96 protein-coding genes, 1 tRNA gene and 2 pseudogenes (2 of these 99 only partly in view) are annotated in these 115,343 nt (G+C 66.6%); 29 read left to right on the forward strand and 70 right to left on the reverse strand.

Features of this window, described 5'->3' with window-relative positions; genetic code table 11:
• Both otsA and NMB40_RS13630 read left to right on the forward strand, forming a co-directional pair.
• On the forward strand, positions 1–1,288 hold the 3' portion of the coding sequence (gene otsA, locus NMB40_RS13625) for an alpha,alpha-trehalose-phosphate synthase (UDP-forming) (RefSeq protein ID WP_282247409.1). Its footprint begins 80 nt before the window's first position; 1,288 of the gene's 1,368 nt are visible here — the last part of the coding sequence; its start codon lies off the left edge, out of view; the stop codon is at positions 1,286–1,288.
• A gap of 296 nt (positions 1,289–1,584) precedes the next feature.
• Positions 1,585–2,853, forward strand: coding sequence for an OmpA family protein (locus NMB40_RS13630; protein ID WP_494358750.1), 1,269 nt, complete (start codon positions 1,585–1,587; stop codon positions 2,851–2,853).
• Positions 2,854–2,872: 19 nt separating this feature from the next.
• Here NMB40_RS13630 and NMB40_RS13635 read toward each other — a convergent pair whose 3' ends face one another.
• Genes NMB40_RS13635 through rluD form a run of 3 tightly spaced genes read right to left on the reverse strand, consistent with a single transcriptional unit; the run spans position 2,873 to position 5,081 of the window.
• Positions 2,873–3,280: a thiol-disulfide oxidoreductase DCC family protein gene (locus NMB40_RS13635; protein ID WP_494358751.1), complete on the reverse strand. Its 408-nt coding sequence runs from the start codon at positions 3,278–3,280 to the stop codon at positions 2,873–2,875.
• Complete coding sequence (gene pgeF, locus NMB40_RS13640; RefSeq protein ID WP_494358752.1) at positions 3,277–4,086, reverse strand: peptidoglycan editing factor PgeF; 810 nt, start codon at positions 4,084–4,086, stop codon at positions 3,277–3,279. Before pgeF ends, NMB40_RS13635 begins: the two co-directional genes overlap by 4 nt.
• On the reverse strand, positions 4,086–5,081 hold the full coding sequence (gene rluD, locus NMB40_RS13645; protein ID WP_282247405.1) for a 23S rRNA pseudouridine(1911/1915/1917) synthase RluD: 996 nt from the start codon (positions 5,079–5,081) through the stop codon (positions 4,086–4,088). The genes pgeF and rluD overlap by 1 nt, the downstream gene beginning before the upstream one ends.
• 116 nt (positions 5,082–5,197) lie before the next feature.
• Here rluD and NMB40_RS13650 point away from each other — a divergent pair, with 116 nt between their 5' ends.
• Positions 5,198–6,082, forward strand: a complete 885-nt coding sequence (locus tag NMB40_RS13650; RefSeq protein ID WP_282247404.1) for an outer membrane protein assembly factor BamD — start codon at positions 5,198–5,200, stop codon at positions 6,080–6,082.
• Between the two features lie 368 nt (positions 6,083–6,450).
• Here NMB40_RS13650 and NMB40_RS13655 read toward each other — a convergent pair whose 3' ends face one another.
• The gene (locus NMB40_RS13655) at positions 6,451–7,065 is read right to left on the reverse strand and encodes a hypothetical protein (RefSeq protein ID WP_494358753.1); all 615 of its coding nucleotides are present in this window, start codon (positions 7,063–7,065) and stop codon (positions 6,451–6,453) included.
• Between the two features lie 109 nt (positions 7,066–7,174).
• A complete protein-coding gene (locus NMB40_RS13660; RefSeq protein ID WP_494358754.1) occupies positions 7,175–8,809 on the reverse strand; it encodes an NAD+ synthase in 1,635 nt (544 codons plus the stop codon).
• Positions 8,810–9,085: 276 nt separating this feature from the next.
• Between NMB40_RS13660 and NMB40_RS13665 the strand changes: the two genes are divergently transcribed.
• The gene (locus tag NMB40_RS13665) at positions 9,086–9,478 is read left to right on the forward strand and encodes a type II toxin-antitoxin system RelE/ParE family toxin (RefSeq protein WP_494358755.1); all 393 of its coding nucleotides are present in this window, start codon (positions 9,086–9,088) and stop codon (positions 9,476–9,478) included.
• Entirely contained in the window at positions 9,450–9,752 is a 303-nt protein-coding gene (locus NMB40_RS13670; protein WP_494358756.1) for a helix-turn-helix domain-containing protein, read from the forward strand. The genes NMB40_RS13665 and NMB40_RS13670 overlap by 29 nt, the downstream gene beginning before the upstream one ends.
• A 109-nt stretch (positions 9,753–9,861) precedes the next feature.
• Here the strand turns inward: NMB40_RS13670 and sucD are convergent, their stop codons facing one another.
• Entirely contained in the window at positions 9,862–10,737 is an 876-nt protein-coding gene (sucD, locus tag NMB40_RS13675) for a succinate--CoA ligase subunit alpha (protein WP_017356169.1), read from the reverse strand.
• Between the two features lie 21 nt (positions 10,738–10,758).
• The gene (sucC, locus tag NMB40_RS13680) at positions 10,759–11,928 is read right to left on the reverse strand and encodes an ADP-forming succinate--CoA ligase subunit beta (RefSeq protein WP_068853794.1); all 1,170 of its coding nucleotides are present in this window, start codon (positions 11,926–11,928) and stop codon (positions 10,759–10,761) included.
• A 243-nt stretch (positions 11,929–12,171) separates the two neighbouring features.
• On the opposite strand from sucC, the gene NMB40_RS13685 reads away from it, so the two are divergent.
• The 3 genes from NMB40_RS13685 (at position 12,172) to NMB40_RS13695 (ending at position 16,361) form a co-directional block, all read left to right on the forward strand.
• Positions 12,172–13,785 carry a sensor histidine kinase gene (locus NMB40_RS13685; RefSeq protein ID WP_494358757.1) on the forward strand — a complete coding sequence of 538 codons (1,614 nt, stop codon included), beginning with the start codon at positions 12,172–12,174 and terminating at the stop codon, positions 13,783–13,785.
• Between the two features lie 64 nt (positions 13,786–13,849).
• Positions 13,850–15,235, forward strand: a complete 1,386-nt coding sequence (locus NMB40_RS13690; protein WP_494358758.1) for a sigma-54-dependent transcriptional regulator — start codon at positions 13,850–13,852, stop codon at positions 15,233–15,235.
• A 577-nt stretch (positions 15,236–15,812) separates the two neighbouring features.
• Complete coding sequence (locus NMB40_RS13695) at positions 15,813–16,361, forward strand: SymE family type I addiction module toxin (protein ID WP_494358759.1); 549 nt, start codon at positions 15,813–15,815, stop codon at positions 16,359–16,361.
• A gap of 105 nt (positions 16,362–16,466) precedes the next feature.
• Here the strand turns inward: NMB40_RS13695 and NMB40_RS13700 are convergent, their stop codons facing one another.
• The 9 genes from NMB40_RS13700 to NMB40_RS13740 form a co-directional block, all read right to left on the reverse strand.
• A complete protein-coding gene (locus NMB40_RS13700) occupies positions 16,467–16,760 on the reverse strand; it encodes a hypothetical protein (protein WP_494358760.1) in 294 nt (97 codons plus the stop codon).
• Positions 16,761–16,995: 235 nt separating this feature from the next.
• Positions 16,996–17,430, reverse strand: coding sequence for a hypothetical protein (locus NMB40_RS13705; RefSeq protein ID WP_494358761.1), 435 nt, complete (start codon positions 17,428–17,430; stop codon positions 16,996–16,998).
• Positions 17,431–17,472: 42 nt separating this feature from the next.
• Positions 17,473–17,832 carry a hypothetical protein gene (locus tag NMB40_RS13710; RefSeq protein ID WP_494358762.1) on the reverse strand — a complete coding sequence of 120 codons (360 nt, stop codon included), beginning with the start codon at positions 17,830–17,832 and terminating at the stop codon, positions 17,473–17,475.
• Between the two features lie 459 nt (positions 17,833–18,291).
• Positions 18,292–19,035, reverse strand: a complete 744-nt coding sequence (locus NMB40_RS13715) for a hypothetical protein (RefSeq protein WP_494358763.1) — start codon at positions 19,033–19,035, stop codon at positions 18,292–18,294.
• 420 nt (positions 19,036–19,455) lie between these two features.
• Complete coding sequence (locus NMB40_RS13720) at positions 19,456–19,746, reverse strand: hypothetical protein (RefSeq protein WP_494358764.1); 291 nt, start codon at positions 19,744–19,746, stop codon at positions 19,456–19,458.
• 556 nt (positions 19,747–20,302) lie between these two features.
• Complete coding sequence (locus NMB40_RS13725; RefSeq protein ID WP_494358765.1) at positions 20,303–25,066, reverse strand: RHS repeat-associated core domain-containing protein; 4,764 nt, start codon at positions 25,064–25,066, stop codon at positions 20,303–20,305.
• 279 nt (positions 25,067–25,345) lie between these two features.
• Positions 25,346–27,076 carry a type IV-A pilus assembly ATPase PilB gene (pilB, locus tag NMB40_RS13730; RefSeq protein WP_494358766.1) on the reverse strand — a complete coding sequence of 577 codons (1,731 nt, stop codon included), beginning with the start codon at positions 27,074–27,076 and terminating at the stop codon, positions 25,346–25,348.
• Positions 27,077–27,135: 59 nt separating this feature from the next.
• A complete protein-coding gene (locus NMB40_RS13735; protein ID WP_494358767.1) occupies positions 27,136–27,594 on the reverse strand; it encodes a pilin in 459 nt (152 codons plus the stop codon).
• Between the two features lie 59 nt (positions 27,595–27,653).
• Positions 27,654–28,067, reverse strand: a complete 414-nt coding sequence (locus NMB40_RS13740) for a pilin (RefSeq protein ID WP_494358768.1) — start codon at positions 28,065–28,067, stop codon at positions 27,654–27,656.
• Between the two features lie 356 nt (positions 28,068–28,423).
• On the opposite strand from NMB40_RS13740, the gene NMB40_RS13745 reads away from it, so the two are divergent.
• The 3 genes from NMB40_RS13745 to coaE are packed head-to-tail and all read left to right on the forward strand — an operon-like array spanning position 28,424 to position 31,180.
• Entirely contained in the window at positions 28,424–29,683 is a 1,260-nt protein-coding gene (locus NMB40_RS13745) for a type II secretion system F family protein (protein ID WP_494358769.1), read from the forward strand.
• Positions 29,684–29,690: 7 nt separating this feature from the next.
• Positions 29,691–30,554, forward strand: a complete 864-nt coding sequence (locus tag NMB40_RS13750) for a prepilin peptidase (RefSeq protein WP_494358770.1) — start codon at positions 29,691–29,693, stop codon at positions 30,552–30,554.
• An 8-nt stretch (positions 30,555–30,562) separates the two neighbouring features.
• Complete coding sequence (coaE, locus tag NMB40_RS13755; RefSeq protein ID WP_494358771.1) at positions 30,563–31,180, forward strand: dephospho-CoA kinase; 618 nt, start codon at positions 30,563–30,565, stop codon at positions 31,178–31,180.
• 79 nt (positions 31,181–31,259) lie between these two features.
• Here coaE and NMB40_RS13760 read toward each other — a convergent pair whose 3' ends face one another.
• The 4 genes from NMB40_RS13760 to rimK form a co-directional block, all read right to left on the reverse strand.
• Complete coding sequence (locus tag NMB40_RS13760) at positions 31,260–32,627, reverse strand: sensor histidine kinase (protein ID WP_494358772.1); 1,368 nt, start codon at positions 32,625–32,627, stop codon at positions 31,260–31,262.
• Positions 32,590–33,267 (reverse strand): response regulator transcription factor, encoded by a 678-nt coding sequence (locus NMB40_RS13765; RefSeq protein WP_017356179.1) that lies wholly within the window; start codon positions 33,265–33,267, stop codon positions 32,590–32,592. The genes NMB40_RS13760 and NMB40_RS13765 overlap by 38 nt, the downstream gene beginning before the upstream one ends.
• Before the next feature lie 7 nt (positions 33,268–33,274).
• A complete protein-coding gene (locus NMB40_RS13770; protein ID WP_494358773.1) occupies positions 33,275–33,751 on the reverse strand; it encodes a hypothetical protein in 477 nt (158 codons plus the stop codon).
• A gap of 232 nt (positions 33,752–33,983) precedes the next feature.
• Entirely contained in the window at positions 33,984–34,889 is a 906-nt protein-coding gene (rimK, locus tag NMB40_RS13775) for a 30S ribosomal protein S6--L-glutamate ligase (RefSeq protein WP_494358774.1), read from the reverse strand.
• A 258-nt stretch (positions 34,890–35,147) separates the two neighbouring features.
• Here rimK and NMB40_RS13780 point away from each other — a divergent pair, with 258 nt between their 5' ends.
• Both NMB40_RS13780 and NMB40_RS13785 read left to right on the forward strand, forming a co-directional pair.
• A complete protein-coding gene (locus NMB40_RS13780) occupies positions 35,148–35,534 on the forward strand; it encodes a hypothetical protein (RefSeq protein WP_494358775.1) in 387 nt (128 codons plus the stop codon).
• Positions 35,535–35,537: 3 nt separating this feature from the next.
• Positions 35,538–36,509, forward strand: coding sequence for an RES family NAD+ phosphorylase (locus tag NMB40_RS13785; RefSeq protein WP_494358776.1), 972 nt, complete (start codon positions 35,538–35,540; stop codon positions 36,507–36,509).
• Between the two features lie 6 nt (positions 36,510–36,515).
• On the opposite strand, the gene NMB40_RS13790 is transcribed toward NMB40_RS13785, so the two are convergent.
• From NMB40_RS13790 to NMB40_RS13800, 3 genes are all read right to left on the reverse strand, one after another.
• A complete protein-coding gene (locus tag NMB40_RS13790) occupies positions 36,516–36,869 on the reverse strand; it encodes a nuclear transport factor 2 family protein (RefSeq protein WP_494358777.1) in 354 nt (117 codons plus the stop codon).
• A gap of 422 nt (positions 36,870–37,291) precedes the next feature.
• Positions 37,292–37,365 (reverse strand) — tRNA-Gly (locus NMB40_RS13795).
• A 140-nt stretch (positions 37,366–37,505) separates the two neighbouring features.
• A complete protein-coding gene (locus NMB40_RS13800; RefSeq protein WP_494358778.1) occupies positions 37,506–39,335 on the reverse strand; it encodes an autotransporter outer membrane beta-barrel domain-containing protein in 1,830 nt (609 codons plus the stop codon).
• A 203-nt stretch (positions 39,336–39,538) separates the two neighbouring features.
• On the opposite strand from NMB40_RS13800, the gene thiS reads away from it, so the two are divergent.
• The 4 genes from thiS (at position 39,539) to NMB40_RS13820 (ending at position 43,243) form a co-directional block, all read left to right on the forward strand.
• Complete coding sequence (thiS, locus tag NMB40_RS13805; protein ID WP_448143431.1) at positions 39,539–39,748, forward strand: sulfur carrier protein ThiS; 210 nt, start codon at positions 39,539–39,541, stop codon at positions 39,746–39,748.
• A 91-nt stretch (positions 39,749–39,839) separates the two neighbouring features.
• Positions 39,840–40,634, forward strand: coding sequence for a thiazole synthase (locus NMB40_RS13810; RefSeq protein WP_282247727.1), 795 nt, complete (start codon positions 39,840–39,842; stop codon positions 40,632–40,634).
• Entirely contained in the window at positions 40,634–41,368 is a 735-nt protein-coding gene (trmB, locus tag NMB40_RS13815; RefSeq protein WP_093533695.1) for a tRNA (guanosine(46)-N7)-methyltransferase TrmB, read from the forward strand. The genes NMB40_RS13810 and trmB overlap by 1 nt, the downstream gene beginning before the upstream one ends.
• 27 nt (positions 41,369–41,395) lie before the next feature.
• Positions 41,396–43,243 carry an SLC13 family permease gene (locus tag NMB40_RS13820; RefSeq protein ID WP_282247726.1) on the forward strand — a complete coding sequence of 616 codons (1,848 nt, stop codon included), beginning with the start codon at positions 41,396–41,398 and terminating at the stop codon, positions 43,241–43,243.
• On the opposite strand, the gene NMB40_RS13825 is transcribed toward NMB40_RS13820, so the two are convergent.
• Entirely contained in the window at positions 43,227–43,583 is a 357-nt protein-coding gene (locus NMB40_RS13825) for a Rieske (2Fe-2S) protein (protein WP_494358779.1), read from the reverse strand. The genes NMB40_RS13820 and NMB40_RS13825 overlap by 17 nt on opposite strands.
• Before the next feature lie 177 nt (positions 43,584–43,760).
• Here NMB40_RS13825 and NMB40_RS13830 point away from each other — a divergent pair, with 177 nt between their 5' ends.
• The 4 genes from NMB40_RS13830 to NMB40_RS13845 all read left to right on the forward strand — a co-directional run bounded on the left by NMB40_RS13830 (position 43,761) and on the right by NMB40_RS13845 (position 46,889).
• Positions 43,761–44,036: a hypothetical protein gene (locus tag NMB40_RS13830; protein WP_093533692.1), complete on the forward strand. Its 276-nt coding sequence runs from the start codon at positions 43,761–43,763 to the stop codon at positions 44,034–44,036.
• A gap of 115 nt (positions 44,037–44,151) precedes the next feature.
• Complete coding sequence (locus tag NMB40_RS13835) at positions 44,152–44,859, forward strand: fumarylacetoacetate hydrolase family protein (RefSeq protein ID WP_282247724.1); 708 nt, start codon at positions 44,152–44,154, stop codon at positions 44,857–44,859.
• 58 nt (positions 44,860–44,917) lie between these two features.
• Entirely contained in the window at positions 44,918–45,322 is a 405-nt protein-coding gene (gene mscL, locus NMB40_RS13840) for a large-conductance mechanosensitive channel protein MscL (RefSeq protein ID WP_282247723.1), read from the forward strand.
• A gap of 145 nt (positions 45,323–45,467) precedes the next feature.
• On the forward strand, positions 45,468–46,889 hold the full coding sequence (locus NMB40_RS13845) for a M20/M25/M40 family metallo-hydrolase (RefSeq protein WP_494358780.1): 1,422 nt from the start codon (positions 45,468–45,470) through the stop codon (positions 46,887–46,889).
• Positions 46,890–46,949: 60 nt separating this feature from the next.
• Here the strand turns inward: NMB40_RS13845 and NMB40_RS13850 are convergent, their stop codons facing one another.
• The 10 genes from NMB40_RS13850 to NMB40_RS13895 form a co-directional block, all read right to left on the reverse strand.
• Positions 46,950–48,389, reverse strand: coding sequence for an alanine/glycine:cation symporter family protein (locus tag NMB40_RS13850; RefSeq protein WP_448143434.1), 1,440 nt, complete (start codon positions 48,387–48,389; stop codon positions 46,950–46,952).
• Positions 48,389–49,381 carry a hypothetical protein gene (locus NMB40_RS13855; protein ID WP_494358781.1) on the reverse strand — a complete coding sequence of 331 codons (993 nt, stop codon included), beginning with the start codon at positions 49,379–49,381 and terminating at the stop codon, positions 48,389–48,391. The genes NMB40_RS13850 and NMB40_RS13855 overlap by 1 nt, the downstream gene beginning before the upstream one ends.
• A 556-nt stretch (positions 49,382–49,937) precedes the next feature.
• Entirely contained in the window at positions 49,938–50,771 is an 834-nt protein-coding gene (locus tag NMB40_RS13860; RefSeq protein ID WP_494358782.1) for a TrmH family RNA methyltransferase, read from the reverse strand.
• Positions 50,764–52,281 carry an alanine/glycine:cation symporter family protein gene (locus NMB40_RS13865; RefSeq protein ID WP_494358783.1) on the reverse strand — a complete coding sequence of 506 codons (1,518 nt, stop codon included), beginning with the start codon at positions 52,279–52,281 and terminating at the stop codon, positions 50,764–50,766. Before NMB40_RS13865 ends, NMB40_RS13860 begins: the two co-directional genes overlap by 8 nt.
• Positions 52,282–52,378: 97 nt before the next feature.
• Positions 52,379–52,912: a GNAT family N-acetyltransferase gene (locus NMB40_RS13870; RefSeq protein WP_494358784.1), complete on the reverse strand. Its 534-nt coding sequence runs from the start codon at positions 52,910–52,912 to the stop codon at positions 52,379–52,381.
• Positions 52,905–56,030 (reverse strand): efflux RND transporter permease subunit, encoded by a 3,126-nt coding sequence (locus tag NMB40_RS13875; RefSeq protein WP_494358785.1) that lies wholly within the window; start codon positions 56,028–56,030, stop codon positions 52,905–52,907. Before NMB40_RS13875 ends, NMB40_RS13870 begins: the two co-directional genes overlap by 8 nt.
• Positions 56,027–57,205: an efflux RND transporter periplasmic adaptor subunit gene (locus NMB40_RS13880; protein WP_494358786.1), complete on the reverse strand. Its 1,179-nt coding sequence runs from the start codon at positions 57,203–57,205 to the stop codon at positions 56,027–56,029. Before NMB40_RS13880 ends, NMB40_RS13875 begins: the two co-directional genes overlap by 4 nt.
• 231 nt (positions 57,206–57,436) lie before the next feature.
• Positions 57,437–59,497: a TonB-dependent copper receptor gene (locus NMB40_RS13885; protein ID WP_494358787.1), complete on the reverse strand. Its 2,061-nt coding sequence runs from the start codon at positions 59,495–59,497 to the stop codon at positions 57,437–57,439.
• Between the two features lie 74 nt (positions 59,498–59,571).
• Positions 59,572–60,093 carry a DUF2946 family protein gene (locus NMB40_RS13890; RefSeq protein WP_494358788.1) on the reverse strand — a complete coding sequence of 174 codons (522 nt, stop codon included), beginning with the start codon at positions 60,091–60,093 and terminating at the stop codon, positions 59,572–59,574.
• Positions 60,094–60,284: 191 nt separating this feature from the next.
• Entirely contained in the window at positions 60,285–61,268 is a 984-nt protein-coding gene (locus tag NMB40_RS13895; RefSeq protein ID WP_068853844.1) for a LysR family transcriptional regulator, read from the reverse strand.
• A gap of 169 nt (positions 61,269–61,437) precedes the next feature.
• On the opposite strand from NMB40_RS13895, the gene cysK reads away from it, so the two are divergent.
• On the forward strand, positions 61,438–62,397 hold the full coding sequence (cysK, locus tag NMB40_RS13900) for a cysteine synthase A (protein ID WP_282248257.1): 960 nt from the start codon (positions 61,438–61,440) through the stop codon (positions 62,395–62,397).
• A 230-nt stretch (positions 62,398–62,627) separates the two neighbouring features.
• A complete protein-coding gene (locus NMB40_RS13905) occupies positions 62,628–63,230 on the forward strand; it encodes an O-acetyl-ADP-ribose deacetylase (RefSeq protein WP_494358789.1) in 603 nt (200 codons plus the stop codon).
• 59 nt (positions 63,231–63,289) lie between these two features.
• Here NMB40_RS13905 and NMB40_RS13910 read toward each other — a convergent pair.
• The 8 genes and pseudogenes from NMB40_RS13910 to gap all read right to left on the reverse strand — a co-directional run bounded on the left by NMB40_RS13910 (position 63,290) and on the right by gap (position 74,949).
• A pseudogene (locus tag NMB40_RS13910) lies at positions 63,290–64,599 on the reverse strand (M1 family metallopeptidase).
• A gap of 71 nt (positions 64,600–64,670) precedes the next feature.
• Complete coding sequence (locus NMB40_RS13915) at positions 64,671–65,675, reverse strand: class I fructose-bisphosphate aldolase (RefSeq protein WP_093533681.1); 1,005 nt, start codon at positions 65,673–65,675, stop codon at positions 64,671–64,673.
• Positions 65,676–65,943: 268 nt separating this feature from the next.
• The gene (gene pyk, locus NMB40_RS13920; RefSeq protein WP_068853848.1) at positions 65,944–67,410 is read right to left on the reverse strand and encodes a pyruvate kinase; all 1,467 of its coding nucleotides are present in this window, start codon (positions 67,408–67,410) and stop codon (positions 65,944–65,946) included.
• A gap of 157 nt (positions 67,411–67,567) precedes the next feature.
• Entirely contained in the window at positions 67,568–68,248 is a 681-nt protein-coding gene (locus tag NMB40_RS13925) for an HAD-IA family hydrolase (RefSeq protein ID WP_494361081.1), read from the reverse strand.
• Between the two features lie 5 nt (positions 68,249–68,253).
• A complete protein-coding gene (locus NMB40_RS13930) occupies positions 68,254–69,429 on the reverse strand; it encodes a phosphoglycerate kinase (RefSeq protein ID WP_494358790.1) in 1,176 nt (391 codons plus the stop codon).
• A 92-nt stretch (positions 69,430–69,521) separates the two neighbouring features.
• Positions 69,522–70,880: a DUF3999 domain-containing protein gene (locus tag NMB40_RS13935; RefSeq protein WP_494358791.1), complete on the reverse strand. Its 1,359-nt coding sequence runs from the start codon at positions 70,878–70,880 to the stop codon at positions 69,522–69,524.
• A complete protein-coding gene (locus tag NMB40_RS13940) occupies positions 70,880–73,537 on the reverse strand; it encodes a DUF2339 domain-containing protein (protein WP_494358792.1) in 2,658 nt (885 codons plus the stop codon). The genes NMB40_RS13935 and NMB40_RS13940 overlap by 1 nt, the downstream gene beginning before the upstream one ends.
• A gap of 410 nt (positions 73,538–73,947) precedes the next feature.
• Positions 73,948–74,949 carry a type I glyceraldehyde-3-phosphate dehydrogenase gene (gap, locus tag NMB40_RS13945; RefSeq protein ID WP_494358793.1) on the reverse strand — a complete coding sequence of 334 codons (1,002 nt, stop codon included), beginning with the start codon at positions 74,947–74,949 and terminating at the stop codon, positions 73,948–73,950.
• A 199-nt stretch (positions 74,950–75,148) separates the two neighbouring features.
• Between gap and NMB40_RS13950 the strand changes: the two genes are divergently transcribed.
• The 3 genes from NMB40_RS13950 (at position 75,149) to NMB40_RS13960 (ending at position 77,497) form a co-directional block, all read left to right on the forward strand.
• On the forward strand, positions 75,149–75,775 hold the full coding sequence (locus tag NMB40_RS13950; RefSeq protein WP_282247074.1) for an OmpW/AlkL family protein: 627 nt from the start codon (positions 75,149–75,151) through the stop codon (positions 75,773–75,775).
• A 96-nt stretch (positions 75,776–75,871) separates the two neighbouring features.
• Complete coding sequence (locus NMB40_RS13955) at positions 75,872–76,687, forward strand: S1/P1 nuclease (protein ID WP_494358794.1); 816 nt, start codon at positions 75,872–75,874, stop codon at positions 76,685–76,687.
• A 9-nt stretch (positions 76,688–76,696) separates the two neighbouring features.
• Entirely contained in the window at positions 76,697–77,497 is an 801-nt protein-coding gene (locus tag NMB40_RS13960) for an MBL fold metallo-hydrolase (protein WP_494358795.1), read from the forward strand.
• Between the two features lie 21 nt (positions 77,498–77,518).
• On the opposite strand, the gene NMB40_RS13965 is transcribed toward NMB40_RS13960, so the two are convergent.
• Genes NMB40_RS13965 through NMB40_RS13975 form a run of 3 tightly spaced genes read right to left on the reverse strand, consistent with a single transcriptional unit; the run spans position 77,519 to position 79,675 of the window.
• Positions 77,519–78,040 carry a hypothetical protein gene (locus NMB40_RS13965; RefSeq protein WP_494358796.1) on the reverse strand — a complete coding sequence of 174 codons (522 nt, stop codon included), beginning with the start codon at positions 78,038–78,040 and terminating at the stop codon, positions 77,519–77,521.
• Positions 78,041–78,078: 38 nt separating this feature from the next.
• Positions 78,079–79,317 (reverse strand): M56 family metallopeptidase, encoded by a 1,239-nt coding sequence (locus NMB40_RS13970; RefSeq protein ID WP_494358797.1) that lies wholly within the window; start codon positions 79,315–79,317, stop codon positions 78,079–78,081.
• Positions 79,310–79,675, reverse strand: coding sequence for a BlaI/MecI/CopY family transcriptional regulator (locus NMB40_RS13975; RefSeq protein WP_249833028.1), 366 nt, complete (start codon positions 79,673–79,675; stop codon positions 79,310–79,312). Before NMB40_RS13975 ends, NMB40_RS13970 begins: the two co-directional genes overlap by 8 nt.
• A gap of 126 nt (positions 79,676–79,801) precedes the next feature.
• Between NMB40_RS13975 and NMB40_RS13980 the strand changes: the two genes are divergently transcribed.
• Entirely contained in the window at positions 79,802–81,751 is a 1,950-nt protein-coding gene (locus tag NMB40_RS13980; protein WP_494358798.1) for an acetyl-CoA hydrolase/transferase C-terminal domain-containing protein, read from the forward strand.
• 73 nt (positions 81,752–81,824) lie between these two features.
• Here NMB40_RS13980 and tkt read toward each other — a convergent pair whose 3' ends face one another.
• The 14 genes and pseudogenes from tkt to NMB40_RS14050 all read right to left on the reverse strand — a co-directional run bounded on the left by tkt (position 81,825) and on the right by NMB40_RS14050 (position 97,744).
• Positions 81,825–83,834, reverse strand: coding sequence for a transketolase (gene tkt, locus NMB40_RS13985; RefSeq protein WP_494358799.1), 2,010 nt, complete (start codon positions 83,832–83,834; stop codon positions 81,825–81,827).
• 165 nt (positions 83,835–83,999) lie between these two features.
• Complete coding sequence (locus NMB40_RS13990) at positions 84,000–85,325, reverse strand: dicarboxylate/amino acid:cation symporter (RefSeq protein ID WP_282247081.1); 1,326 nt, start codon at positions 85,323–85,325, stop codon at positions 84,000–84,002.
• 67 nt (positions 85,326–85,392) lie between these two features.
• Positions 85,393–87,041 (reverse strand): annotated as a pseudogene (locus tag NMB40_RS13995) (BatD family protein).
• Positions 87,038–88,753 (reverse strand): VWA domain-containing protein, encoded by a 1,716-nt coding sequence (locus tag NMB40_RS14000; protein ID WP_494358800.1) that lies wholly within the window; start codon positions 88,751–88,753, stop codon positions 87,038–87,040. The pseudogene NMB40_RS13995 and the gene NMB40_RS14000 overlap by 4 nt, the downstream one beginning before the upstream one ends.
• Entirely contained in the window at positions 88,750–89,754 is a 1,005-nt protein-coding gene (locus NMB40_RS14005) for a vWA domain-containing protein (RefSeq protein WP_494358801.1), read from the reverse strand. Before NMB40_RS14005 ends, NMB40_RS14000 begins: the two co-directional genes overlap by 4 nt.
• Positions 89,751–90,212: a DUF4381 family protein gene (locus NMB40_RS14010; protein ID WP_494358802.1), complete on the reverse strand. Its 462-nt coding sequence runs from the start codon at positions 90,210–90,212 to the stop codon at positions 89,751–89,753. The genes NMB40_RS14005 and NMB40_RS14010 overlap by 4 nt, the downstream gene beginning before the upstream one ends.
• Entirely contained in the window at positions 90,209–91,135 is a 927-nt protein-coding gene (locus tag NMB40_RS14015; RefSeq protein WP_494358803.1) for a DUF58 domain-containing protein, read from the reverse strand. Before NMB40_RS14015 ends, NMB40_RS14010 begins: the two co-directional genes overlap by 4 nt.
• 7 nt (positions 91,136–91,142) lie before the next feature.
• Positions 91,143–92,174, reverse strand: coding sequence for an AAA family ATPase (locus tag NMB40_RS14020; protein ID WP_494358804.1), 1,032 nt, complete (start codon positions 92,172–92,174; stop codon positions 91,143–91,145).
• Between the two features lie 92 nt (positions 92,175–92,266).
• A complete protein-coding gene (locus tag NMB40_RS14025; protein WP_494358805.1) occupies positions 92,267–92,536 on the reverse strand; it encodes a YkgJ family cysteine cluster protein in 270 nt (89 codons plus the stop codon).
• Between the two features lie 124 nt (positions 92,537–92,660).
• Positions 92,661–94,640, reverse strand: a complete 1,980-nt coding sequence (locus NMB40_RS14030; protein ID WP_494358806.1) for a type IV pilus secretin PilQ — start codon at positions 94,638–94,640, stop codon at positions 92,661–92,663.
• 20 nt (positions 94,641–94,660) lie between these two features.
• Positions 94,661–95,158: a pilus assembly protein PilP gene (locus NMB40_RS14035; RefSeq protein ID WP_237334367.1), complete on the reverse strand. Its 498-nt coding sequence runs from the start codon at positions 95,156–95,158 to the stop codon at positions 94,661–94,663.
• A gap of 35 nt (positions 95,159–95,193) precedes the next feature.
• A complete protein-coding gene (locus tag NMB40_RS14040) occupies positions 95,194–95,868 on the reverse strand; it encodes a type IV pilus inner membrane component PilO (protein WP_494358807.1) in 675 nt (224 codons plus the stop codon).
• Complete coding sequence (locus NMB40_RS14045; RefSeq protein ID WP_494358808.1) at positions 95,865–96,686, reverse strand: PilN domain-containing protein; 822 nt, start codon at positions 96,684–96,686, stop codon at positions 95,865–95,867. Before NMB40_RS14045 ends, NMB40_RS14040 begins: the two co-directional genes overlap by 4 nt.
• Complete coding sequence (locus NMB40_RS14050) at positions 96,686–97,744, reverse strand: pilus assembly protein PilM (RefSeq protein WP_038686523.1); 1,059 nt, start codon at positions 97,742–97,744, stop codon at positions 96,686–96,688. The genes NMB40_RS14045 and NMB40_RS14050 overlap by 1 nt, the downstream gene beginning before the upstream one ends.
• A gap of 225 nt (positions 97,745–97,969) precedes the next feature.
• On the opposite strand from NMB40_RS14050, the gene NMB40_RS14055 reads away from it, so the two are divergent.
• Together NMB40_RS14055 and NMB40_RS14060 are read left to right on the forward strand one after the other, a co-directional pair.
• On the forward strand, positions 97,970–100,390 hold the full coding sequence (locus tag NMB40_RS14055) for a penicillin-binding protein 1A (RefSeq protein ID WP_494358809.1): 2,421 nt from the start codon (positions 97,970–97,972) through the stop codon (positions 100,388–100,390).
• A gap of 169 nt (positions 100,391–100,559) precedes the next feature.
• Positions 100,560–101,180 carry a hypothetical protein gene (locus NMB40_RS14060; RefSeq protein ID WP_282247776.1) on the forward strand — a complete coding sequence of 207 codons (621 nt, stop codon included), beginning with the start codon at positions 100,560–100,562 and terminating at the stop codon, positions 101,178–101,180.
• A gap of 21 nt (positions 101,181–101,201) precedes the next feature.
• On the opposite strand, the gene NMB40_RS14065 is transcribed toward NMB40_RS14060, so the two are convergent.
• The 11 genes from NMB40_RS14065 to NMB40_RS14115 all read right to left on the reverse strand — a co-directional run.
• Positions 101,202–102,809 (reverse strand): YadA-like family protein, encoded by a 1,608-nt coding sequence (locus NMB40_RS14065; RefSeq protein WP_494358810.1) that lies wholly within the window; start codon positions 102,807–102,809, stop codon positions 101,202–101,204.
• A 12-nt stretch (positions 102,810–102,821) separates the two neighbouring features.
• Positions 102,822–103,520 (reverse strand): pilus assembly protein, encoded by a 699-nt coding sequence (locus NMB40_RS14070; RefSeq protein ID WP_494358811.1) that lies wholly within the window; start codon positions 103,518–103,520, stop codon positions 102,822–102,824.
• 17 nt (positions 103,521–103,537) lie between these two features.
• The gene (locus NMB40_RS14075) at positions 103,538–104,677 is read right to left on the reverse strand and encodes a CblD like pilus biogenesis initiator family protein (RefSeq protein ID WP_494358812.1); all 1,140 of its coding nucleotides are present in this window, start codon (positions 104,675–104,677) and stop codon (positions 103,538–103,540) included.
• The gene (locus tag NMB40_RS14080; protein ID WP_494358813.1) at positions 104,662–107,259 is read right to left on the reverse strand and encodes a TcfC E-set like domain-containing protein; all 2,598 of its coding nucleotides are present in this window, start codon (positions 107,257–107,259) and stop codon (positions 104,662–104,664) included. Before NMB40_RS14080 ends, NMB40_RS14075 begins: the two co-directional genes overlap by 16 nt.
• A gap of 51 nt (positions 107,260–107,310) precedes the next feature.
• Positions 107,311–107,823 carry a CS1 type fimbrial major subunit gene (locus NMB40_RS14085; protein WP_494358814.1) on the reverse strand — a complete coding sequence of 171 codons (513 nt, stop codon included), beginning with the start codon at positions 107,821–107,823 and terminating at the stop codon, positions 107,311–107,313.
• A 775-nt stretch (positions 107,824–108,598) separates the two neighbouring features.
• The gene (locus NMB40_RS14090; RefSeq protein ID WP_494358815.1) at positions 108,599–109,876 is read right to left on the reverse strand and encodes a citrate synthase; all 1,278 of its coding nucleotides are present in this window, start codon (positions 109,874–109,876) and stop codon (positions 108,599–108,601) included.
• A gap of 322 nt (positions 109,877–110,198) precedes the next feature.
• Complete coding sequence (locus tag NMB40_RS14095; RefSeq protein WP_193069377.1) at positions 110,199–110,465, reverse strand: type B 50S ribosomal protein L31; 267 nt, start codon at positions 110,463–110,465, stop codon at positions 110,199–110,201.
• A 108-nt stretch (positions 110,466–110,573) separates the two neighbouring features.
• Entirely contained in the window at positions 110,574–111,512 is a 939-nt protein-coding gene (locus NMB40_RS14100; RefSeq protein ID WP_494358816.1) for a nucleoside hydrolase, read from the reverse strand.
• A gap of 174 nt (positions 111,513–111,686) precedes the next feature.
• Entirely contained in the window at positions 111,687–113,798 is a 2,112-nt protein-coding gene (gene recG, locus NMB40_RS14105) for an ATP-dependent DNA helicase RecG (RefSeq protein WP_494358817.1), read from the reverse strand.
• A 7-nt stretch (positions 113,799–113,805) separates the two neighbouring features.
• The gene (locus NMB40_RS14110) at positions 113,806–114,192 is read right to left on the reverse strand and encodes a RidA family protein (protein ID WP_068853882.1); all 387 of its coding nucleotides are present in this window, start codon (positions 114,190–114,192) and stop codon (positions 113,806–113,808) included.
• Between the two features lie 113 nt (positions 114,193–114,305).
• Positions 114,306–115,343 carry the end of a RelA/SpoT family protein gene (locus NMB40_RS14115; RefSeq protein ID WP_494358818.1) on the reverse strand. 1,122 nt of this gene lie beyond the right edge of the window, so only the last 1,038 of its 2,160 coding nucleotides appear in the window; its start codon lies beyond the right edge, outside the window; it ends in the stop codon at positions 114,306–114,308.

Consider the following 115,343-nt stretch of genomic DNA (forward strand, 5'->3'; position numbering starts at 1 on the left):
GGCCGCGTTGAAGGAACGTGGCGGGCTGTGGTTCGGCTGGAGCGGAAAATCCGTACGCGATGACAGCGGGGAGCTGCACGAGCAGACCGAGGGCGACATCCGCTACGTCACCATGGACCTGAACAAGCGCGACGTCGACGGCTACTACAACGGCTTCGCCAACCGCACCCTGTGGCCACTGCTGCACTTCCGGCTGGACCTGGTGGACTACGACCGCGCCACCCGCGAAACCTACCGCCGGGTCAACGCGCTGTTCGCCGAAAAGCTGGCGCCGCTGCTGCGCGAAGACGACATCGTGTGGATCCACGATTACCACCTGATTCCGCTGGCCTCGCTGCTGCGCGAGCGTGGCATCGGCTGCCGCATCGGTTTCTTCCTGCACGTGCCGATGCCCTCGGCCGACCTGCTGCAGGCCATGCCCGACCACCTGCGGCTGTTCTCCAGCCTGTATGCCTACGACCTGGTGGGCTTCCAGACCCAGCGCGATGCCGACCGCTTCCAGTCCTACGTTCGCCTGTTCGCCGGCGGCAAGGTGCTGCCCGACGGCATGCTGGAAGCGCCCGGCGGGCGTCGCTTCCGCGCCGCGGCGTTCCCGATCGGCATCGATACCGCGCACATCGAACGCCAGGCCAAGGCCGGTGCCAACAAGCCGGCCGTGCGCGACCTGCGCAACAGCCTGCGCGACCGCCAGCTGGCCATCGGCGTGGACCGGCTGGATTACTCCAAGGGCCTGCCCGAACGCTTCCAGGGCTTCGAGCGCTACCTGCAGCGCCACCCCGACCAGCGCGGCAGCCTCACCTACCTGCAGATCGCCCCGGTGTCGCGCGGCGATGTCACCGAGTACCGGCAACTGCGCAGCCAGCTGGAGCAGATCGCCGGCCACATCAACGGCGGCTTTGCCGAACCGGACTGGACCCCGCTGCGCTACGTGAACCAGAACTTCGCCCACGCCACCCTCACCGGGTTCTACCGCGCCGCCGCCGTGGGCCTGGTCACGCCACTGCGCGATGGCATGAACCTGGTGGCCAAGGAGTACGTGGCCTCGCAGGACCCGGAAAACCCCGGCGTGCTGGTGCTGTCGCTGCTGGCCGGCGCGGCCGATGAGATGAAGCAGGCGCTGCTGGTGAACCCGCATGACCTGGATGGCGTGGCCGATGCCATCGCCACCGCCGCCACCATGCCGCTGCGCAAACGCGTGGAACGCTGGCAGGCGATGATGGATCACCTGCGTACCCATGACATCAACCACTGGCGCCAAAGCTATCTGGACGCGCTCGAAAACGGCTGATTGCGACATGTTGCCGGGGCATAAAACTGTCGCTTCCGGCCTGAAATCGCACACCCCCTGCGCATCATCCGCCGTGATGCGCTCGTTTTAGGAGTGTGTCGTTTTCTGCATGGCCGGCGCTGGCAGGCCGGCAACCGCAGCGCGCCATTTCCATAGGCCTCCTAAATCGTCGGAATCCGCAGCCGATTCGCAACCTGCGGCCCGTGCAACTTTCATTTTTCGTTGACAGGCCGTTCCGACATTGACTCCCGCAACGCCCGTGCATGCCGCAGGGGCTGGAACCGGGAATCGGATTGATGTCACTGCTGGATCGCTTCATCGAAGACACCGCCCTGCACATGGGCCTTGGCCACCGCGCGCGCAACCTGGTGGACGTGCTGGTCGATTACATCCGCGGCCTGCCGGGCGGCATCCAGGGCCTGCGCCGTCGTTTCGATGCAGTGGGCCTGGGCAGCCGCTTCCCCGGTGATGAACGCCCCTCGCGGCTGCTGGCCAGCCAGCTGGAATGCGTGATCGGGCGGGAAGAACTGGCCGTGCTGGCACGCCGCGCCGCCTTCCCCACCGGCATGTTCGCGGTGGTGGCCTCCGACCTGCTGCCGGGCCTGCTGGAGGTGCTGGAGCAGGAAGCCCGCAGCGCGCAGGCGCCGCATCCCGTGGCGCAGGCGGCGCCGCGCAGCCCCACCCTGCGCCTCGTACGCGGCACCGCCATGCGCGGGCTGCTGTGGGTGATGGTGGCCGGGGTGCTGCTGTGCCTGACCGGCTGGATCCACCAGAAGACCCGGGTGAGCACCGGTGCCGCACCGGCCTACGCCGAGCAGCAGCACCCGCCGCGGCTGTCGCTGGTGAACAGCGGTGGCGTGATCGACGTACGCGGCCGCCTGCCGGGCGAGGCCGACCGGCGCCGGGTTTGGAGCGCGCTGGTGGCCCAGTACGGCCAGGGCGGGGTCACCGGCGACATCCTGCGCGACCCGCAGGCACAGGCCCCGCGCTGGCTGGACCGGCTGGTCAGCCTGGCCCCGGTGCTGCGCCACCCCGGGCTGTCGCTGTCGTTCACCGGCGATGCGCTGCACGTGGACATGACCCGGCTGCCGGAGGGCGACCGTATCGCGGTGTCCGATACCCTGCGCCGGGCGTTTGGCCACCTGCAGGTGAGCGGCCTGTGGGACGCGGGGCGGATCGCGCTGGCGCGGCTGCCGGCCAACCCCGCACCGCACGAACTGGTGGCCGCGTTGAACCAGGGCAAGGTCGGGTTCGAGCACAAATCGCCGGTGCTGCGCGCCGACGGCCGCGACATGCTGCGCGCCAGTGCGCAGGCCATCCTGGCGGCCGGGCCCGGTGTGCGCCTGGAAGTGGGCGGGCATACCGACAGCCTGGGCGCTGCCGAGACCAACCTGCAGCTGAGCCGGCAACGCGCGGATGTGGTGGTGGCGGAACTGCAGGCGTTGGGGGTGCCGGCCGGTGTGTTGGAGCCACGTGGGTATGGGGAAGAGCATCCGGTGGCCGACAACCGGTTGGAGAGCGGGCGGGATCGCAATCGGCGGATCGAATACAGCGTCCTTCGGTGACCTGCGCGTCCGCGCGCTTTCAATCGAGAAAACGCGCCGCCTGGGCCGGCGTGGGCAGGAAACACTGCTCATGCCGGCCAAACCACCGGTACCGGTTGCGTGCCAGCGCGCGATACGCACGATCGCGCCAAGCGCGCGGCACCACCCGCAGCACGTGCGCCAGCTTCCACGCCCCGCCCAACCCGGCCAGCACCCGCACGATGGCATCGGTATCGCTCCACGCGCGGCCCTGCTCCACCAGCAGGAACGACAACGGGTCGTCCGGGTCCAGCCCGTGCTGCTGCAACAGCGCGCGCCCCTGCGCCCCCTGCATCGCCGCGAACCGGTAGCGCCCCTGGCGATCAAACCGCAACAGGAACCGCACCCAGCGGCTGCAAAGCGCGCACACGCCATCAAACACGATCACGGCCCCGACATCGGGGCTCACGGCGAAATCCACGCCAACGTCGCCATTCGCCCGGTCTTCCGATCCCGCCGATGCGAATAGAACCGCCCCGGCTCGGCAATCGTGCTCAGCTGCCCGCCACTGATCGCGCCCGGGTCCAGCCCGGCCGCCACCAGCCGCCGCCGCGCCAGCGCGTACAGATCCACCTTCCAATGCCCCGGACGGGTGGCCACGAACGCCTCCGCCGCCCCGGCATCCAGGTCCACGAACGCGGCAAACACGTCCGCGCCGATCTCATACTCGGCCGGCCCGGCCGCCGGCCCCAGCCATGCCTGCAGCTCACCCGGCGGCGTACGCATGGCCGCCACCGTGGCTTCCAGCATGCCGTCGGCCAACCCGCGCCAGCCGGCATGGGCAGCGCCGATCTCGCGGCCATCGCGCGCAGCCAGCACCACCGGCAGGCAGTCGGCGGTCAGGATCGCCAGCACCACCCCGGGCACCGAGGTCACCGCCGCATCGGCGGTGGGTTCAGCCTCAATGCCACTGGCCACGGGCGGCGCGTCAAAGCGCAGCACCCCGGTGCCATGCACCTGGCGCAGCCAGTGCGGTGCCGAGGGCAGCCCCAGCCCGGCCTGCAGCAGCGCGCGGTTGCGCGCCACCTGGTCCGGGTCGTCGCCGTCGGCGGCGGTGCGGTTGCCCATGTTGAACTGGTCGAACGGCGCCTTCGAGCCCCCTGCGCCGTGGCGCAGGGTGGTCAGCGCATGCACCCCGGGCGCGGCCGCCCAGTCGGCGGCCAGCACCGGCAGCGGCGCGTCGTGCGACGGAACGGAAGCCAGGGGCGTGGCCATCAGCGGCGACCGCGCTCCAGCTCGGTGAAGCGCTTGGTGTCTTCACGCAGCGCGTCCAGCAGCGCCACCATGTCGGCCGGCAGCGGCGCGCTGTTGCGGATCGGCTCACCGGTGATCGGGTGGGCGAATTCCAGCGTTTCAGCATGCAGCGCCTGGCGCTTGAAGCCGCGCAGCTGCGCGACCAGGTCGTCGGTGGCGCCCTTGGGCAGCTTCAGCGCGCCGCCGTACAGCGAATCGCCCACGATGGCGTGCTTGAGGTGGGCCATGTGCACGCGGATCTGGTGGGTACGCCCGGTTTCCAGGCGGCATTCCAGCGCCGTGTGCGCGCGGAAGCGCTCACGCAGGCGGTAATGGGTCACCGCGTCCTTGCCGTCCTCGCGCACCGCCATGCGGATGCGGTCGCGCGGGTGGCGGTCGATCGGGGCATCGGCGGTACCGCCGGAGACCAGCGCGCCCACCACCACCGCCAGGTACTGGCGGTGCACGTTGCGCGCGGCCAGCTGCTCCACCAGCGCGGTCTGCGCCTGGATCGTGCGGGCCACCACCATCACCCCGCTGGTGTCCTTGTCCAGGCGGTGCACGATGCCCGCACGCGGCAGCACCGACAGGCCCGGGTCGCGGAACAGCAGCGCGTTGACCAGGGTGCCGCTGGGGTTGCCCGCGCCGGGGTGGACCACCAGGCCGACCGGCTTGTTGATCACATAAACGTGTTCATCCTCGTACAGGATGTCCAGCGGGATGTCCTCGGGCTCGGCGTGGGTCTGGGTGTCGAGCACGACATGCAGGCTGGCCACCTCGCCGCCGCGGACCGGGTCGCGCCCGCGCACGGGCTCGCCGTCCAGCAGCACGTCCCCGGACTTGATCCACTCGCTCAGCTTGGAGCGCGAGAATTCGGGGAACAGGTCGGCCAGCACGGCGTCAAAGCGCCGCCCGGCGGCGGTATCAGGCACGACGGCCTGACGGGTGGATTCGGTTTCAGAAGCGTTATCGGACATGGGGAGCACACCGCAGGAAGACAAATTGGGGGTCCCGGCAACCAGTTTCAGTCGCAGGACAGGCCACTAGGCTATCATCGACCCTTCGTATTCCAGCCGCGTCCCGCCCTGACCCCATGATCCGACGCTCTTCCCTGCTGTCCGCGCCCGTCCGCACCGCGGCCCTGATGCTGGTCCTGGCCCTCGTTTCCACCGGCTGCCACCGTGGCGCCAAGGGTGACAACCCGGAAGAAGGCCAGCCTGTCGAAACGATCTACGACAAGAGCCACGGCCTGATGCAGAAGGGCAACTGGAGTGGCGCCGAAGCCACCTTCCGCCGCCTGATCGCCCAGTACCCGTACGGCCCGTACACCGAGCAGGCGATGATCGAAACCGCCTACGCCCAGTACAAGGCCGGCAAGCACGATGACGCGGTGTCGAGCATCGACCGCTTCATTCGTACCTACCCGACCCACCGCAACATCGCCTACATGTACTACCTGCGTGGCCTGGCCAACAGCAACCGCAACACGGTGTTCCTGCGCCGCGTGTGGTCGCTGGATCCGAGCCGCCGCGACCTGTCCACCCCGCGCCAGGCCTACGCCGACTTCAACATCGTGGTCGAGCGTTACCCCAACAGCCGTTACGCTGCCGATGCACGCCAGCGCATGCTGGAACTGCGCGACGTGTTCGCCCAGCACGAGCTGGACAACGCCCTGTACTACCTGCGCCGCGAAGCCTGGGTATCGGCTGCCGGCCGTGCCAACTACCTGCTGGACACCTACCCGCAGAGCAACTTCCAGTACGACGCCGTGGCCGCCCTGGGCGAGGCCTACACCCACCTGGGCAACAAGACCCTGGCCGACGATGCCCGCCGCGTGCTGGAGCTGAACCAGCCCGAGCACCCGTGGCTGCAGGGCAACTGGCCGAAGTACCCGTGGATGATCCGCAAGCTGAACCCGTTCGCCGGCGAGAAGTCCGCCAGCACCGGCCAGCGCAACGCCACGATGAACCGCCGCTGATACCAGCGCGGTGCAGAAACAGAAAAAGGGTCCCTCGCGGGACCCTTTTTCATTTGCACCTCAAGCCGGCAAGACGCCCGCTCCATGTCGCGTCGCAGGCTCCGCCTGACGCATTGTGAAATCGGGAACACGCGAAACCTCAAAACGCCCCACCGTGCAGACCGGCTCCACCCGATGCTGCAGCAGCGGCCCGTTGGTGATGACCACCCGCGCGTGTCGCGGGGCGCGCGACGGCTCAGGCTGTGCCGGGACTCCGTTTGGCCGGTAGCCGGGGGTGCTGGTATCGGCGGGAGGAAGATGCATCAGGGTGTCTCCGTAGGAAAACCCTGACTCTAGTGACCGTCTCCGGATGCGCTTCCGTGTTTCGCTCAGCCCCGGCGACCGTCACGGGTCTCCGCCACATCTGCGGGTGGCAGGTGTACTACCTCGACGACGTCGCTGAAACGCACGCGGCGATCCTGCTTCCGCGGCTCGGGTGCCGGCGCGTCCTCGTAGTCCGCCGGAGGGATCACCACGTCGGGCGCGTCGTCGTAGTCGGGCTGGGGTATCTGCACCGCAGGCGCATCATCCAGATAGTCCACGGGCGGTATGCCCGCCGCAGGCAGCTCATCCCACTGCGTGACGCCGGAGGCTGCGGTACCTGCGAGCCATGCGGTGACATTGGACGCCCTTTCACCGGACTGACCCGTATGCGGCTCGGGCGCAGGCAAGCGCCCCAGCCACTGGCTGAGGACCTGCCTCAGGTCCGGCGAGCGCACGCTCTGCAACTGGCTGGAGATCGCCCTGCGGAACCCCACCGCATCACCGCTGAATCCGGCGGTGGCCAGCCCCTTGCGGAACACGTGCTCGGCACGACCGCCAAATTCACGGTTGGCGATGAGCGTGAGCTTCCTCACCGTCTTGGGCGACAGCGTGGCGTTGTCGCGCTTGCACGCCAGCGCCTGCACGAAGGAATGGGTTCGGGTATTGATGACGGTGGACATGCAGAGGGGCCCGTTGGGAGAGGGCCGTGCACTCTATTTCCAGGCCATTTCCGCTACTTCCACGAAGCCATCGGGCGCGCTTGCCGCGCCCCGTCATGCGCCCGTTCGTTCAGCCTTTGTAGCCGTTGCTTATCGGGTAGCGGCGCTCGCGGCCGAACGCGCGGCGCGAGACCTTCGGGCCGGGTGCGGCCTGGTGGCGCTTCCACTCGCTGGTGCGCACCAGGCGCAGCACGCGGTCCACCACTTCGGCGGCATACCCTGCCCCCACGATCTCCTCGCGCGACTGCTCCTGGTCCACGTAGCGGTACAGGATGCCGTCCAGCACGTCGTAGGCCGGCAGCGAATCCTGGTCGGTCTGGTTGGCGCGCAGCTCGGCCGACGGCGGCCGGGCGATCACCGCCGGCGGAATCACCGGCGCCCCGCCCACCGTGTTGCGCCACTTGGACAGGCCGAATACCTCGGTCTTGTACAGGTCCTTCAGCGGCGCGTAGCCGCCGCACATGTCGCCGTAGATGGTGGCGTAGCCCACCGCGTATTCGCTCTTGTTGCCGGTCGTCAGCAGCAGCCCGCCGAACTTGTTGGACAGCGCCATCAGGATCACCCCGCGCGCGCGCGACTGCAGGTTTTCTTCGGTCACATCGGCCGCCTGCCCTTCGAACATCGGGCCCAGCGCAGTCATCAGGCCTTCGAACACCGGCTCGATCGAGACCGCTTCCAGCTTCACGCCCAGCGCGCGGCACTGCTCGGCGGCCAGGTCGTTGGACATATCAGCGGTGTAGCGCGACGGCAGCCGCACGGCAGTAACGTTGTCCGCGCCCAGCGCGTCCACCGCCATCGCCAGCACCAGCGCCGAATCGATGCCGCCGGACAAACCCAGCCACACCTTCTTGAAGCCGTTCTTGCCGCAGTAATCGCGGATGCCACGGGTTACCGCGCGCCAGGCCAGCGCATCCATGCTCTCGTCGCCATCGTCCATCCACTCGCGCGGCAGGAAGCGGCGGCTTTCGGCGTCGTAGTCCACCACCAGCCACTGGTCGGTGAACGCCGCGGCGGCCGGGTGCACGGTGCCATCGCCATCGGCCACCACCGAGGCGCCATCGAAGGTGAGCGCATCCTGCCCGCCCACCATGTTGAGGTACAGCAGCGCCGCGCCGGTTTCCCGGGTACGCTCGGCCAGCAGCGCATCGCGCTGGGCGTGCTTGCCGCGTTCGTACGGCGAGGCATTGGGCACCACCACCAGTTCGGCGCCCTGGCGCACGGTGTCGGCCAGCGGCTCGGGGAACCACAGGTCTTCGCAGACCAGCACGCCCACCGGCACGCCCTTCAGCTCGAACACGCAGCTGCCGCCATCCGGGTCCACGTCGAAGTAGCGGCGCTCATCGAAGACCGCGTAGTTGGGCAGTTCGCGCTTGCGGTAGGTATGCAGCACCTGGCCATCGCGCAGCACGCTCGCCGCGTTGTAGACCACCGCGCCGGTGGCCTCGGGCCAGCCGACCACGGCGGTGATGCCCTGGGTGCTTTCGGCGATGCGGGCAAGTGCCTGCTGGCAGTCGTACAGGAAGCGCGGGCGCAGCAGCAGGTCTTCGGGCGGGTAGCCGCTGATGGCCAGTTCCGGGAACACCACCAGTTCGGCGCCGAACTCATCGCGCGCCTCGGCGATCATCGCGATGATGCTGTCGGTATTGCGCTCGACCGCCCCCACTGGGAAATCGAACTGAGCCATCGCAATGCGGATCGAGGTCATGAGGTAACGCCTGAGGTTTCGATACCCCATTGTAGCGCCGGGCCCTGCCCGGCAAACCGGGTGCCAGAACGCAGAAACGCAGCCCGAAGACGGCATTGTGTGCAGTCGGAAACGTCCACCTTTCCACGCAACAATTCTGAAAGTAGTCGACTGGGTTCCGGCGTATCAACAGGCTCCTGCTGCGCCCCTGCTCTGCCCCATGAATGTTCGACGACTCAAGCTGGTACCTTCACAAGCAATATGCCCGTTACGGGTATACTTTTGGCATCTTGTCTGATGCAGGTCTTCAAGCGTAAGGACTTCGCGCGCTGGCAGTCGGCGGAAAGGCTTCCTGATGCGGCACTGTGCCAGGCGGTCCACGCAATGGAACTTGGGCTGATTGACGCGGATCTAGGTCGATGCCTCTACAAGATGCGGGTGGCACGACCCCGGGGCGGTAAACGCGATGGATATCGCACCCTGCTTTCGGCCCGACTCGGCAACCGCTTTGTGTTCCTGCACGGGTTTTCGAAGAGCGAAAAGTCGAACATCACGCAGGAAGAGAAGCAGGCGCTTCAGTACGCGGGCAAAGTGTTTCTGGAGCTTGACCCCGTCGCACTTGGAAAGGCGCTGAAAATTGGCGTTTTATTGGAGATACGCTGTGAGCAAGATTGTCGAATCCCTGCGTGATGACCTGGCTGCGCTTGAGCAGGCCGGTGCTGTCAGCAAAGTGACCATGCGCCACTTTGACGCAATGTGCCCACCGCGCGTACGTGATCTCAGCGCAGCCGATATCAAAGGGCTGCGGGAAGGACTGAACTTCAGCCAGCCTGTTTTCGCGCTCCACCTGCATACGACTGCGTCGACCATCCGCAAGTGGGAACAGGGTGAGAGTCACCCCACAGGCCCTGCACTCAAGCTGTTGAATGTGATTGCCGACAAAGGGCTTCAGGCAATCCTTTAGCTCCTTTCCGAACCCCAGAAACAAACAACGCCCCTGACGGGGCGTTGATTGTTTCTGGTTGCGTGCAGCCGGGCCAGGGCCCGGCTTTACGCGTAAGACGCGTAGCGTCTTACTTGACCAGCTTGGCGATGGCGGCGCCCAGGTCGCCCGGCGAGCGGACGGTGACCACACCGGCAGCTTCCATGGCGGCGAACTTGCCTTCGGCAGTGCCCTTGCCGCCCGATGCGATCGCACCGGCGTGGCCCATGCGCTTGCCGGCCGGAGCCGAAGCACCCGCGATGAAACCGACGACCGGCTTCTTCACGTGGTTCTTGATGTACTCAGCGCCTGCTTCCTCGGCGTCGCCGCCGATTTCGCCGACCATGATGATGCCTTCGGTCTGCGGGTCTTCGTTGAACAGCTTGAGGCAGTCAACGAAGTTCAGGCCGTTGATCGGGTCGCCACCGATACCGATGCAGGTCGACTGGCCCAGGCCCACTTCCGTGGTCTGCTTGACCGCTTCATAGGTCAGGGTGCCCGAACGCGACACGATGCCGATCTTGCCCGGCTTGTGGATGTGGCCCGGCATGATGCCGATCTTGCACTCGCCCGGGGTGATCACGCCGGGGCAGTTCGGCCCGATCAGCACGGTGTCCGGATGCGAACGGGTCAGCACGTTCTTCACGCGCAGCATGTCCAGCACCGGAATGCCTTCGGTGATGCACACGATGACCTTGATGCCGGCAGCCGCAGCTTCCAGGATCGCATCAGCCGCGTACGGCGGCGGCACGTAGATGACCGAGGCGTTGGCGCCGGTGCTCTGCACGGCGTCGGCAACGGTGTTGAAGACCGGCAGGTCGATGTGGGTCGTGCCGCCCTTGCCCGGGGTCACGCCGCCAACAACCTGGGTGCCGTACTCGATCATCTGAGTGGCGTGGAAGGTACCCTGCTGGCCGGTGAAGCCCTGCACGATCACCTTGGTGTTCTTGTTAATCAAAACGGACATTGGATTTCCTTCGGTGTCGGATCAGGCGGCGTTCTTGACAGCTTCAACGACCTTCTTGGCACCGTCGTTGATGTTGTCGGCCGGGATGATGGCCATGCCGCTGTCACGCAGCAGCTGCTTGCCTTCTTCCACGTTGGTGCCTTCCAGGCGCACCACGACCGGAACCTTGACGCCCACTTCCTTCACAGCGGCGATGATGCCTTCGGCAATCATGTCGCAGCGGACGATGCCGCCGAAGATGTTGACGAAGATGCCTTCGACCTTGTCCGAAGACAGGATCAGCTTGAACGCTTCGATGACGCGCTGCTTGTTCGCACCGCCGCCCACGTCCAGGAAGTTCGCCGGCTCGCCGCCGTTGAGCTTGATGACGTCCATGGTGGCCATGGCCAGGCCGGCGCCGTTCACCATGCAGCCGATGTTGCCGTCCATGGTGACGTAGTTGATGTCCAGCTCCGAAGCGGTCACTTCGGTTTCGTCTTCCTGGGTCTTGTCGCGCATGGCGACCAGGGCCTTCTGACGGAACGCGGCGTTGTCGTCGCTGTCGAACTTGCCGTCCAGCGCGTACAGGTTGCCGTCGTCCAGGATGGCCAGCGGGTTGATTTCAACCAGCGCCAGGTCCTTTTCGTTGAACAGCTTGTACAGGTTCACCATGATGCTGGCGAACTGGCCGGCCTGCTTGGCGGTCAGGCCGAGCTTGAAGCCGAAATCGCGGCCGTGGTAACCCTGCACGCCTTCAACGAAATCAACGTTGAGCGAGTGGATCAGCTCCGGGGTTTCAGCAGCCACCTGCTCGATCTCCACGCCGCCTTCCGAAGAAGCGATGTAGGTGATGGTCTTGGTGCCACGGTCAACCAGCACCGACAGGTACAGCTCCTTGACGATCTCACCGGCGGTGGTCACCAGCACCAGGTTGACCGGCAGTTCAACGCCTGCGGTCTGGTAGGTGGCCATCTTGGTGCCGAGCATCTTGGCCGCAGCGGCCTTGACGTCATCGGTGGTCTTGCAGAACTTGACGCCGCCAGCCTTGCCGCGACCGCCCGCATGGATCTGCGCCTTCACCATCCAGGGGCCCTGGCCCAGGGAGTTGGCAGCTGCGACGGCTTCATCGGGGGTTGCCGCGACCTTGCCGGCCGGGACGGGAATGCCGTACTCGGCAAGCAGCTGTTTTGACTGGTATTCGTGGAAATTCATGCGTCACCGTGGGAATAGGAACGACCGCACGCACGGACCGCGGCGGGCCCACTATTGTGGACGACCCGGCGGCGCGGCGCAAAGAAACCGGGCCCCCGGCGTGAAGAGGGGGAGATTTCCACCTTCATTCAGGCAGTTGCGCCGAGGCCGGCCCCCCGGGGGTGGGTCGGGAATGGTCAAAATGCGCGGTTCGGGGCCCAAACCTATGCCTATACTGGGCCCAGCCAGAAGGGGAGTTCCGGCGTGTCACCCAGTGCTTCATTGATCGACCGCATCGAGTCCATGCCGAAGCGGGAGCTGTACTTTTTCGCCCTCTACCGGGTCTTGATCGCAGCGGTCATCGCCGCCCTGCTGTTCAGCCCGCTGAGCGCGCTGGTGGGCGAATCCACCCATCCACAGCTGGCCGCCGTGGTCGGCGGCGCCTACCTGGCCATTTCCCTGCTGATCCTGGTCGGCGGCCGCAACGACCGCTGGCTGCAGCCCATCGTGGTGGGCAGCGTGGCGGTGGACATCATCGCCACCGTGCTGCTGGCCCACGCCCTGCCCGGCGCCAGCGCCGGCCTGTCCATGGCCCTGCTGTTCAACATCGCCGCTGCCGCCACCCTGCTGCCGCTGTCGATGGGGATGGGCCTGGCGCTGCTGGCCGCCGCCGCCACCGCCGGCGAGTACGTGTGGAACCTGCTGGAAAACGGCGAGCCCAACCGCACCCTGGCCGAGCTGGCCATGTTCATCACCAGCTTCCTGGCCCTGGCGTTCGTGAGCTACCAGGTGGGCAACCGCGCCCGCCGCAACCAGCAGCTGGCCAACCAGCGCGGTGCCGAGGTGGCCAACCTGTTCGAGATCAACGAACTGATCATCCGCCGCATGCGCACCGGCGTGCTGGTGGTGGATGGTGCCAACCGCATCACCCTGGCCAATGAGGCCGCCTCCACCCTGATCGGCGACAACGACGGCAACAGCGGCAGCGGCCTGCTGGAACTGGGCAGCGCCGCGCCCGACCTGAGCCGCCGCCTGCTGCGCTGGCGCAACGGCTGGACCAACGAAGAAACGCCCCTGCAGCTCTCGCCCGACCAGCCCGAGGTACAGCCGCGCTTTGCCCGCCTGCTGGCCGGCAGCGACCTCACCCTGGTGTTCCTGGACGATTCCACCGTGGTCTCGCGCCGCGCCGAATCGCTCACCCTCTCGGCCATGGGCCGGTTCTCGGCCAGCCTGGCCCATGAGATCCGCAACCCGCTGGCGGCCATCAACTACGCCGCCCAGCTGCTGGAAGAATCCACCGCCATCGGCGATACCGACCGCCGCCTGCTGCAGATCATCCACCAGCAGTGCCAGCGCACCAACGGCATCGTGGAAAGCGTGCTCGGCCTGGCCCGGCGCGAGCGGGCCAACCCGGAAAACCTGGACCTGGCCGCCTTCGTGCGCCGCTTCGTGCTGGAGTACAAGCAGAGCCTCACGCTGGAAACCGACAGCATCGAGCCGATCATCAGCGAAAGCTCGGTGCATGGCCTGGTGGACCCGCGCCACCTGCACCAGATCCTCACTGTGCTGGTGCACAACGCACTCAAGTACGGCCGCACCGGGCAGGACCCGGCCCGCGTACGCCTGCGTGTGGCCCGCCAGGAGCGCAACGCGGTGATCGACGTGATGGACCGGGGGCCGGGCATTCCCGAATCGGTGGCCAGCCAGCTGTTCCGGCCGTTCTACACCACCTCCGAACATGGCACCGGGCTGGGCCTGTATATCGCCCGCGAGCTGTGCAAGGCCAACCAGGCCAACCTGGAGTACGTGTCCGTTCCGGCCGGCGGCGCCTGCTTCCGGCTGGTACTGCCCGGCCCGCACACCATGCTGCCGCAATGACGCGCTACCCTGCAGGCGTCAATAGTTTGTCGTTTTCAACCGCTCTCGGCTATCTTTCCCCCATATGAACGAAAACCGCAGCGCCCTCGTCGTCGACGACGAACGCGACATCCGCGAACTGCTGGTACTGACCCTGGGCCGCATGGGCCTGCGCATCAGCACCGCGGCCAACCTCGCCGAAGCGCGCGAGCTGCTGGCCAGCAACCCCTACGACCTGTGCATCACCGACATGCGCCTGCCTGATGGCAACGGCATCGAGCTGGTCACCGAAATCGCCCAGCACTACCCGCGCACCCCGGTGGCGATGATCACCGCGTTCGGCAGCATGGACCTGGCGGTGGAAGCGTTGAAGGCCGGCGCGTTCGATTTCGTCAGCAAGCCTGTGGACATCTCGGTGCTGCGCGGGCTGGTGAAGCATGCGCTGGAACTCAACAACACCGAACGCCCTGCCCCGCCGCCGCTGACCAGCGACACCACCGCGCGGTTGCTTGGCGACTCCCAGGCGATGGATGGCCTGCGCGCCACCATCACCAAGGTAGCCCGCAGCCAGGCGCCGGTGTACATCCTGGGCGAATCGGGCGTGGGCAAGGAACTGGTGGCCCGCACCATCCACGGCCAGAGCGCACGCGCAGCCGGCCCGTTCGTACCGGTGAACTGCGGCGCGATTCCTTCCGAGCTGATGGAAAGCGAATTCTTCGGGCACAAGAAGGGCAGCTTCAGCGGCGCCCATGCCGACAAGCCGGGCCTGTTCCAGGCCGCGCACGGCGGCACCTTGTTCCTGGACGAAGTGGCCGAACTGCCGCTGCAGATGCAGGTGAAGCTGCTGCGCGCGATCCAGGAAAAGTCGATCCGTCCGGTGGGTTCTGCCACCGAGGTTCCGGTGGATGTGCGCATTCTTTCTGCCACCCACAAGGATCTGGGCGACCTGGTGGAAGATGGACGGTTCCGCCACGACCTGTACTACCGCATCAATGTGATCGAGCTGCGCGTGCCGCCGCTGCGCGAGCGCCGTAGTGATCTGCCGCAGCTGGCGGCTTCGATTCTTGCCCGCTTGGCGCGTACGCATGGGCGGCCTACCCCGTTGCTGGCGCCGTCGGCGCTGGAGGCGATGGGCACGTATCACTTCCCGGGCAACGTGCGCGAGCTGGAGAACATCCTGGAGCGTGCGCTGGCGCTGGCCGAGGGTGACACCATCGGCGCGAGCGATCTTCGGTTGCCGCAGCAGGGTACGCCGCGTCATGGTGGGGCCCCGGTGGCGCCGCATGAAGAAGCGGTGGTGGATCTGCCGGCGGGTAACGGCGCGCTGCCTTCGTATATCGAGCAGATGGAACGCACCGCGATCCAGAAGGCGCTGGAAGAGAACCGCTGGAACAAGACGCGCACTGCCGCGCAGCTGGGCATCACGTTCCGCGCGTTGCGCTACAAGCTGAAAAAGCTGGGAATGGACTAAACCCGGGACCGGGTTGAAACCAACGTTGCGGCAATGAAAATGAAACCGTAGAGCCACGCCCTGCGTGGCTGCGATGCAGATCGACGCCCGGAACCCAACGATCCACTCGCAACGCGTCGCCGCACACCGCGATGGACACGCATGGCGTGTCACTACCGATCACCTCTACGCCGCCACCTCACAGTGTCGCAACAGGCACGAACCCGCGTAGCGACACGCCACGCGTGTCCCACGTAACGCCAGACACCTCTGTCGCCAACACCCCAACAAAACCGCACCGCCGTCGCACTACCGCTCCAACCGGAGCCGCTAGCGACACCATGTTGGCAATGCCTATCGAACCCGGAAGACCAACAGACACAATCGATTGGCGACCGAACTCACCACGGCGCATGGTGGTGACGGAGCTTCAAATCTCCAAACGTGAGCAAAATTATGGAAGTCCCATGTCGGGAGGGTGGCTAATACAAGACCCCTCAACCGGGGAAATACTCCACGCCGCATGCTCACGAGCGGATTTGAACCTCCCGGCTCCCTTGCCCTACCGGCAAGGGAGATTTCCCCTTGGAGGCCCTCCATGCGCTCGCCCCGCAACACCCCCCTCTTCCCCGAACTGCTACTGCCCACGGCAGACCGCCCGCGCCATTACACCGTGCGTGCCCACACCTACGCATGGATGGACACCTTCGGCGGCGGCACCGTGCCATGCCTGTCCATACACGGCCACTGGCTGGAGAACGCCGGCTTCAGAGTCGGCTCAAGCGTCAGCATCGAAGCAACGGCCGGCCAGTTGATCGTGACCTTGATCGAGTTCCCCGAAGAAACACGCAACGGAAGCTCCACGGCCTTCGAGAATCACATCGCAAAGCGCGGCCGCGCCACCCCAGACAGCCAGATCATCCACGAACACCCCGGCTGGATGGTGCGCGAACTCATCCTGGCGCCCATGGGCGCCTCCACCCTGGACTTCGCCCACGCCATCGGCGTGTCGCAGGACTTCGCCGAATGCTTCCTCGCCGGTGACCAGGATGTGGACCTGGATCTAGCCCAGCGCCTGGGGCCATTCGGCCGAACGTCGCAGAAGCTGTGGTTGGATCTGCAGCAAAAGCACCGTTCGATACGATGATCGCGCTCCGGCCGTAGACCCACGCCCTGCGTGGCTGAAACTTTGAACGCCATACCACCCTATCGAGATCTGGCGAGGCATCTGCTGCATCAGCAATGCACGACGCTAATAGACATCGACGAAGAACTGGCGCTCCGTTTCAAGCCTATGCGCTAGTGCATGTGCTGAAGCATGCCCGTCAACGACGTGATCCTCAAGCATCAACGTAGCGGGATAATCGTCGCCCGCCTGCAGCACTGACTCAATCTTCAACGTCAGGCCTTCGCCCATCTCGCCCCCATCCAGCAGCGAAAGCACATCTCCGGGTAGCGATTGAAAGGGGATCTCGACGTATCCGGTGATGCATCCGTACGGCTGAGTGGGTGAATAGAACAATGAAAAATCGAACCTGAATTTCATTATCGCCCCCAACGGTGGTCGCGTAACATCAACCCGGTAGCCATCTGCCTATCTTCGGGCATATCGCACCCCATATTCCAGAGCTCTATCAGCAGCAACGCCCCTCTTTTCGACACCAGTTTCAAGACTCATCGACACACAACTCGCAGCTCACCGACAACCCTCCTTCGTCAGCTTGAGGTAGTGAGAGAAGTGCTTGCACCAGAGTGTGGAGGCAACTGAGCATCCAACGTGCCTATAGAGATGGATCCAACGTTGACGGATCAAAGCCATCCGATTCCAGCCTGAGCCAGACATCGTATGGGGAGCCCGGGCTGAAGAACGACCTGACAGAAAGACAAGCGCCCACATCTTGCGCGACGTCGATCCACTCCTCAATGTAGGTCGCCAATGCCTGAAGATCGCTCAGACGACCTGCAATCCAGTGGCCGTCGATGATCGCTGAATCCCAGGTACCAACTTCAAGGAAATCATACGGCCCCAAGTTGCAGTGACAGGATACCCAGTCATTCTCGGAATCTGCCGCATAGGTTCGAATTGCGGCCACAAACGCACGCAACCCCTCTTCGGAACCTGTGATGATCCACCGCTTTGATTCATCATCACGGTCATAGTGGAACCCGAGCTTCCTCCATTCGGACCGAAACCATTCGTCTGAGAAGATCTTCATAGGGTCACCATGCGCTATCCCTAAGCATAGGCTTGAACGTTGTCATGAGAAGCGGAAAAGCAGATCCGTGCAAAGAATGGACAGAACGGCCACGGAGAACCCACTTGCCAGCCTTCTGGTCGGCGCCACCCATGCCGCCACACCTCCAGCCGCAACTACTGCGCCCGCGAACGCCGCTACCAACAAGGCCATCTCGGCGCCCTGAAACCATTCCGCATAGCAGATTGGGCCGCCTATTTCATAGTCGCGCCGCGATAGATCCGAGGTCCACTCACTACCTAGGTCACCGGCGGGGCAGAAGCGCAGCAATAGGCCGCGAAGCGACATCACGGCCAGCAGAACCACCCCGAAACTGGTGAGAGAAGCTGGTACAACTGCAACCCATCGCAGCACATTATTCATCTAGCCTGCTCCACCTCTCTCGCGGCGAGAAACCGGTTCGCTGCTTCCCTGACCTTCTCCCAAGACAGATGAAAGAGTTCACTCGCGTCATTTCCTGCGAAGGCCGCTTCCGGAAGCGCAGCGGCAGCGGCGACCAATCGCTCGATACTCTGCCGAAGCGCCTCGGTCAACCCACTCCAGCCTACCAGCGACGCTCCGGCTAGAAGGTCTTGCCTGAGCTCCCACGCAGCAGCGAAGTGACCGTTGAACCGCCGTATCGCTCCCACGGGACCAGCCGCGACAATACCAGCGGCATCCTCGAGGTATAAGAGACAGTCCCCCATTGATTCGTCATAACTGCTCTGCTCCTTTTCATCCACAGCACGTACCCCATGCTTCCCGCTAAGAACCAGCCTGGTTGCAACTGATGAGGGCAAGATCAATATCGGAACCCGAAGAGCATACCAGGCGTCGAAAGTACTATCGACGAACCAGCGACGCGCGCCCGGCCATTACCTCAATGAAGCCATCGCTCACGTACATCCTGATCATCTTTTCCTTACGACTGACAATGCAGCTTCGGACATTTCCAAACCCGTGCTCTGCGGCCAGCCCTGATACGTCCAGCTTGGCGAGACAGGACGACACCCGACCGAATGACATCCTCACAGGATAGAGTTCAGATGGGCTGCCTCCAGCGGCCATAAGCAGGTCGATGACGCACGAACTGGTAGCGGCAGAAAAGTGAATTGACTCCAGCTGAGAGAAGAGGAAATCAGCCTTCTCTATCTGCACAAACCCGGCCGAACCCACCGCAATCTTTGAAGCGACAAGCCGATCCGCAAGCTCCCGACCAACATCCAGTTCAACCTTACTTCCCGCCGCCTCAACAAGGCCGCCTGCCAAGTAAAGCCTCAAACTTCCGCCTGACTCGTCAACCCGGCCATCCTGAACGTTCCCGGCTGCTGCGTTGTCAGCAAGTTCGGGGAAGCCGAAGCGCCCGAAGAACGACTCCAGCCCCCTGCATGACAGCAGCGAGGCTGACCGCCTCCTGCCCACCTTGTAGTCGCCTAGGCTGAGATCGATCTCGCAGTACTGATCCACGATCGATACTGAGACTGAGTTGATGACACCGTCGTGGAACTCGACGTCATCGAAGCTGCTCGGAAACGTCACTTCACCCACTACAGCCTCCAGGCCATTAATGTCATACGCGAACTGCATCGGGCACTTCCGGTTCCTCAGAACCACATCGTTGAACCAGACCACATCTACCCGCGGAGGATCCTCCGTAGCAGCTGCCTCAAGTCGCCCTAAACAACTAATGATGGCGCTTGCTAACGAGCCATGAACCGAACGCAAACCAGTAGCGCGATCAACCACGCGACGACTGGATAGACACCAGTCCACACCTTGTCTGCCACATCAACCCCAAATGCTGCGAGCAGCACAAGGAAGGACAACAGGAGGGCAATAAAGGCCATCGCACTCGCCCCAAGAACAATCGTCGAAACCGCTCTAACGTTCATCATTTTCATCCATAGTCGGGATGACGTCGGTGCAGTTGCAAACCCGAGCTTCGTCCCGCGAGGTAGAGCCGGGCTCTGCCCGACTGCTCTCCTCAACCCGCATGCCCCCCCACCTTCAAATCGCATCAAGAACGTATCGAATCAAAGGAATGAATCCGATCGCGAGCAGCAACAGGACAAAGACGCCAAGCGAAGCGACATGAACGAATGACACTAACGAGATCAACTTCGAAGCACCTCGCTCCTTCATCACTGCAATACACCCATGGAAGCCATTCCGTGCCACCGTCAGATCGCGCGTTGGCATGACAGGAAGCAAAGCCAGCTCCTCCTCACCCGCTGTTCGGTCTGGCTCTCGTTTCGCAAGAAAGACCACCCATGATCGGCTGACCATGTGGGCGAACATGCTGTAGAAAAGTCCGGGTACTAGTTCATCCATCGCTTTACGGTACACAACCGCACTCGATCACGCGAGGGGCGCCATCGAATGTCGAATAGCTTTTAGTATAGGCGTAGAGCGAGGCGTCATCACCCTCCGTTGTCCTGCAGCGACATTGGATGTGATGCGCAGAGCATGCGCGGTGAGCTGCGGCGGTAAGCCTGGAATCCATGCTTTCTAGAGTCCATTAATCTCATCTGTCATTCGCCCAGCCTTATCAAACGCGTAGTACCTCTCGCCGCCTATGCGGGTTACGCACCTACCGTGATAGGGAAAGCTAGGCGTCGCTTTGACTGTCCAACCCGCTTTGGTCTCATAAACGGACAGGTCACATTTTGCCCCCTGGACTTGGGTGCAGAAATCTTCAGAACTCGCCCTCGCAACTTTCAAGAGCTGCAGCTCGAAATCCGTTGGGTGCTGTGGAGTCACAGAAACTCCGCAATTGACCTCAGGCTTTGAACAGCCCGCTGCGAAGATCAGCGCCGATATGGACAGCGGTGCAAAGCAGCATATCCTCTTGCGCCTAGTCAACATTTGGATAGGTTCCATTTCGAACAGAGGGAAGAAGTTTGCTTACTATGTACTGAATTCGAGCCCGGACGACCGTGTCACACATACCTCCTTCGCAGCTTTCGCTTTTTAGCTTCTTCATCAGGCAGCGAAGCTCAGCGGCGTACGCCCTGAATTCGCTCGACAGCCTCTCTTGGTCATTGTCGAAGCTGACCAGACCCTTAGGATGCAGTACGGGAATCCATCCCCAGTAGCGGCAAACTCCTGGATTTGACCTTGTCGCGTCGGCAACATGAGTTTGCTCGTGAACAACCAAACAATCACCCAAACAAGCCTGATCATAGGTAGCGAGCCTCCCCCAGTTCACGAATGGCTTCACCACCCCATCGTCGCAGTAAACGGTGCCATCCGGAGTTCGCTCCCCTGGAAGTAGACCCGGATCACGAACCGCAGCGAGCCCTTGCGGATCATATGCAGCAATTGGCATACCACCAACATATCCATAGGTGGCGGGTCCAGCAGCCAGTCCCACTGGATCACTCTGCGCATAGCGGCCGGAGCCGGGCTCGTAGTCTCTGAAGTAGTTGTAATTCAGACCACTATTTACATCGACTCGTTGGCCGGGGAAGCGAAGGTCAAAGACCTGCACGGTTCCGTCTTGGTCCGGGTCTTCATCCAACGCTCCACTACCAAATGCCTCACCCAACAAGCTCCACCGCCACACCGCAACATCTCGCTGCGGATCGATTACTGCGCGCGGCGAACTCAGATGGTCGGACTCGACGTAGAGTACCTTGCCAGCCTGGATCAGGCCAACCGGGCGGGAGCCCACCCATACGACCTGCTGAGCCGGGACGCCGGTCGCGCCATAGCTGCCCAGCCACTCGCCGCCCTCGCCATGCAGGTGCAGCGTCTTTTCAGCACCGACCTGCTGCAGAACACGCTGCCCCGCCGCGTTGTGTCGATAGCTGGCCTGCGCAGAACTGCCTTGCGTCGCATTCTTGAGTCGCCCCACAAGGTCGTAAGCGTAATGCCAGTCACTGCCGATGGTTAGCGTGTTGCCCATTGCATCGTACCCGCGCGCGACACCATCGATTGATGCCAATCGGTGGCTGTCTGCAGGATATACGTATGCCTTCGTTCCCGTTGAGTTACCGAACGACAGACGGTTTCCGGTCGCATCGTAGCTGTACTGCTCGATGGCCACACCCGTTGGTGCATCCCTAAAATCCGTCAGGCGGCCCAGGGCGTCGTAGTCCAGCGTCGCGCCCTGCTCCTGCTGACCGCCATCGGTCAGCGAGGTAATGTTCCCCGCTTCATCGAGCCCGAAGGTGACGTTAAGACCATCGCGGCCATCGCTGATCGCCACCGGCCGGTAGTCCAAGTCATAGCTGCGGTCCAATCGACGCCCGTTTCCAAACGTCCAGGTCTGCTCAGGCCCGAACGGTAGCGTCTGTACCCCCTGCAGCAGCACTTCGCGGATGCCGCCTGCCGGGGTGACACCCACGCTGCTTACCTGGCCCAGCGTGTCGTATCCATAGTCGACCAAGCTTCCATCCGGGTAGGTCATCGACTGCAGTCGTCCCGACGGCGCATAGGCGTAGCGCAGCACCAGCGCCTGCCCCTCTACCACCTGCATGCGGCGCACCAGATCGCCCACCGGGCTGTAGCAATAGTCCGTGCGGCCGCTGGAATCGATCATGCTGGAAAGGCGACCCACGCCTGCCCGCTCACCTGCCGGACATTGGGCGGATGGCTGGTCGTAGACGTACTGGATATCTGCCGCCGGATCGATGAACCGTACGGCCGTGGTGCGACCCACCGCGTCGTGCTCGTACTGCGCCGTTACGCCACGGGCGTCGGTTCGGGTAAGCGGGTTGCCGAGACGGTCGTAGGTGAACTGCGTGGTGCCGGTATCAGGGCTGGTCTGGGAGGCCAGCTGGCCGAATCCATCGTAGGCGTAGGTGGTCGCCAGGCCCTTGGGATCGACCACTCGTTCGACCTGGCCATTGGCTGCGTACTCGTAGCGCATCTCGGCGTTGATGCCGCCGAGGTCATCGATCTGTTTGGTCGGGCGTCCGATCCCGTCGTAGGTACTCTTGGACACGGTGCCGGCCGGATTCTCGGTTTCCAGCAGGTTGCCCACGGCGTCGTAGCGCAGCTGGGTGGACTGGCCGGATGCGCCGGTCACCCGGGTCATGCGGCTGGCAGTGTCGAACATGCGATCAAGGGCACGTCGCAGCACGCCGCTGCTGTCGCGCACTTCCTCGCGCAGGCGGTTGCCTGCGCCGTCCAGCACGTAGTTGATGCGGTTGCCTGCGGCGTCTTCCACGCTGGTGAGGCGGTCGGCCGTGTCGTAGTGCATCCGGGTCCAGACGCCATCGGGCTGGGTGACACGGGTGAGCTTGCCGGTTGAGTTGTACTCGTAGAGGCGGATTCGATCGTTGGCCGGTGCATCGCCCTTGATGGTTTGGGCGAGGACGCGGCTGTTGTGGTCGTACAGCTGCTCCACGACCACGCCGTCGATGCCACGGACCTGTACGGCACGGCCGAAGGCGTCGTACTCCAGGTATTCGGTGCGGCGATTGAGGGGGTCTATCTCTGCGCGCAGGTCACCCTTGCGGAAGCGGCACTCGCCGTTGGCGTCGCAGCCGGCGTCGTTGGCAGCGTGGTACTCGAAGCGGGTGACGGCGCCGGCTGGGTTGATTGTGGTGAGTTGCAGGCCGGGCAAGGGGCATTGCGTGCCGTTGGCGGCTGAGTCGGCTTCAGTGCAGTAGGTGTTCTGGGACTGACGCACGTTGATGGGTGCCGTGGCGAGGGAGCCGCAGACATAGTCGGTGGGTTGGTTGGCGTCGTACTGGCAGGAGAACAGTACGTGGCCTTGAGCGTCGTAGACCTGACGGCTCAGGGAGGTGAGCAGCTCGCTACCGGCAATCTTCTTGCTAACGCGCTCTTCCACGACGCGGTTGTTGGCATCGCGGGTGGTGCGGGTGATGCGGCCGATTGATTCTTCGGTGCGGGTGGCGACCTGGGAAACTGTGCCGCTACTGGAGTCGACGTAAGACTGGGTTGTGCGGTTGCCAAGCGCATCGACTCTGGACGCAAGTCGACCAAGCTCATCGTAGTTGAAGGAATGCACCCCTTGCGCGTCTGTCGTCTTGGTAATGGCACTGAACCGGCGGCCTGCTATGACGTGCTGCCTCACATCGCCAAGACTGCTGACAGACGTAGCCGTGCCATCAGCGTTGTAGGTGATCGCTGTTGCATCGACGGGTAGTCCCGCAGCGTGCAAGCGGCTCCCCGTCACCATGCCATTACTGTCGTAAGAGAAGGTCGCGTAGCGATCGCCGCCTTCCACAATCCCGGTGAGGAGGTTCGGAATGGCCGCTGGCGCCAATCCAGCCTCAGCGTACAGATACGTGCGCGTGCTGCCGTCAGGTCGAGTGACTCCTGTCAGATTTCCAGACGCGTCGTACAAGTACTCTGCTTGCGAGCCGTCCGGAAGAGTGATGGAGGAGAGCCACTCGCCGTCGTAACCGAACACCAGCGAGCCGCCCCGACCGTCTGTGATGCGATCAACTCGACCCTTCTTATCGTAGGCGACAGTCGTACTGGTACTGGGCGCCCCGGTATCAACCATGATCAGGCGCCCGTCACTGTTGTAAACACGCACAACCCCGCCCGCCTGGACGAGCTCAGATGTTCCATCAACACCAGCCCGCAGAACTTCACCCGAGGCTTGATTTCCACGGCCTCGGGAGTAAGTCTGGAGATAACCTCGCTCGTCTGCACGACTCCCACGGGAGGAGCCTGGCAGGATGAAGTCTGCGTAGCTATGCGACCAACCAGTACCAAGTTCCTTGGCTGCCTGAAGCTGGTTAAGCGAGTGGTAAAAACGAACGAACTCCTGGCCTGCAAACGAAAAATCAGGCTCGGAGCGCGCTTTGTCCCCCGTTGCGGGATAGCAGGGATTGGAATTGATGGAGCAACTGGTCGTTTGTTTGATGTTGTATGCCTGGATTGCTGCCGAAGTCTTCGCCGGCCGGCATATGTTCGGCCAGTCCAGATCGGTCGAACCCGGAACATACTGAGGATTGCTTCCTTCTTTGATCAAGAAGCCCTCGGCGCACTCGACACTGTGCTGTTTTGGCACCCAGAAGTTATCGATCCTGGGAGGACTTGGCGGCGACCAAGCGGCACACCACGTCTGAATCTGGACATATTTGTTCGGCTGCGGGTTGTTACCCACCATCGAAAAGTTCAGGACTGCACCCGTTCGCCCGTTCCCTTGAATGCGAACGTAGGGCTCGCCATGGCCGCCGACCATGCCGACGCGATTGATCTCACACTGCGGATTTCCGCCACGAAGCCGCTGCAACAGAGCTTCGATGCCAGATTCTTCCGTCGGATAAGGCTCACCACCCGCGACGCGGTATTCGTCCGGACCAACGAGTTCAGGCGGCTGGTCGTCAATTCTGTAGCTGTACTGCAGGACATCGCCAGTGGTTCTGACGCCAGTCCGATTCACCTTGGTCAAGCGCCAGTGCGGACCATAGATCCCCGTACTTGCGCGCATATCCGCCTCAGCCTGGGCCAATGAGCGATAGCAACGAGCGTCATAGCAGAACTCCGTTGGTAGCGGAGATTGCTGCGCGAATGCATGCGGAGTGAAAGACGTGGCCAATAGCAGCGCGAAGAGCATCAGAGCTCGTGAGATCACATCGACTTCCTTGTCAGTTACCGGTCCAGCATCGGCGAGACAGGCACAAGCATCCACGCCGCCCCAAATTCGGCGAAGTGTTGCCTAAAATCAGCCTCTGAACCGAGAGCAGCGTCTCGTTTCCACATCTGGCCAAGATGTCATCAATGCCCAGCCAACGGCGCTGCTCACTCCAATCTCATCGCAAGCGGCGGTCAGTCCAACGAGCGGCGTGGCTGGCACTCAGTGCCATGCCACACCCTCAACTGCCAGTTCTGGGCAGAACTTCGGATCCACGCCAAGGCAGGTTGGCTGCTCGCCCAGCCAGCTGCCTCCCCGCTCTGCTCCGTTCGGAGCTTAATCCTTGGTCACCCGATTGATCTCAGCCAGACTGGTAGTGCCTGCAGCCGCTTTGATCAAAGCAGACTGGCGCAGGTCGTTGACGCCTGCACGCTGCGCAGCTTCGGCGATCTGGATGGCGTTACCGCCGGCCAGCACAATCACCGAGATCTCCTCACTCATTGGCATGACCTGGTAGATACCCGTACGGCCCTTGTAACCTTCGGTGCACTCCTCGCACCCCACGGCCTCGTAGAGCGTGATACCCGCATCCAGCTGGGCCTGGGTAAAACCTTCCGCCAGCAGCGCGTTGGGTGGCAGATCCACCGGCCGTTTGCAGTTGTTGCAGAGGCGGCGAGCCAATCGCTGCGCGATCACCAGCGTAACGGAGCTGGTGATGTTGAACGGCGCGATGCCCATGTTCATCAGGCGCGCGATGGTCTGCGGCGCATCATTGGTATGCAGCGTGGACAGCACCATGTGGCCGGTCTGCGCTGCCTTGATCGCGATTTCCGCGGTTTCAAGGTCACGGATTTCGCCGACCATGATGATGTCCGGATCCTGGCGCAGGAACGAGCGCAACGCTGCGGCGAATGTCATGCCGCGCTTTACGTTCTGCTGCACCTGGTTGACGCCGGGCAGCCGGATTTCAACCGGGTCTTCCGCCGTTGAGATGTTGCGCGTTTCATCGTTGAGGATGCCCAGCGCGGTGTACAGCGACACGGTCTTACCCGAACCCGTCGGGCCGGTAACCAGCACCATGCCGTACGGTTTGTGGATGGCTTCCAGGAACAGCTTCTGCTGCACCTCTTCGTAGCCGAGCTTGTCGATGCCCAGCTTGGCGGCGCTGCCGTCCAGGATACGCAGCACGATCTTTTCGCCGAACAGGGTCGGCAGGGTGCTGACACGGAAATCGATCTGCTTGGTCTTGGACAGGTTGAGCTTGATGCGCCCGTCCTGCGGCACGCGCTTTTCAGCGATGTCCAGCTGGGACATGACCTTCAGGCGTGCGGCAATACGCTGATTGAGCTTGACCGGGGCCTTGGCCACGTTCTTGAGCAGACCGTCAATGCGGAAGCGCACGCGATAGTCGTCTTCGTACGGCTCGAAGTGAATATCTGAAGCTCCCTTACGGATCGCGTCGACCAACACTTTATTGACGAATTTAACTACCGGAGTGTCGTCGCCCTTAGCGTCAACACCGGAATCTGCGCTACCACCTTCTTCTTCACCGGAGGAGACGTCGAGGTCACCCATGCCGTCGTCATCGCCACCACCCAGCGAGCCGCCAAGGGTATCGTGCTTGGATTGCCATTGCTCCAACGTGCGACGGATCTGGTCTTCATCGACCAGGATCGGCTCGACGACGAGGTTGGTGTGGAACTTGATCTCATCCAGCGAATGGGTTGGATCACTGGTGCCAATGAACAGCTTTCCTCCACGCTTCAAGAGCGGCAGCACGTGGTGCTTACGAAGGAGCTCTTCGCTGACCAGACTGATTGCACTGTGGGACGCGTCGAATACCGAAACATCCAGCAAAGGCATGCCAAATTCCAGCGCATTAGCCGCAGCCAGCTGTGAGGGGGTAACCAGCTTCTTCTCAGCAAAGTACTGAGGCAATGGCTGCTTGGCGGCAGACGCCTTGGCCATGGCGTCGCGGGCCGCAGCCTCTTCCAGCGCCCCGTCCTGCACTAGACGGCGAGCGATGCCGGTAATTCCGACGAGGTTGGCAGTAACGACGGCATTCATTCTGGCGACTCCTACGGCGATCTTGGCATCATAACCGGGTCACGGCCGGCCGCGGCGACTCAGCCGCAAGTACTTGGACGGTGTTTCACATCGAAAGCCGCAGCGTCGCACGTCCACCCGCCATCGCTCGAACGCCGGAGGTGAAGCGACTTGCCAACCACCGCACTACCCCCCTCAAGTACACAGCTCAACGTCGCCTGACCTCCGCCGGCAAGTGTGAGGTCAACTGTCGAACAATGCCTGGTTCCCGCTGCCAGCCCGAGATAAGCAGTTGTGATCTCCGACGTCGGAAGGGCATCGGCAAGCGCCGTTTCAATTCCAGTCTTGGCGGGCGCGATATCAGCCAAAGCCGAGGTGACTTGGGCTTTGGCCACATAGTTCTGATAAGCCGGAAGCGCAATGGCCGCCAGGATGGAGATGATCGCAACTACGATCATCAGCTCAATCAGCGTGAATCCCCTGCTACGCATTTTACACCCACCAACATTAGGTCCCCAGAAGGAGCGAGCAAAACTCATGCCAACAAAAAGGCCCCGCACGGTGGCGGGGCCTCGATCTGCCTTACGAGGGCGGACTATTAGCCCTGGCAGGTAGCCGGAGCCCACTTGGGCTTGTCGGTGACCGTGGTGCTGCAAGCCCAGGTACCGTCAGCGGCGCGGGTCCAGGTGATCACGGCGCCGTTAACCTTCGGGCTACCATTGAGGATGGTGCAGGTCAGGGTGCCGGTGCCATCAGCGGCGCCGGTGGCACCGATGGTGCAACGCTCGGAGGTCTTCAGACCAACGGCTTCCGGGTTGATCGTGGTGGCCTTGCCATCATTGACCAGCACTTCGAAAGCGGTCTTGCCCGGGGTCACTTCGGCCAGGCCGGCAGCAACCTGCGACTTGGCGACGTAGTTCTGGTACGCCGGCAGTGCAATAGCGGCCAGGATGGCAATGATCGCGACAACGATCATCAGTTCGATGAGGGTAAAGCCCTGCTGCTTCTTCATGAGTACATCCCCTAGAGGTGGTTTGAAAAATGAACACTGGGTCGCGCCTGGCCGGAAAACCGGCTGAGCAAGGCAATCGCCCGTGCGGGTGGTTGAAAGCAGGTTGCGTGCCAACTTCTCAGCAATGCTCCCCAGCATTCCCCGGCGCAATGATGGCAGCAATCTTCAGGATTGGAACCCCCCTCACGGTAATTTGCGACCCAACTGGCATTGTGACGCGTTGCGTCACCTTTTGACGGCCCCGGTCCTGGACCCCGGTCACGGATTGCCGTCAGGGAGGGATGCCATGACGCCCCGGAACCAGCTACCATTCGGCGCAGAAGCCCGCCTGGGGATGGCGCGGCTGGGGAGCCTGTATGTCTGTGAGCCGTAGTGCCGTCAAGAAAGAGCCCGTGGCGCGTAGCACCATGGAGTTGCAGCCGTTTGTCTGGGAGGGGACCGACAAGCGGGGCGTGAAGATGAAGGGCGAACAGCCCGCGAAGAACGCCAACTTGTTGCGCGCCGAGTTGCGGCGCATGGGCATCACGCCCAACGTAGTCAAGGTCAAGCCTAAGCCGCTTTTCGGATCGGCCGGCAAACCGGTCAGCGCCAAGGACATTGCCTTCTTCAGCCGCCAGATGGCGACCATGATGAAGTCAGGTGTTCCCATTGTGGGTGCACTGGACATCATCGCCAGCGGGCACAAGAACCCGCGCATGAAGAAGATGGTGGACAGCATCCGGACGGACATCGAGGGTGGCTCGTCCTTGTATGAGGCCATCAGCAAGCACCCTGTGCAGTTCGATGAGCTGTACCGCAACCTTGTCCGTGCAGGCGAAGGTGCCGGTGTTTTGGAAACGGTGCTGGAAACGGTCGCCAACTATAAAGAGAACATCGAAGCCCTCAAAGGCAAGATCAAGAAGGCGCTGTTCTATCCGATCATGGTATTCGCGGTCGCCCTGCTGGTAAGCGGAATCCTGCTTGTCTGGGTCGTGCCACAGTTTGAGGATGTGTTCAAGGGCTTCGGTGCAGAGCTGCCGGCGTTCACTCAAATGATCGTGAACCTTTCAAAGTTCATGGTGTCCTGGTGGTGGTTGATCCTCATTGTCTTGGTAGGCGGTATCTTCGGATTCCTCGCCGCATACAAGCGCTCACCATCAATGCAGCACGCGTTTGATCGCCTGATCCTCAGGATCCCGGTCATCGGCCAGCTGATGCACAACAGCGCCATCGCCCGCTTCGCCCGCACCACCGCCGTTACCTTCAAGGCTGGTGTACCGCTGGTGGAAGCGCTGGGCATCGTGGCCGGCGCTACCGGCAACAAGGTGTACGAAGAGGCGGTTCTGCGCATGCGCGGCGACGTGTCGGTCGGCTTCCCGGTCAATATGGCCATGAAGCAGACCAACCTGTTCCCGCACATGGTCATCCAGATGACGGCCATCGGTGAAGAGGCCGGCGCCCTGGATGCCATGCTGTTCAAGGTGGCCGAGTACTTCGAGCAGGAAGTGAACAACGCGGTGGACGCACTGAGCAGCCTGCTGGAGCCGATTGTGATGGTGGTTATTGGTACTATCGTCGGCGGCATGGTCATCGGCATGTATCTGCCCATCTTCAAGCTCGCCTCCGTAGTCGGATAATCAATCAATGGCATTTCTCGACCAGCATCCCGGCCTCGGCTATCCCGCCGCGGCCGCACTGGGGTTGCTGATTGGCAGCTTCCTCAATGTGGTGATCCTGCGGCTGCCCAAGCGGCTGGAGTGGCAGTGGAAGCGCGACGCCCGCGAGGTGCTCGAGCTTCCGGACATCTACGAGCCACCCCCGCCCGGGATCGTGGTCGAGCCGTCGCACTGCCCGCACTGCAAGCACAAGCTGTCCTGGTACGAGAACATCCCGCTGTTCAGCTGGCTGGTGCTGGGTGGCAAGTGCCGCCACTGCAAGGCGCCCATCTCCATCCAGTACCCGTTGGTCGAGCTGTTGACCGGCGTACTGGTGGTGGCCAGCGTGTGGCAGTTCGGCTTCGGCTGGCAGGGCTTTGGCGCCATCGTGCTGAGCTGCTTCCTGGTCGCGTTGTCCGGCATTGACCTGCGCACCCAGCTGCTACCGGACCAGTTGACCCTGCCGCTGATGTGGCTGGGGCTGATAGGCAGCATCGACAACCTGTACATGCCGGCCAAGCCCGCCCTGCTGGGCGCCATTGCCGGCTACCTGCTGCTGTGGTCGGTGTGGTGGCTGTTCAAGCAGATCACCGGCAAGGAAGGCATTGGCCATGGCGATTTCAAGCTGTTGGCCGCGCTGGGCGCCTGGTGCGGGTTGAAGGGCATCCTGCCCATCATCCTGCTGTCGTCGGTGGTGGGCGCCATCATCGGCTCGATCTGGCTGTACTCGCGGGGCCGCGACCGCGCCACCCCGATCCCGTTTGGGCCGTACCTGGCCGTTGCTGGCTGGATCGTGTTCATGTGGGGCGAGCCGCTGATCAACGCCTACCTGAGAATGTCCGGCCTGCGCTGAGGGCAGCGATGAGCCAGTTCGTGATTGGATTGACCGGCGGCGTCGCCGCCGGCAAGACCGAGGTAACCCGGCGCTTCGAGGCGCTGGGCATCACCATCGCTGATGCCGACATGGCCGCGCGCGCCGTGGTGGCCCCTGGCAGCGACGGGCTGGCCCGGATCGTGGCGCACTTTGGTTCTGGAATCCTGCTGGCCGATGGCCAGCTTGACCGCGCCGCGCTGCGCGAGCGCATCTTCAGCTCCGCGCAGGAACGGCAGGCGCTGGAAGCCATTACCCACCCTGCCATTCGCGAGCTGTTGCGGCAAACCTGTGAACAGGCTGCGAGCCCCTATGCGATTGCAGCCATTCCGCTACTGACCGAAGCCGGTGGCCGCCAGCAGTACCCGTGGCTGGACCGGATTCTGGTGGTGGATGCGCCGGTGGCGGTGCAGCACGCGCGGCTGATGCAGCGCGATGGCACCACGGCCGATCTGGCCGACCGGATGATTGCCGCGCAGGCCAGCCGCGAGGAGCGCCTGGCGCTGGCGGATGACGTGGTGGTCAATGATGGGCACCCGGACCATCTGCAGGCGGAAGTGGAGCGCCTGGATACCGCCTACAGGATGTTGGCAATCACCAAACCGTAGAGCCACGCCCTGCGTGGCTGCGGGGTATCCGGCGAAGAGCAGCCACGCAGGGCGTGGCTCTACGGCCGGGACGGCGAAGTCAGCCGGCGGGGGCGAACGTCAGCGTGGCTACCACGCCCCGGGTTTCGCCCGGGCGCACATTTACCTGCCAGCCATACAGATCGCACAGCCGGCTCACGATCGACAGCCCGATACCGCCGCCCTGCGAATGGCCGGCGTGGGTGCCGCGGTAGCCGCGTTGGAACAGCTTGGCTGCGTCCTGCTCGCTCAGGCCCGGGCCGCTGTCGATCACTTCAACCCGGTTGCCGGTGACCAGCACCCGCACCGAGCCTTCCTGCGAATACTTCACGGCATTGCCGATCAGGTTGCCCAGTGCCACCGACAGCGCCGATTCCGGGGCATCGATGACCAGTTCGCGGTCGCCTTCCAGCACCAGCTCCAGCGGCTTGCCGCCCAGCTGGGCGCGGTGCGAATCGAGCAGCTGCTCGGCCACCCGCGCTACGTTGCTGCTGCCCTGCCCGCGCTCGTTGCGCGAGAGCAGCAGCAGCGCGCCAATCAGGTCCGTGCACTGCTGTTCGGCACGCTGGATGCGCTGCAGGCGCTGCAGCACCTTGGGGTCCAGGTCCGGCCGGGTCAGCAGCAGTTCGGTGGCACCGCGGATCACGGCCAGCGGGGTGCGCAGCTCGTGGCTGACGTCGGCATTGAATTCGCGGTCGCGCTGTACCACTTCGGTCAGCCGGGCCGAATAGTCATCCAGTGCCTGCGCCAGCTGCCCCACTTCGTCGTCGGGGAAACGCGGTGCCAAGGGCGTGGGGTCACTGGTACCGCCCCGGTAGGCGCGCAGGCGCGCGGCCAGGTCGGACACCGGCTTCATCACCTTCGAGGCCGACCACCAACCCAGCACCAGCGACAACGCGCTGAACACCAGCACCGAGAAGAACAGCGCGCGGTTCAACTGCTCTGCGCCGCGCAGGCTTTCGGTCATGTCGTAGGCGAGGAAGAACCAGGCGTCTGGGGTCTTGCGTACCGCCAGCTTGTAGGAGAACGGGTTGCCCCGCTCGTCCACGCCGCTCAGGCCGTGGATGCCGTCGCGGAATTCATACCAGTCCGGCTCTTCCTGGCGAAGCGCTTCGAACTTGTCCGGCCCCACGATGCGCGCGCGCATCTGCTGCACGGGAAGGTCGGGGTTGCGCGAGGGATCAGCGAAGTAGCGGTGCGCGTACTCGTTGATGTTGCGGTTCATCACGTCTTCGACCAGCTGGTTTTCCACGCGCGCGCGGGCCAGGTTGGTGGCGAAGGCAAACAGTGCTGTCAGGCAGAAGCCCAACAGCACGAACGACACGATGATGCGGCTGCGCAGCCGGCGCCGGTACGGGCCCCGGCGGCGCTCCCCCCTGCCCGTCACCGGATCAGGCTTCCGGGGCGGCGATGCGGTATCCGATGCCATGGCGGGTCTGGATCAACGGCACCTCGAACGGCTTGTCCACCACGGCGCGCAGGCCGTGGATGTGCACGCGCAACGAATCCGAATCGGGCAGCTCTTCGCCCCACACGCGGGTTTCCAGCTCCTGGCGGGTCACCACGGCCGGGGCCGCTTCCATGAGCGCCTGCAGGATCTTCAGTGCGGTGGGGTTGAGCTGCAGCAACTTGCCCTGGCGGCGAACCTCGAGGGTATCGAGGTTGTATTCCAGGTCGCCGGTTTCCAGTACCCGCGTCTGCACGCCCTTGCCGCGGCGCGACAGGGCGTTCAGACGCACTTCGACTTCCTGCAGCGCGAACGGCTTGATCAGGTAGTCGTCGGCACCGGAATCGAACCCGGCCAGCTTGTTGTCCAGCGAATCCCGTGCGGTCAGCATGAGCACCGGGGTCTGCTTGCGCGCTTCATTGCGAAGCTTGCGGCAGACCTCGATCCCATCCATGCCCGGCAGATTGAGATCCAGCACGATCGCGTCGAACTCGTGCACGACCGCCAGGTGCAGGCCGGTCACGCCGTCGGCGGCGAAGTCCACGGTGTGGCCGCGGTCTTCGAGGTAGTCGCCCAGGTTGGCGGCGATGTCGCTGTTGTCTTCAATTACAAGAATTCGCATGTGACCTCTAGTTGGTAAGTTTGCCGCCGCCGCGCTGTACTGAATTCAGTTCGCGCTGGGCAGTGGCCTTGTCGCGCTCGCGCTGGGCAACGGTCCTGCACTGCGTGGTCGCCCGGTGGGAGCCGGTGGACTTTTCGCGGGTGCAGATCTGGCGGCTATCTTCGCGCGCCTTCGTCAAAACCGTGTTCACAACTTGTTGGTCGTTGTACAGCTCGAGCTTGGCTGATTCGGTAATGCCCGCCTGCTCAGGGTATTGGTCAAGCAAGCCGCGTATGCGGCCCAACGCCTGGCGGACCTTGCTGCGGTCTTCGCCGGTGAGCTCGGAATAGATCTCGTTGTTGGTATTGAGGTCCTTTTCGATCAGGTCAACCTGTTCTGCCAGCGGCTTGTTGCGCGCGAAGACCTCATCTTTGGGGGCTGCCTGCGCCGTACCCAGCGCCAGCAGGAGGGCCGCGGTCCCGGCGGCCAGAATCACTCGCTTCATTTCAACCAATCCTTAGTCAACTGAACGGAAAGCCGAATGTATCCCCCTCGCCTTCACCTCAGCAAGTGAGCGTTGGCACGGGAAGAAAAAGGCCCAGACGGATCCCGCCTGGGCCTGAAGTCATTCCCGATTACCGTTATCTGCTGAGGAGGGCAGAGCTGCGGTTCGTTGAAGCCTACGCCGGGGGCGATTAAACCGGTGTTAAAACCGGCCCGTCGACCTCAAAAAATATTCATACCTTTGATTTTGCTGGCTTTTTCACAGAAGCCACCTGGGAGGCCACGTGTTCGATGATGCGCCCGGCCAGGTCGTCCTGGCTGATCCCCTCGATCCCTTCCAGGCCGGGGGTGGAGTTGACCTCCAGCACCAGCGGGCCACGGCTGGAGCGGATCAGGTCCACCCCGGCCACCCCCAGCCCCAGCGCACGAGCAGAGCGCACCGCCACCTGCTGCTCGGCCCGGGTGGCCTTCGCCGCGCGGGCGCTGCCGCCGGCATGCAGGTTGGAGCGGAAGTCTCCTTCCGGGGCCTGGCGCTGCATGGCGGCCACCACATGGTCGCCCACCACCAGGCAGCGCAGGTCGGCGCCCTGGGCCTCGCCGATGAACTCCTGCATCAGGAAATTGGCGTACAGCCCGCGCAGCGCCTCGACGATGCCACGCGAGGCGCTGGCCTTCTCGGTCAGGATCACCCCGCGCCCCTGGGTGCCCTCGTTGAGCTTCACCACATGCGGCGGCGGGCCCAGCATGGAGAGCAGGTCCACGGTGTCATCGGGGTTGTCGCCAAACACCGTGACCGGCATGTCGATGCCCTTGGAGGCCAGGATCTGGTGCGCGCGCAGCTTGTCGCGGGCGCGCAGGATGGCATCGGACGGGTTGGGGGTAACCGCCCCCATCATCTCGAACTGGCGCAGCACGGCGGTGCCGTAGCGGGTCACCGAGGCGCCGATGCGCGGAATCACCGCATCCACCCCGGTGATGGGCCGGCCCTTGTAATGCATGGTGAAACCGTCGGCGGCAATGCGCATGTAACAGCGCAGCGGGTCGAGCACGCGCACGGTATGCCCGCGCGAACGCGCCGCGTCCACCAGCCGCCGCGTGGAGTACAGCTTGCTGTTGCGGGAAAGGATGGCCAGTTTCATGGCGGCTTGGATGGGGGATGGGATAGGACGCGAAGCATAGCGTGCCGCCGGTTACTACGGATGCAGGAGATCTACCAAAAGCGTCAACACGGATGAATCGCGCCACCTCATGCCCAGTTACAGGCCATATGACCACAACGCTTTGTTTTTATTTGTTATTTTCTTGTTTTATATTTGGTTTTATCGTGGTGCAACGTTGGTGCGAACGGCACATGGCTGTGCAATACTCCGCCCATTCCGCATCCTCCCCCCCATCTCATGCAAACAGCCCCCCTCTTCCTCAGCGTCCCCCAAGGGGACTCCCTGCACTTCGGCAACGGCGACCACTTCGAACCAAAGAAGGTCGCCGAGTTCATGCAGCTGGATCGGAATGCGGTGTCCAAGATTGCGTCGGTATCCAGCGCATCCGTCCGTTGGGATGAGAACGTCCCCAAGGCGGTCAAGGAGCGGCTGGAGGAAATCGGCGCAATCGCGAACATGGTGGCGGACATTTTCCAGGGCGACGTCGCGAAGACCGCGCTGTGGTTCCGCACCAAGAACCCATTGCTGGGCGATGTTGCCCCCAGGGACATGGTCCGGCTGGGAAGGCATGACCGGCTGCGCCGATTCATCGTCACCGCCATCCAAGAGGACAAGGTCAGGTAACGCATGCCACGCAGGCGCCAACAGCCGGTTCCCGTTCGCGGTGTTCCCAATGACTTCCCGGCCAGCATCCACGTCCTCGACAGGTTTTCCGAGTCTGATCTGGAGGTGTGGAAGAAACGCTCGCGGGAGTTGGATGCGCTTCATGACGAGCTTTACCACGGCCTGGAGCCGGAACGCGCGCGGCGCAGGGATCAGCTGATCGAGGCACTGAACGCCAAACCCGCACCGCCGTATGACTTCAAAAACTGGGTGCGCATGGTGCAGTACCGCTATGCGAATGAACCGCTCTCCGCTGCCGGCAGCGTCAGGTCGATCGGTGGACGATTCAGCATTGGAAATGACTGTGATGAGTCGGGCGCCGCAGCCGTCTTCCCGGCGCTCTACATCGGCGACGCGCATGAGACCGCGTTCCGCGAGTGCTACCAGATGGCATCGGAAAAGATGGAGGCGACAGGCCTGACTCCAGCGGAGATGAGCCTGCGCCAAAGCGATGCATCGGTTCGATTGAACGGACACATCGAACGGGTGTTCGACATCCGCAACATCGAGAACCTGAAGCCAGTCGCCAAGGTATTGGCGAAGTTCGCTGTCCCTCCCGAGCTTGAGAAGCTGGCCAGATCGCTGAAGATGGGAAGGCCGTCCGATCTGCTCATACGAACGCCCGCGAAGCTGCAGGCGAATCTCCAGGATATGAACTGGAGAGCGTGGCCCGCACAGTTCGGCCTTCCCTCCCCCAGCCAGCGCTTCGGCCTTCTCCTCAAATGGGCGGGATACGAGGGAATACTCTACCGCTCAAGCAAGCAGCCCGGCTCAACCTGCATCGCGGTGCTGTCCAGCAACATCTGCAGCGAGCGCACTTTCATCGAACTGGCGGATGGTCACCCTCCCGCCGTGATGCACAACCGACTTGACCTGTCGAGCGCCGACGCACTGTGCGGGTGGGAACACGTCCGCCAGGCCGACCGGGCTCCGTAAGCCATGTCAGCGCGGTAGCTGGATCACAAAGGCGTTGAGCTCCACCATCTTCCGGTCGCGGAACCGCCAGACGTCGCTGTAGGCGAGTTCAGTCGGCTGACCGTCGTCACCTTCACCGATGATCGTGCCCAGCGCGACCACCCTGTCGTCCTCGGCAATCAGACGGTCAACGGTGAAACGCGGCGGCGTGGCGTAGGCGCTCTTCATCCACTGGCGCACCGCCTCCTTACCTTCGAGCGTACCCTCGCCCACCGTTGTCCACCGGATGTCGTCGGTGCAGTGGGAAAGGAACCCTTCGTTGTCGCCCGCGATGACGGCCTCGTTGGCCTGCAGGAGAACAGACTTGTTGGAACCATGCATACGAATACTCCACCAGTGGCGCAAGGCGCCAAAAGAGCATGGTCCCAGCGATCAGGTTAACAAGGCGCAAGGGGAATGAGAGCGAAGCGTAAGCACGCGCGCCCTTCGATCGGGATCATGCGTTCGCCGCGCCGATCAGTGTTATCGGCAGTCGATTGGAATCCGACCCTACCGGTATCACGCGTGCGACAACGCGCAGCAGCGATACGCCGCAGTCGCAGCGATCAGGTCAACAAAGCACAAGAGGAAAGAGATCGAAGTAACAGGCCCCTTGAGTCAAGGGGCCGCGCCGAAGGAAATTGCAGGAGCAATTTCCAACGTTGCGCAGCAACGGCCCGAAGGGCGCCCGTCACGACGGCGGGCGTACAGGCGCGGGGATCTGGTGGCATGCCGCCACGCTCCATGGTTTGCCGGGCAAACCGTGGAGCGGGTGAAGGGAATCGAACCCTCGTCAGTAGCTTGGGAAGCTACAGCTCTACCATTGAGCTACACCCGCTTGGTGCCGGCAAGTTTATGCGCCGAAGCGGTAAAAAGGCAACGGGCGGCATGCGCCGCCCGGTGCCTTTCGGCACGACCAACGGTCGTGCCCTACCGGCGTGTACACGACACAGTGCCGTGTACCGCCGGTTTTTCTGCTTAGAAGCTGCCGCTGACGGTGGCGAACAGGCTGATGTCGCGCGCCCGCTTCTGTGCCGCGGTGGTGCTCATGCCGACATTGCTGTTCAGGCCGAACAGGCTCATGCGCGCACCCAGCACAGCGGTGGCGTAGTTCTTGTCGAACTCCAGGCCCGGCACCTTGTACATGCCCACGTCCGGCATGGTCTGCAGCCAGGCGCTGGCCTGCTTGCCGTCTTCGAACTCGTGGTCGTAGGTGAGCTGCGCGTACGGCTTGATGCTGCCGCCGTCGAAGCGGGCCTGCCAGCCGATGCGGCCCACGGTGGAGTCGGCGTCCTGGTTGGCGTAGCCCAGCGCAGTGGCGCTCGGGTTGGATTCCTCGTAGCCATCCAGCTTGACCTGCTGCCAGATCACCGCAGCCACCGGGCCGTGGCGGAAGCCGCCTTCGGTGCCGAACTCGTAACCGGCGTTCAGGGCGGCGGTGAGGTTGCTGCCTTCCGGGGAACCGGTGTGGGTGCGCTCGGCCGGGCCCAGCTGCACGCGGCGGGTCACGTCGTAGTCCAGCCAGCTGTAGCTGACCTGGCCGGTCACCCAGGTGTTCTCGCCATACCAGCCGGCGAACAGGCCCAGGGTGGTGTCGGACTGGGTGAAGTCGCCCTTGCTGTTGCCGAAGTCGGCATCCATGCGGCCGTAGCCGGCGAAGCCGCCGACGACCATGCCGTCATGGGCCCAGTCGATGCCGAACAGGCCGGCCGGGGCCAGGCCGTCGTACAGGTCGGCGTGGTCGTAGCGCTGCATGTCGCCACGCAGGCCGCCCCACCAGCTCAGGCCATCGGCCGGACGGCCGTCGAGGTGCCCGCTGACCTGGTCGGCGCGTGCACGGCCCACGGTCTGCGCGCTGTGGGTCAGGATCTGCTGGTTGCGCGGGGCTTCCAGGATCGACAGGGTGTACTCACCCAGCATCTGGTGGGTGGCGGTGGTCGGGTGCACGCCATCGGCGAACACGTAGTTGTTGGCCGCGTTCGGGTTGACGTAGGCGGTCGGGTTGCAGGTCAGCGACGAGGCCGTGGTGCAGGCCGGGCTGGTGACGTTGACGAAGCCGTAGGTGCCCGGGCTGGCGACGATTTCCTGCAGGATGTGGAAGGTATCCACCGGGATGACCTGCAGGCCGGCGGCCTTCAGGCCACCGAACAGCGCGTCGTTGTAGGCCTTGGCCAGCGCGGTGCCCTGCGCCATGCCCACCGCGCCACCGGCGCGTGCGGCCGGGGTCAGGCCGATGTCGGGCAGGGTCGGCACGACGATGTACTGCGCGCCGGCGGCCTTGAGGGTGCCCACGATGCCGACCTGGTCGGTCACGGCTGCGCCGAGGGTGGCCTGCAGCGGTGCGCCGGCCTGGATGGCGAACAGGTCATTGGCGCCGCCCCACACGGTGTACAGGGCATTGGCGTCGGCCTTGCCGCCGTTGGCGGCCAGGTACTGCGCGGTCTGGGTCTTGAGCGAGTAGACCGGAATGGCCGGGGTGCCCGGGGCCAGGGTCTGGGTGCTGTCCACGCCGACGCGGGCGCCGCCAATGGCGTAGTTGTCACCGCCCTGGCCGTTGCCGTGGGCAGTGGCGTTGGTGCCGTAATAGTCGGCCACGTACTGCGCCCACACCCAACCCGGGTTGGTGGTGAACTGGCCGGTGACCGGCTGCACGGAGGCCGGCAGCAGCGGGCGGAAGTAGCCCTGGTCGGTCAGGCTGTCGCCGATGAAGATGGTCTTCGAATAGGGCGACTGCGCCATGGCCGGCACAGCGGCCAGGGCGATGGCCACGGCCATCAGGGAACGCAGGGGACGCTTGCTGAGCAGCATGGAAAAAACTCCTTTTTGGGTGATGACGGCCGACGTACGCCGGCGCACGGTGCCATGGTTCCACTGCACCCCGGCGACATCACGCTGCGCTGCGGCATGGCCGGGGCCATGGGCACGCAGACACCAACGGGGAGAGGCCGGGACGGGCATCGGTGGGGGCGCAAGGGTACGCAGAACCGACGACTTTGGGGGACAATCCCGTCATGAACTTCGTCAACTTCACGCTCAACGGCGACTCCCGCCAGCTTCCGCAAGATTCCACCGTCCTGGACCTGCTGCAGGCCGAACACCTGACCGAGCGCCGGGTGGCGGTGGAGGTCAATGGTGAGATCGTGACCCGCAGCCTGCACGCGACCCACGCGCTGCGCGAAGGCGACCTCGTCGAGATCGTGCACGCGCTGGGCGGCGGCTGACGGTGCGACCGCCCGGGCCGGCCAACGGTCGGCGCTACCGGTGCATGCACGATCCGGACAGGAATGGCCTGGTTGGGCGATAATTCCTCGCATGACTGCTCATTCTTCCCCCGATTCGCTGGTGATCGCCGGCAAGACCTACGCTTCCCGGCTGCTGACCGGGACCGGCAAGTTCAAGGACCTGGATGAAACCCGCATCGCCACCGAGGCGGCCGGGGCCCAGATCGTGACCGTGGCGATCCGCCGCACGAACATCGGGCAGAACCCGGGCGAGCCGAACCTGCTGGACGTGCTGCCGCCGGACCGCTACACCATCCTGCCCAACACCGCCGGCTGCTACACCGCCGAAGATGCGGTGCGTACCTGCCGGCTGGCGCGCGAACTGCTCGATGGCCACAACCTGACCAAGCTGGAAGTGCTGGGCGACCAGAAGACGCTGTACCCGGACGTGGTGCAGACCCTCAAGGCCGCCGAAACGCTGGTCAAGGACGGCTTCGAGGTGATGGTCTACACCTCCGATGACCCGATCCTGGCCAAGCGCCTGGAAGAGATCGGCTGCGTGGCGGTGATGCCGCTGGCCGCGCCGATCGGCTCGGGCCTGGGCATCCAGAACAAATACAACCTGCTGGAAATCATCGAAAGCGCCAAGGTGCCGATCATCGTCGATGCCGGCGTGGGCACTGCGTCGGACGCGGCCATTGCGATGGAGCTGGGCTGCGATGGCGTGCTGATGAACACCGCCATTGCCGGCGCACGCAACCCGGTGCTGATGGCCAGCGCGATGCGCAAGGCGGTTGAAGCCGGGCGCGAAGCGTTCCTGGCCGGGCGCATTCCGCGCAAGCGCTATGCGAGCGCATCTTCGCCGGTGGACGGGTTGATCGGCTGATGACCAATCCCTTCGACAGCGCTGGCGCCAAGGCGCCGCCCAAGCCCTTCACCGTTACCGAAGGCCGCCGCGAGGTGCGCAGCTTCGTGCTGCGCCAGGGCCGCTTCACCCCGGCCCAGCAGCGTGCGTTCGATGACCGCTGGCCGCGCTTCGGCCTGGACTTCACCGGCGAGCCGCGCGATCTGGATGCCACCTTCGGCCGCGATGCGCGCAAGGTGCTGGAAATCGGCTTCGGCAACGGCGCCGCGCTGCGCTTTGCCGCGCAGCAGGATCCGAGCCGCGATTACATCGGGCTGGAAGTGCACGCCCCCGGCGTGGGCCGCCTGCTCAATGCACTGGCCGACGACAACGCCGACCACGTGCGCCTGTACCACCACGATGCGGTGGAGGTACTGGAAAAGGAAATCGCCGATGGCGCGCTGGATGAAGTGCGCATCTATTTCCCGGACCCGTGGCACAAGAAGCGCCACAACAAACGCCGCCTGATCCAGCCGGCGTTTGCCGAACTGCTGGTGCGCAAGCTGCGCGTGGGTGGCCGGCTGCACTGCGCCACCGATTGGGAAGACTACGCCGAGCAGATGTGGGAGGTGCTGGACGCCACCGCCGGGCTGACCAACCGCGCCGGTCCGCGCGGCCAGGTCGAGCGGCCGGAATGGCGGCCGCAGACGCACTTCGAAACCCGCGGCCAGAAGCTTGGCCACGGGGTGTGGGACCTGCTGTACGACCGTACCTGATCCCCTTCCAAGGAACCGCGTTACCCCATGGACACCACGCTGACGCTGACCACCGACATGAAGCTCGTCCTGGGGCTGGTCGGCTTCACGATGGCGATGTTCCTGTTCGAGCGCATCCGCGCCGACGTGGTGGCGCTGGTGGTGCTGGTGGTGCTGGGCGTGACCGGCCTGATCGCGCCGGAGGAAATCTTCGGCGGCTTCTCCGGTAACGCGGTGATGAGCATCATCGCCACCACCATCCTCGGTGCGGGCCTGGACCGCACCGGGGCGCTGAACCGGCTGGCGGCCTGGCTGCTGCGGCGCGGGCATGGCGTTGAGACGCGATTGTTGATGATGACCACGGCCATTGCCGGGTTGAATTCGTCCTTCATGCAGAACCCGTCGGTGATGGCGCTGTACCTGCCGGTGGCCTCGCGGCTGGTGGCACGCACCGGGCTGACCCTGCAGCGCCTGCTGCTGCCGATTGCCGCGGCGATCGTGATGGGTGGCGCGCTCACGATGGTGGGCAATTCGCCGCTGATCCTGCTCAACGATCTGTTGGCGTCCGCGAACAACAACCTGCCTTCGGGCCTTGCCACGATCGAGCCGCTGCGCATGTTCGCGCCGCTGCCGATCGGCCTGGCACTGCTGGCCGCATCGCTGCTGTACTTCCGCTACTTCGGCGACCGCAAGCTGGTGGAAGAAGAGACGCTGGCCAACGATGGCGTCACCCCGGCCCGCACCGAAAGCTACTTCGCCAAGACCTACGGGATCGAGGGCGATGTGTTCGAGCTGGTGGTCAGCGCCGAAAGCCCGCTGGTGGGCATGACCCTGGGCGAGGCAGAGAACCTGCACGATGCGCCGCTGATGCTGGCGCTCAAGACCGGCAACGATACCCGGCTGGCACCGCCGGCGGAAATGCGGATCTGGGTGGGCAGCGTGCTGGGCGTGATGGGCAGCCGCCAGCAGGTGGGTGATTTCGCCCAGAACCAGTTCCTGCGGATGTCTTCGCGGTTGAAACACCTGGGCGACCTGTTCAACCCCAGCCGCGCGGGCATTTCCGAGGCGGTGATTCCGCCTACGTCCGAGGTGATCGGCAAGAGCGCTTCGGACCTGCGCCTGCGCAAGCAGCGCGGCATCAGCCTGCTGGCGATCAACCGCGACAAGCAGGTGATCCGCGAGGACGTGCGCAACGTGCCGCTGCGCGCCGGCGACATGCTGGTGTTCCACAGCATCTGGACCGACCTGGCGCAGGCGGCCAAGAGCCGCGACTTCGTGGTGGTCACCGATTACCCGAAGGGCGAACAGCGCCCGCACAAGTTCAAGATCGCCATGTCGATCTTCGCCATCACGATCCTGATCGCGCTGACCTCCAAGCTGCCGGTGGCGCTGACCCTGATGACCGGCGTGGCCGGGATGCTGCTCACCGGCGTGCTGCGCATGGACGAGGCGTACGCCTCGATCAACTGGAAAACGGTGTTCATGATGGCCGGGCTGATTCCGCTCGGCTGGGCCATGGACAGCAGCGGCGCGGCGGCCTGGGTGGCCGGGCACACCATCGACCGCCTGCCCACCGGCATTCCGGTGTGGGTGCTGGAGATTGCGCTGGCGCTGCTGACCACGGTGTTTTCACTGGTGATCAGCCACGTGGGCGCGACCATCGTGATGGTGCCCATTGCGGTGAACCTGGCCCTGGCGGCCGGTGGCAGCCCGACCGCGTTCGCGCTGATCGTGGCGCTGTCGGCGTCCAACAACCTGATGACCGCGTCGAACCCGGTGATTTCGATGATCACCGGCCCGGCCAACTACACCCCGCGCGAACTGTGGCGGGTGGGCGCGCCGTTGTCGTTGATCTACACCATTGTGGTGGTGGCGATGATCAACGTGATGTTCTGAGGAACACCTGGCCGTCGCGCACGTCGAGTGCAACCGCGCGCAAGCGGTCGCCCTTGCAGGGGCCGGCCACGCAGCTGCCGTCAGCCAGCGAGAACGATGCGCCGTGCGCGGCGCAGACCAGGTCGCCGGCCTTGCTCTTGAGGAACTGGCCCGGCGCCCAATCCAGCCGGCGGCCGGCGTGGGGGCAGATGTTCAGCCAGCCGCGCACATCGTCGCCCTCGCGGTACAGCACCAGCGACTCGTGGTCGCCGTCGATGCATCCCTCCACCTCGGCAAATCCCCCGTCGACAATACGTTCCAGCGCGATCAGGGCAGTGGCGGAAGCATCGGAAACAGACATGGAAACAGGATCCAGAGCAGGGTGCGTGATTGTCTCACGCCGTCATCTGGCTGGCTCCGCGATGAACACAAGTCATTGATTTCAAATAAACGCAGGCGCCGTTTAACGAGTTTTTCACTCAATGACATAGCGCTGCCGGGATACTGACATCTCGCTGACTTCAGCCAAAGAACCGCCATGTACAACCGCTTCCAGTTCAACCAGTTCCGCTCCCTGTTTGCGCCGCGCAAGCCGCGCCATCCGTTGGTGCGCGTTGCGGTGGGCCTGTTGGGCTTGGCAATCCTGGCCGCCCTGGTGTTCGTGGGTGTGTTCGTGGGCGCGGCGATGATCATTGCCGGCGTGGCGTGGAAGCTGCTGGCCTCGCGCAAGCAGGCCGCGCGTGCGGCTGATCCGCAGGTGGTGGAAGGCGAGTACCGCGTGGTGCGCAAGCAGGCGTTGCCGCTGTCGCGTTGAGTGGGTCCGCCGGGTTTGCCCGGTTTGCCGACTGACAGTCGGCGCTACCGCCGGGATTACAGTCGGCACCACGTCGGGATTACACTCGTGCGACCCCTTTCCACAGGACGCGCGCATGTCTGATGTAATCCCGGCCCCCGAACAACCCCGCATTCCGGTCGCCGGTGGCGGCACGTTTCCGGTGCGCCGCATCTACTGTGTCGGGCGTAACTTCGCCGACCATGCCAAGGAAATGGGCGCTGCCGTGCCCGCCGCCGATGACCGCGGCCGGCCGATGTTCTTCAGCAAGCCGGCCGATGCGATCGTGGTTGGCCATGACGATGTGATCCCCTACCCGCCTTCTACCCAGGACCTGCACCACGAGGTGGAGCTGGTGGTGGCGATTGGCCGTGATGCGCCCGCCGGCGAACTGCCGGTGGACCAGGCCGAGGCGCTGGTGTTCGGCTACGGCGTGGGCCTGGACCTGACCCGCCGCGACCTGCAGGCCGCGGCCAAGGCCAAGGGCCACCCGTGGGATTCGGCCAAGGGCTTCGATCATTCCGCGCCGGTCAGCGAACTGGTGCCGGCCGGTGAAGTGGGCGATCTTGCCGCGCTCAACCTGTCGCTGGAAATCAATGGCGAAGTGCGCCAGCAGTCGCTGCTGGACCAGATGATCTGGAACGTGCCGGAGATCCTGCACGAGCTGTCCAAGCTGTGGGCACTGCGTGCGGGCGACCTGGTATTCATGGGCACGCCGGCGGGCGTGGCCGCACTCAAGCCGGGCGATCGCTTCAGCGCGCGCCTGGAAAACGTGGCAGAGCGGCACGGCATCATCGCCGGATGACGACACGCGCTGGGTTAGGCTGCGTCGTCCTTTGAAATCCCCGCAACAGGAGAACCCGATGGGAATGCTGACTGAGTTCAAGGAATTTGCCATGCGTGGCAACGTCATCGACCTGGCGGTCGGTGTCGTCATCGGTGCTGCGTTCGGCAAGATCGTCACCGCGCTGGTGGACAAGATCATCATGCCGCCGCTGGGCTGGGCCATTGGCCGGGTGGACTTCTCCGAACTGGCGTGGACGCTGGCGCCGGCACGGCTGGGGCCGGACGGACAGGAAATTCCGGCAGTGGTGATCGGCTACGGCGATTTCCTCAACACGCTGGTGCAGTTCCTGATCGTGGCGTTCGCGATCTTCATGGTGGTCAAGGTGATCAACCGCCTGGCCCGCAAGAAGGAAGCCGCACCGGCGGCACCGGCCGAAGAAGTGCTCCTGCTGCGCGAGATCCGCGACAACCTGAAGAAGTAACGGGTGGTCTACGAAAACCCCGCTTCGGCGGGGTTTTTCGCATTTGGAAAACAGCATCCGCCCAACCATGACCAACCGCCCATGTGCGGCGCAGGCAGGCTGCTAAGCTCGGGGGCTTCCGCCCTGTTCCCCCGGAGTCCGTCCCATGCGTCGCCGCGTCCTTGCCATCGCATCTTCCCTCGCCCTGCTGGCCGCCCCGGCCTTCGCCGCGACGGGCACCACCACCCTGCCGCCGAAATCGCTGGCCACTGCTGCTGAACTGCGCGAGCAGGCCCTGAAGGACGACACCGGCTGGAAGGTGGTCGAATCGCTGACGACCGAGATTGGCCCGCGCATCGCCGGCAGCGAGGCCGATGCCCGCGCCGTGGCCTGGGCCGAAGCCAAGTTCAAGGCCCTCGGTTTCGACAAGGTGTGGAAAGAGCCGGTGACCTTCCCGAAGTGGGAACGCCGCAGTGAACACGCCCAGGTGGTGGGCAAGCACGCGCAGCCGCTGAGCATCACCGCGCTGGGTGGCAGCCCGGGCGGCACGGTCGAGGCCGAGGTGGTGCGCTTCGCCGACCTGGCCGCGCTGCAGGCCGCGCCGGAAGGCTCGCTCAAGGGCAAGATCGCCTTCGTGGATTACCAGATGACCGCGTACCGCGATGGTCGCGATTACGGCAAGGGCGGCGCGGTGCGCAGCAAGGGCCCGTCCGAGGCGATCCGCAAGGGTGCGGTCGGCTTTGTGATGCGTTCGGCCGGTACCGATTCGCACCGCGTGCCGCATACCGGCATCACCCGCTTCGACGACGGCCTGACCCCGGTGCCGTCGGCGGCGCTGTCGGTGCCCGACGCCAACCAGCTGGCGCGCCTGGTCGCGCTGGGGCCGACCAAGGTGAAGCTCAGCCTGGAATGCGGCTGGGATGGCACGGCCACGTCGTACAACGTGATCGGTGAGATCACCGGGCGCAGCCTGCCCAAGGAAGTGGTGGTGATTGGTGGCCACCTGGATTCGTGGGACCTGGGCACCGGTGCGATCGACGATGGCGCCGGCGTGGCGCTGACCATGGCCGCCGGGCATCTGATCGGCCAGCTCAAGCAGGCGCCCAAGCGCACCATCCGCGTGGTGGCCTTCGCCAACGAGGAACAGGGTCTGTACGGTGGCAAGGCGTACGCCGAAGCGCATGCCAAGGACATCGTGCTGCACCAGTTGGCCGCCGAGAGCGACTTCGGTGCCGGCCGCATCTATGCGTTCAACACCGGTTCGCCGAACCCGGAAGGCTCGCGCGAGGCGACCGCCCAGATTGCCGAGGTACTCAAGCCGCTGGGCATCGAGTACGTCCCGGACAAGGGTGGCCCGGGCCCGGACATCGGCCCGCTGGCGGCCAAGGGTGGCGCGTGGGCGTGGCTGGCGCAGGACGGAACCGACTACTTCAACCTGCACCACACCGCCGACGACACGCTGGACAAGATCGAGCCGGCAGCGCTGGCCCAGAACGTGGCGGCGTACACGGTGTTTGCCTACCTGGCGGCCGAAGCCGATGGCAATTTCGGCAGCGAAGCCAAGGCCACCACCCCGCCGAACGAATGACGGCGGGAAAACGCCGTCATCCGGTAGCAGCGGACCGTGGGTCCGCTGCTCCAAGCCCCCTTACCGCAACCACACCGAGTTTTCTGGCACGGTGATGTAGTTGGGGCGGTACACCGGATCCTTGCCGGCACCGCGCGAGGCTTCGTAATCGCGTAGTGCGGCCAGGGCCGGTTTCTGCAGCAACAGCAGCGCGATGATATTGAGCCAGGTCATCAGGCCCACGCCGATATCGCCCAGCGACCACGCCACCGTGGCGCTGTTCAACGCCGAATACAGCATGGCGCCGAGGAAGCCCAGCCGGAACAGCGCCATCACCCATGGCGAGTTGCGGTTGCGCAGCAGGTACACCACGTTGGTTTCGGCCGTGTAGTACAGCGCCAGGATGGTGGTGAAGGCGAACGGCAGGATCGCCAGGGCAATGAACGAACGCCCGAAGCCCGGCAGTGCCGATTCCACCGCCTGCTGCACGAAACGCGGCCCCGCTTCCAGCCCCGGTACGTTGGCCACGATCCACTGCGCCGGTGCGGCCGGGTCATGCACGTTGTAGGTGCCCGCCGAGAGGATCAGGAACGCGGTGGCGCTGCACACCACCATGGTGTCGATGTACACCGAACAGGCCTGCACCAACCCCTGCTTCACCGGGTGCGAGACTTCCGCCGCTGCGGCCGGATGCGCACCGCTGCCCATGCCGGCTTCGTTGGACATCACGCCACGGCGCACGCCCCACTGGATGGCCGTGCCGATCATGGCGCCGAACGCGGCGTCCTGGCCGAACGCACTGCGCAGGATGATGCTGAACATCTCCGGCACCGCATCCAGGTTCAGGGCCATCACCACTGCGGCCACGACCAGGTAGCCCAACGCCATGAACGGCACGATGACCTGCGCGACCTGCGCGATGCGGCGCACGCCGCCGAAGATCACCATGGCCACCACGGTGCCGATGCCTGCCGCCGTGATCCAGCCCGGCGCGCTCCATGCCTCATCGAGCGCACTGACCATCGCGTTGGATTGCGTACCGGGCAGCAGCAGCCCGCAGCCGATCACCGTACTGATCGCGAACAACACCGCATACCAGCGCTTGCCCAGGCCCTTCTCGATGTAATACGCCGGCCCACCCCGGTACATGCCGTTGCTGTCGCGCTGCTTGTAGATCTGCGCCAGGGTGGATTCGACGAAGGCGCTGGAGGCACCGAGGAAAGCGACGATCCACATCCAGAAGATCGCCCCCGGCCCGCCGTAGGCAATGGCCATCGCCACGCCGGCGATGTTGCCTACGCCGACACGGCTGGACAGCGACAGGCTCAGTGCCTGGAACGAGGACACGCCCGCAGCCGAACTGCGCCCCTGGAACATCAGTTTGAGCATCTCCGGCAGGCCGCGCAGCTGGATGAAGCGGGTGCGCACGCTGAAGTACAGGCCCACCAGCAGGCACAGCCCGACCAGCGCCGGACTCCAGACGATGCCCAGCAGGCGGGCGACGATGTCATCGAGGCCCATCAGAAGAACATGCCCAGGGCGACCTGCGGGTTGATGTAGCTGCCGGTGTTGCGGCCCGCGACGGTGAACTCCACGCCGGCAATCAGCCCGACGCTGGGACTGAAGTGGTACTGCACCGCCGGTGCGAGGGTGACGTTTCGGCTGCCGGGGCGACGCTCATCGATGCGCAGCAGGGTGCCATCGGCAGCGGGCGCGTAACCGCTCAGGTGGCGGTCGCTCTGGCGGCTCACCGCGAACTCGAACACGCCTACCCACTTCGAGTTGAAGCTGTACTCGCCGGCGGCGGACAGGCCGATCAACGAACCCGGTGCGATGTTGCCGCGGAAGCCATCGGGGGTGCCGTACACGCTGTGGTCGTTGATCGCCACGCGCGCCGGTGCCGGGCTGGCGCTGAGCTGGCCGCGCCAGCGCAGCGGGCGGCCATTGGGCAGCCACACCACCTGCTGCATGCCCAGCCCGAAGGTGGTGCGCTGCACGCCGTCGCCCTGGGCGTTGAGCGGGTTGCCGTCGATACGGTCATAGCTGCCGGTGGCGTAGCGCTGGCTCAGCGAGACCGAAATGGCCGGGCGGGTGCCGTCTTCGTTCGGCGCCTGCAGCAGGTACTGCACCATGGCGGTGGTGTCGCCGGCGCGGAAGCCACGGCTGCGGTCGCTGCCGGTTTCGGCACGCAAGGCGCTGAGGTTGACCTGCGCGGTCACGCGCTGGCCCAGGCCGTAGGCGATCGGCACCACGGTCAGCCACGCGGCGCTGCGGCCGTCGCTGTCATGCCGGCGGCCTTCGCCGTCGAAGTAGCGGTCGCTGTCGATGCGGACCAGGTACGGCTCGATGAAGAGGTTGCCCTTGGGCATGCCGGCCGGGTTGGGGGTGATCAGCGGGCCCATGAAATTGACGCCGTCGAGCGGGTGCTCGGCAGCCTGTGCGGCAGCGGGCAGCAGGCCGGCGATCAGGGCGAAGGAAATCGGGCGCAGGGAACGCAGCGCATCGAATGTCATGGAATGCCTCCTTGGTGACAGAGTGATGCGGCAGGCCAATCCGCCGCACCGGCAATCTGCACAGGAAGTCATCTCGGAAAAATCGGTAAATCACGCGAATCTCGCGTTCTGTGCGCGGGCGCACGCATGAAAATGCCTATCACGCCAACCCCATTTTCCAGCGGGTTTTCCGCATGAAACGCGCTTCCGGATTTCCATCACGCGTGGCCCGGAACGTCACTGCGCGCACACGTCGCAGGCGCCCATGCGCAGGCCCGAAATGTCGCACTCCGCCTCTGCGCGTCGCGAAAGCGCATAAAAAAAACCCGGCCAAGCGGCCGGGCTACCGGGATTCGTCACACCCCACGCGGTGAGCGCCACGGAACAGACCGTGATCCGGACAACGGCGCCGCACTGGGTGGGTGTCTCTCCTCACCTACACAGTACGGCGCCGCGTTGCACTGTGACGCAGCACGAACGCCGCGCACCATGCGAAAAATCCGAATCCACCGTAGGCACGACTTCTTTGGAGAAGTCGATCACATCACGCAGGGCAGCGCGCAAGCGTTACCCGAAGTTACCGCTGTGCATACCAGTGCGACAGCAACACCGCAGTGGCGGATGCCACGTTGAGGCTTTCCACCGCACCACTGCCGGGAATGGACACCTGCATATCGCAGGTCTGTGCCAACGCGCGGTCCATGCCCTCGCCTTCGGCACCCATCACATACACCAGCCGCGCCGGCAGCGTGGCCTTGAACAGATCCGCGCCGCCTTCCACCAGCGTGGCCGCCAGGCCGAAGCCGCTGGCACGCAGTGCATGCATCGCCTGCGGCAGTGCCGGCAGGCGCACCAGCGGCACCGCTTCGGCGCCGCCTTCTGCCACGCGCGCGGCCGCACCGGACAACGCCAGCGTGGAATCGGGCGGCAACAGCAGCCCGGCCACGCCGAAGTGCGCGGCCGAACGCAGGATGGCGCCGAAATTGTGCGGGTTGCCCACGCCATCGAGCCACAGCGCCAGCGCCGGCGTGTCGGCCGGCAGGCCGGCCAGCCATTCGCCCAGTTCCAGCATCGGCGCGCGCAGCACGTCGGCCACTACGCCTTCATGGTGGGTGGTGGCGGCGAGCTTGTTGAGGTCGCCTTCTTCCACCACGCGGTAGCCCACGCGGTTGGCCACGCACCACTTCAGCATTGGCTGCAGGCGCGGAATCAGCGCCTCGGCCAGGTACAGCTTGCGCAGTGCCTGCGGGCGGCGCTCGAACAGGGCCTGCACGGCATTCCAGCCGTACAGGCGCAGCTCGTCGTTGCCCCGCCCCGGCGGTGGCGGGGTGCCGCCGTCACGCGGCGGCAGCGGGGTGGCCCGCGGCGGTCGCGAGGAGGGGCGGCGGGCGTTTTTCCAGGGGTCATTCACTACGGGACTGCTCCAGCTTGCGGTGTCGCCAGAAATCGGCGTTCTTGATGCCCAGGGCATCGGGGTCGAAAGTCGGGTCCAGGCCGAGCTTCTTCTGGCGCTCGTAATCGCGCAGGGCGATCAGGGCCGGTTTCTGCACGATCAGGATCGCGATGATGTTCAACCAGGCCATCAGGCCCACGCCGATGTCGCCCAGCGCCCACGCCATCTTGGCGTTGTGGAAGGCGCCGAACACCACCATGCCGATGATGCCCAGGCGCAGCGCCAGCACGGTGAGCGGGCGCTTGCGGTTGTGGTTGAGGTAGCTGAGGTTGGTTTCGGCCATGTAGTAATAGGCCATGATGGTGGTGAAGGCGAAGAAGAAGATCGCGATGGCCACGAAGCCAGAGCCCCAGCCCGGCAGCACGGTTTCCACCGCGGCCTGGGCGTAGCCCGCACCTTCGGCCACGCCGGCCAGGCCGGCGAACACCGGCTCGGCGCCCGGCGTGGGCGAGTACACGTTGTAGGTGCCGGCCGCCAGGATCAGGAAGGCGGTGGCGGTGCACACCATCATGGTGTCGAAGTAGATGGCGAAGGCCTGCACGTAACCCTGCTTGGCCGGGTGCGAGACTTCCGACGCGGCGGCCGCGTGCGGCCCGGTACCCTGGCCGGCTTCGTTGGCGTAGATGCCGCGCTTGACGCCCCACTCCACCGCCAGGCCCATCATCGCGCCGAAGGCGGCGTGGGCGCCGAAGGCGCTGCTGAACACGGTGCGGAACATGTCCGGCACGCGATCATAGTTGAGGATCATGATGACGATGGCCATCAGGATGAAGCCGGCGGCCATGAACGGCACCACCACTTCGGCGAAGTTGGCGATGCGCTTGACGCCGCCGAAGATCACCACGCCCAGCAGCAGCGCGACCACGATGCCGATGCCGAGCTTGAACGCCTGCACTGATTCCATGCCCATGAACTGGCCGTCCAGCGGACCGCACAGGGCGCCGCCGCGGCAGGAATTGATGATGCTGTCGGCAATCGCGTTGGCCTGCACGCCCGGCATCAGGAAGCCGGCGGCGATGATGGTGGCCATGGCGAAGGCCATGGCGTACCACTTCAGGCCCATGGCCTTTTCGATGTAGTACGCCGGGCCGCCACGGTAGCGGCCTTCGGCATCCTTGGTCTTGTAGATCTGCGCCAGGGTGCACTCGACATACGAGGTGGAGGCACCGAGGAAGCCCATCACCCACATCCAGAAGATCGCACCGGGACCGCCGAAGGCGATGGCGGTGGCCACGCCGGCGATGTTGCCGATGCCCATGCGGCCGGCCATGGACATGGCCAGGGCCTGGAACGAGGACACACCGGCTTCGGACTTTTCGCCCTGCACGGTTAGCCGGCACATTTCGAAGAAGCCGCGCAGCTGCATGAAGCGGGTGCGCACGCTGAAGAACAGGCCGGCAGCCAGGCACAGGAAGATCAGTGCCTTGCTCCAGATGATGCCATTGATGAAATCAACTACTGCTTCCACGCGCTCTCTCCAGTCGGCGGAAAATGAAGGACGTCCCGTCGGCTGGAGGGGACCGGGTCGATTCTCCACGATCGGGCGCCAGCCCGATAGGGCCGATTTACGGGGTGCGGACCTTGGCAAACCGCCGCAGGTCGTGCAGCTGGCCGCGCTTGAAGACCGCACAGCGGGCGGTGCCCTCTTCCTGGAACCCGTTGCCGAGCAGCACCCGGGCCGAGCCTTCGTTGAAATCCAGCACTTCGGCCTGCAGCCTGAACAGGTGCAGCTCGTCCATCACCCAGGGGGCGAACAGGCCCACCACGCGAGTCATCCAGCCCTGCCCCCAGTACGCGCGACCCAGCCAGTAGCCCAGCTCGGCGGTGTGCCCGCGTTCGGCCACGCCCGGTTGGGCCCCGATGCTGCCGCAGGCGGCGCCGTCGATCTCGATGGCCAGGTTCAGCGTTTCCGGGGCAAGGATCCGGCCGCCGAGGAAGGCCTCGCCGTCGTCCCGGGTGTACGGGAACGGGAAGCGGTCGCGCAGCCCGCGCGAGACCGCCTCATCGTTGGCATGCCGCAGCAGCGCCTCCAGATCGTCGCTGCGCCAGGGGCGCAGCACGAATCCGGGGCCTTCCAGCCGCAGCGGCCGGTCAGGCATGGCCACCGACCGAAGGCGTTTCGGCTTCCTGCTTTTCGAGCTCTCGCGCCACCGCTTCCGGCGAACGCGTGTACGGCGCCAGCAGCGAATAGAACGCCGGGACCACGAACAGTGACAGGAAGGTGGACACGGTGACGCCGAAGATCACCACGATGCCGATGGTGCCGCGGCTGGCCGAACCGGGGCCACCGGCCACCACCAGCGGGATCGCACCGACCACGGTGGCGATGGAGGTCATCAGGATCGGGCGCAGGCGCACCATGGCCGATTCGACGATGGCGCGGTGCACATCGCGCCCTTCATCGCGCAGCTGGTTGGCGAACTCGACGATCAGGATGCCGTTCTTCGCGGCAAGACCGACCAGCATGACGATGCCGATCTGGCTGAACAGGTTGATGGTGCCCCCGCTGACATACAGGCCCAGCAGCGCGCCGAGCACGCCCAGCGGCACGGTGAGCATGATCACCAGCGGGTGGATGAAGCTTTCGAACTGTGCGGCCAGCACCAGGTACACCACCAGCAGGGCCATGGCGAAGGTGAGCAGCACCGCGCTGCCGGCGTTCTGGTATTCGCGCGATTCGCCCTTCCAGTCGATCTGCGCGTGCTGCGGCAGTTCTTCGCGTGCGGTCTGCTGGGCCCAGGCAATGGCTTCGCCAAGCGGGTAGCCCGGGGCGAGACCGGCGCTGATGGTGATCGCGCGCAGGCGGTTGAAGCGGTTGAGGTTGCCCGCTTCGGCCACTTCGCTGAGCGTGACCAGGTTGGACAGCGGCACCAGCTCACCATTGGTGGCGCGCACGCGGATGGCGGCGAGGTCGTCGGGCGAGGCGCGGCCTTCGCGGCCGGCCTGGACCAGCACGTCGTATTCCTCGCCGTTGTCGACGAAGGTGGTGACGCGGCGCGAGCCCATCATGGTTTCCAGCGCCGAACCGATCGCGGTGACCGACACGCCGAGGTCGGCCGCACGCTGGCGGTCGATGTTCACCCGCATCTGCGGGCGGGTTTCCTTGTAATCCGAATCGGGGCCGACCAGGCCGGGGTTGTCGGCCATGCGCTCGAGCATGCGGTCGCGCCACTGCGCGATTTCGGCGTATTCGGGCCCGCCCAGCACGATCTGGAACGGCTGGCCGCCACTGCGCACCAGTCCGCCACCGACCTGGGTGCGCACGCGCACGCCACGGATGCCATCGAGGTCTTTCTGCAGTTCGGCCGCCACTTCCGGGGTGGCGGTGGCGCGCTCGCGCCACGGCTGCAGGAACACGCTGATGCGGCCGGTGTGCATTTCCTCGCTTGCACCGAATCCACCGGGCACGCGCGGGTTGGCGCGCACGATCGGCTTGTCGGCGCCGACGTAGCCGGCCACGATCTTTTCCACTTCCTGCACCTGGCCCACGGTGTAGTCGTAGCCGGCGCCTTCCGGGCCGTCGATCATGATCTGGAACGAGCCACGGTCTTCGGCCGGGGCCAACTCGGAGGGCAGCAGTTTCAGCAGCAGGGCGCTGGCGGCCAGCGACAGCAGCATCACCGCGACATAGATCCAGATCTTGCCGACGTGCTGGTCGAGCACGCGGCCGTAGGCGGCCGAGACGCGGTCCAGGTTGCGGTTGATCAGCCCGTGCAGGCCGCGCGGCGGCTGGCCGGTGTGCGGCTTGAGCAGCTTGGAGGCCATCATCGGGGTGAGCGTCAGCGATACGAACGCCGAGAGCGCCACGGCGGCGGCCAGGGCCACGGCCAGTTCGCGGAACAGGCGGCCGGTGTTGCCTTCCAGGAAACCGACCGGCAGGAACACGGCGACCAGCACGGCGGTGGTGGCGATGACCGCGAAGGCCACCTGTGCGGTGCCGCGCTTGGAAGCCACCAGCGGTGGCTCGCCCAGGTCGATGCGGCGCTGCACGTTTTCGACCACGACGATGGCATCGTCCACCACCAGGCCGATACACAGCACCAGTGCGAGCAGGGTCAGCAGGTTGATCGAGAAGCCGAACGCATACAGGGCGATGAAGGCGGCCACCAGGCAGACCGGCACGGTCACCGCTGGAATCAACGCGGCGCGGAAACTGCCCAGGAACAGCCAGATCACCGCCAGCACCAGCAGCATGGCTTCCACCAGCGTGGCGTACACGCGGTCCACGGCGGCTTCAATGAAGGTGGTGTTGTCGAAGGCCACGAAGATGTGGGTGCCTTCGGGCAGGGTCAGCCCGACCCGTTCGGCTTCGGCGCGCGCGGTGCGCGCCACGTCCAGCGAGTTGGCGGTGGAGGTCTTGACGATGCCCAGGCCGATGCCGGGTTCGCCGTTGCTGCGGTAATACGCGCGGCGTTCGGAGGAGGCCAGTTCGATCTTGGCCACGTCGCCCATGCGCACCACGTACCCATCGGCGCCCTTGCCGAGCGGGATGGTGGCGAAGTCTTCGGGCTTTACGTAGTTGCGCTCGACGCGCAGGGTGAAATCGCGGTCGGCCGATTCGATGCGGCCGGCCGGCAGTTCGACGTTTTCGTTGCGCAGCGCGGTTTCCACATCGCCCACGGTCAGGCCGCGCGCGGCGAGCTGGTCGCGGTCGAGCCAGATGCGCATGGCATAGCGCTGGCGCCCGCCGATGCGGACCTGGGCCACGCCATCGAGGCTGGAGAAGCGGTCGACCACGTAGCGGTCGGCGTAGTCGCTCAGCTCCAGCGTGTTCATGCTGGAGGAGGTCATGTTGAACCAGATGATCGGGTCGGCATCGCTCTCGACCTTGGCGATTTCCGGCGGGCGCGCCTCTTCGGGCATGCGGTCGGCGACGCGGCTGACGGCGTCGCGCACGTCGTTGGCGGCCGCTTCGATATCGCGGTTGGAGGTGAATTCGATGCTGACCTGGGCGCGGCCGTTGGAGCTGCGCGCGTTGATGGTGTCGATGCCTTCGATGCCGGCCAGGGCATCTTCCAGCACCTGGGTGATGCGGCTTTCGATGACGGCCGCCGAGGCGCCGGTGTAATCGACCGAGACCGAGACGATGGGCGGGTCGATCGCGGGCAGCTCGCGCAGGGTCAGGCGGGTGAACGACATGATGCCCAGCACGACCAGCAGCAGGCTCATCACCACGGCAAACACCGGCCGTTGGATGGAGATGTTGGAGAGCTTCATCCGGCGTTGCCCACGGGCGCAGCGGCAGCGGTCGCGCCGGTCGGGGCGCGGGTGGTGCCGGCCGGGGCCGGATCGGTGGCCTTCTCCGCGGCCGGGCTGACGGCCGGGGTGGCGGGCGCAGGTGCAGGCGTTGCAGCCGGCGCGGCGGTGTCATTCACCTTCAGGCCGGGACGCAGCTTGCCGGTGCCGTCGACGACGATGCGCTCGCCGGCCTTGAGCCCTTCGCGGATTTCGACGACGCCGGAGCGGCGCGCGCCGCTGACCACGTCGACACGCTCGACCACGTGGTCGGGTTTGACGCGGAACACGAAGGAGTCGCGGCCGACCTGGACCACGGCGATTTCGGGAATGACCAGCGCCTGGCGTTCGGGGCGGAACATGCGCACGTCGAGCAGCATGCCCGGGCGCAGGGCGTGGTCGGCGTTGATGAAGTCGGCGCGCACGGTGACGGCGCGGGTGCCGGGATCGACGCGGGTATCGATGGTGGCGACGTCGCCTTGGAAGGTGCGGCCCGGGTAGGCGACGCTGGTGGCGCTGACCTTGTCACCCTTGGCCAGCGAGGCCAGTTCGGCTTCGGGCACCTGGAAATCGACGTGCATGCGTTCGATGTCGTCGAGGGTGGCGATGACGGTGGTGGGGGTGACCAGCGAGCCTTCGCTGACCTGGCGGATGCCGAGCACGCCGGCAAACGGGGCGCGCACGCGGCGGTCGCCGATGTCGGACTGCATTTCGCGCACGCGGGCTTCGGCGGCATCGCGGATGGCGCGCTGGGTGTCGAGGGTGGCGCTGGCGACGAGCTGCTGGGCGGCCAGCTCGCGCTGGCGCTTGTACAGCTGGTCGGCTTCGGCAAAGGTGGCCTGGGCCTGCAGCAGGGCCGCTTCCTGGGCCTGGCCGCGCAGGGTCACCAGCGGCGTACCGGCGGAGACCTGCTGGCCGCTGTCGAAGTGCACGGTTTCGATGATCTCGCTGACCTTGGCGGTGATGGTCACCGACTCGCGGGCTTTGGCGGTGCCCAGTGCCTGCAGGGTGTCGCTCCAGGCGGAGGTCTGCACCACCTGGGTGGTCACCGGCACGACGTCGGCCTGCCGGCGGGCGGCTTGGTCCTTGCTGCCACACCCGGCCAGGATGACCAGGCCGAGGCCGGCAATGATGCGTGCGGTGATGCGTCCCGACATGAAGTACAGCCCTTGATGTTCCACGACCGGCAAGTGTAGCCACGACCTGCGTCAGGCATATGTGCCAAGCGTTTACCGGCACCTTCACACCACCCGGTGACACGCGCAACCCCTTTCGTGCTGGGGCCTGCGGGGCATGTAACGGCATGTGTCAACGCATGTCGGATTGCGTCTCCACGGGTACGGGCGGGTATCGACCAAACGTCGACACCCGCCGCGCGCGGTTTTACCTCAGTACCGGTAATTCACCTTCATCCAGACCGTGCGGCCGGGCTCGTTGATGCGTACCGGATCGGCGGGGAAGCCGAAATCGGCGCTGCCGGCGAGGTTGAGGTGCTCGCTGTAGGCGCGGTCGAACAGGTTGTCCACGCCTGCGCTGAGCTGGAGTGCATCGCTGATGCGGTAGCCGGCGTTGAGCGCGAGCGTGGCGAAGCCGGCGCTTGGGCCAAGGTCACGCGCGACCACGTTGCCCTGCCCCGGCGCGACGCGGTTCTGGCGGGTCACTGCGCGGGCCAGTGCGCCCGCACTCCAGCGCGCGCCTTCCCAGCCTGCGCTCAGGCGTGCTTCCAGCGGCGGCATCTGCGGCAGTGCGCCGCCGTCGGTGCGGTTTTCGCCCCAGGCGTAGGCCAGGGTGCCGCCGAGTTTCCAGCCCTGGCCGAGCGCGAACTCGGCACCCGCTTCGGCGCCGGCAATGCGCGCATCGATGTTGCTGGCCTGGGTGCTGCTGCCCATCATGCCGCCGTCGCGGTAGGTGAACAGGATGTAGTCCTGGAGGCGCCCGGCGTACGCCGACACCCATGCGTTGACCCGCTCATCCCGGTACTGCAGGCCGATGTCGAGCTGGGTGGTCTTTTCCGGCTGCACTGCGCTGAAGGCATTGACGCTGCCGGCCGGCCCCATGTCCGGCGAGAACAGCTCCCAGTAATCGGGCATGCGTTCGCTGTGGCCGATACCGGCGTAGGTGGTCAGCGCGCTGCTGATGTCCCGCTCGAAACGCAGGAGGCCACTGCCCAGGTCTTCGCGGCGGCGCTGCCCGGCGGTCGGGTTCGGCATCGCCATCATGCCGGTGGTGGCGCGTTGGTCGGTGACTTCGGCGCGGTCAATGCGCAGCCCGCTGACCCAACGTTGCGCGGTGCCTTCGCCAAGCGTGATCTCGGTGAACACGCCCTGGTTCTTCTGGCGTGCGTCGGTGGACCATGGCGTGAGCCGGTAGGTGTTGCGGCCCATGCCGTTGCGGCTGCGGTGGCGGCTGTCGAGCGCGTCCACGCCGGCGACGATGGCGATGTCCTGCCAGCGCCATTCGGAGGCGATGCGACCGCCGGTGGTCCGGCGATCGACATTCGAGGCCATCGGCATGGGCATGCTGCTGGCCGGGTTCGGGTCGCGCAGGGTGTAGTTGTCCATGACGTGGTCGGCGTCGTTGTAGTACACGTTGGCCTGCAGCTTGTCCCACGCACCGGGCAGGTTGTCGCGCTCGAAGCGCGCGGCGTAGCTGGTGCGCTTGAACGCGGCGCCATCCATGCCACGCCCGGCATAACGCGCGATGGCATCGCCGGTGCCGGCGGACAGCTCCAGCACGGTGTCCGCATCCGGGGTCCAGCCCACGGCGACATCGCTGTTCCACTTGCGCCACTTCGACGGCACCACGTCGCCATTGCCGTCCTTGTAGTCGTCCGCTTCGGAACGATTGCCGTTGACCCGCACGTAGCCCTGCGAGGCACCGGCGGTGAGGTCAAGCACCTGGTCGTTGCGGTTGCGCGAGCCGACCAGCGCGCTGGCATCCAGGTCGATGCCCGGGGCGTCGAAGCGCGGGGTATCGCGCTCGAAGCGCACCGTGCCCGCGGAAGCGCCGGCGCCCCAGCGCACGCTCTGCGGGCCCTTGATGATGGTCAGGCGGTCGAAGGTTTCCGGGGCGATGTAGGACAGCGGATTGTCCATGCGCGAGGGGCAGGCACCGATCAGGTTGCCTTCGTTGCTGACGATGTTCAGGCGCGAACCGAACATGCCGCGCAGCACCGGGTCGCCGTTGGTGCCGCCATTGCGGATGGCGGCAAAGCCGGGCACGGTCTTGAGGTAATCGGCACCGTCGCTGGCCGGCACCGGCTGGCGCGGCAGGCGGGGGTCGGTGACCCAGTGCAGTGGCGACGAAGGGGCGCTGGCGGTGACCACCAGGGTATCGAGGGTGCGCGCGTCGTCGCGCTCGGCGGCCTGCAGCGGCAGCGCGGCCAGGGCAAGCGACAGGGAAACAGACAGGCGCGTCATTGCGCCCGCGCTGCGGGAGGAAAGCTTCATGGTGGAACTCCGGAAAACGCACAGGCGCGCGGCGCCATCACGGCGTCGCGCAGCAGGAAAATGAAGGGGCGGTTTCAGGCGTGAAGCGGGGGACCGCGGGCGGCGTGGGCCGGCCAGCGCAGGCTGCGCGGCGTGGCGACGCTGCGCAGCACCGGCGGGGCGATGACCGCCAACGCCGGCAGCAAAACGAGCAGCACTGCCAGCCACGGCATCAACCGCGAGGCCATCATGCAGTATTCGCAGGCCTCGCCATGGCCGGCATGCGGGTCGATCGGGGCAGCGGGTTCGGTGTGCGCCGTTGCGGTGGCATGGCCTGGCATGTCGTGCATGGACATGTGGTGCATCGCCATGTCATGCGTCGCGCTGTCGCTTGCCGCCATCACGTGCATGTCGTGGTGCGACATGCCGGAATGCGGCGCGGGGTCAATGTCGGCCGCGCCGGGGGGCATGACGTGCGCCATGCCACCGGGCATCAGCATCACCGACGGGCCCTGGGCCTGCTGCCAGCGGCTGACCAGTGGCGCCAGCGCCATCAGCAGCGTCGCCACGAAGGCGAGCTGCAGCAGGACGGCAAACGGGCGGCGACGGCGGTTCACCGCGCGATTGTAGCGGCCGGTTTACGCGCGCACGCCGCTGAATGGGCGCCTGCGACCAAGCGTCGCAGGGACGGCGTGACGACCAACGGTCGTCACCTACCGGGGCGCGGATCGCTGGGGATGCGTGACGACCAACGGTCGTCACCTACCGGGTTTCGGACCGGTAGCGCCCGACCGTTGGTCGGGCGACCTTAGACCGTGATGGTCTGGGTCAACGATTCCCACGTCGGCGGCAGCGGCCAATCGGCTTCCTGGTTGCCGTCGATGACCCGGCGCAGGTCGCGGGTGTCGATCTGCGGGGCAAGCACGTGCACCAGTTCCAGCGCGTAATCGCGCAGCACGCGGTCGCGCGGCAGCACGGCCCAGGCGATGCATTCGTCGATCGGCGCCGGCGCCGGCCACGAGCGCAGGTCTTCATCGCCGGCATTGACCGCCATTTCGGCCAGCAGGCCCACGCCCAGCCCGGTACGCACATAGGTCTTGATCAGGTCCGCATCCAGCGCGGTCAGCGCGATGTCCGGGGTCAGCCCCGACGCGGCGAAGGCACGCTGCAGCGAGGAGCTGCCGCGGGTGGAGGATTCGTAGCTGATCAGCGGCTGGGTCGACAGCGCCTGCAGGTCCGGCGCGGCACCGGGGCGGTCGAGCGGGTGGCCGCGCGGCACCAGCACCAGCCGGCGCCAGCGGTACAGCGGAATGGCGATGCCGGCGGTGGGTTCGGCACCGGCGGTGCTGATGATGGCGATATCCGCATCGCCCTGGCTGAGCAGGTCCAGCGCGTCGCTTTCGGCGGCCTGCTGCAGGTGCACGCTGACCTGCGGGTAGGCCTGCTTGATGCGCGCCACCGCCGGCGGCAGCACGAACCGCGCCTGGGTGTGGGTGGTGGTCAGGATCAGCTGGCCCTGGCTCTCGCGGCGCTGGTTGGCCGCGTAGGTACGGATGTTGTTGGCTTCGGACAGCACCGCGCGGGCGCGGCCGATCACTTCCACGCCGGCCGGGGTCACCGCTTCCAGGCTGCGGCCCTTGCGCACGAACAGCAGAAAGCCCAGTTCATCTTCCAGCTGCTTGAGCTGCTTGGACAGGCCGGGCTGGGTGGCGTGCACCCGGGAGGCCGCCAGCGTGATGTTGAGCTCGGCGTCGGCGATGGCGACCAGGTAACGGAGTTGGGTCAGCGTCATGGGCGTGCGCGCAGCAGGAAGGAAGGGGGTCAAGCCGACTGTAAGGCAGTTGCCGTCACCAGCTTATAACCAAATGTTGTTTATGAAGGTAATCAGGTCATTTCGCGCGCTCATATGCTGGCGCTACGGTCTGGCGAAACCCGTCACCGATCTTCCGTGGAGCAGTCCCATGGCCCTGTACAACTCGATCCTGGACACCATCGGCAACACCCCGGTGGTGCGCCTGAACCGCATTGCCCCCGACCACGTCACCCTTTACGCGAAGGTGGAGTCGTTCAATCCCGGCGGTTCGGTGAAAGACCGCCTGGCGCTGGCGATCATCCTGGACGCCGAAGCCCGCGGGGTACTCAAGCCCGGCGACACCATCGTGGAGGCCACCTCGGGCAACACCGGGGTGGCGCTGGCGATGGTGGCGGCCGCGCGCGGCTACAAGTTCGTGGCCACGATGGTGGAGACCTTCTCCATCGAGCGCCGCAAGCTGATGCGCGCCTATGGTGCCAAGGTGATCCTGACCCCGGCCGCCGAGCGCGGTTCGGGCATGGTCAAGCGTGCCCGCGAGCTGGCCGAGGAACACGGCTGGTTCCTGGCCAGCCAGTTCACCAACCCGGCCAACCCGGCCTACCACCGCAACACCACGGCGGCCGAGATCCTGCGTGACTTCGCCGGCACGCGGCTGGACTACTTCGTGACCGGCTGGGGCACCGGCGGCACCCTCACCGGCGTGGGCGAGGTGCTCAAGGTGGCCCGCCCGGAAACCCGCATCATCGCCACCGAACCGGAAGGCGCGGCGCTGCTGGGCGGCGCGGAGTGGAAGCCGCACAAGATCCAGGGCTGGACCCCGGATTTCGTGCCGGACGTGCTCAACCGCGAGGTCTACGACGAACTGCTGAGCATCGACGATGCCCGCGCGATTGAAACTGCGCGCCGGCTGGCAGCCGAGGAAGGCATCTTCGTGGGCATCTCGGCCGGTGCCACCGTGGCCAGTGCGCTGGATGTGGCGGCCAAGGCGGCGCCCGGCAGCGTGCTGCTGGCGATGCTGCCGGACACCGGCGAGCGCTACTTCTCCACGCCGCTGTTTGCCGACATCAACGAAGGCTCCGACGACGAGTGGCTGGCCGGCACCCCCTGAACCGGCGGCCCTGGCTGAACGTGACGCCCACCCCTGCGGTGGGCGTTTTCGTTTCCAACGGGACCTTCATCTGCCGTGAAGCCGGCCCGCCGCAAGGTAGGGCTGTTGGGTGGTGCCCGCCGGGTCGCACTGCCTGAGACGACGATGACGCAGCCTAGATGCCCTGGCCGCTAGCGTGTGAGGCGGCAGTCATCCCGTTGTATGGACCCGGTATTGAAGGAGCGGCACGCATGAAGATCGAAGTGTGGCAGGGCGACATCACGACCCTGGCGGTGGATGCGATCGTCAATGCGGCCAACGAGTCCCTGCTTGGCGGGGGTGGCGTGGATGGGGCGATCCATCGCGCGGCCGGCCCGCAACTGCTGGCCGAATGCGCGACGTTGCCGGAGATCCGCCCGGGCATGCGCTGCCCGACCGGTGAAGTGCGCGCCACGGCCGGCTACAACCTGCCGGCGAAGCATGTGCTGCATACGGTGGGGCCGGTATGGCAGGACGGCCTGCGCGATGAGCCGGCGCTGCTGGCCAACTGCTACTGGAAATCGCTGCAGCTGGCCGAGAAGCTGGGCCTGAAGTCGATCGCGTTCCCGGCAATCAGCTGCGGGGTTTTCGGCTACCCGCTGCACCAGGCCGCGCATATCGCGGCCATCGAGACATTGACCTGGCAGCGTTCGCACCGCGAACCGCAGCGGATCATCCTGGTGGCCTACAACGCCGCGACCTTCAAGGTGTACCAGCAGGCGCTGGCGGCGCTGGGGCAACCGGTGGAGGTGGCGGGGCCGTTACCGATCCCGAGCGCGGGTGTCGAGCTGCCGGCGCCTGCGCCTGCGCCGTAGAGCTACGCCCTGCGTGGCTTCGCGGTGCCGGACGAAGAGCAGCCACGCAGGGCGTGGCTCTACGGGTTCGCGCGATACACCCATTGGTTGAAGAACGGCTGCAGCGAACGCCCCGCTGCATGCTCCATTGCGACCTGAAAATCCTTGGTCTCCACGCTCTTTCCATCATGGGCGCGGGTGTAGTCGCGGATGCCACGCCAGAACGCTTCTTCACCCATCGCCTCGCGCAGCAGGTGCAGTACGTAAGCCCCCTTCTGGTACACCACGGCGCGGTCATCGCCGGTGGGCGCTTTCCAGCTTTGATACACCAGCGCGTGGTCGGCGCCCTTGGCACGCAGCGCCTCCAGGCGCGTGCGCCAGCGCTGCACCTGCGCCTGGTACGCCGCTTCGCCCTGCGTGTGCTGCAGGTAGGCGGCGGTCATGAAGTTGGCGAACCTTCGTTGAGCCAGAAGTGCTCCCAGCCGACGCACGTCACCCGGTTGCCCCACCACTGGTGGGCGGCTTCGTGGGCGATCAGGGCGACGTGGTCCGGGTCGTCCAGCACCTCCTGCCCGTACGCCTCTGACATCAGCGACAACCCAGCCATTTCCTGGCCGATGGTGTCGGCCACCAGCGCCTGTTCGTAGTCGCCGCGATAAGGCAGGCCTGCACGGGCGGCAAAAAAATCGAGCATGCCGCCGGTGCGCGCGAAGATCGCCTGCAGCTGTCCGGGTGAGCGTTCGGCGGACAGGAAGCGCAGCGCGGTGTCGCCGTGTCGCGCACGGACCTGCTGGTAGCGGCCGGCCGCAAACCCGTACACGTAGCCGGGCATCGGCGTATCCAGCCGCCAGCGGTGTTCGATGCGGCCGTCGGCGAGCGTACGTGCGGGCAACGTGCGACCGCTGCCGGTGGCAAGCAGATCGTTGGGCAACGTCACCGACAGGGAAAGCGTGGCGCGCTCATCGGGTGCATCGACCGAGGGCATCCACTGGCTGGTGGAGAAGATGGTGTAGACCTCGCTGCGCCCGGGCGCGAATTCGAGGCCGTACGGCGGTGTGCCGGTGTAGGTGATCTGCAGCGCTGCCTGTTCGTCGCGCTTTAGCGGGGCGTCGAAAACGATGCTTACGGTTGCCTGCTGCTGTTGGAACCGCAGCGGCCGCCCGTTCATGCTGACCGAATTGATCTTGAGCTCGCCGCTGTCGAGCTGTATCTGCGCCAGGCCAGCCGTTTGCGAGCGCAACAGCACAACCTGCCTGCCAACGACCTCGCCGGCGGCGATGTCGGGCACCAGCGCGACGTCATAGTCCAACACATCGAAACCGCGCGCGGCATGGGCCGCGTTGGACGCGGACAAAAGCAACAACAGCAGCCATCCTGCGCGCATGGTCATGGAATCCCTTGGGTAAAAAAAACGCCGGCATGCAGCCGGCGTCTTTTTCTATCACATGCGGTTGGCGAAAATCAGCCGTTCCACTTGCCCAGTGCGGCCTGGCCGTTTTCCTTGGCGCGGTCGTACACGGTCTGCTGTGCCTTGGCGACGTTGGCCTTGGTGTCCTTGGCCCACAGCTTGAGCGCGGCCTGCTGCATGGCGCGGCCGTAGGAGAAGCTCAGCGGCCACGGCAGGTTGCCCATCTGGTTCATGGCGTTGAGGTGCGCGGTGGACTGCTCGTCGCCCTGGCCACCGGACAGGAACACCACGCCCGGCAGGATCGCCGGCACGGTGCTCTTGAGGCACATGACGGTCGATTCAGCCACTTCCTCGACATCGGCCTGCTCTTCGCAGCCCTTGCCGGAAATGACCATCGAGGCCTTCAGGATGGTGCCTTCCAGCAACACGTTCTGCTGGTACAGCGCGTCGAACAGCGAACGCAGGGTGGCTTCGGTGACTTCGTAGCAGGTCTCGATGTCGTGGTCGCCGTCCATGATCACTTCCGGCTCGACCATCGGCACCAGGCCGCATTCCTGGCACAGCGCGGCATAACGGGCCAGCGCATGGGCGTTGGACTCGATGCAGGTACCCGACGGAATGCTTTCGCCGATGTTGATCACCGCACGCCACTTGGCGAAACGCGCACCCAGCTTGTAGTACTCCTGCAGGCGCTCACGCAGGCCGTCGAGGCCTTCGGTGACCAGCTCGCCCGGGCAGCCGGCCAGCGGGTGGGCGCCCTTGTCGACCTTGATGCCCGGAATCATGCCGTTGTCGGCCATGTACTTGGCGAACGGCACGCCGTCCTTGGTGGACTGGCGGATGGTTTCGTCGTACAGGATCGCGCCGGAAATGTGCTCGTTGAGCTTCGGCGTGGTCAGCAGCAGCTCGCGGTAGGCACGACGGTTCTCTTCGGTGTTCTCGATGCCCACGCTGGCGAAGCGCTTGGCGATGGTACCGGTGGATTCGTCGATGGCGATGATGCCCTTGCCCGGGGCGACCATGGCCTGGGCGGTTTCGGCCAGCTGTTCGATGCTCATGTATTTCCTGTGGCGGGTGCGGGAAAAGCACGATTATAGCGGTCCCCTCCCGTGAACTGGCCGTTCATGGGGGATGGAAGCGCTTTCAATGTGAACACAGGTGGTTCGCCTTGGCGTTTTTGATCAGGACCGCCTGGGCCGGCCAACGTTACGCCCGCCATCCGTGGCGTGCGCCCTGCGGGCCGTCGCGTGCGACGTTGAGAACGGCTCCTGCCGTTCTCTTCGGCGCTACCGCCGGGTCGACGTGCGACCCGGCGTCCGGCGTTCTTTACAGGTCGCCCAAGCCGCTGGCGCGGCCGTCTTCACCTACTTCCAGCAGGCGCAGGGTGTTGGTGGCGCCATGGGTTTCCATGTGTTCGCCGCTGGTGAACACCACGCGGTCGCCGGCCTGCAGCTGGTTGGCTTCCACCAGCAGGCGGATGCTGCCGCGTGCGGCTTCGCGCGGGGTGAAGCCGCGGCTGTCGAAGTTGATCGGGAACACATCGCGCATCAGCGCCATCTGGCGGCGGGCACCGTCGTGGCGGGTCACCGCGAACACCGGGGCCGAGGCGCGGAAGCGCGACAGGTAACGGGCGGTGCCACCGGATTCGGTCATCGCCACGATCGCGCGCACGCCCACGTGCTGGGACAAGAACATGGTGGCCATGGCGATGGCCTGGTCGGCACGTTCCAGGTTGCGCGGCGAAGCGCCGAAATCGGTCTCGGTCTGGAACTGGCGCTCAGCACCCAGGCAGATGCGCGCCATGGCTTCCACGGCCTTCACCGGATAGGCGCCGGCGGCGGTTTCGGCCGACAGCATCACCGCATCGGTACCGTCGATGACCGAGTTGGCCACGTCCAGCACTTCGGCGCGGGTCGGGATCGGGCTTTCGACCATCGACTGCAGCATCTGGGTGGCGGTGATCACCACCTTGTTCTGGGCCAGCGAGGCCTTGATGATCTTCTTCTGCAGGCCCGGCAGTTCGGCATCGCCGATTTCCACGCCCAGGTCACCGCGCGCCACCATCACCACATCGCTGGCGTCGACGATCTCTTCGAGGTTCTCGATGGCTTCGGTGCGCTCGATCTTGGAGACCAGCGCGGCGTAGCAGCCGTGCGATTCGGCGATGGCGCGGGCGTCGTTCATGTCCTGCGCGTTGCGGCAGAAGGACACGGCGATGAAATCCACGCCGATCTTGGCCACGATGCCGATCAGTTCCTTGTCGCGCTCGGTCAGCGCGCCCAGCGACAGGCCACCGCCCTGCTTGTTCAGGCCCTTGCGGTCGGACAGCACGCCATCGTTGAGCACGGTGTTGACGATGCGCTCGCCCTGCACTTCCACCACCTGCAGCTGCATCAGGCCATCGTCGAGCAGCAGCACGTCACCGGCCACCACGTCCTGCGGCAGGCCCAGGTAGCTCACGCCCACCTGGGTGGTGTCGCCGGCCGGCGCATTGGCCGAGGCGACCAGGTCGAAGCGGTCGCCCGCCTTGAGGTGGATCTTGCCTTCGGTGAAACGCTCGATGCGGATCTTCGGGCCCGGCAGGTCGGCCAGGATGCCCACTTCCACGCCCACGCGCTGCGCGGCAGCGCGCACGTCGGCGGCGCGCTTGGCCTGGCCGGACGGGTCGCCATGGCTGAAGTTGAGGCGGACCACGTTCACGCCGGCGCGGAACAGATCCTCCAGCACGCCCGGCGGGTCGGTTGCCGGTCCGAGGGTGGCAAGGATCTTCGTACGGCGCTGACGCTCAATCATGGTTAAAGGGCTCCCGGGAAAGGATTGAAATTAGCACACCCTTCACGTCCCATGAATACGTTTACAGCATTGTCGCGCTTGGGTTTCACCGATGTCCTACAGGACATGACCGGACCGGGCACGACATGCGGCGGCGTACGGAACGCCGCCGCGTGGCTCAATCGATCAGCGACAGCAGCGCATCCGGCGTCGTGGCCAGGTGCAGCGCGCCGGCAGCCTGCAGTTCTTCGGCACCGCCAAAGCCCCACAGCACGCCAATGTTGCGCATGCCGTGGTGGCGCGCGCCTTCGATATCCATGCGCCGGTCGCCGATCATCCAGCACTCCTCCGGCGGCAGCATCAGCCGCCGCAGCGCCTCGGCGACCAGCTGCGGCTTCTCGCTGCGGCTGCCGTCCGGGGTGGCGCCGATGACGTCCTCGAAGCACGCACCAAACGGCAGGTGCTCGACGATGCGCCGCGCATGCGGCTCGTTCTTGGCGGTGACGATCGCCAGCCGGTGGCCACGGTCGCGCAGCGCCTGCACGACCTGGCCGATGCGCGGGTAGACCTCGTGCTCGCGCCAGCCGACCACGTCGAAGCGTTCGCGGTAATACGTCACCGCCTGCTCCACCTGGGCCGGATCTTCGAACAGCGGCGCGAAGCTGGTGCGCAGCGACGGGCCGATCCAGCGCCGCAGCTCCTCCTGCGGCGGCACCGGACGCCCCATCTCCGTGAGCGCATGCGCCACGCATTGGGTGATGCCGACGGCGGAGTCGATCAGGGTGCCGTCGAGATCGAAGAACAACGTGTCCCGGTGTTCATCGGCGTGATGCCCAATCGGCGCCACGCCCGATGCCATCACCATCAGTTGCCCCGGGCTTCGAGTGCGGCCACGGCCGGCAGGGTCTTGCCTTCGAGGAACTCGAGGAACGCGCCACCGCCGGTGGAGATGTAGCTGACCTGGTCGGCGATGTCGTACTTGTCGACCGCGGCCAGGGTGTCGCCGCCACCGGCGATGGAGAACGCCGGCGAGGCGGCGATGGCCTGGGCCAGCGCCTGGGTGCCGTGGCTGAAGGATTCGAATTCGAACACGCCAACCGGGCCGTTCCAGACCACGGTGCCAGCCTTGGCGATCAGGCCGGCGTAGTGCTGGGCGGTCTGCGGGCCAATATCCAGGATCAGGTCGTCTTCGGCCACGTCAGCCACCGCCTTGACCGTGGCTTCGGCATCCGGAAGGAACTGCTTGGCCACCACCACATCGGTGGGCAGCGGAATATCGGCGCCGCGCGCCTTGGCATCGGCCACGATCTTCTTCGCGGTATCCAGCAGGTCCGGCTCGTACAGCGACTTGCCCACGGAGTAACCCGCCGCGGCGATGAAGGTGTTGGCGATGCCGCCGCCCACGATCAGCTGGTCGACCTTGCCGACCAGGTTGGCCAGCAGCTCCAGCTTGGTGCTGACCTTGCTGCCGGCCACGATCGCCAGCAGCGGCTGGGCCGGGGCGAGCAGTGCCTTGGCCAGTGCGTCCAGCTCGGCCATCAGCAGCGGGCCACCGGCGGCGACCGGGGCGAAGCGGATCACGCCATGGGTGGAGGCCTGGGCCCGGTGCGCGGTGCCGAAGGCGTCCATCACGAACACATCGCACAGCGCGGCGTACTTGCGCGACAGGGCTTCGTCATCCTTGCCCTCGCCCACGTTCATGCGGCAGTTTTCCAGCAGCACGATCGACCCCGGGTCCACGTCCACGCCGTCGACCCAGTCGCGCACCAGCGGCACGTTCACGCCCAGCAGCTGCGACAGGCGCAGCGCCACCGGTGCCAGCGACTCGGCTTCGCTCCACACGCCTTCCTGCGGGCGGCCCAGGTGCGAGGTGACCATCACCGCCGCGCCCTTTTCCAGCGCCAGCTTCAACGTCGGCAGCGACGCGGTGATGCGCTGCTCGGAGGTGATGCGGCCGTTTTCGATCGGCACGTTCAGGTCCTGGCGGATCAGCACGCGCTTGCCGGAAAGGTCGAGGTCGGTCATGCGAACGATGGACATGGGGCAGCAACTCTTTGGCGGAAAAGGAAAGGGCGCCGCGCACGGCGCAGACGCCCATTGTAACGGCCCCGGTAGGTGACGACCGTCGGTCGTCATTCCCCCGTTGGCGGTTTCTGCCGCAACAGGCTCATGGCGAACCCGCCAACGATGAGCACCCCCAGCACCAACAGGCCCCACAGCAGCCAGCGCTTCCAGTCGCGCACCGGCTGCACGGCGGCGTCGCCGCCCAGCGGCTGCGCGCTGCCCTGCGCCGTCGCCAGCGCCGGCTGCCACTGCGCACCCTGCTGTTCGCGCAGCCGCGCGATCACCGTTCCCACCGGAGCATCGGTCCGCGCCGCACGCACGCTACCGGCGGCCACGCTGAACGGCGCCTCGCCCTGGCTGAGGAACACCAGCGCCTCGGGCTGGTAGCCCAGCCGCAGGGTCGGTGCGGGCATCGCGGTGCCCTGTGCGGCGGTCAGTTTCCAATAGCGATCGCGCGTGGGCACCGCCAGCGACTGGGTCTGCGATTGGCGGCTCCCGCCGGTTTCCTGCAGCTGGTATGCCACCCACGGGCCGGCACGGACCTGCCAGGGCTGGCCCGCATCGTCCCGGCTGAGCAGGGTCCACTGCACCACGCTGTTGTCGGGCGTGGCGATGCCCACCTGGGCGATCGGGAAGCGGCCATCCAGGGTGTACTCGAACTCACCCGGCTTGCCGGCGGTCCCGGTCAGCGCGCGCCATTGCCAGTCGATCGCCTGCGGCGCGGCCACGCGTTCGGCGTGCACCGCCGACAACACCGGCAGCGCGTCGCCGCCGACCGGCACGATGCGGAAGTACTTCGCCTCCTGCCCGATCTCGATGCGGCGCTGCTGCAAGCGGCGGCCATCGTGCTGCAGGTCCACCAGCGGCACATCGTCGGCCACGCGCTGCCACTGGCGCAGGTCGTCGCTGGCATCCACCCGCACCCGTGCCTGCAGCGCGGCCGGTGCCTGCCAGTCCAGCCGCAGCGACTGCGCCGCCCCGCGCAGCGCACTGGCATCCACCAGCCAGCCACCGGGCGCGGCACTGCCGACGCTGCGGCCCAGGCGTGCCTCGACCCGGCGCACGCTGCCGTCGGTGTTGCGTTCGGTCAGCAGCTGCAGGTCATCACCGCCGGCACCGGCCTGGGCCGGCAGCGGGAACCACGGCAGTTCCTGCCACTGCGCGGCCTGCGCCAGCGGCTGGTCGGCCGACAACAAGGCCGCCGGCAAGGCCTGGCCCTGTGCGTTGAACACCTGCACATCGGCCAGCTGCGGCGACACCGCGCTGCGGTACTGCGCCTCGCCCAGCATCAGCCGGTACGCCCCCGCCTGCGGGGCGGACAGCTGCAGCGGCCACTGTTCTCGATAGTCCTGGCGCGCGTCGGCGGCCCAGAGCGCGGGGGCGGCGGCCAGCAGCGAGGCCGCAGCAATCACACGGGAAAAGAGCATCACGACTGTGTCTCCAGCGGCGTTTCAGGCGCACGCGGCGGAGCCGGCGCCAGGTAACCCACGACCGTGCACAGCAGGCCGTAGGCGATGAAGGAAGCAATACCGAGCAGGTTGCCCAGGTGCTGGCGGTCGATCAGCACCAGCTTGGCCAGCACCACGCCCATCAGCACCGCACCGACCAGCCACAGGGCGCGTTGCCCGCGACGCGAGCCCCACACCCAGCTGATCACGCCCAGCACGCTCCAGACCACGGTCAAACTGGTCTGGGCCAGCGTGGACGACCACAGCCGCCCGTCCCACGACACCCCGCCCCAATGGTGCACGGCATGCAGGGTGATGCTGGTCAGCGCCACGAACCCGGCCACCGCCAGCAGCGGCACCCGCCGCGCCTGCAGCGCCAACGGCGCCTGGCCCCGCCACAGCCACACCGCCAACAGCGCCAGCACGGCCAGCTGCGCCAGCTCCAGCGGATTCAACACCGGCAGCCACGGCAGCGGATCGGCCGCGCCCTGCGCGAACAGGAAGCCCACCCACGCCAGCCCCAGCACCGCGAACAACGTGGCCTGCAGCGCATGCCGCGCCACGTTGAAGCGCTCGCCCAGCGGCAGCGTCAGCCAGCGCCAGCGCTGCAGCGACACCGTGACCACCACCAGCCACGGCAACAGCGCCGCGGCCAGGGCCCACCCCTGTGCCAGCTCGAAGCGATCGGCCAGCCACGACGCAGCCAGCGACACCACCGTCGGCCACAGCAGCCACCAGACGAACTGCGCCGCCACCGCCGCCCGGTCCTGGCCACCGCGCAGGCACCACAGGCTGCGCACGCCCAGCACCGCGAACACCCCCCAGGCCAGCGCCCCGTACCCGGCAAACGGCTGGCGGTGGACATCGGCCTGCCACAGCGCCAACGGGAACGCGCACAGCAGCATCGCCAACGTGGTCAACACCAGCGCCCTCGCCGGCATGCGCCGGTGCACCTCGGCCGCGATCCACGCGGTGACCGCCACTACCACCAGCAGTGCATCCGCTCGCGTGTCGAACACCACGAACCGGCTGACCTCATGGCTCGCACCGCCCAGCCACCACAGCAGGCCCCACAGGTAGTACACGATGGCCGGCGCGTCGCGCCCGGCACGGCGATAGCTGAAGGCCGACGCAACGCCCGCCAGCGCCAGCAGCAACCCACTCATGAAGGTCGGATTGGCAATTGCGGTGGCATCGTGCAGCCAGTAATCGGCGCCCACCACGAACCCGAACGCCGCCCCCATCTGCAGCAGCGCACCGGCAATCTGCGGCAACCACCGCTGCTGGCGCAGGCCCAGCCAGACAAGCGCCGCACCTTCCAGCGCAAACACACTGGCCGTCGCGCGCGCCGACAGCGCCAACGGCACCGCCAGCGTCGCAAAGCCCACCGCCAGCACCGCATGCGACTGCCCCAGCGCCGCATAACGCTCGCGCCGCATCAGTGCCCACGCCAACCCCGCATACAACGCCGCCAGCCCCAGCGCACACAGCGCCAGCAGCAACCGGTCGTCGTGCAGCATGCCCGCCTGCAGCGAGAACGCGATCAACGGCGTACCGAACACCAGGCTGCCATCGACCAGATCGCGCTTCTCCGCCGGCTGGCGACGCGCGTAAAGAATCGGAATCAGCAGATAGAACGCAAAGAACAGCAGCAGGAACGGCTCGGTACTGGCGAACTTGTCCGCGTTGTACTGCATGACGCCCCAGGTGGTGCCAATGCCGAACGTAAAGGCAAAGCCCAACAGGTTCAGCGCCCGCCACGGACGCCACCACGCAATGGCGAAGATGGCCGCATTGAGCACCGCGTAATACGAGAACAGCGCCACATGGTTGCCACTGCCCGTGGACAACCAGATCGGCGCCATGAACCCCGCCAGGATGCCCAGCACCGCCAGCGTGCGCGAATTCTGCACCACCGCCAGCACGCCCATCCCCGCGATCAGCAGGATGCTCAGCGCGAACGCGATCCCCGGATCCAGCAGCTCATAGCGCTTGAACGCCGCAAAGATGGTCAACAGCAGAATGCCGATCGCCCCGCCCTGCAACGCCAGCGCAAACATCCGCCGGCGCTCGCGCTGCACCCAGCCGAATACCAGCCCCGCCAGCGCACCGGCCGCAATCGCCGCCAGCCGCAGCTCGATCGGCGCATTGAGCCAGCCCTGGTCGCTCGCATACTTCAACAGCGCCGCCACGCCCGCCAACAACACCAGCATGCCGATCTTCACCGGCACATTGCCCTCGGTGAACCAGCGCTTGATCGTCCCCACGATCCGCTCCCCCAGGTCCGGCCCACGAGGCGGCGGCGGCACAAAGGGTTCGGGCTCGGACGCCGCAGCAGAGGGAAGCGGCGGCGGTGCAACCCGCGCAGCCGCCGCAAACGGCTCGGGCACAGGCTCGGCAGCAGCCAGCGGAACCTCCGGCGCGGGTGCCCGCGCGGCCACGGGGGCCGGCGCATAAGGACGCTCCTCCCATGCAGCACTCACCGCAGGCGCGGCCGCCGGAACGGCACCGTCGCCACGCGCCTGCTCCAAGGCCGCCACCCGCCGACGCAGGCCGGAAATCATCACCAACGCCACGATCAGCAACACCGGCACGGCCAACAACACCAGTACCGCCAGGACAATCAAAGCTTCCATTCCGCGTCATCCTCAAGGGAACGCCCCGGCCCATCAAGACAAGCATGGCGCCAGCGGCAGCGCAGCCATGCTAACTGAATCGGGGGGAAGGTCGCCTCTACCGCTCTCCGGTGGCCACCGACCCAGCGTCGAGGGGTCGGCGGGTGCGGGGGTACGGGACTGTCAAAAACATGGATGTTTTTGCCAAGCCCCCAAGGACGGGTTTACGGCGTGTCCCGTACCCCCGCACCCGCCGGCCCCAACCAGTAGACCGGCAGACGAAGGCGGTTCGCCAAAAACCGTCAGCAGCCGGACGAAGTCCGGCGACACGTACAGCCGGCAAGTACCGACCAAAAAAAAACGGCGAACCGAAGTCCGCCGTTTGTTCTGACGCTTCATGGCCGTGCGAGGTTGCCGGCCATGGGCCGGCACTACCCAGCAACGACCTTGGCCATTTCCAGGCACTTGTTGGAATAGCCCCACTCGTTGTCGTACCACGACACCAGCTTGACGAAGGTGCTGTCCAGCGCGATGCCCGCTTCGGCATCGAACACCGAGGTGTGCGTCTCGCCGCGGAAGTCCGTCGCCACCACCTTGTCTTCGGTGTAGCCCAGGATGCCCTTCAGCGCGCCTTCGCTCTGCGCCTTCACTTCCGCGCAGATCTCGGCGTAGGTCGCTTCCTTTTCCAGCTCGACGGTCAGATCGACCACCGACACGTCCGAGGTCGGCACGCGGAAGCTCATGCCCGTCAGCTTCTTGTTCAGTTCCGGGATCACCACGCCAACCGCCTTGGCTGCACCGGTCGACGACGGAATGATGTTTTCCAGGATGCCGCGGCCACCGCGCCAATCCTTGTTCGACGGACCATCCACGGTCTTCTGCGTCGCAGTCGCCGCATGCACCGTCGTCATCAGGCCACGCTTGATGCCCCACTTGTCGTTGATCACCTTGGCCAACGGCGCCAGGCAGTTGGTGGTGCACGACGCATTCGAAATGATCGCCTGGCCCGCGTAGGTCTTGTCGTTCACGCCGTACACGAACATCGGCGTATCGTCCTTCGACGGCGCCGACAGGATCACCTTCTTCGCGCCCGCATCGATGTGCTTCTGCGCCGTTTCCTTGGTCAGGAACAGGCCGGTCGACTCGATCACCACGTCCACCCCGACCTCGTCCCACTTCAGGTTGGCCGGATCACGCTCCTGCGTCAGGCGGATCTTCCTGCCATTGACCAGCAGGTCGCTGCCCGACACTTCCACGTCAGCCTTGAAGCGGCCATGCACCGAGTCGTACTTCAGCATGTACGCCAGGTAATCGGGCTCCAGCAGATCGTTGATGGCCACGATTTCGATGTCATTGCCGAAATTCAGCACGGCCGAACGCAGCACGTTGCGCCCGATGCGACCGAAACCGTTGATGCCAACCTTGATTGCCATGTTCACAAGCTCCTGCAGCCGCGACAGTGCGGCGCCGATGGAAAGGGCCGCCATTCTAGCAAAGCCCGACCCACCCCGGCCCCCGGATCGGGATGGGAAGCGGTTACAACCGTAAAAATCGTGGATTGATCCGGATCAAGGCGCGCCAAGGCCCGGGCGGGAAAACTGGCCCCATTCCACCCCGCCACGAGACAGCACCATGCGCAAGACCACCCTCCTCCTGCCCGCCAGCCTCGCCGCCGCCCTGGCCCTGGCCGCCAGCCCCGCCATGGCCCAGTCCAAGGGCGACTGGACCGTTGCCGCCGGCGTGCACCAGGTGGCCCCCAAGTCCAACAACGGCACCCTAGCCGGCGGCCTCAAGGTCGACGTCGACAGCGACATCAAGCCCACCATCACCGGCGAATACTTCATCGCCGACAACCTGGGCATTGAAATCCTCGCCGCCCTGCCGTTCAAGCACGACATCAACATCGACGGCCTCGGCCGCGTCGGCAGCACCAAGCACCTGCCGCCGGTGGTCTCCCTGCAGTACCACTTCAACAGCAAGGGCAAGGTCTCCCCGTTCCTCGGCGCCGGCCTGAACTACACCACCTTCTTCAGCGAAGAGACCAGCGGCGCCCTGGCCGGCAGCAGTCTCAAGCTGGAAGACTCCTGGGGCCTGGCCGCACACGCCGGCGTGGACTTCGCCATTGCCGACAAGGGCGCCCTGCGCGTGGACGTGCGCTGGATCGACATCGACAGCGACGTCAAGCTGGATGGCACCAAGCTGGGCACCGTCAAGATCGACCCGCTCGCCTACGGCGTCTCCTACGTGTTCAAGTTCTGACACCCTCGCAGCAGAGACTTCCCCGGCTTCGGCCGGGGTTTTTTCCGGCCAGATCCGGAACATGTCCGTGCAGGGGCCGCCCGTTAGAATGGGCCGATGAAAATCGCCTCCCTGCTTTCTTCCTCCGCGCTGGTCCTTGCGCTCACCGTCGTCTCCACCGATGCCCTGGCCTGGGGCGCACAGGGCCACCGCCTGGTCGCCCGCATCGCCGAACCGCGCCTGACCCCGCAGACCCGCGCCGAAGTGGCGCGCCTGCTGGCCAACGAACCGACCCCCACCCTGGCCGCCATCGCCCCCTGGGCCGACGAACTGCGCGCCAAGGATCCCGGGCTGGGCAAGCGCTCGGCCGGCTGGCACTACGTGAACATCGGCGAAGACGACTGCCAGTACGACGTTGAGCGCAACTGCCGCAACGGCAACTGCGTGGTGGAAGCCCTGAAGACACAGACCGCCATCCTCGGTGATCGCAGCCGCCCCGATGCCGAACGCGCGCAGGCGCTGAAGTTCGTCGTGCATTTCGTCGGCGACATCCACCAGCCCATGCATGCCGGCTACGGCCACGACAAGGGCGGCAACGACTTCCAGGTGCAGTACAACGGGCGCGGCACCAACCTGCATTCGCTGTGGGACAGCGGCATGCTGAACACGCTCAAGCTCGATGACGACGCGTATACCAAGCGCCTGTCCGCGCTGAAGGCGCCGAAAGTGGCCAAGCGCTCGGCGATCACCACCGATGCCGTGCAGTGGGCCGAAGCCAGCTGCCGCATCGCCATTGCACCTGGCGTTTACCCCAGCCAGCGTACCGTTGCCCCGCAGTACACCGCGACCTATCTTCCGGTGGCGGAAGCCGAGCTGCGCCTGGCCGGCGAACGCCTGGCGGTGCTTCTCAATGACACGTTGGGTAAGCGCTGAGGTTTCACCATGTCACCGCATGTCGCCAGTTTCTTCCACCCGGACAGCAACACCTTCAGTTACGTGGTGCATGACCCGGCCACCCGGCAGGCGGCAGTGATCGACCCGGTGCTGGATTACGACCCGGATACCGACGCCATCGGCGCCGGGCCGCTGCAGCCGCTGCTGGCACACGTGCGCGCGCATGCGCTGGAGGTGCGCTGGCTGCTGGAAACCCACGCGCATGCCGACCATGTCAGCGCCGGGCGCCGGCTGAAGCAGTCGTTCCCGCAGGCGGCGCTGGCGATGGGCGGCGGCATTGTCGAGGTGCAGCGCACGTTCGCGCCGCGCTATGGGCTGGACGTGCCTACCGACGGCTCGCAGTTCGACCATCTATTCGCCGACGGCGAACGCTTCGATGTCGGCGCGATCGCGGCCGAGGTGATCGCGGTGCCCGGGCACACCAGCGACAGCGTGGCCTACCGGATCGGCGATGCGCTGTTCACCGGCGATTCGCTGTTCATGCCCGATGGCGGTACGGCGCGCTGTGATTTTCCGGGCGGCGATGCCGCCCTGCTGTACCGCTCGATCCAGCGCCTGCTGGCGCTGCCCGATGCCACCCGGGTGTTCATCTGCCACGACTACGGCCCGGGCGGGCGCGAGGTCGCCAATGAAACCACCATCGGCGAGCAGCGCGCGCGCAACATCCACCTGCATGACGGGGTGAGCGAGGCGGAATTCGTGGCGACCCGGCAAGCGCGCGACGCCACGCTTGCCGAGCCGAAGTTGATGCACCCGTCGGTGAAGGCGAACATCCAGGGCGGGGCGTAAAAAACCGCGCAGCGCGTGGTTTTACCGCGTCTTCACCGTGTGCTGGCCGTGCACGATCTCGAACGTGAAGGCGTAGAACAGGCTTACTGCCACCGGTTCCACCCGCTCGGCCTCGCGACAGTCGCTGCTGTCGGCCGGCGCGTGGCCCGCGGCGAAGTGGCACACCGCCGCAGGCGAGTAGCGCCACATCGCCACCGCGTCCTGTGCCGCCTCCACCAGCACCCGGTTTTCAGGCGCACCGCCGGCAACGCACTCACTGCGATCGCTCAACGGCGCGCTGCGTTCCACCGCGCCGTCGGCGCCCACCACCACCTGCAGGCAGACCGTGGTGGGCGGCAGCTCACGGCGCGGATCGCGCTCGCCCAGCACCGGGTCCGGCGCCGCGTACAGCTGCGGCATCCGGTAGCCCTCGCCGGGTTTGAGCGTGTAAGCCTCCACCTGCCCTGACCCTCCCGTCGCGGCAGCCCGCAGCCGCTGGTGGCCGACCGATTCGGCCCTTGAATCCACCGTGGTGAGGCGGTCGTGGCCGGCACAGCCAGCCACCCCAACCACGAGCGCAACCGCCGCAGGCAGCGGCCACCTCACTGGCCGGTCACCGTTTCACTCATGGCGAAGGTGATCGGAATGCGGACCGCGGCCGCCACCGCTTTGCCGTCCTTCATCGCCGGATGGTAGGTCCACTGCCGGGCTGCAGCGATCGATGCGGCGTCGAACACGCCCGGGTTGGTTGCACTGAGCACGCGCACATCGCGGACCTTGCCCTGTGCGTCCACGTCCACCCGCAGCACCACTTCGCCGCTCTGGTTGTTCTCGAACGCGCTGGTGGGGTAGCTCGGCGGCGGCATCCTGTCGATCGTCACCGGGCGCTCCAGCCCTGCCTTGGCCGCATCTTCCTGCGCGAACTGGAACGGTTCGGCGCTGATCGCCGGGCTGCCACCGCCGCCGCCCTGGCTGGCCCAGGCGACCGCGCCCAGCCCCATGCACAGCCCCACCACCAGTACCTGGCCGGTCACCCACGGCAACGCCCTGCGCTTGTGTTCCTTCATCATGGCAATTCGCTCCTTCAACATCGGTTGGCTGCGCCAGTGGCAGGCCATGGGCGCAACCGGGTGGACCAACTGCGCCTTCAGCAGCGCGTTGGCGTAGAGCCGGCGCGAGGCCGGATGCGGGTCGACCGTGCGTGCGTCGCAGGCCAGCTCCTGGTCACGCAGGAAGCGGCGCGAGGCCCACGGCAACAACGGATGGAACCAGAACAGGCAGCGCAGCAGGGCCAGCGCGGCATTGGCCCAGTGATCGCCATGGCGGCGGTGCTGGCATTCGTGCTGCAGGATCAGCGCGCGTTCGGCCGCACTGAAGCGCAGGTCGAAATCCGGGCCGACCACCACGCGTGGTGACCACAGGCCCACCAGGGCCGGCAGGCCGGGATCGGCGCTGGCCTGCCAGCTGCCATCGCTTCGCGGCTGAAGCGCGCCCATGCCACGTTCGAAACGACGCTGGCCCCGCCACTGGCGGATGCCGGCCAGCAGTGCGCCGGCCGCCCACAGCGCGACCAGCAGGGTCGGCCACAGCACCGCGTCGGCCGGCAGCACCGGCGCACGCAGCGCGGCCCCCAGCGCGTGCACCGGCGTGGCCTCGACGAGTGGCACGCGGGGCAGTGGCAACCGCGGTGCCAGCATCACCAGCGGCAGCAGCCACCAGCCGCGGTACACCAGCGGTGCGCCGCCCAGCCGGCGCAGCAGCGGGCGCAGCGCGGCCAGCAGCACCACGGCGATCGACACCCACATGCTTGCCAGCAGCACTCCCTGCAGCAGCTCAGTCATGGTCCAGCTCCTGGATCAGCTTCTTCAGTTCGGCGATGTCCTGCGCGCTCAGCTCGCCGCGTTCGCTGAAATGCGCCACCAGCGGCGCGACCCGGCCGGCGAACAGCTTGTCCAGCAGGCCGCTGCTCTGCTCGGCCACCCAGGCCTGGCGCTGCAGCACCGGCGAGTACAGGTAGCGGCGGCCGTCGCGGCTGGCGCTGATCGCGCCCTTGGTGAGCAGCCGGTTGAGCAGGGTCTTGATGGTGGGCTCGGCCCAGTCTCGGTCGGCCAGCGCCGCCACCACCTCATCGGCCCCTTGCGGGTGCCGGTTCCAGAGCACTTCCATGACAACGGCTTCGGCTTCGCTGATCTGGCTCATCATTTACATCCGTAATCGACGATCTGATTACGCGCGTAATCTTTCCCGCTGTCAACCCCCCGTGTCACGGGTCCGTTCAAGCCGGAAGTGCTGTAATGAAAAACAGACTTCGCAGGAACGCGCCGCATGACCGAGCATCTCACCGACCTGGACGCTGCAACCGACTGGCTGCTGCAGCGTGTCGACGGGCCGCTGCGCATCGGCGCACCGCTGGCACTGGGCAAGCCGCACCGGCTGCTCAACGCGCTGTATGCGCGGATCGAGAACGACCCGTCGCGCCCGCTGCAGATCTACACCGCGCTGTCGTTGAACCCGCCCAAGGCCGGCGGCGGGCTGGAGGCCCGCTTCATGGCGCCGTTCGCGGCGCGCCACTTCGGCGAGGATTTCCCGCGCCTGGCCTATGCCGATGCGATGGTGCGCGACCGCCTGCCCGACCACGTGCAGGTGGAGGAGTTCTACATGCAGTCCGGTGCCCTGCTCGGTTCATCGCAGGCACAGCGCGGCTACACCAGCCTCAACTACACCCACGCCGCCGATGCGGTGGCGCAGCGCGCGCCGCACGCGATCGTGCAGAAGGTGGCGATGCGGCCCGACGACCGCCGCCTGTCGCTGTCGTGCAACAACGACATCACCCAGGACACGATCGACGCGATGCTGGCGCGCGGCCTGCCGCGCCCGCTGCTGATTGCCGAGATCGACCCGCAGCTGCCCTACCTGGGCGGCTCGGCCACGGTGGATGTGTCGTTCTTCGACCTGGTGATCACCCCGCCGGCGCCCTACCCGGACCTGTTCGGGCTGCCGCGCCAGCCGGTCAGCGATGCCGACTACGCCATCGGCCTGTATGCCAGTGCGCTGGTCCGCGATGGTGGCACGCTGCAGATCGGCATCGGTACGCTGGCCGATGCGATCAGCCACGCGCTGGTGCTGCGGCATACCGACAACGCCCGCTACCGGCAGATCCTGCACGCGCTGGATCCTACCTTGGCCAGTAACCCGACCGTGCTGGAGTGCGGCGGCCTGGAACCGTTCGAGGTGGGCCTGTACGGCTGCAGCGAGATGCTCAATGAAGGCTTCCGCCGGCTGGTGCAGACCGGGGTGATCCGACGCAAGGTGCACGATGACCTGGCGCTGATGGAGCGGATTGAAAGCGGCAGCACGCTGACCATCGACCACGCCACGCTGGAGGCCGAAGGCGAGTATCTGCATGGCGCGTTCTACCTGGGTTCGCCGGAGTTCTACCAGTGGCTGCGCGAGCTGCCGGAAGACGAATCGCGCGCGATCGGCATGCGCCGGATCAGCGAGATCAACCAGCTGTACGGCGGCAACGAAGCGCTGGAACGGCTGCAGCGCCGGCATGCGCGTTTCTTCAACTCCTGCATGATGGCCACCGCGCTGGGTGCGGCGGTGTCCGATGCGCTGGAAGACGGCCGCGTCGTCTCAGGGGTGGGCGGCCAGTACAACTTTGTGGCGATGGCGCACGCGCTGCCGGAGGCACGCAGTGCACTGATGTTCCGCGCGGTGCGCGAGGACAAGGGCACGCTGCAGTCGAACATGCGCTGGAACTACGGGCACACCACGATTCCACGCCACCTGCGCGATATCTACATCAACGAATACGGCATCGCCGACCTGCGCAACCTCACCGACGAAGACTGCGTGACCGGCATGGCCGCGATCACCGATGCGGCGTTCCAGGGCAACCTGCTGCAGACGGCGAAGGCGTCGAAGAAGCTGGCCACCGGTTTTGTCGCGCCGGAGCATTGGGCACGACGCAATACGGCGGCATCGGTGAGCGCATCGCTTGCCCCGTTCCGCCAGTCCGGCGCGCTGCCCGATTACCCGCTGGGCAGCGATTTCACCGAAGTGGAGCAGCACCTGGTCAAGGCATTGGGCTGGCTGAAGCAGAACACCCAGACCCCGGGCGCGAAGCTGCGCACGGTGCTGGCCGCGTTCACCCAGCCGGCCGGCGATGGCGACGTGGTCTACCTGCAGCGGATGGGCCTGGACGCACCGAAGACGTTCGGCGAGAAAGTCGAAGCACGCCTGGTCCGCCTTGGATTGGCGCGCACCGCATAACGGACACGCGCCCAGATGAAAACGGCGCTTCCGTTTCGGGAAGCGCCGTTTGGACTACGTCGGTGGCTGGCGCTTAGTTGGCCAGCTGCGCCTTCGCCGCGGCGACCACTGCATCGGCGGTGATGCCGAAGTGCTTGTACAGCGCTTCGGCCGGGGCCGAGGCGCCGAAGGTGTCGATACCGATCACCGCACCGTCCAGGCCCACGTACTGGCGCCAGAAACCGGTGACGCCGGCTTCGACGGCCACGCGGTTGCGCACCGCGTTCGGCAGCACCGATTCACGGTAGGCCGCGTCCTGGCGCTCGAACACATCGGTGGACGGCATCGAGACCACGCGGGTCTTGATCCCGGCGGCATCGAGTTCGGCCTTGGCGGCCACGGCCAGGCCCACTTCCGAACCGGTACCGATCAGGATCACGTCCGGCACGCCGCCTTCGGCATCGGCCAGCACGTAACCGCCACGGGCGATCTGCGCCACCTGGTCGGTGCTGCGCGGCTGGTGCGGCAGGTTCTGGCGGCTGAAGACCAGGCAGCTCGGGCCGTCCTGGCGGGTGATCGCGGCCTTCCAGCTGACCGCCGATTCGACCGCATCGCACGGGCGCCACACATCGTTGTTCGGGATGTAGCGCAGCGAGGCCAGGTGCTCCACCGGCTGGTGGGTCGGGCCGTCTTCGCCCAGGCCGATCGAGTCGTGGGTGTACACGTGGATGGCGTGGGCCGGGATCAGGGCGCTCATGCGCACACCGTTGCGGGCGTAATCGCTGAACACCAGGAAGGTGGCGTCGAACGGAATGAAGCCACCGTGCAGGGCCAGGCCGTTGGCGATCGCGGTCATGCCGAACTCGCGCACGCCGTAGTACACGTAGTTGGCGTTCGGGTCATCGGTGGCCACCGACTTGCTGGCCTTCCACAGGGTCAGGTTGGAGTGCGCCAGGTCGGCCGAACCACCCACCAGCTCCGGCAGCAGCGGCGCAAAGGCTTCGATGGCCAGCTGCGAGGCCTTGCGCGAGGCGATGGTCTGGCCTTCGGCTTGGACCTGGGCGATGTAGGCATCGGCCTTGGCGACGAAATCGGCCGGCAGCTCGCCGTGCGAACGGCGGGTCAGTTCTTCGGCTTCGGCCGGGAACTGCGCGGCGTACTTGTCGAACTGCTGTTCCCACTCGGCCTGGCGCAGGGTGCCGGTACCGCCGGCACGCCAGCCGGCGTAGATCTCTTCCGGGATCTCGAACGGGCCGTAGTTCCAGCCCAGCTGCTTGCGGGTGGCTTCCAGCTCATCCTTGCCCAGCGGTGCGCCGTGGCTGGATTCCTTGCCCGCCTTGCCCGGCGAACCGAAACCGATGGTGGTGCGGCAGCAGATCAGGGTCGGCTTGTCGGACTGCGCCAGCGCGTTCTCGATGGCGGCCTTGATGCTTTCCGGGTCATGCCCATCGACGCCGCGCACCACGTTCCAGCCATAGGCTTCGAAACGCTCGGGGGTGTTGTCGGTGAACCAGCCGGCGGTGTTGCCGTCGATGGAGATGTGGTTGTCGTCCCAGAAGCAGACCAGCTTGCCCAGGCCCCAGGTACCGGCCAGCGAGGCGGCTTCGTGGGACACGCCTTCCATCAGGCAGCCGTCGCCCAGGAACACCCAGGTGCGGTGGTCGACGATCTCGTGCTCGGGGCGGTTGTAGCGCTGGGCCAGCAGCTTTTCAGCCAGCGCGAAGCCCACGGCATTGGCCAGGCCCTGGCCGAGCGGACCGGTGGTGGTTTCCACGCCGGGGGTTTCATGGTGTTCCGGGTGGCCGGCGGTCTTGCTGCCCAGCTGGCGGAACTGCTTGAGCTGTTCGATCGGCAGGTCGTAGCCGCTCAGGTGCAGCAGCGCGTACTGCAGCATCGAGCCGTGGCCGTTGGACAGCACGAAGCGGTCGCGGTTGAACCACTTGGGGTTGTTCGGGTTGTGACGGAGATAGTCGTTCCAGAGGACTTCGGCGATATCTGCCATGCCCATCGGCATGCCGGGATGCCCGGACTTGGCGGTTTCGACCGCATCAGCGGCAAGGAAGCGGATGGCGTTGGCCAACTGGCGGCGGGTGGGCTGCGTCATGAGTCTGTCGGGTCGGGAGGCTCCCGCGGAGCTGCGGGCTGCCCATTGTCCCATAGTCCACCGACCGGGTCAGGCCGTCCGGGCGAGTGAAGACGGCTCCGGTACACCAATGAAAACGCCCCGCTGGGCGGGGCGCTTTCAATGAGGCTGGGGCGGCAGGCGCGGTCAGCTGCGCGGCACGACCGGGCCCGGGACCGGGCTTTCCTCGGTTTCGCCCTTGGCCACCAGGGTGGTCAGGGCCAGGTCGCCGGTGACGTTGAGCGCGGTGCGGCACATGTCCAGGAAGTGGTTCACGCCCAGGATCAGGCCGATGCCCATCGGGTCCACCCCGACCATGGCGCAGATCATCGCCACCACGGGCAGGGAGCCGGACGGCACGCCGGCGGTGCCGATGCCGCCCAGGATGCAGACCACCATCACCATCAGCTGCTGGGTGATACTCAGGTCCACGCCGAAGAACTGGGCCAGGAAGATCACCGTCACGCCCTCGAACAGCGCGGTGCCGTTCTGGTTGGCGGTGGCGCCCACGGTCAGCACGAAGCGCGAGACCTTCTGCGGCAGGCCCATCTGGTCGGCCACGCGCAGCGCGGTCGGCAGGGTGGCGTTGCTGGAGGCGGTGGAGAAGGCCATCACCGTGGCTTCCTGGGTATCGCGGAAGAACGCCAGCGGCGAACGCCCCGACAGCCACACCGCCGCGCCGTAGGTCACCACCATGTGCAGCGCCAGCGCCAGCACCACCACGCCCACGTAGGCGCCCAGGCGGATCAGCAGGTCGAAGCCGAAGATCGCCGCCAGGTTGAACATGAAGCAGGCCACCGCGTACGGCGCCAGGCGGATGACCAGGTTGATCAGGGTCATCGAGACTTCGAACACGCCTTCGATGACCTTGCGCAGCGGCGCGGTCTTCTCATCCGGCGACAGCACCATGCCGATGCCGAACATCAGCGCGAAGAACATCAGCGACAGGATCGCGCCATTGCTCGATGCGGCGGCCAGCACGTTGCTGGGCACGATCGACAGCAGCATGTCCATGCCCTTGGGCTGCTCGCCGATGTTGGCGACGATCTCGCGGCTGCGCTCGACGTTCTCGTGCAGCAGCTGCTGGGCCATGGCCGGGTCCACGCCCACGCCCGGCTTGAGCACGTTGACCAGCACCAGGCCCAGGCCGACCGCGATGCCCGACAGCAGCACGGTGTAGGCCAGGGTCTTCCAGCCGATCCGGCCGAGCGAACGGATGTCGCCCATCTCCGACACGCCCATCACCAGCGCCGAGAAGATCAGCGGCACGATCAGCATGAAGATCAAGTTGAGGAACAGGCCCGACAGCGGCGTTGTCAGGTAGGTCATCACCCCGCGGGCGGCATCGGGCAGCCAGGGAATGCCCGGCCCGACGGCGTGCACGATCAGCCCCAGCACCAGGCCAAGCCCGAAGCCAATGCCCATTTTCCAATGCAATGGCAGCTTCTGCCGGGTCGTTGCGGCCTCAGTCATGGAGCGGTGTTCCTTGAAAATTAGAGAAAGAGCTTAGCAAAGCCGGCCCACCCGGCCCGGCGGCCACTCAGCGTCCCGAAGGATAGAGCGGCGCCAGGCCAGTATTTTCTGAGGTCTGCGCCGGCTGCCAGTGCGGTCCGTCATGGAAGGCGCGGCGCAGCGCCTGTCGCGCCTGGGTCGCATCGCCGCCGTCGCGGCTCCAGCGCGCGGCCTGCAGGTCGCGCAGGGCCTGGTGTTGGGCCGGGTCGACCAGCCGTGCCAGCACGGCATCCAGGCCATGCACGCCGCCCATCCTGCCCAGCAGCGCGACGATCTCGTCCAGCCCCTCGTGGTCCAGCGCGCGGCGCAGCTCGCCGCGTGACGGCACCTGCGAGGAGGCGACGGGCCCCACCGCGCGGGATGTGCTGGGCGCAGCAGCGTGCCGACGACGGCGCCAGGCCCACGCCAGGGTCAGCAGCCCCAGGGGCGGCTGGCCGCTGCCGCCACGGTGACGGCGTCGGACGGCGTGGCGGTGGTCCCGGGCAACGGCGAGGTGGTATCCAGCGCGGTCGGCGGGGGCACCGTGCCCGGGGCGCCGGCGGCCACGGCCAGGCTGAGGTCGGGCAGCGTGGCGGTGCGCGCCTGGCTGCCACGCACATCCCACCAGGCCATGCGCGGGCCGGGAATCACCAGCGTGCCGGGCTGGCGCGGCACCACCGAATAGCGACGGGTGAGGGTCAGGCGCGGGGTGCTGCCGTTGAAGGTTTCGTCGTACTGCGGCGGCTCGGCGAACACCTGCGCACCCGGGCCGGCATCCAGCGGCGGCAGTTCGGGGAACTGCGCGCGGGTGGCGCCGTCGGCCACCGCCTCCACCACCACCGTGACCGCCTCGCCGGCGCGGGCGCGGGTGGGCGCGGCGGTGTAGCGCAGGCGCAGGTCGTGCAGCGGCAGCCATGGCTGCGGTGCGGCGTCGGGTTGTGCCTGCACCTGCAGGGTGCGATCGGGCGCGTTGGCGCGCAGCCGGCCATCGCCACCGAACAGGTCATCGAAGAAGCCGCCTGCGCTGCGGCCGTTGAAGCGCGCGCCGGGCAGCAGCAGCGGCCCGCTGCGTTCGGGAATCAGCAGGTAGCGGCGCTCGACCAGGTTGTAGCGCCGCCCGTTGATCTCGCGGACCAGGCTGCGATCCTCGCCGACACGCTGCATCGAGGCGCCTTCCGGCGCATCCACGCCCAGTTCGCCCGAGAGCAGCTGGGAGGCGTAGTAGAGGCGCACCACCACGCCCACGCTCTGCTGCACGTAGGGGCTGTCGTCGTCGACCTCCATTTCGACGAACGCCGTGGCGTTGCCGGGCACGGCGGGCGTCGCGGCAGCACTGGCGGACACGGTCAAACGCAACGGCGTGGTCCGCGCCGCGCCCACCTGCAGGGCGGGAATGGTCAGCACGCCACTGCGCCGGGGGCTGAGCGCCACGCCGTACAACGAACGCGACTGCATCGCGCCCTGGCTCCACTGCACCTGGCGGCTGCTGGTCTGGCCGCTGAGCTCGAAATCGGCCTGCAGCGGCGCGTAATCCGGCGCGCCGGCATCGGTCTCGATGTTGAGCGTGACCGTGTCGGTGTCGCTGATCGCATCGCGGTCCAGCCACGCGCGGGGCTGGGCCTGGGCCAGGCTGCTCACGCCCAGCAGCAGCCAGCCGCAGGCGCGCCACCAACGTCGCGTGGAGGGTGCTGCGCTCATTGTCCGTCCCGTTTCCTGCGTTCGCTTTCCAGTTGGAATTTCTGCCGCAGCAGGTTGCCCGGTTCATCGGGCACCCGCCGCATCCACGCTTCAACCGCCTGGCGCTGCTCGCGCTGCTGCGGCGTTTCGTTTGACTCGCGGCGCTGCGCCGGGGTCTTGCCGCCGCCAGCCTGTTGTTTCTCCAACGCCTGGCGCATGCGTTCGCGCTGCGCCGCATCGGCGCGCGCCTGTTCGGCCGGATCGGGCTTGCCCGCCTCCGGGTCCTGCGGTGGCGTGCCCTGCCCCGGCTTGGGCTGGCCCTGCTCGCCCTTTCCAGAAGGGTCCTGCTTCTGTTGTTGCTGTTGTTGCTGGGAATGCTGCGACTGCTTCTGCTGTGGTTGCTGCTGTTGCTGCCCGCCCCCCGGTGGCGGCTTGCGCTTGCGCGCGGCATCCACGGCGGCACGGTTGGCCACGGCATCGGGCATGCCCGGGCGCAGGGCCAGCGCCTGGTCGTAGGCGGCGATCGCGGCGTCGTACTGGCCCTGCCGGGCCAGCGCATTGCCGAGGTTGTAGCGGGCCTCGGCGTCGTTCACGCCTTCGAACTGCTGTTGCGCCGCCTGGAAATCGCCGCGCCGGTAGGCATCCACCCCGTCGGCCACGCGCTGCTGGTCGCGCTGGTCCGCGCGCTGCCACCAGTTGCGTTCGGCGGCATGTGCCGGGGCGGGCATGGCCAGCGGCAGCATCACGCAGACCAGGGCCACGGCCGCCACGCCACGGCGACGGAAGGCCCACAGCGAGAGCAGCATCAACGGCGGCAGCAGCCAGAAGCCTTCATCGCGCCAGGCCAGGCCTTCGCCTTCGCGGCTTTCCTGGCCGCCGGTGCTGGCGCGCGGCGTCAATACGCCGAGTGATTTGAGATCACCTTCATCGTCCGCCACCGCCGCGTAACGACCACCGCCGGCATCGGCCACCGCGCGCAGGGTGTCCGGCTCCAGTTGGGCGCGCGCGATCTGGCCATCGCCGCTGCGGTATGCCGCACCGGCTGCGGTACCCAGCCCGAGTACCGAGACGTGGATGTTCTGCGCCTTGGCGGCAGCGGCCGCAGCACGCGCGGCATCATCGGCACGGTCGGTCAGCAGCAGGATGTCGCCGCCCTTGGCGCCGGACTGCTGCAGCAACAGCACCGCCGCTTCGATGGCACGGTCGGCGCGTTGGCCGTCGCGTGGCATCACGTCCGGGGCCAGCGCATCCAGGTACAGCGCCACGTTGGCAGCATCGCCGGTCAACGGTGCAACGGTGAACGCATCGTCGGCGTAGGCCAGCAATGCCACTTCACCGCCGCTGCGCTCGCGCAGCAGCGTGGCCAGCTTGGCCCGCGCCTGCAGCAGGCGCGACGGCGGCAGGTCGGTGGCGGTGGTGCGCGAGGACAGATCCAGCGCCACCACCAGCGGCGCCGGTGCCTGCCACAGCGGCTGCGGCAGTTGTCGCCAGCCCGGGCCGGCCAGGGCCACCACGGCCAGTGTCCAGCCCACCAGCAGCAGCGCCAGGCCGCTCCAGGCGCGGCGCCCGCCGGCCACCAGCAGGTGCGGCAACAGGTGCGCATCCACGTTCTGGCGCCAGACGCTGCCGCGGCGGCGACGCCAGGTCCAGAGCAGTGCGATCAGCGGCAGCGCGGCCAGCGCCCAGAGCAGCGCCGGGCGCGCGAGATGCACGTGGTTGATGAGGGTCGTCATGCCCAGCGCCTCGGCAGCAGCCAGCCCAGTCCACCCAGCAGCATGGCCAGCGCCAGCGGCCATGCATACCGTTCGATATAAGGACGTACCGCCGCGCCTGCGGCGGTGATCGGCTCCAGCCGGTCCAGTTCGGCATAGATGCCGGCCAGTTCGTCGGTGTTGCGCGCGCGGAACGCGCGGCCGCCGGTGAGGTCGGCAATGCGGCGCAGCGTGGCTTCGTCCACCGGGTCGTCGCCAGCAGCGATCTGCACGCCGAACAGGCTCATGCCGCCGTCGCCGCCGAACGCCACCGGATACACGCGCACGCCTTCGGCCTTGGCCAGTTCGGCCGCGCGCAGCGGCTGCAGCACGCCGGCGTTGCTGACGCCGTCGGTCAGCAGGATCAGCACGCGCTGGCCCTCGGGCTGTTCGCGCAGGCGCTTGACCGCCAGCGCGATGGCATCGCCGATGGCGGTGTCGCGGCCAGCCAGGCCGACTTCGCTGTCGGTGAGCTGGTTGCGCACCGTGGTGAGGTCGGCGGTGATCGGCGTCAGCGTGTAAGCACGTTCGCCGAAGATGAGCAGCCCCACCCGATCACCGGCACGGCGGTCGAGGAAGTCGGCCAGCACTGCCTTTGCCGCGGACAGACGCTGTACGACCTGGTTGCCCAGCATCATGTCCGGTTCGCTCATGCTGCCGGAGACGTCCACCGCGAGCATCATCTGCCGGCCCTGCTGCGGCGGGGTGACCGGTTCGCCGAGCTGCTGCGGCCGGGCCATGGCCACGCACAGGCAGGCCCAGGCCAGCCACAGCAGCAGCCGGCCGATCCGCCAACCGGCCGCACCACGGGCCTGGCCGAGTTCGGCCAGCGCACCGGCGGCATAGGGGACGCGCAGGGCGGGAGCGGCTGCGTTGCGGCGCGGCCACCAGCGCATCAGCCACGGAAGCGGCAATGCCAGCAGCGCCCACGGCCACGCCAGCGCATCCAGCCACGGCAGCACGGAGGACAGGCCCGGAATCATCGGCCGCGCCTGCTGATCAGCTCAAGGAAGCGTGCGCGCGCGAGGTCGCGCACGCGCTGCACGTCGGCAGCGTCGAGGCGGCGACGGTAGCCCCCGTCCAGCAGCAGGCGCCCTTCGCCGTCTGAGAAGGCATGGCTGCCGGGGGCATCGAGGAATTCCAGCCAGGCCTGGCCCTGCAGCAGTTCCGCACCCGCTTGGCGGCGGCGCGCGGCGCGGCGCAGCAGCTCGGCCATCGCGGCGACCGGGGCAGTGCCGTCCGGCGCGGCATCCACCGCGGTGTCGAACACCCGCAGCCAGCGGCGCTGCTGGCGCCGGCGATGCGCGCGCCATGCCCAGGCCAGCAGCACGACCAGCGCCAGCGCCGCCAGCACCAGCCACCAGCCCAGCGGCAACGGCCACCAGGACGGGATGGGCGGCAGGTGCACGTCGCGCAGCGGCAGCGAGGTGGCCGCGCTCATGCGACCACCGCCGACGGCAGCGGACCCAGCCAGCAGTCGCTGGCATCATCGGTGCTGACCACGTGCACCTGGATGCGACGGGCGCCGAGGCTGCGCTGCAGCGTTTCCAGCGGTTCGACGAAGCGCGCGTGCCAGTGCTCGCGCACGGCGCTGTCGTGCAGGTCCAGCACCACCTGCCGGCCCTGCGACAGGAACGGCAGCACGCCATCCGGCGGCGCCAGCTCCAGCGGATCGGCCAGCAGCATCAGCTGTACTTCATGGTGCATGGCCAGCGCGGTCCAGCGCGGAATGTCGATGGCGGCCGCGCGTGCGGGATCGGCCAGCACCACCACGCGCGCACCGGGGCGCAGCACGCGCGCGGCCTGCTGCAGTGCGTGGTCGAGGCCGGCGTCATCGGGCGGCGGCGCGGCGTACCAGCGGGTCAATGCATCCAGCACGCGGAGCACGCCCCGGGTACCGCCGGCCGGTGGGATCGGCGCTTCGCTGCGACTGCCGCGCAGTGCGGACAGGCGGTCGCCCTGGCGTTGTGCCAGCCACGCGGCGACGGCACCGACGCGGGCGGCCTGCACCGACTTGAAGCGCACCCGGGTGCCGAAATACAGCACCGGGTCGGTGTCGGCCACCAGCAGTGTCTGGCGCTCGCGTTCGGCCTGGAACAGTTTGGTATGTGCGCGCCCGGTGCGGGCGGTCACCCGCCAGTCGATGTGCCGCGCGTCATCGCCGGCGACGTACTCGCGCGATTCTGCGTACTCCATGCCGCGCCCGCGCATCGGCGACGGCGCTTGGCCGGCATGCGCCAGCCGCCCGCGTCGCGCCGGGGCCAGCCGGTGCGCGCTGCGCCGCAGTGCGACCAGTTCGGCCAGGGTCGGCTGCACGCCGTTGCCCGCCAGCGCATCGGCGGCAGTGTCATCCAGGGCAGTCATGCCGACCTCAAGGCACCGGGATGCGGGCCAGCAGCTCGGCCACCAGCCGCTCGCCATCCCAGCCTTCGGCCGTGGCTTCATAGCTGGGCAGCACGCGGTGGCGCAGCACGTCGGGGGCGACGCTGCGCACGTCCTCGGGGGTCACGAAGTCGCGGCCGGCCAGCCAGGCGCGCGCACGCGCGCAGCGCTCCAGCGCGATCGAGCCGCGCGGGCTGGCGCCCCAGGCGATGCGCTTTGCCAGCGCCGGGTCATAGCGGCCCGGGTCGCGGGTGGCCAGCACCAGTTCAATCAGGTAACGCTCCAGGGCAGGTGCCATGTGCAGCGACAGCACCGAGCGGCGGGCGGCGAACACATCGTCCAGCGGCATGCGGGTGGGCGCTGCCGGGGGCGTGCCGAGCGCATCCCGCGCGCGCTCGCGGGCCAGGCGCAGGATCTCGGCTTCGGCGTTGGAATCGGGATAGCCGATCCGCACGTGCATCAGGAACCGGTCCAACTGGGCTTCGGGCAACGGGAAGGTGCCCTCCTGCTCGATCGGGTTCTGGGTGGCCATCACCAGGAACAGCGCCGGCAGCGCATAGGTATGTCGGCCCACGGTGACCTGGCGCTCGCCCATGGCCTCCAGCAGCGCCGACTGCACCTTGGCCGGGGCGCGGTTGATCTCGTCGGCCAGCAGGATGGGGTGGAAGATCGGGCCGGGCACGAATTCGAAGCGGCCTTCCTGCGGCCGCCAGATCTCGGTGCCGGTCAGGTCGGCGGGCAACAGGTCCGGGGTGAACTGCACCCGCGAGAAGTCAGCCTCCAGGCGGGCAGCCAGCGCGCGGATGGCCGTGGTCTTGGCCAGCCCGGGTGCGCCTTCCACCAGCAGGTGGCCATCGGCCAGCAGTGCGGTCAGCAGGCGCTCGACCAGCGCATCCTGGCCGACGATCTCGGCCGCGAGCGAGTCGCGCAGCGCACGGAAGCCGGCATGCAGGCGGTCGTGTTCGGGGGTGTCAACGAAGGGCGTGGGGTCGATTGCGGGCATGGGGGGTGGCAGGTTCATGGCGTCCATCTGACCCACGCAACAGGCGTAAGGTTCCGCGCACATGATGGCAGGGCTGGCCGCGCAGCGGGATCAAGATTGCCTGAACGCGCCTACGCCCGCCCCGCGCCGTCGTAGATGGCGCTGCAGTACGGGCCGGCCATTTGAAAGCGCCTGCAGACCTGCGGCCGTTCGGCATAGATGCCGCAGGACATGGTGTCCCGGTCGAGCGCCACGCACCAGCCGTCCGCGCTTTTGGCCATGGCCAGCACGCCATCGGCAATCTCGGTGGTCAGGTTCGAGGGGACGCACTCCGACGGCGCCAGCACGGCGGTAAGCCGGCAGCATTGCGCGGTGCAACCGGAGCAGTGTGCCTGGGCCATGGGGCAGGATAGCGCGGCGCCCTTGCCCTGCCCTGAACCGCTCCCGATGGACGGCCCAAAAAAAAATCCGGCGCCCCTGCGGGCACCGGATCCTTGGTTACCAACCGCCTGCTGGATCAGCGACTCAGTTGGTCTTGGCCACGCGCAGCACCTTCGGGGTGACAAAGACCAGCAGTTCGGCCTTGTCCTTGTTGCGGCTACGCTTCTTGAACAGGTTGCCCAGGAACGGAACATCGCCCAGGAACGGCACCTTGTTGACGCTGTTGCGGTCGGTGAACTCGTACACGCCGCCAATCACCACGGTCTGGCCATCATCGACCAGCACGGCAGTGTTGACTTCGCGGCGGTTGATCGAGGGAACCTGGCCGTAGCCTTCCAGCACGATGTAGCTTTCGACTTCATCCTTCTTGACCGCCATGTTCAGGAACACGCGGTTGTCGTTGGTGATGGTCGGGGTGACCTTCAGCTCGAGCAGCACTTCCTTGAACTGCACATTCGGGGTGGCCGCCTGGCCGCCGGTGCCGCCCGTGATGGTGACGTAGCCGATTTCCTTACCCTGCTTGATCACCGCTTCACGCTGGTTGGTGGTGACCACGCGCGGGTTGGAAATCACTTCACCACGCGATTCCTGCTGCATGGCCGACAGCTCCACGTCCAGCAGGTAGCCGGCGTTGAGGATCGACAGTGCCAGCGAACCCGGGTTGCTGGCCGCGGCCACCGGCAGGTTCCAGTTCAGGCCACCGGTGTTGATCTGGCGCGGCGGACGGACCGGGATCGGACCGGTACCGCCACCGGCAGCCCATTCGTTGAGCGCTTCCTGGTACTCGGTCGCGTTCTCGCCGTCGCTGGTGATGTTGCTGTGGTTGGTGGTCGTGTTGCCACTGAAGTACACGTTGTCGCGGCTGCCGGTGATGCCGAACTTGGCGCCCAGCTCACGCGCGAAGGTGTCGGTGGCGATCACGATGCGGCTTTCGATCAGCACCTGGTCGACCGGGCGGTCGATCACGTTGATGAGCTCGCGCATGCGCGCGACCTTCTTCGGGATGTCGCTGATCATCAGCGTGTTGGTGCGCTCGTCGGCCACCAGGCGGCCACGCGAGGACAGGAAGCCGCTGTCTTCCTGCGAACTGTTGCCGGAACCACCGCCACCGCCACCGCCACTGCCGCCGCCGATGCCCTTGGCTTCGGTCAGCGCTTTGAAGATCTGCGCGGCGTTGTGGTAGTTGATCTGTACGTAATCGGTGACCAGGTCCTGGCGGTTCTCGATCGCGATGCGGGCGTCTTCCTTCTCCTGCTCGAACTTGGCCAGCTCCGGCTGCGGGGCAACCCACACCACGCCACCGTCACGACGCTTGTCCAGGCCCTTGGCCCGCAGCACGATGTCCAGTGCCTGGTCCCACGGCACGTTGACCAGGCGCAGGGTGACGTTGCCTTCGACGGTGTCGGAGGCCACGATGTTCAGGTTGGACTCCTCGGCGATCAACTGCAGCACGGTGCGCACTGGCACGTCCTGGAAGTTGAAGGTCACCGGCTTGCCGCTGTAGCCACGCTGCGCGACCGCGGTGGCCGCCTGGGTCACCGTGGTGGCGTTGATCGCACCGGTGGCCGGGGCGCTCTTGCGCGGGCTGATCTCGACCACGTACTCGTTGCCGGTCTGGTAGGCCAGCGACTCGAAGGCCGTGTTGGTGTCCAGCACCAGCTGGGTGCCACCGCCGTACGGCTTGGGATCGATGCGCTGCACCGGCGTGGCGAAGTCGACGACGTTGATCGACTTCTGCAGGTTTTCCGGCAGCGTCGCGTTGCCAACGTCGATCACGACGCTGTTGCCCTGGCTGCGCAGGTCCGGGTTGGCGCCCTTTCCATCGAACTGCAGGATCAGCCGGCCGCTGCCGTCTTCACCGCGCTTGAAGTCGATCTTGGACACCGCCAGCGAAGCCGGTGCGGCGGCCGGCGCGGCGCCGGCCCCCTGGGTCGTGGCGGCGGCTGCCGGCGTGGCGGCCATCAAGGTGCCATTGGCCACCATGAGCGCGACTCCCAGCGCGCACAGGTGGATCAGCTTCGGGCGCCGGTCGGGACGCTGCAGCATGGCGTTGGAAAAGGTCATCGTGCTATCCCCATAATCATTCATTGATCTTCAAGCGCGAGCGATGCAGGCCGTTCCAGCCAGCCGCCCGCGCCATCCGGCACCAGTTCAATCAGTTCGATCCGGTCTTCGAAGACCCCGGTCACGCGGCCGTCGCTCTGCCCCATGTAGACGGCCGGACGCACCCGATAGGTGACCTTGTCCGGGGCCATCACCAGCGCGACCAGTGCGCTGCCCTTGCCGATCGAACCGACCATGTCCAGGGAGTCCAGCGGGAAGGCTTCCAGCGGCTCCTTGCGGCGGTTCGGATCCGGGCGCAGGCCCGAACCACCGGCCTGGGGGTTGGCCCAGGCGTCGGTGAACGGATCACGCATCCCCTGCGCGGAGTACTCGAAGGTCTCGAACTGCTGCATGACAGGCAGTGGTTCGAGCGGCGGTGCCGGGCGGGCGCGCACGTCGGCGACCCACTTTTCCAGGTTGGGCGCGTCACCGGGCGTGCTGGAGATGCTGCGTGCGCAGCCCGCCAACAGGACCAGCATCAGCAGGCCACATACCCGTGCGGTGCTGGCCAGGTTCATGGCTTGCCTCCGTTCGGGCCTGCTGCCTGTGCGGCCGCTTTCTCCTGCGCTTCCATTTCCACGTCGTCCAGGTAACGGTAGGTCTTGACCGTGCCCGACAGCTCCAGCGCGCCGCTGCGCGCGGTGATGCCGGTCTTGGGGTCCTTGGGCTTGAGGTTGATGTCGTGCATGGTCAGGATGACCACGCGCGGCAGCGAGGCGACGCCGCTCACGAACGCACCGAACTGGTGATAGCTGCCTACCATGCGCAGGGCGATCGGCTTTTCAGCGTAGAACTCCTTGGGCACTTCCTCACCGGGCTGGAACAGCTCGTTGACCAGGCCGCTGGACAACGCGGTCTGCGAGATGTCGATGATCAGGTCCGGCATTTCGGTCTTGCTCGGCAGCTGGCGCAGCATCTGCTGCAGCACCTGCTCCATCTGGGCCAGCTGCTGCTTGAGCGGCTCCAGGTTGACCGCGCGGCCCTGCTCCCTCTCGAAATCGGTGCGCAGCGAGGCTTCGGTGCGTTCCAGCGAGTCGAGCTCTTCACGCTTGCCGCTGATCAGCACGAACCAGGCCAGCACCACGATCAGCAGCGACAGCAGCGCACAGAAGACGATCTTCGCCTGCTGCGGCCAACTGCCGATGTTGTTGAAGTCCAGGTCCTTCAGGTTGACTTTCTTCTGGCTCATGCGGCCCCCTTCTGCGGCGTGCTGGACGCCGCCGGTTGCGTTGCCGGGGCGGGAACGATGCGGCTGCCCGACGGCGCCGGCGCGGCCGGCTCAGCAGCCGGTACCGGGGCCGGCGTGGTGGCCGGTGCGGCGGTTCCGGCCCGGGCCGGTGCCAGCGGGGCCACGGCGGGGGCGGCATTCGGGTCTGTACCCGGTGCCACCACGCTGCCATCCGGCGCGATACCGTCAACGGCTTCGCTCTGTGCCGGCAGCGTCACCTTGACCACGAACACGTACGGCAGCGCGGAGATGTCGGAGACGGGGCCGATCGGCTTGTCCTTCTCTTCTTCCGGCTTGCGCGCTTCGATCACCGACAGTTCCGGCTTGGTCATCCAGCCTGAACTCTCCAGGTTGCGCATGTAGGCGCTGACCCGGGCGTTGGACTGGGTGCGCCCTTCCAGCGTCAGGATGTCGCCTTCCTGCTTCAGCGCGGTCAGCACCAGCCCATCGGGGATGGTCCGGACGAGCGCGTCGAACAGGTGCACCATCTGCGAGCGCTTGGCCTGCAGCTGTTCGATCACCTTCTTGCGCGCCAGCAGGCGATCCTTCTGGCGATCGAGGCGGTCGATTTCCTTGTTCTGCTCCTTGACCCGCGCGATCTCGGCCGTCAGGAACGCGTTGCGGTCCCCCTGGCCACTGATCTGGCGGTCGTAGTAGAACCAGATCAGCGCCGACAGCACCACGCCCGCGATGGCGGCAAAGCCCAGCATGGTCATGAACTCGCGCTGGCGTTGCTTGCGCCGCTCGGCGCGCCAGGGCAATAGATTGATTCTTGCCATCAGTCGAAGCTCCTCAGCGCCAGACCGGTGGCAATCATCAGCGCCGGGGCGTCCTGGGCCAGGGCATGCGCCTGCACCTTCGGACCCAGCGTCATCTGCGCCAGCGGATTGGCCACCACGGTGGCCACGCCCAGCTGTTCCTCCACCATCTCCGGAAGACCGGCCAGCGCCGCGCAACCGCCGGCCAGCACGATGTGGTCGACCCGGTTGAACTCACTGCCTGCATAGAAGAACTGCAGCAGGCGGCTGATCTGCTGGACAGTGGCTTCCTTGAACGGCTCGAGCACTTCCATCTCGTAGCTTTCCGGCAGCCCACCCTGGCGCTTGGCCAGGCCCGCTTCCTCGTAGGTCAGGCCGTAGCGGCGCATGACCTCGTCGGTGAGCTGCTTGCCACCGAACACCTGTTCGCGGCTGTACAGGCTGCGCCCGCCACGGAGTACGTTCAGGGTGGTCATGGTGGCGCCGATGTCGACCAGCGCGACCACGCCATCGCTGGCGATCGGCAGTTCACTGGCCACCAGCGCGAAGGCGTTTTCGACCGCGAAGGCCTCCACGTCCATCACCCGGGCGGTCAGGCCACCAAGCTCCAGCGCCGATTGGCGCAGCTCCACGTTCTCCGACCGCGACGCCGCCAACAGCACCTGGACCATTTCCGGGTTGTTGGGAATCGCGCCCAGCACCTCGAAATCGAGGTTCACTTCCTCGATCGGGTACGGGATGTAGTTGACCGCTTCGAGCTCGACCTGGGCTTCCATGTCGTTCTCGTCCAGATCAGCGGGCATCGGGATGAGCTTGGTGATGACCGCAGAGCCGGCCACGGCCGCGGCGGCATGCCGGGCCTTGGTACCTGAACGGTTCACCGCGCGGCGGATGGCCTCACCCACGGCCTCCACTTCCACGATGTTCTTTTCCACCACCGCATTCGGCGGTAGTGGTTCCACAGCGTAATGTTCCACGCGAAAACGATTGCCACTGCGGGAAAGCTGCAAGAGCTTTACTGCAGTCGAGCTGATGTCGACGCCAATAAGCGGCGACTGGCTTTTTGGGATAAGCCCCACGGTTTCTCCCCTGCCGACGGGCACTTGGACGCAAAACTTGCGCCCGCGCATTAATAACGTTTTTTTTGCAATTCGCAACCATCAACGTGCAAAACGTGTACTTACGACACGTTTCACCCGTCCCCTGACGGTGACCGAAATGCTCTCCCCGGGAACAACCCCAGCCGTTCCCTTGCGTAATCTATACTCTGCGGCCACGAAATTCGCAATCGGAATCTGACACTGATGACTCGCCTTCGCCGCTGGCTGCGCTGGTTGCTGGTCGCCTTCCTGGTCCTGGCACTGATCGGCGCCGCGGTCGCCGGGGGCCTGTACTACGCCATTTCCTCCCGTCTTCCGGACGTCCAGACCCTGCGCGACATCGAGATGCAGGAGCCCATGTACGTCTATGCGGCCGACGGCAAGCTCATGGCCGTGTTCGGCGAGTCCCGGCGCACCCCGATCACCATGAAGGAGGTCCCGGAGCGCCTGAAGCAGGCCTTCCTGGCCACCGAGGACGCCCGCTTCTACGAGCACGGGGGCGTGGACTACAAGGGCATCGGCCGCGCGGTGTGGCTGCTGGCCACCACCAACGACAAGCGGGTCCCGGGTGGGTCGACCATCACCCAGCAGGTGGCCCGCCAGTTCTTCCTCAGCTCCGAGTACAGCTACACCCGCAAGCTGGCCGAGATCCTGCTGGCGCGCAAGATCGAGCAGGAACTGAGCAAGGACGAGATCTTCGAGCTGTACCTCAACAAGAGCTTCTTCGGCAACCGCGCCTACGGCGTGGCCGCTGCGGCCGAGTTCTACTACGGCAAGAAGCTGGGCGAGCTGAGCCTGGACGAGATGGCCTCGCTGGCCGGCATCCCCAAGTTCCCCTCCAGCGGCAACCCGATCAGCAACCCCGAGCGCGCCCGCGAGCGCCGCGATTACTACGTGCTGCAGCGCATGGCCAACCTGGGCTTCATCAGCCAGGCCGAGGCCGACGCGGCCAAGGCCGTGCCGATGCACGCCAGCGCGCATGAGCCGCCGGTGCAGGTGGAAGCCCCCTACGTGGCCGAACTGGTCCGCCAGGAGATGATCGCCCGCTTCGGCGGCGACGTGCTCAACAAGGGCTACCACGTCACCACCACCATCAACGCCGAGATGCAGACCGCCGCCAACCTGGCGGTGCGCGATGGCCTGCTGGAGTACGACCACCGCCACGGCTGGCACGGGGTGGAGCAGCAGGTCGCGCTGGGCGCGGGCGACGATGCCGCCGCCCTGGCCGCGCACCTGCGCGGCATCAGCGCCCAGTCCGGGCTGCTGCCGGCCATCGTGGCCGGCACCGGCGCCGACGGCAGCGCCACGGTGGTGCTGGCCAACCGCACGGAGCTGGTGCTGCCGGCCTCGGCCGCCAAGTGGACCAACAAGACCCCGGGCAAGCTGGTGCAGCGCGGCGACATCGTGCGCGTGCGCACCGGCGCCAAGGAAGGCGAGTGGATGCTGGACCAGATCCCGCGCGGGCAGTCCGCGCTGGTGTCGCTGGACGCTGAAAGTGGTGCGCTGAAGGCGCTGGTGGGCGGTTTCAGCTTCTCCGGCAACAAGTTCAACCGCGCCACCCAGGCGCGCCGCCAGCCGGGCTCGAGCTTCAAGCCGTTCATCTATGCGGCCGCCTTCGACAAGGGCTTCAACCCGGCCTCGATCGTGCTGGATGCGCCGGTGGTGTTCCGCGACCGCCGCGGCAAGACCTGGCAGCCGCAGAACGACGGTGGCGGCTTCCGTGGCCCGATGCGCCTGCGCGAAGCGCTGGTGCAGTCGCGCAACCTGGTGTCGGTGCGCCTGCTCGACGGCATGGGCGTGGAATACGCGCGCAAGTACATCAGCGAGTTCGGCTTTGCCGAAGCCGAGCTGCCGCCGAACCTGTCGATGTCGCTGGGTACCGCGTCGCTGACCCCGCTGTCGGTGGCGCGCGGCTATGCCGTGTTCGCCAACGGCGGCTCGCGCGTGGATACCTGGCTGATCGACCAGGTCAGCGACCGCGACGGCAACCTGGTGTTCAAGGAGAACCCGGCCCGGGCCTGCCGCGAATGCGTGGGCACCAGTGGCGGCGCCCCGGTGAGCCAGGTGGTGGACGGCTTCAACTTCGGTGCCGCCGCCGCACCGGCGCCGGCCGGCCCGGCCAAGCCGCAGCAGGCGGCCGAACCGGCCGTGCCGGTGGACCCGAATGCGCGCACCGCGCCGCGTGCGATCGATGCGCGCACTGCCTACCAGCTGGTCTCGATGATGCGCGACGTGGTCCAGCGCGGTACCGGCACCGCAGCCAAGGTGCTCGGCCGCGAGGACGTGGGCGGCAAGACCGGTTCCACCAACGACCACCGCGATGCCTGGTTCTCCGGCTTCGGCGGCCCCTACGCCACCACCGTGTGGGTGGGCCGCGACGACTTCCGTTCGCTGGGCTACCGCGAATACGGCGGCCGTGCCGCGCTGCCGATCTGGATCGACTACATGCGGGTGGCGCTGAAGGACACCCCGATCGCACAGAACGAGCCGCCGACCGGCATGGTCCAGGCCACGCTCAACGGCGCGACCGAGTGGGTCAAGGTCGAGGACATGGAGAAGTTGGCCGAGTACGACTTCAACACCCAGACCCCGCAGGCCGACGACGCGGCGTTCGATATATTCTGAACGCAGGACGATGGTGTTGACACGCATGGCGTGTCACTACGATCCATGGTCGCGCGACCCCCGCGGTCGCGCGATCCGGGGTCGCGCGGTTGTAGGGACACGCCATGCGTGTCCCGGCCGTCACATGATCGGTGTACATTCGGTGGCAGGTCGCAAGGGGGAGCCGCTCATGCATCGGGCACGACAGCACTCGGAGAGCCAGACCCGCGAACGCCGCCACCGGCTCGCCCACGAGGCGGCCCGGCTGATGGCCGAAAGTGGCATCCGCGATTACCACCAGGCCAAGCTGAAAGCCGCCGGGCGGCTGGGCATCCACGACGATGCCTCGCTGCCGCGCAATACCGAGATCGAAGAGGCGCTGCGTGAGTACCAGCGCCTGTTCGCCGGCGCCGGGCATGACGTGCAGTTGCGCCAGCGGCGCGAGGCAGCGCTGCGCGCGCTGGAATTCCTGCACGGATTCGCCCCGCGCCTGTGCGGCCCGGTGCTGGACGGTACCGCCGATGCCAACAGCCCCGTGCAGCTGCAGCTGCACAGCGACGACGCCGATGCGGTGCAGCGCTTCCTGGAAGACCACCGCATTCCCGCCGACTCACGCATGCGCCGCCTGCGCCTGGACCGCGAACGCACGCTGGATGTGCCGGTATGGGTGTTCAGCGCCGAAGGGCTCACCTTCGACGTGGCGGTGCTGCCCTACGATGGTTTGCGCCAGCCGCCGCTGTCGAGCATCGATGAAAAGCCGATGCGGCGTGCATCGGCTGCGCAGCTTAGATTGTTGTTGGCGGACGGGTGAGTACCGACCAACGGTCGGTACCTACCAGCCTATGCCTACCCCTACCGCTACGGTGCTCTCGCCGCCCTGGCTGAAGGCGCCGTTGAGGCTGAAGGTGGTGGCGGCGCGCCGGTCCAGCACGCGCTGGTAGCCCACCGCCAGCGCCGATTCGCCATCGGCATGGCCAATGCCCGCCCCGAGCCGGTTCCAGGTGGGCAGTCCTGCGGTGTTCATGGCCATGGCCGCCTGCGCACTGCCCATCGCCGCCATCCGGTTCATCCGGCGATCCAGCCGCTCGAAACGGCGCTCCACCGACGCCATCGCCTGGTCGGTGTAGGCGTTGGCACGTTGCACGGCGTCATCCACCGCGCGGGTATCGACCGGTGGCAGTGGTGCGTCGGCTTTGGAGGCACGGGCAACGGCAGGCGCAGGCACGGACGTGGTATCCACCGCCTCCGGCTCGGCCGCAGGTGCTGCGTCTCCAGCCACCCGCTGCGTCCCCAGCGCGCTCACCTGCTCACCCATGGTCTCCAGCGCGTCGTGTGCGGCACCTACGGCATCGTCGAGTGCGCCTACGGCGTCGGCCACGCTGCCGTGCCACCTGCCCCGCACGGTGAACCCCACGCTGCGCACGCCGCCTTCGGCATCCATCCCGGTGCCCAGCAGCGCCGCCACGGCGGACAGCTGCCGCATCGACACCACGTCATCGTCGGCGATGCCGGGCATCACGTTGGTGATCCGCCGGCGCAGGCCCTGCCCGCCCACCGACACCTCGAACGGGCGCTGCACGATCGACCCGAAGCCCAGCGCCACGCTGTCGTGCGCGCCCTCCCAGACCTGGGTCGAGGCCCCGATCGCCATGCCGTTCTCGGCCAGTACGCGCGAACGCGAGCCCAGCGCGAAACCATCGTGTGCGCCATCCAGGATGATTGCCGCGCGCCCCAGCGCCACCGAGTTCCTGCCGAGCGCGGTGGCGAAGCTGCCGATGGCGGTCGAGCCCGCGCCCTGCGCATGGGCATCGCTGCCCATCGCGGTGCCCAGGTGGCCGGCCTGCGCCGGCAGGCTCAACGCGTCCGCCCCGACCTTGGCGTACAACTGGGTGTACTCCAGCGCCGCCACGCGCTGGGTGGCGGCGAACAACTGCGCGCCGTTGATGGCCTGGCGGCTGTCGGCACTGATCTCACCCGCGCCCAGTGCGACCAGGCGCGCACCGCGCAGGTGCACGGTTGCATCCTTGTCGAATCGGACCACATCGCCGAGGTCGGCGCTGACGCCGCGTACGTTGTCGTGCAGCAGATCGATGTCGATGCGGTTGCGGGCGATCTGCCCGCCATGGGTGTCGAGCTGCCAGAGCGCGTCCGCCCACCCGGGCGGTGTCGCCGGGTCCGGGATCACCACCGGCGACGGCGCCGGACACTGCAGCACGTATTCGCGCCTGCGCTCGCGGTCGAACACGCCGGCCAGGCCGATGCCCACGCCCAACCCGCCAATGAACGCCACGGGCGACGCGGGCGGCGGGGGGCTTTCCTGCGCGACCGACGGCGCTGCAGCCTCGGGCGGCGTTGCCGGCGAGGTGGCGGCAGCAAGTGCGGGGGCCATCAACAGAAGCGCGATGGACCCGGAAGCGAGTGGACGACAGGGACGATGCATGGCGGTCTCCTTTCAGGGCAGCAGGATCTGCTGGTGTTCGCGGTAGCCGTCACGGCTGAGCCGGTAATCCACGCGCAGCCGCGCGCCGGCCACCGGCTCGAATGGCAACGCCAGCGTGGCGCCGGGGTAGACGCTGCGTTCGATGTCGTGGGTGGTGCAGACGGCCGCAACGCAGTGCTCGACCCGGCGGATGCCCAGCCGGAGCGTGCCGTGGTTGTGCAGGCGCCCCCCCGCAACCTGCATCGCGACCCGTCCGTCGGCGGGCAATACGTTGACCAGCACGCCCCACACCAGGCTGACGCCCAGGGTGGCACCCGGCGTCTCCAGGGCATCGGGCCGCGCATCCGGGTCGTCCCCGCGCACGCCTTCGAAATACACCCGGAACGCGGTTTCCTCGTCCACCGGGGCCAGGGCGATCACCCGCACCAGCCGGCTGCCGCCGCCGGCGAGCGCGAACATGCCCGGCGTCACGGCGATCGCCGCGGCGTCGCCGGGTGGCTCATCCACTTCGTTTTCATGTTCGGTGGCAGGCGCGAGCACGCGCTTGACCGTGGCCCTGACGTACTGGGTGCGCGGCGACTGCGCCTGTACGCGGATGCTGGTGGTGCGGCCGGCGTCGAGGTGGACGCGCATGGGGTGCACGTCCAGGTTGGCCGACACCGGCAGGGCGGGAAACAGCAACAGCAGCGGGGAAAGGCGATGCAGGCGCATGGAAGTCTCGGTCGGCGTCAGGGGCGGCGGGTGGGCAGGCGCATCTCAAGCGTGAGATCGCCCTGATAGCGTCCGTCGCGCTTTTCGGCGGCCGGCACCCGGGGCGTGATGAAGGTGAGCGGGGTCGGCACGCAGTGCACGGCCTGGTCCATGCCAGGCAGCAGCACCGGCCGCAGCTCGGCGCTGTCGATGCCGGCCAGCACCGTGTGCGCCTCGCGGTGCAGGTCGATCGTGGTGCCCGCATGCAACAGCTGCAGGCGGTAATCGATGCGCTCGTGCGGCGCGCGCCCGCCCGCGTGGTGCCACACCGAAAACGCATCGCGCGGCCGCCCGGGCACGTCCGGCCCGCGATCGCGTGCCACCAGCACCAGCTCGCTGCTGTGGGCACCCAGGCCGTCGTACAGGCACACCTCCAGCACCGCCTGCCCACCGATGCTGGCCGGTGGCGGTACGGCCCGCAGCTGCAGCTGCAGGTCAACCTGTCCGGCCGAACCGCCGTGTTCCGGCAGGTGGATGGCGGCGCGACCCGGATCGGTCACCGTGACCGCGAGCACGAACACGTGCCGGCCGAGTACCGCGCCGCCCACGCCACCGCGCACATCCAGGTGCAGCTCGGCCTGCCAGCGCCCGGCCACCAGCGTGCCGATGTCCGTGGACGTCACCTGCAGCGTCGCAGCGGTGCCTGCCGGAGCGACGTGACACTCTCGGGTTGCCGATGTCCACAGCGGGTACTCGGATTTGTCCCAATAGTCGTCGCTGCAGCTGCGCTCCCACTCGACCCGCTCCATCCATCCGCTGACGGCGACCTCGCGGCGCTGGCCGCTGCGCGGTTCGTGGAACTCCAGCAGGATCGGCTGGCGGCCGGTCGGCCCCTCGCCGGTGTCGCTGCGTGGGCAGCGCCCACGCGCCGGAACGTCGGTGCAGGTGACATGCAGGCGGCCATGGCCGTGCACCACCTCATCGAACCCCAGCACGGTGCGCGGCGCCCACAGCTGCAGCGGCTGCGGCGCGGCGCGGTCGAAGGCGTGGCTCAATGTGGTCACGGTGGTGCCTGCGGCCGGCGTGGTGACCGGCGGGCGCTGCGCCGCCGCGGGCTGGGCAACCCACAAGGCCGGCACCAGCAGGACGCTGCAGGCGCGCATCAGGGTCCGCTCCATCGCCCCTCCTGCGCGATCGGCGCTGCATCCTCCAGCAGCTGCCGCACGCGCGGCTGGCGGGCGATGCGTTCGGGCAACCCGTCGCGCGCCAAGGGCGTGCAGGCCACTTGGCCGACCAGCAGCACCACGCTGCGCTGCTCGCGCACCTGCAGCGGACAGTGCAGCAGGCGTCCGGCCTGCAACAGGTAGAGGACCGCTTCGCGCTGCGCGAATTCAGCGATGAACCCGCCGTCGGCGCCCAGCCGGGGAACCGAAGCGTTGAGGATGCGCGCACCGGCCAGCGCGGCACCGGCCACGTCCACGGCGCTGCCGATGTAGGTGAAGGCAGCTTCCACGCCGACCGGCAACGCGATCACCCTGCCCGGCAACAGGAAGGGTTGCTGGGCAGGGCCCGGATGGGTCACCCGCACGCTGGCGTCATGTGCGTGCCCGGGCGCGTCCTGCACCTCCACGCGGTGGCGCTGATAACCGCTCAGCGGCAGCAGCCGGCGTTGACCGGCGCGCAGCACCTGGCGGCTGGCCCCGGCCTGCACTTCGGCGGCCGCGCCATCGAACGCGCTGGCAGCGGCGTGCTCGACGCTGACGGCCACGCCCGCGTCGGCACCCGGCGCACCGCCCCAGAACAGGCCGCGCGGCGACAACGCCAGCGCCGACCCGTGGCTGAGGCTGTACCCGGTTTCGCTGGCATGCGCCTGCCGATGGTGCGACAGCACGGCACTGGTCTGGCCCAGCGGCGTGTAGGTGCGCAGGGCAAGCAGCGCATCCACGTCATCGGTGTGCTTCACGCTGACCTCGGTGGCCACCTCGCGCGCGGTCGCGTCCTGCTCCTGGCGCCAGGACTGCGCCAGCAGCAGGCGCTGCCCGGTGTCACCGGACTGCGTGCGCCGTGCTTCGGCACCGATGCGGCGCAGCTGGCTGCCGCCCGCCGCGTGCTGCAGCCGCGAGAGCGTGACCGAGAGCTGCAGGCCCTGGTCGGCGACGCTGCCAGTCTGCCGCCATGCGCCCACGCGGGTGCCGATGCTCACGCTACGCCACTGCCGGGTGAGGCCGTAGGCGGCCTGCAGGCTGCGGGCGCTGCCGTTGGACCATCGCCCGGGCACCAGCGTGCGCCTGCGGGTGTGCCCGAGGTACAGGCTGCCGCCGGCCAGCGGCACGGTCAGCGATGCGCTGAGCGAATCGGCGCAGTCCAGGCGACAGCGGCTGCCACGCAGGCGCTGCCGGTACAGGTTCCAGGAAACGCTGTTGCGCACGCTGAGCAGTTGCTGGCTGCCACGCCTGCCGTCGCTGCCGATGAGGGCGCCGACTTCGGCCTGCAGGTCATGCCCGCCCAGGCGCTGGCGGACACCGGTACGCAGTTCGGCATGGCTGGCGTGGGCAACGCGCGCCACGCCCAGGCTCATGCCGAGCTGGCGGGCCAGCGGCAGGCGCAGGCCGGCCTGCAGCACGCTGTCGCCCGTGTCCAGGCGGATGTCGCGCGTGCGGCTTCGCCCGCCCTGCACGAACCATTGCAGGCCCGGTTCGCCCCAGTCCTGGGTGCGTGCGAACGGCAGTGTCTCGGTGCGCAGCAGGCGCCCGTCTTCGTGGATGCGCAGGGTCACGTCATAGCTGCCCGGTGGAAACCGCCGGGTATCGAGGTCGGTGACGCCGGCGGGCAGGTAGAAGGTCTGCAGCAGCCGTTCGCCGTCGTAGGCATCCACGCGCGCCTGCCGCGACAGCAGCACGGTCAAGGGCGCGGCGCCGGTATCGGCGCCGGCATCGACGTAGGCTTGGGTGGTACCGGCGCGGACGCCGTCGAAGCGGTCCAGCGGCAGCATGCCGAAGCCGAACTGTCCGCCCTGGGTGCTGGCCAGGTTGCGCCGGTCCATGCGCCCGACCTGCAGGTAGTGGCGCCGGGCCAGGTCATGCCGGTAGTACAGGTCGTCGAACTGGAAGTGCGTACGGGCGCGCTGGCCGGGCCAGGCGTGGCGCGCGTAGTTCCAGTTGCCGCCGACATGCCCGCTGCGCAGGACGCCCAGGGTGGCGCTGCCATGCGCGTTGAGCGCGTACTGGCTGCCACTGCCACTGAGCGCGAGCGTCTGCTGGTGCAGCAAGGCGTTCTCGGCATGTTCGCTGGGCGCATGCAGCCCGGCGGCGCCGGGCAAGGCGCGCGGCAGCCAGCGCAATGCGGGAAACAGCAGCAGCGCGCCGTCGCCGTCGTCAAAGATGGCATGCATGTGGGTGGGATCCTCGGACGGGGGGCGCCAGCCGCAGCCCGGCCGGGGTTGGCCATGGATGCAGGCCATGTGGCTGTTGCGCGGCAGCGGCAGGGACAACACCGGCAGCAGTGCCTGCTGCGCGGATGCGTCCAGGCCCAGCGCGGCCAACACCTGCGCGGGCTGTTCGAGCTGGACGTGCTCGAGCGTCACCCAGGCAGGCCAGAGGCCGGCAGAGCGGCCGAACGCGCGCACTTCCACGCGCTCGCGCTGGCCACTGACAAGATCTTCGAAACCGGCCGGCACCGGGCCCGCCTGGACGGCCATGCAGGCCAACACCAGGACGAGCGCCACCGCCAGCCGGACAAGGGCGGGAGCAGGAATGCGCATGGCAGGGACGCAGGCATGCCGGCCCCGCAGGGCCGGCGCCCGCGCAATGGCTTAGAGGCTGCTGGCCTTCTGCACCAGCACCAGGCTGACCGGACCGTCGTACAGGCCGGCGGCGGCGATGGGGCCGGGCGTGGCCTGGTCCACGGTCAGCGGCATTTCGATGGAGGCGCCGGGGATGGCACCCTGGAACAGCTGGTCGGCGGTGAACGCAATCGGTGCAAGGCCAAGCTCGCGGCCGTTGAGGGTGACCGACAGCGGGATATCGACCGCGCCGGCGGCGGTGACCTTGGGCATCAGCACGGCCGGTTCGGCCAGGCGCACGTCGACATCCAGGCTGGTGTCGTTGGAGAACACGCGCACGCGTTCGCTCCAGCTGCTCAGACCCTGCCCGGCGCGATACGGCATCTCGACGTCAGCGGGAAGCGCGCTGCCATCGGCCCGGAGCAGCGACAGGGTCGGGTCGACGTTCGCCCAGACGGTGATGTGCGCTTCAACGGCGTGGGCGGACAGTGCGGCGGTAAAGATCGCCAGGCCCAACGCGGCCTGCTTCAGGGTGCGGTACATGTGGTTCTCTCCCATGATTGAAAAACGCCTCGTTCGAGGCGATCACCCACGCTGCGCTGTGCAGTGCCGGCGACACGATCACGTTAGATCTGTGCGCGATGTCTCCCCACGCAACCATTCTTAAACCCATCGCGCACGCGCACGTTCTGCGACAGCGCGCGCGAACCGGACGCAACGCAAGCATTCCGACGCGCGCGCATGCGCATGTTGCGGGGTGCTGCTTTATGCTCGCCGCGGCACGGCGTGTTGTTGGCATTGGCTGAAAGCGAAAGGCGTAAATCCAGAGCCAGAGCCAAAGCCGTCGTTTGCGCGATGCTGCGTGCTGGGCCGGCGGGTACGGGGATACGGGGGGCGCCGTGAACCCTTCCATGGGGGCTCTTACCAAACATCCATGTTTGGTAAAGCCCCCGTACCCCCGTACCCGCCGACCCTCCGACGAAGTGTCGGCGGCCATGGGAAATGCACAAGCGACAGCAACGTCAACAGCAAATTTGTTTTCGATCGTGCGCAACTTGTCGTTGCTTTTCCCGTGGCCACCGGCCGACTGTCAGAGGGTCGGCGGGGGTGGGGGTACGGGGGCTTTGCGAAACATGGATGTTTCGCAAGAGCCTACACGGACGTATTCACGGCGCCCCCCGTACCCCCACCACCGCCGGCCCTGCGCGCAGCATCCTGCACACGACGGCTGTTGCTTGAAGGCACTTGCTTGAAGGCTTTTGAAACAAAAAAAAACGCCCCCTTGCGGAGGCGTTTTTTGATGCACTACGGGCGCTGATCAGCCCTGGTAGTCGCGCACGTCGTGGCCGGTGTAGACCTGGCGCGGGCGGCCGATCTTCATTTCCGGGTCGACCTGCTGTTCGAGCCAGTGCGCGACCCAGCCGGAGGTGCGGCCCAGCGCGAACATGACGGTGAACATTTCGGTCGGGATCTGCAGCGCCTTGTAGATGATGCCGCTGTAGAAATCGACGTTCGGGTACAGCTTGCGGGCAACGAAGTAGTCGTCCTGCAGCGCGGCCTGTTCCAGCTTCACGGCCACGTCCAGCAGCGGATCCTGCACGCCCAGCTGCTTGAGCACCTTGCCGGTCATCTCACCGATGACCTTCGCGCGCGGGTCGAAGTTCTTGTACACGCGGTGGCCGAAGCCCATCAGGCGGAAGCCCGAGGCCTTGTCCTTGGCCTTGAGCACGGCCGATTCGACGTTGTCGGCCGAACCGATCTCTTCCAGCATCTTCAGCACGGCTTCGTTGGCACCGCCGTGGGCCGGACCCCACAGCGCGGTGACGCCAGCGGCGACCGACGCGTACGGGTTGGCACCGGTCGAACCGACCAGGCGCACCGTCGAGGTGGAGGCGTTCTGCTCGTGGTCGGCATGCAGGATGAAGAGCAGGTCCAGCGCCTTGACCACGTCCGGGTTCAGCTCGTACTGGCCATCGGCCGACTCGAAGGTCTGCTTCAGGAAGCGGCTGACGTAATCCAGCGAGGTGTCCGGCTTGTTGGCCGGCAGGCCCTTGCCGTGGCGGTAGATCAGCGCCGACAGGGTCGGCACCTTGGCGATCAGGCGCACGGCCGACTGGCGGCGCTGTTCGGCGTCGGACAGGTCCAGCGAGGCGTGGTACTTCGCCGACAGCTGCGCGATGGCAGCGGCCAGGATGGCCATCGGGTGGGCATCCTTGTCGAAGCTGGCGATCAGGGCATTGATCGAGGCATCGACGTTGGCTTCGGCAGCCAGCTCATCGGTGAAGGCCTTCAGCTGCTCGGCGCTCGGACGCTCGCCGTTGATCAGCAGGTAAGCCACTTCGACGTAGCTGGACTTTTCCGACAGCTGCTCGATGGGGTAGCCGCGATACAGCAGCACGCCCTTGTCACCGTCGATATAGGTGATGGCGGACTTGCAGCTGGCGGTGGCGGTGAAGCCGGAGTCGTAGGTGAAGAGACCGGTTTCCTTGGTCAGCTTCGAAATATCGACACAATCGTTGCCGAGCGTGGGTTTGATGACAGGCAGAACAACCGACTTGTCGCCGGCGTTGAGCGTGACCTGATCAAGATCGGACACTGTGTGCGCTCCTCAGGGGAAGGCGCCCACCCAAGCGCGTGGGGCGGGCACGTGAAAGAAGTCCACAACCTGTGCTGTGGATCACGTCATTATCGCACAGCAACATTTGCCACGCCCTAGGACGGAAGTCGTAGACGAAGGGCCGCCCTGCCCTGTCAGCACAAGCCTGGCGGTGCTCCGACCGGGCTGATATGGACACTGCGTTCCGCCCGGCAGGCACAATTTATGAACCGCCGTTCATCCACCAGCAGGGTTCGACGCGGGCAAAAAAAAACAACGGCCGCCTGGGCGACCGTTGTTTTCATGCAGCAGTGTCGACCGCTTATTCGGCAGCAGCAGCCGCAGCCGGCTTGCCGAAACGCTTCTGGAACTTGTCGATACGGCCGCTGGTGTCGATCACCTTGTGCTTGCCCGTGTAGAACGGGTGCGAAGCAGAGGAGATTTCGATCTTGACGAGCGGGTACTCGTTGCCGTCTTCCCACTTCACGGTTTCTTTCGTCGCCATGGTGGAACGGGTCAGGATCTTGAAATCGGAGGTAACGTCCTGAAACACGACGTCACGGTAGTTCGGATGGATATCGGCCTTCATGGACACACCGTAGAGAATATGAAAAACGTAAGCGCGGCATTATAGTCCCGGCGCCCTGCGAGGGCAAGCCGGGACCACCGCTACATGAACAGGCCCGCCGTGGCGGCCTTACCGGACCCCAAGGGCTGCCCGGACCTGGGCTTCGAAACGCCCCTGGTCGTAGGCCATCAGCAGCTGGGTGTTGTCCGGCTGCCCCGTCTGGCGGTTCCAGTCGACAATGGTAGCACCCCGGCTGTGGGTGCCGGCCAGTTCGACGTTCAGCGGGCGCGATTCAACCCGCAGCGCGCCTTCCGGCTGCAGCGCCCAGGCCATGGCCAGGGCGTCGGCGGCGAACCAGCGCTCGCCCCGGCTGTCTTCGGACCACAGGCGGGTCTGGCGCGAGATCAGCTCGTAGAAGCGCGCCTTGTCGCTGTCGAAGGCCAGCCACTGCTCGACATCCTTGTGCAGCAGGCCGTGGGCGACGGTGGCCTCCCAGTCGGCCACTTCGATGTGCGGGAAGCCGGTGAACACCACGTGTGCCGCTTCCGGATCGAAGGCGATGTTGAACTCGGCTGCCGGGGTGATGTTGCCGTGGCAGGTCACCGCCCCGCCCATGACCAGGAAGCGCTTCACGCGCTGCGGCAGGGTCGGGTCGAGCTTGAGCGCCAGGGCCAGGTTGGTCAGCGGGCCGAGGGCGACAAGGAACAGCTCGCCGGCGTACTCATGGGACAGGCGCAGGATGGCCAGCGCGGCGTGTTCGGCTTCGGCCTGGCGCTTGGCGGCCGGCAGGTTGACGTCGCCGAAGCCATCGGCACCGTGCACGTGCGCGGCATCGACCGACGGGTGCAGCAGCGGATCGGCGGTACCGGCGAACACCGGCACGTCTTCACGCCCGGCCACTTCACACAGTTTCAGCGCATTGCGGACCGTGTGGTCCAGGCCGACATTGCCGGCGGCAATGGTGAGGCCGACCACGTCGTGGCGTTCGTCGGCAAAGGCCATCAACAGGGCCAGGGCGTCATCGACACCCGGATCGGTGTCGATCAACAGCGGAATCTTCTTGGTCATGCGTGCCGTCTTTATCTAGCGGCAACGGAATGTCTCACCCGCAGATGACAAATACAAGGGGAAGCGCCACCGCATGCGCGCTGCCGCCCCACGCCTTGCTGCGCAACGCGCGGGCCCCTCTTACCATCACCCACACCCCCGCCGCTTCGCGGCCGCCCCCTGACTCAGGGGGCTTTATGCGCCAGCGTATCGAACAGCGCTGCCAATCCATCTATGCACGATTCTGTCGGCCACCACTGGCGCCTCGGCCAGCAGACGCTCGGCCAGTGCATGCACGCCCGGCAGCAGGTCCGCGTCGCGGGCCAGGTCGGCCATGCGGAAGCCGGCCAGGCCGGTCTGGCGGGTCCCCAGCAGTTCGCCGGGACCGCGCAGTTCCAGGTCCTTTTCGGCGATGACGAAGCCATCGTTGGTCTGCCGCATGGTTTCCAGGCGTTCGCGCGCCATCGCCGACAGCCGCGCCTGGTACAGCAGCACGCAGCGCGACACGGCCGAACCGCGCCCGACCCGGCCGCGCAGCTGGTGCAGCTGGGCCAGGCCGAGGCGTTCGGCGTTCTCGATCACCATCAACGAAGCATTGGGCACGTCCACGCCGACTTCGATCACGGTGGTGGCCACCAGCAGGTCGATCTGCCCGGCCTTGAACGCGACCATGGTGGCCAGCTTCTCGCTGGCCTTCAGCCGCCCGTGCACCAGCCCCACCCGCACGCCCGGCAGCAACGCCTGCAGCGATTCATAGGTGGCCTGCGCCGGGGTGGCGTCCAGCTCGTCGTTCTCTTCGATCAGGGTGCACACCCAGTACACCTGGCGGCCTTCGCGGCAGGCCAAGGCGATGCGTTCGATCAGTTCGGGACGGCGATCGTTGTTCAGTGCAACGGTCTGCACCGGGGTGCGCCCGGGCGGCAGTTCGTCGATCGCCGACACGTCCAGGTCAGCGTATTCGGACATCGCGAGCGTGCGTGGAATCGGCGTGGCGGTCATCACCAGCTGGTGCGGTACGCTGCGTCCGCCCGGCCCCTTGTCGCGCAGGGCCAGCCGCTGGTGCACGCCGAACCGGTGCTGCTCGTCGACGATGGCCAGCGCCAGGTCATGGAACACCACCGCCTCCTGCATCAGCGCATGGGTGCCCACCACCACCTGCGCCTGCCCGTTGGCGACCTGTTCGAGCACCTTCGCGCGCGCCTTGCCGGTGACCTTGCCGGCCAGCCAGGCCACCTGCACGCCCAGCGGTTCCAGCCAGCCGCGCAGGTTGGTGAGGTGCTGTTCGGCCAGCAGCTCGGTCGGCGCGGCCAGCGCGACCTGCTTGCCCTGCTCCACCGCCAGCATGGCCGCCAGCGCGGCCACCACGGTCTTGCCCGATCCGACATCGCCCTGCACCAGCCGCAGCATCGGGCGCGGCTGGGCCAGGTCTTCGCGGATCTGGGTGAACACGCGTTTCTGAGCGCCGGTCAGGGCGAACGGCAGCTGCTTGAGCAGGGCCTTGGCCAGTTTTCCGGGTCCGGCCAGCGGCGGGGCGTGGTGCGCCTGCAGCGCAATGCGCTGGCGGCGCAGGCTCAGGTGATGGGCCAGCAGTTCTTCCAGCGCCAGGCGGCGCTGCGCGGGATGGGTCCCTGCGGCAAGTGCGGCCAGGTTGGCGTCCGGTGGCGGGCGGTGCACGGTCAGCAGTGCACTGCGCAGCGAGGGCAGCGCCAGGCCATCGAGCCAGCCGGGCGGCAACAGCTCCAGGGTGGATTCTTCAGGCAGGCGGTCCAGCGCCTGGCCGATCAGGCGGCGCAGCGTGGCCGGGCCGATGCCTTCCACGGTGGGATACACCGGGTCCAGGCTGTCGCCCAGCGCCGGGTCATCGGTACGGCCGAGCACCTGGTAACTGGGGTGGACGATTTCCAGCCCCAGCTGGCCCGGCTTGGGCGTGCCGAAGCAGCGCAGGCGGGTGCCCACCGCGAACTGGGCCACCTGCTGCTGGCGGAAGTGGAAGAAGCGCAGCACCAACGTGCCCTGCCCTTCGTCTTCCACCGCAACTTTCAACGTGGGCCGGAACCGCATGCCACGGTCCACCGCGACCACGCGGACTTCCACCTGCGCCGGCACGCCGTTGCGCAGGTCCTGGATGCGGGTCAGCGCGGTACGGTCTTCATAACGCAGTGGCAGGTGCAGCCACAGGTCCTGCAGCGAGGCCAGGCCGCGGGCCGCCAGTTTGGCGGCCACGGCCGGACCCACGCCGGTGAGCACCGCCAGCGAAGCTTCGCCGGACGGCGCCAGCGCCGGGGTGACCGCCGGTCTGCGTGCCACGTGGCGGTCAGTCGATGACCATCACCGCATCAACCTCGAAGTTGGCGCCCTTGGGCAGGCCGGACACTTCGATGGTGGAGCGGGCCGGGAACGGCGCCTGGAAGTAGTCCTGCATGACCGCGTTGACCTTGGCGAATTCGGCCAGGTCGGTCAGGTACAGGCCCAGGCGGACCACCTTGTCCAGCGAGCCGCCGGCGGCTTCGGCCACGGCCTTGAGGTTGTCGAAGGCGCGGCGGGCCTGCGCTTCGACATCACCGGCGCCGACGATGTCGCCGGTGGCCGGGTCCAGCGGAATCTGGCCGGAGAAGTACACGGTGTTGCCGGCACGCACGGCCTGCGAATACGGACCGATCGCGGCCGGTGCGTTTTCGGTGTTGATGATCTGGCGGGACATGGTGTGCCTCGTTATGTCGAACAATGGTGGGCCATTGTATCGGTTTCGATCATTGCCGCGCTTTGCGCGGCCAGCCACGCAGGGCGTGGCTCTACGTCATTGATACGTGCCGATCATTGGCGGCGTACGGACTGCACCACGGACAACCTGCGCAGCCGGCGCATGACTTCGGCCAGGTGGTTGCGGTCGCGGACCTGGATGTTGAACGCCAGCACGGCGGCGTTGAAGTCGCGGTCCAGGTAGTCGACCCGTTCGATGTTGGAATGGCTCTGCGCGATCGCTGCGGCCAGCTGGGCCAGCACGCCGGTGCCGTTCTCCACTTCAACCACCAGCGCGGTGTCGTAATCGCCGGAGACGGTGGTGTCCCAGCCGATCGGCACCCAGCGCTCGGGCGACTTGCGCAGCTCGGCCAGGTTCGGGCAGTCCAAGCGGTGGACCACGATGCCCTTGCCCGCGGTGTGGTAGCCCATGATCTCGTCGCCGGGAATCGGCTGGCAGCAGTTGGCGAAGCTGACCACGCCGCGTTCGCTGCCGTTGATCAGGATCTTTTCCTGCGAGTGCTTGGAATGCGCGCCGCCGCGCAGTTCTGCATAGGCCATCAGCGCCTGCGCGGCCTGGTTCGGCATCCAGTTGCCCAGGGCCACCTCGGCCAGCAGGGCCTCCAGGCGCGGATAGCGGTGTTCGGCCAGGAAGGCGTCCAGGCGGCCCTTGGGCAGCCGTTCCAGCGAGCTGTCCATCGCTTCCAGCGCGCGGTCGAGCATGCGGTGGCCCAGCTGCACGGCGTCTTCGTGTTCGAGCTGCTTGAGCTGGTGGCGGATCGCGGTGCGCGCCTTGGAGCTGACCACGAATTCGAGCCACTGCGGCTTGGGCGTGGCCGAGCGCGCGGTGATCACTTCCACGGTCTGCCCGCTGACCAGCTTGGTGCGCAGCGGCACCAGTTTCTTGTCCACGCGCGAGGCCACCGCCATGTTGCCCACGTCGGTGTGCACCGCATAGGCGAAGTCCAGCGCGGTGGAGTTGCGCGGCAGCGCCAGGATCTTGCCCTTGGGGGTGAACAGGTAGACCTCGTCCGGGAACAGGTCGACTTTGACGTTGTCGAGGAATTCCAGCGACGAACCGGCGGCGCGCTGCGAATCGATCAGCTCCACGAT

Source organism: Stenotrophomonas sp. FBCC-B152, from assembly GCF_059134105.1.

Bases quoted from the DNA above. Each gene is read 5' to 3' on its own strand.
- NMB40_RS13630 (WP_494358750.1), top strand. From the start codon at position 1,585: ATGTCACTGCTGGATCGCTTCATCGAAGACACCGCCCTGCACATGGGC.
- pgeF (WP_494358752.1), bottom strand. From the start codon at position 4,086: ATGGCCACGCCCCTGGCTTCCGTTCCGTCGCACGACGCGCCGCTGCCG.
- rluD (WP_282247405.1), bottom strand. From the start codon at position 5,081: ATGTCCGATAACGCTTCTGAAACCGAATCCACCCGTCAGGCCGTCGTG.
- NMB40_RS13650 (WP_282247404.1), top strand. From the start codon at position 5,198: ATGATCCGACGCTCTTCCCTGCTGTCCGCGCCCGTCCGCACCGCGGCC.
- NMB40_RS13655 (WP_494358753.1), bottom strand. From the start codon at position 7,065: ATGTCCACCGTCATCAATACCCGAACCCATTCCTTCGTGCAGGCGCTG.
- NMB40_RS13660 (WP_494358754.1), bottom strand. From the start codon at position 8,809: ATGACCTCGATCCGCATTGCGATGGCTCAGTTCGATTTCCCAGTGGGG.
- NMB40_RS13665 (WP_494358755.1), top strand. From the start codon at position 9,086: ATGCAGGTCTTCAAGCGTAAGGACTTCGCGCGCTGGCAGTCGGCGGAA.
- sucD (WP_017356169.1), bottom strand. From the start codon at position 10,737: ATGTCCGTTTTGATTAACAAGAACACCAAGGTGATCGTGCAGGGCTTC.
- sucC (WP_068853794.1), bottom strand. From the start codon at position 11,928: ATGAATTTCCACGAATACCAGTCAAAACAGCTGCTTGCCGAGTACGGC.
- NMB40_RS13690 (WP_494358758.1), top strand. From the start codon at position 13,850: ATGAACGAAAACCGCAGCGCCCTCGTCGTCGACGACGAACGCGACATC.
- NMB40_RS13695 (WP_494358759.1), top strand. From the start codon at position 15,813: ATGCGCTCGCCCCGCAACACCCCCCTCTTCCCCGAACTGCTACTGCCC.
- NMB40_RS13700 (WP_494358760.1), bottom strand. From the start codon at position 16,760: ATGAAATTCAGGTTCGATTTTTCATTGTTCTATTCACCCACTCAGCCG.
- NMB40_RS13705 (WP_494358761.1), bottom strand. From the start codon at position 17,430: ATGAAGATCTTCTCAGACGAATGGTTTCGGTCCGAATGGAGGAAGCTC.
- NMB40_RS13710 (WP_494358762.1), bottom strand. From the start codon at position 17,832: ATGAATAATGTGCTGCGATGGGTTGCAGTTGTACCAGCTTCTCTCACC.
- NMB40_RS13715 (WP_494358763.1), bottom strand. From the start codon at position 19,035: ATGCAGTTCGCGTATGACATTAATGGCCTGGAGGCTGTAGTGGGTGAA.
- NMB40_RS13720 (WP_494358764.1), bottom strand. From the start codon at position 19,746: ATGTTCGCCCACATGGTCAGCCGATCATGGGTGGTCTTTCTTGCGAAA.
- pilB (WP_494358766.1), bottom strand. From the start codon at position 27,076: ATGAATGCCGTCGTTACTGCCAACCTCGTCGGAATTACCGGCATCGCT.
- NMB40_RS13735 (WP_494358767.1), bottom strand. From the start codon at position 27,594: ATGAGTTTTGCTCGCTCCTTCTGGGGACCTAATGTTGGTGGGTGTAAA.
- NMB40_RS13740 (WP_494358768.1), bottom strand. From the start codon at position 28,067: ATGAAGAAGCAGCAGGGCTTTACCCTCATCGAACTGATGATCGTTGTC.
- NMB40_RS13745 (WP_494358769.1), top strand. From the start codon at position 28,424: ATGTCTGTGAGCCGTAGTGCCGTCAAGAAAGAGCCCGTGGCGCGTAGC.
- NMB40_RS13750 (WP_494358770.1), top strand. From the start codon at position 29,691: ATGGCATTTCTCGACCAGCATCCCGGCCTCGGCTATCCCGCCGCGGCC.
- coaE (WP_494358771.1), top strand. From the start codon at position 30,563: ATGAGCCAGTTCGTGATTGGATTGACCGGCGGCGTCGCCGCCGGCAAG.
- NMB40_RS13760 (WP_494358772.1), bottom strand. From the start codon at position 32,627: ATGGCATCGGATACCGCATCGCCGCCCCGGAAGCCTGATCCGGTGACG.
- NMB40_RS13765 (WP_017356179.1), bottom strand. From the start codon at position 33,267: ATGCGAATTCTTGTAATTGAAGACAACAGCGACATCGCCGCCAACCTG.
- NMB40_RS13770 (WP_494358773.1), bottom strand. From the start codon at position 33,751: ATGAAGCGAGTGATTCTGGCCGCCGGGACCGCGGCCCTCCTGCTGGCG.
- rimK (WP_494358774.1), bottom strand. From the start codon at position 34,889: ATGAAACTGGCCATCCTTTCCCGCAACAGCAAGCTGTACTCCACGCGG.
- NMB40_RS13780 (WP_494358775.1), top strand. From the start codon at position 35,148: ATGCAAACAGCCCCCCTCTTCCTCAGCGTCCCCCAAGGGGACTCCCTG.
- NMB40_RS13785 (WP_494358776.1), top strand. From the start codon at position 35,538: ATGCCACGCAGGCGCCAACAGCCGGTTCCCGTTCGCGGTGTTCCCAAT.
- NMB40_RS13790 (WP_494358777.1), bottom strand. From the start codon at position 36,869: ATGCATGGTTCCAACAAGTCTGTTCTCCTGCAGGCCAACGAGGCCGTC.
- NMB40_RS13800 (WP_494358778.1), bottom strand. From the start codon at position 39,335: ATGCTGCTCAGCAAGCGTCCCCTGCGTTCCCTGATGGCCGTGGCCATC.
- thiS (WP_448143431.1), top strand. From the start codon at position 39,539: ATGAACTTCGTCAACTTCACGCTCAACGGCGACTCCCGCCAGCTTCCG.
- NMB40_RS13810 (WP_282247727.1), top strand. From the start codon at position 39,840: ATGACTGCTCATTCTTCCCCCGATTCGCTGGTGATCGCCGGCAAGACC.
- trmB (WP_093533695.1), top strand. From the start codon at position 40,634: ATGACCAATCCCTTCGACAGCGCTGGCGCCAAGGCGCCGCCCAAGCCC.
- NMB40_RS13820 (WP_282247726.1), top strand. From the start codon at position 41,396: ATGGACACCACGCTGACGCTGACCACCGACATGAAGCTCGTCCTGGGG.
- NMB40_RS13825 (WP_494358779.1), bottom strand. From the start codon at position 43,583: ATGTCTGTTTCCGATGCTTCCGCCACTGCCCTGATCGCGCTGGAACGT.
- NMB40_RS13830 (WP_093533692.1), top strand. From the start codon at position 43,761: ATGTACAACCGCTTCCAGTTCAACCAGTTCCGCTCCCTGTTTGCGCCG.
- NMB40_RS13835 (WP_282247724.1), top strand. From the start codon at position 44,152: ATGTCTGATGTAATCCCGGCCCCCGAACAACCCCGCATTCCGGTCGCC.
- mscL (WP_282247723.1), top strand. From the start codon at position 44,918: ATGGGAATGCTGACTGAGTTCAAGGAATTTGCCATGCGTGGCAACGTC.
- NMB40_RS13845 (WP_494358780.1), top strand. From the start codon at position 45,468: ATGCGTCGCCGCGTCCTTGCCATCGCATCTTCCCTCGCCCTGCTGGCC.
- NMB40_RS13850 (WP_448143434.1), bottom strand. From the start codon at position 48,389: ATGGGCCTCGATGACATCGTCGCCCGCCTGCTGGGCATCGTCTGGAGT.
- NMB40_RS13855 (WP_494358781.1), bottom strand. From the start codon at position 49,381: ATGACATTCGATGCGCTGCGTTCCCTGCGCCCGATTTCCTTCGCCCTG.
- NMB40_RS13870 (WP_494358784.1), bottom strand. From the start codon at position 52,912: ATGCCTGACCGGCCGCTGCGGCTGGAAGGCCCCGGATTCGTGCTGCGC.
- NMB40_RS13875 (WP_494358785.1), bottom strand. From the start codon at position 56,030: ATGAAGCTCTCCAACATCTCCATCCAACGGCCGGTGTTTGCCGTGGTG.
- NMB40_RS13880 (WP_494358786.1), bottom strand. From the start codon at position 57,205: ATGTCGGGACGCATCACCGCACGCATCATTGCCGGCCTCGGCCTGGTC.
- NMB40_RS13885 (WP_494358787.1), bottom strand. From the start codon at position 59,497: ATGAAGCTTTCCTCCCGCAGCGCGGGCGCAATGACGCGCCTGTCTGTT.
- NMB40_RS13895 (WP_068853844.1), bottom strand. From the start codon at position 61,268: ATGACGCTGACCCAACTCCGTTACCTGGTCGCCATCGCCGACGCCGAG.
- cysK (WP_282248257.1), top strand. From the start codon at position 61,438: ATGGCCCTGTACAACTCGATCCTGGACACCATCGGCAACACCCCGGTG.
- NMB40_RS13905 (WP_494358789.1), top strand. From the start codon at position 62,628: ATGAAGATCGAAGTGTGGCAGGGCGACATCACGACCCTGGCGGTGGAT.
- NMB40_RS13915 (WP_093533681.1), bottom strand. From the start codon at position 65,675: ATGAGCATCGAACAGCTGGCCGAAACCGCCCAGGCCATGGTCGCCCCG.
- pyk (WP_068853848.1), bottom strand. From the start codon at position 67,410: ATGATTGAGCGTCAGCGCCGTACGAAGATCCTTGCCACCCTCGGACCG.
- NMB40_RS13925 (WP_494361081.1), bottom strand. From the start codon at position 68,248: ATGGCATCGGGCGTGGCGCCGATTGGGCATCACGCCGATGAACACCGG.
- NMB40_RS13930 (WP_494358790.1), bottom strand. From the start codon at position 69,429: ATGTCCATCGTTCGCATGACCGACCTCGACCTTTCCGGCAAGCGCGTG.
- NMB40_RS13935 (WP_494358791.1), bottom strand. From the start codon at position 70,880: ATGCTCTTTTCCCGTGTGATTGCTGCGGCCTCGCTGCTGGCCGCCGCC.
- NMB40_RS13940 (WP_494358792.1), bottom strand. From the start codon at position 73,537: ATGGAAGCTTTGATTGTCCTGGCGGTACTGGTGTTGTTGGCCGTGCCG.
- gap (WP_494358793.1), bottom strand. From the start codon at position 74,949: ATGGCAATCAAGGTTGGCATCAACGGTTTCGGTCGCATCGGGCGCAAC.
- NMB40_RS13950 (WP_282247074.1), top strand. From the start codon at position 75,149: ATGCGCAAGACCACCCTCCTCCTGCCCGCCAGCCTCGCCGCCGCCCTG.
- NMB40_RS13955 (WP_494358794.1), top strand. From the start codon at position 75,872: ATGAAAATCGCCTCCCTGCTTTCTTCCTCCGCGCTGGTCCTTGCGCTC.
- NMB40_RS13960 (WP_494358795.1), top strand. From the start codon at position 76,697: ATGTCACCGCATGTCGCCAGTTTCTTCCACCCGGACAGCAACACCTTC.
- NMB40_RS13970 (WP_494358797.1), bottom strand. From the start codon at position 79,317: ATGACTGAGCTGCTGCAGGGAGTGCTGCTGGCAAGCATGTGGGTGTCG.
- NMB40_RS13975 (WP_249833028.1), bottom strand. From the start codon at position 79,675: ATGAGCCAGATCAGCGAAGCCGAAGCCGTTGTCATGGAAGTGCTCTGG.
- NMB40_RS13980 (WP_494358798.1), top strand. From the start codon at position 79,802: ATGACCGAGCATCTCACCGACCTGGACGCTGCAACCGACTGGCTGCTG.
- tkt (WP_494358799.1), bottom strand. From the start codon at position 83,834: ATGACGCAGCCCACCCGCCGCCAGTTGGCCAACGCCATCCGCTTCCTT.
- NMB40_RS13990 (WP_282247081.1), bottom strand. From the start codon at position 85,325: ATGACTGAGGCCGCAACGACCCGGCAGAAGCTGCCATTGCATTGGAAA.
- NMB40_RS14000 (WP_494358800.1), bottom strand. From the start codon at position 88,753: ATGACGACCCTCATCAACCACGTGCATCTCGCGCGCCCGGCGCTGCTC.
- NMB40_RS14005 (WP_494358801.1), bottom strand. From the start codon at position 89,754: ATGATTCCGGGCCTGTCCTCCGTGCTGCCGTGGCTGGATGCGCTGGCG.
- NMB40_RS14010 (WP_494358802.1), bottom strand. From the start codon at position 90,212: ATGAGCGCGGCCACCTCGCTGCCGCTGCGCGACGTGCACCTGCCGCCC.
- NMB40_RS14015 (WP_494358803.1), bottom strand. From the start codon at position 91,135: ATGACTGCCCTGGATGACACTGCCGCCGATGCGCTGGCGGGCAACGGC.
- NMB40_RS14020 (WP_494358804.1), bottom strand. From the start codon at position 92,174: ATGAACCTGCCACCCCCCATGCCCGCAATCGACCCCACGCCCTTCGTT.
- NMB40_RS14025 (WP_494358805.1), bottom strand. From the start codon at position 92,536: ATGGCCCAGGCACACTGCTCCGGTTGCACCGCGCAATGCTGCCGGCTT.
- NMB40_RS14030 (WP_494358806.1), bottom strand. From the start codon at position 94,640: ATGACCTTTTCCAACGCCATGCTGCAGCGTCCCGACCGGCGCCCGAAG.
- NMB40_RS14035 (WP_237334367.1), bottom strand. From the start codon at position 95,158: ATGCTGGTCCTGTTGGCGGGCTGCGCACGCAGCATCTCCAGCACGCCC.
- NMB40_RS14040 (WP_494358807.1), bottom strand. From the start codon at position 95,868: ATGAGCCAGAAGAAAGTCAACCTGAAGGACCTGGACTTCAACAACATC.
- NMB40_RS14045 (WP_494358808.1), bottom strand. From the start codon at position 96,686: ATGGCAAGAATCAATCTATTGCCCTGGCGCGCCGAGCGGCGCAAGCAA.
- NMB40_RS14055 (WP_494358809.1), top strand. From the start codon at position 97,970: ATGACTCGCCTTCGCCGCTGGCTGCGCTGGTTGCTGGTCGCCTTCCTG.
- NMB40_RS14060 (WP_282247776.1), top strand. From the start codon at position 100,560: ATGCATCGGGCACGACAGCACTCGGAGAGCCAGACCCGCGAACGCCGC.
- NMB40_RS14065 (WP_494358810.1), bottom strand. From the start codon at position 102,809: ATGCATCGTCCCTGTCGTCCACTCGCTTCCGGGTCCATCGCGCTTCTG.
- NMB40_RS14070 (WP_494358811.1), bottom strand. From the start codon at position 103,520: ATGCGCCTGCATCGCCTTTCCCCGCTGCTGTTGCTGTTTCCCGCCCTG.
- NMB40_RS14075 (WP_494358812.1), bottom strand. From the start codon at position 104,677: ATGGAGCGGACCCTGATGCGCGCCTGCAGCGTCCTGCTGGTGCCGGCC.
- NMB40_RS14080 (WP_494358813.1), bottom strand. From the start codon at position 107,259: ATGCGCATTCCTGCTCCCGCCCTTGTCCGGCTGGCGGTGGCGCTCGTC.
- NMB40_RS14085 (WP_494358814.1), bottom strand. From the start codon at position 107,823: ATGTACCGCACCCTGAAGCAGGCCGCGTTGGGCCTGGCGATCTTTACC.
- NMB40_RS14095 (WP_193069377.1), bottom strand. From the start codon at position 110,465: ATGAAGGCCGATATCCATCCGAACTACCGTGACGTCGTGTTTCAGGAC.
- NMB40_RS14100 (WP_494358816.1), bottom strand. From the start codon at position 111,512: ATGACCAAGAAGATTCCGCTGTTGATCGACACCGATCCGGGTGTCGAT.
- NMB40_RS14110 (WP_068853882.1), bottom strand. From the start codon at position 114,192: ATGTCCCGCCAGATCATCAACACCGAAAACGCACCGGCCGCGATCGGT.